Origin of the sequence: Tardiphaga sp. 768_D3_N2_1 (genome assembly GCF_052076105.1) — a bacterium.
GTDB lineage: Bacteria > Pseudomonadota > Alphaproteobacteria > Rhizobiales > Xanthobacteraceae > Tardiphaga.
This window is the reverse complement of sequence record NZ_CP197245.1, coordinates 4,308,170-4,421,408: the sequence shown is the minus strand read 5'-3', so window position 1 is coordinate 4,421,408 and position 113,239 is coordinate 4,308,170. Positions and strand designations below refer to the sequence as shown.

Below are 113,239 nucleotides of genomic sequence, written 5' to 3'. Positions count from 1 at the left end.
CGGCGGCTTCCTGGTCACCCAGCGAATGCTCGCAATGTACAAGAAGAAATCAAAGTGAACGGCGTGCACCTCAAGGTGACGAATGTGATGGGGGCCTGAGATGAACGCCAATCTATCTGCACTTCTTTATCTGGTTGCCGGCGTGCTCTTCATCATGTCGCTGCGCGGCCTGTCGAGCCCGGCTTCGAGCCGCCAGGGCAACTTCTTCGGCATGATCGGTATGGCCATCGCCGTCGGCACGACGCTGGCCGCGCATCCGCCAGCCGATGCGCTGGGCTGGATCCTCGTGATCCTTGGTATTGCCATCGGCGGCGGTATCGGCGCCGTTATCGCCAAGCGCGTGCCGATGACCTCGATGCCCGAACTGGTCGCTGCCTTCCACTCGCTGGTCGGCATGGCCGCGGTGCTGGTCGCCGCCGGTGCGTTCTATGCGCCGGAAGCCTTCGGTATTCTCGATCCCGCGACCAACAAGATCGTCTCGGCGAGCCTCGTCGAAATGTCGCTCGGCGTCGCCATCGGCGCGCTGACTTTCACCGGCTCGGTGATCGCCTTCGCCAAGCTTTCGGGCCGCATGAGCGGTGCGCCAATCATCCTGCCGGCGCGGCATATCATCAATATCGCACTCGGCCTCGCGCTGGTGTTCTTCATCTACGGTCTGGTGCGGTCCGGCTCGGCGGTCGATTTCTGGGTCATTACCGTCATCGCGCTGGTGCTCGGCGCGCTGCTGATCATTCCGATCGGCGGCGCCGACATGCCGGTCGTGATCTCGATGCTGAACTCCTATTCGGGGTGGGCCGCTGCCGGCATCGGCTTCACGCTGGGCAATTCGGCGCTGATCATCACCGGCGCGCTGGTCGGCTCATCGGGCGCGATCCTGTCCTACATCATGTGCCACGCGATGAATCGTTCGTTCATCTCGGTCATTCTCGGCGGCTTCGGCGGCGAGACCGCTGCCGCCGGTGGTGGCTCGGGCGAGCAGAAGCCGGCCAAGCTCGGCTCGGCTGACGATGCGGCCTTCATCATGAAGAACGCGCAGAAGGTCATCATCGTGCCCGGCTATGGCATGGCGGTGGCGCAGGCGCAGCACGCGCTGCGCGAAATGGCCGACACGCTGAAGAAGGAAGGCGTCGAGGTGAAATACGCCATTCACCCGGTGGCAGGCCGTATGCCCGGACACATGAACGTGCTGCTGGCCGAAGCCAATGTGCCTTACGACGAGGTGTTCGAACTCGAGGACATCAATTCGGAATTCGCCCAGGCCGACATCGCCTTCGTGATCGGCGCCAATGACGTCACCAACCCGGCGGCGGAAGAGGACAAGACCTCGCCGATCTACGGCATGCCGGTGCTGCAGGTCTGGAAGGCCGGCACCGTGATGTTCATCAAGCGCTCGCTGGCCTCCGGCTATGCCGGCATCGATAACCCGCTGTTCTATCGCGACAACACCATGATGCTGCTGGGTGACGCGAAGAAGGTGACGGAGAACATCGTCAAGGCGATGTAAGTCGTTCGCACGGACTGGATTAAAACGCCCGGCCAAAAAGCCGGGCGTTTTTTGTTTGGAAAGTCAGCTCGCGGCGGCTTCTTTCGGCAGGCGATACAGCGCGCAGAGCTTGTTGCCGTCCGGGTCGCGGAGATAGGCCAGATAGAGCTTCATGCCGCCTTCGCGGATGCCCGGCGGCTCTTCGCAGGTGGTGGCGCCGTTGGCGATGCCGGTGGCGTGCCAGGCATCCGCCTCTTCCTGCGAATTGGCGATAAAGCCGATAGTGCCGCCATTGGCTGGCGTGGCGGGCTCGCCATTGATCGGCTTCGACACCGAGAACGTACCGGTCTTGGTCCGCCAGAAAATCCTGTGACGATCGACCGCGCCGGGCGCGACACCCAGCGTGCCGAGCAGCTTGTCATAAAACGACTTCGCGGCTTCGAGATCGTTGGTCCCGATCATGACATGTGAAAACATCTCGCTTCCTCTCCCGGTTTCTTGCAAACTCACCTTTAGGTGATACGCAACTATACGCATCATACGCCGTTTGGCGAGACGGCGTGACGCTGCCGCGCAATCGGTCATGTGAATCTGCAATGGTGACGTGTCGCTTGCTGCCGAAGCTGTTTTCAATCGGGACACTTGCTTGATGTCAGCTCATCCCATGCCCAGATCGTCCTGGATTTTCCCCACACTGGCCGTTCTGCTTTTTATCGCGACGTCGATTCCTTCGCTCGGGATCGGCTTCACGGAGACGCCTGCCGGCATCGGGTTCGCGGCTGTTCTGCTGGTCATCCTGTTCGGCACGGTGTTCGCCGCCGTGCATCATGCCGAAGTCATTGCACACAAGATCGGCGAACCGTTCGGTACGCTGTTGCTGACGCTGGCCGTGACCATCATCGAGGTGGCGCTGATTGCCACCATCATGCTTGGCGACAAGTCCGTCCCGACGCTGGCGCGCGACACGGTCTTCGCCGTGGTGATGATCGTTTGCAACGGGTTGATCGGCATCTGCATCCTGGTCGGGGGCTTGCGTTACCGTGAGCAGGATTTCCAGATCACCGGGTCGAATATCTATCTCAGCGTGCTGATTGTGATGGCGACGATCACGCTGATCCTACCGAATTACACCCTGACCACCCCGGGACCTTTCTACTCGAACGCACAGCTCGCTTTTGTCAGCGTTGTCACCATTATGCTCTATGCGGTGTTCCTCTACACACAGACCATCCGGCATCAGGATTACTTCGTCGCTGACGGGAATGACGAAGGCGATGCAGGCGGGCATGTTTCCAACCGTTTTCTGGCCGTCAGCGCCGTTTTACTGTTGGTCTCGTTGCTGGCGGTGGTGTTGCTGGCGAAGAAATTCTCGCTGGTGGTGGATGCCGGCATCGAACGGGTCGGTGCGCCGGAAGCCTTTGCCGGCATTCTCGTGGCGCTGCTGATCCTGCTGCCGGAAAGCGTCGCCGCCATTTCTGCCGCGCGTGGCAACGATCTGCAGAAGAGCATCAATCTGGCACTCGGTTCATCGCTCGCCACCATCGGACTGACGATACCTGCGGTTGCGGTGGCGGCCTATGCGTTAAACAAGGAACTCGTGCTCGGTCTCAGTGCGCAGAAGATGGTGCTGCTGGTGATGACCTTCGTGCTGAGCATGCTGACCTTTGGCACCGGGCGCACAAACATCCTGTTCGGGCTGGTCCATTTGGTGGTGTTTGCGGTATTCATCTTCATGGTGTTTGTGCCGTGACCACTTTGGAGAATGAGACGATGCTCGCTGCCCAGTCCGACGTTCAGCAGGACACGCCCGAAGTTCGCGTGACCGAATGGCGGCTCGCGCCTGGCGCGGCGACTGGTCGCCACACTCACGGGATGGACTATGTGATCGTGCCGATCACCACCAGCGTGATGACCATCGTTGCGCCGGACGGCACCCGTTCGCAGGCGCCGATCACGACCGGCAAATCCTATTTCCGCAAGGCCGGCGTCGAGCATGACGTTCTGAATGAAACCGACAAGGAAATTGTGTTCCTCGAGGTCGAGGTTAAGAAAGCTTAACCTTATCCACCTGGAGCGGCTGCCGGTTCGTTGTGCTTAGCCGGCTCGGGACCACCTGAAACAATTCAATGCGACGGATTGGAACTTTGCCTTCGATCCGTCGCGATTGATCCCTGAATCAGCCTCAAATTCCCAGCATGAAGCAGCTTGGGGAAGAGGCCGGTCTATGCTGCAGAAATATCTCTCGAAGTTCACCATCGATATCTTGCCGTCGATCCTGGCGACGATCGTGGGTGCTTATATCGTCAATCACTACATTATCCCGAAGGCGAACCCGGATCGACCTGCTGCAGCTGTCGCATCGACGCCTGCGGATTCGAAGCCTGACACCAAGGCAGCGACAGCCAAGCCCGCCGAGAATTCTGCCGACCTCGCCAATCTGCCTGAACCGGCCCCGGCCAAGGCCGGCGACAAGCCGGTGGTCGACAAGGCCAGTGTCGAAAAGCCCGAGACCGCCAGTGCTCCTGAGGCGCGCCGCCATCAGCCGGCACCGCGCGAGAAGGCTGCCGCCAAACCCGCGCCGGCTCCGGCCACTCCTGCGCCCGTCCTTGCCACCGTGGGTACTGCGCCGGCGGCAAATGCCAGTGCTGATGAACGTCGTGACGCCAACGATCTCGCCCGTGCCGCTATCGAGCGCTTGAACCGCAGCGAGCCGCGGGCGCAGGAAGTTGCCCGCACGCCTGAGCCCCCGCGCGCTCCGGAAGCACCGCGGGTGCAGGAAGCGGTACGGACGGTGGCGCCTCCACCGGTACAGCAGCCTCCATCGGTGCAGCAATTGCCGCCGCCGATTGTTGTGGCAACGCCGAGCGTCGAGAAGTTCGATTCCACGCCTTCCCAGGCAGAGCGCTCGGAATCGCGGCGCATTCGCCCGCCTGGTGAAATTCCGACACCGCAGCCGGTGGACCTGCAGGCCAATGCCGTTGGCGAACCGCGCTCGGAGCGCACCAACGTGGCCGAAGATGTGCTGTCTGCGGCGAAGTCGGTGTTCAATTCGGTGATCCCGCGCCCGTTCGAGCGGTAAGGGAGATATGGCTTCTCCGCGCGTCGCTCTCACGCATGCAGGGCGACGCCATATTGCTATCACCCTGATCCCTGCCAGCTTTAGCTAGCCTGCGCGTCCACCCGTGCGGGCCAGGCCGCTCCGCGCCGCATCGTCCTTCGGGCGCAGCGCGACAGCGCGGCTGTAGGAGTCCGCAGCCTTGGCCCTGTCACCAAGCTTCTCATAGGTCGCGCCGCGGGTAAGCCAGACCTGCGCATTGCCCGGAGCCACCTGCGAAGCCTCGTCGAGATCCGCTGCGGCTTCCTGGTTTTTGCCGAGGGCGAGATAGCATTGCGCGCGGCCAAGCAGCGGATCGGCCTGCTGCGGCGTCAGGCCGTTGGCTGACGTAAAATCCGCGATGGCGAATTCATATTTCTTCTCGGACTGATAGAGCATCCCGCGTTGGTAGAAGGTCTGCGCACTGTGCGGATCGAGGTCGAGTGCCTGATTGAAGGCCAGCAGCGCGTCGTCGGGCTTGCCGGACTGTGCGAGCGCCTGCGCGCGTGCAGCGTGGATTTGCGCATCCTGCGGATTGGTCTTGCCGGAATTCGCTGGCGACGCGGGCGCCAGGGCCGTCGTCTTCGGTTCGTCCTTGTCAGACCCCGGTGTCAATGACGACAGGTTGAACGAGCATCCGCTGCCGCACAGACCCGCAGCGACAAGGGCAAGCGCGACAAGGCCGCGGGCGCCGAAGCGGGACGAGGACTTGCGGACGGGACATTCCATGCAGGGCAAATCTCACGCAGCGACCAATGACCCATTGGTAGCGCGACATCGGGCAAAATGCACCCGGTCGAGACCAGTGCTCCCAAGGGAATGGTTCGCGCAAAAAGCAACTGCGCAAAAAAATAACGCGGGCCTTGGCCCGCGTTATCGAACTCGAATGATGAAGCGAGCTTAGCGCGGTGCGCGCGGAGCAGCGCCTGCGCCGGGACGGCCGCCACGCTCGGCGCCAGGACCCGCGCCGAACACCGGCTTCGGCTTCATCGGCAGCAGGCCTTCGCGCTGCAGTTTCTTGCGAGCCAGCTTGCGTGCGCGACGCACAGCTTCAGCCTTCTCGCGAGCCTTCTTCTCAGAGGGCTTTTCGTAATGACCGCGGAGCTTCATCTCGCGGAAAATACCCTCGCGCTGCATCTTCTTCTTCAGCGCCTTGAGAGCCTGGTCGACGTTATTATCGCGAACGAGAACCTGCACGCGGCATCCTCTTTTCAATTGGTCGGATTTGAATTTCGGTAAAGTGAAGGGCCGACAAAGGCCATGCCCTTAACCTCAAGGGCGCCGATGTACCAGATGAAATGGCGAATGTCCACCTTCCGGCGCCGTCATTTTAACCTTCCGGGCCGGGAGAATAGCCTGTTTTTCCGAATTTTTTCGAGTGGGGATAGGGCAGGTTCCCTGTCTCGACAGGTATTGGAGCACGGACGCATAATTCCCGTGGCGACTCAGCCGGGACGCCGATTACGACCGGAGAGCATTATGAATGGGAAAAAATACGCGGCCGAGCTGATCGGCACCTTTTGGCTCACATTTGCAGGCTGCGGCAGCGCCGTCATCGCGGCAGCATTTCCGCAGGTCGGTATCGGTCTCGTCGGCGTTTCGCTGGCCTTCGGCCTCAGCGTCGTGACCATGGCCTATGCCATTGGCCACATTTCGGGCTGCCACCTCAATCCTGCGGTCACCGTGGGCCTTGCAGCGGGCGGACGTTTCCCCACCGGCCAGATTCTGCCTTATGTGATTGCGCAGGTCGTCGGTGCGATAGCGGGGGCGGCCGTGTTGTATGTCATCGCTAGCGGCGCTGCCGGTTTCGACCTTGCCAAGGGCTTTGCCTCGAACGGTTACGGCGATCATTCGCCCGGCAAATACAGCATGGTGGCGGGCTTCATCATGGAAGTGGTGATGACCATGATGTTCCTGTTCATCATCATGGGTTCCACGCACGGCAAGGCGCCTGCGGGCTTCGCGCCGCTGGCGATCGGGCTTGCGCTGGTGATGATCCACCTTGTCAGCATTCCAGTCACCAACACGTCGGTGAATCCGGCGCGCAGCACCGGGCCGGCATTGTTTGTCGGTGGCTGGGCACTGCAGCAGTTGTGGCTGTTCTGGGTGGCGCCGCTGGTTGGCGGCGTTCTCGGCGGCGCGATCTATCGCTGGCTGAGTGACGAGCCCGCTGGTGTAGTGGAAGGCAAGGCGGCCAGCTGACGAATGAGGAGGCGAAGCCGGCGTCGTTACGTGGCCGGCTTCACCTCAACCACATGGCCCATCTTGCGGCCGGGCTTCGGCGCGCCCTTGCCATAGAGATGCACGGTGGCGCCGGGGACGGTGAGCCACTTGCCATAGTCGAGAATGTCGTCGCCGATCAGGTTGATCATCGTGACCTGGCCATGGCGGACGGGCTTGGCGAGTGGCCAGCCAGCGATGGCGCGGATGTGCTGTTCGAACTGCGACACCGAGGCGCCATCGAGCGTCCAGTGGCCGGAATTGTGCACGCGCGGCGCAATTTCGTTCACGACAAGCGTCGCGCCGTCAATGGCGTCCTTCTGGCCCGGCACCACAAACAGTTCGACGGCAAAGACTCCGACATAGCCCAGTGCGGTGCCGATCTTCTCGGCGATCTCGCGTGCCTTTGCGGCAAGCGTGTCGGAGATGCGCGCGGGCGCATAGGAGAATTTCAGGATGTGATCGCGATGCTCGTTTTCGGTGACGTCGAAACATTCGACATGGCCGTCGGCGCCGCGTGCGGCGATGACCGAGACCTCGCGTTCGAACGGCACGAAGGCTTCGAGGATCGCGGAGTTGGTGCCTAGATCCTTCCAGACCTGATCGAGGTCGTCACCCTCGCGGATGATTGCCTGACCCTTGCCGTCATAACCGAAGCGACGCGTCTTGATGACGGCTGGCAGACCGATCTTCTTGACCGCTGCATGAAGCTCGCCAGCATTCGCAACGCCTGCGTAACCGGCTGTGCCGATACCCAGTGACGTTACGAAATCCTTCTCGGCCAGACGATCCTGCGTGGTCTGCAGGATTGTCTGCGCGGGCAGAACCGGGCGCCGCGCGTCGAGGATCATCGCGGTGGCGGCCGGCACGTTCTCGAATTCGTAAGTGATGACGTCGCAATCGCTGGCGAACAGTTCGAGCGCCTCGACATCAGCATATTCAGCGCATGTCGCGTTCTGCACGACATCGAAAGCCGGCGAATCCGGATCCGGTGAAAAAACCTGACAGCGGAGGCCGAGGCGTGCTGCGGACATCGCCAACATGCGACCGAGCTGGCCACCACCGAGAATGCCGATCGTATCGCCGGGCTTGAGAACCTTCGTCACCACAGCGCTCACGCCGCACCTTCCGGCTTTTCAGCCACGGCATCGGTCTGCGCCTTGCGCCAGGCAGCGAGCTTTGTCGCCAGTGCCGTGTCGTGCAGCGCCAGCACGCTCGCCGCGAGCAGTGCCGCATTGATCGCGCCGGGCTTGCCGATCGCCAGCGTGCCGACGGGCACGCCGCCCGGCATCTGGACGATCGAATAGAGCGAGTCGACGCCGGACAGCGCCTTGGATTCCACGGGCACGCCGAACACGGGCAGTTCCGTCAGCGCCGCAGCCATGCCGGGCAAATGCGCAGCGCCGCCGGCGCCGGCAATGATGATCTGGAAGCCCGCTGCCTTGGCGCCCTTGGCGAATGCGACCAGCCGGTCCGGCGTACGGTGGGCCGAGACGATGCGTGCCTCATGGGATACGCCGAGCGCAGTCAGCGTTTCGGCGGCGTGGCGCATGGTTTCCCAGTCCGACTGGCTTCCCATAATAATGGCGACGGGCGCGGTCATTCCGTATTTTCTTTCGCGAATCCAGAAAGATAGGCTGGAAATACAATGTCGTCCCCTTGCGTGGCAAGGAGCGTGGCAAACACGATCTCGTCTTGGTGAAGACTGGCAAGCCTTGTAACAAATCCCATGCAAAAGAAAACCCGAAGGCCTGCCGCAAAGTCGGTCAAACGCTCGATGAAGTCTGCCTTGCGCGGTTCCAGGGCGCTTGTGTCGCTGCCGAAAAGCCGGGTGCTGCCTGACGCCGCGATCGACCAGCTCACTTTCGTCTTGCGCGACATCAACGTGTCAGCCGGCGCCTCCGCAGGTGTCGCGCTGCTGGTTCCTGAGGCCGATGGCGAAGCCGTGTTGGTCCGCGCCGACAAGGCGACGCATGTGCGCAAGACCGCGTGACCTGCGGAAGTGTAGCTAGCCGATCGTCACCGTTGACGTCTTTACAACGCGCTGAGGTCGCTTGGCACTTCGCCAAAGGAGCGGATCACCTGAGCGTCGCCGAATTCGCCGATCATCGGATCGCCGGTACGGCTGAAGGCCAGTGCGCCGATCGAGCCTGGCGCACGGGACAAGAGTTCGGCGCGGCGGATGGCGCCAGATGCGCTCTGACATTCCTCGGCAGCACCGGCTGCCAGCGAACCGGAGTCGTCCTGCAGGAAGGGCAGTGCGACATAATAGGTGATGTCAGCCATGGGCGTGCTCGCGAGTCGATTGATCTCGATAAGTTTGTTCCTATTTTGTTCTTCTGTCAAGCTCGGCGCCCTGTGCGCGACCTTCCCGTGGGGTGTCTTTATCCGCCGAAGCCGGCTCGCGCTGCGACAGTGTCAGGCTGCCCCGTAGGCGTCGTCATCGCGATCGGTTCGCGTCGCCCATCCAGACAAAGACGTTAGTGAAAGATCAACCAACAGGCGTGATGCAAAGAAAGCCGATCCGTTGATCGTCATGCATCGGGCTGCAGTCGTGGCCGCTCGTAAGCCCACAGCCACAGCGTGACGTGTTGTCTCAGGCGATAATGTCCGGGGTGATCTGATCTTCGATGAACGAGATGCGGTCTTTCAGCTGAAGCTTCCTCTTCTTCAACCGTTGCAGCCGCAAAAGATCGGGTGCCGGTGAGTGCTGCAAGGCATCGATAGCGGCGTCGAGGTCGCGATGTTCCTGCTGCAATCGGGCGAGTTCTAACGGGAGTTCGCGATCTTCGTCGTCGTTCATGTTTCTAGCTGACTGGATTCGCAAGTTATTTGCGAGGGATTTCTAGAATCACTATCGCCGGTGCGGGCACACCACGCAAGCCGTCCGGTTCCAGCTTTTTGCGGCGCAAATCAGGCCACGATTCGTTTCAGACGATACCTGAAACTCAACATACACTTTTCAATACCCATCGACAGATGTCCACTGTCATGTAGAATTCATCGTCCAACCGAACGTATCCTGAGGTTCAATCCTACCGAGGAGTTTTCGAATGGCACTACAGGCGCATCTCGTCGAACTGGAACGCAAGCACAAGGTTCTCGAAAGCGAATTGCACGAAGCGCTCGTGCACCTGTCTACCGACGATCTCCGCATCGTCGAACTCAAGCGTCGAAAACTGATGGTCAGGGACGAAATCCAGCGTCTCAAAAATGGCGCCAGCGACACGGTGCATTAATCAACGGCTGCACTGATCAGCGAACGATAAATCACAGTATCGACATCGCCGTTTACGTCATTGCTTTTACGTAGGTGCGATGACCTCTTTCCTTGATCCCGCGACAGGTTTGCGACGAAGCTCCAGTTATTCGGTTGGCCTGGATCGCTTCGCCTGCAACCCTTCGCGTTCAATGTCCCGCCATGTCAGCCACATAGTCCGCGATGGCCAGGGACGATGTCAGCCCCGGTGACTCGATGCCGAACAGGTTGATAAGGCCGGGCACGCCATGGGTCTGGGCACCCTGGATCATGAAGTCCTGCACCGCGACTGCGGGCGGCACGATCTTTGGCCGCATTCCGGAATAGCTTGGCATCAATGCGCCGTCCGGCAGATCCGGCCAGTAGCGCCTGATGGCCGGATAAAACTTCTCGCCGCGTGCCGGATCGACCGTGTAGTCGATGTGATCCACCCACTCGACATCAGGGCCGAAGCGCGCCTGGCCGGCCAGATCGAGCGTCAGATGCACGCCGAGGCCGCCCGGTTCCGGCACGGGATAGATCAGCCGGGAGAACGGTGCTTTTGCATTGCAGCTGAAGTAGCAGCCTTTCGCGAGATAAGCGGGCGGAATCAGATCGAGCGGCATGCCATCGAGCATGCGTGCAATCGCGGTCGCAGACAGGCCTGCAGAATTGATCAGCATGTCGCAGGCAAGTGTCATCGGAGCCTCGCCGCCGACATCCAGTTCGAAACCGTCGGCGGTGACCCGGCCACGTTCCAGCGGCGCGAGAAATGCGAAGGCCGCGCCTGCGGCTTCCGCCTCACCGCGCAACGACAACATGTAGCTGTGGCTGTCGACGATTCCGGTGGAGGGGGACAACAGCGCGGCTTCGCAAGCCAGTGCCGGCTCCAGCGCCCGTGCCTCTGTCCCTGACAAATGCGTGAGGTCAGCAACGCCATTGGCTTCGGCATGCGCTTTGATCGACGCCAGTTTGGCGATCTCCTCCGGACGTGTGGCGACGATCAGTTTCCCGGAGTTGCGATGCGGGATGCCGCGATCCCGGCAATAATCATAGAGAGCCTGTTTGCCAGAGACGCAGAGCCGCGCCATCAGGCTGCCGGCCGGATAATAGATGCCGGCATGGATGACCTCGCTGTTGCGCGACGAGGTCACGGTACCAATCGCATCCGCGGCCTCCAGCACGATGACCTCGCGTCCCGCTTCCGCCAGTCGCCGGGCGATCGCAAGACCCACGACGCCGGCGCCCACCACCACGCATTCAACCTTGTCCATGTCGCGTCCGATAGTTTGCTGTGCCGATCATCCGCGGTTCGACCCTGCGCATGTGGCGCATTAGTAAAACATTAAGCATCACAGCTAATTACCACCAAATTTCGCCGCATTCTGCAGGTGCGACGATACGCATTTACCTGATCCACATACCTGTAACCAAACACTCCCGCTGCGAATACGCGGGTGTGTAATGACTGGCAAGATCGGGCGATCAGACAGCAAGGCGGCAATGTCCGTCATCGCGGTCGCGTGCCTTCTCGGCAGCATTACCGGAGCCCGCGCAGAATCCCCGGCGGTTCATTATATCAGTGAACTCGATCCGCAAATGATCTGGCAGATCCTCATCGGCGGATTTGTCGCGCTGGCATTTCTCGCCGCCATCGTGCTGTGGGTCGCCTCGGCGTTGCGCAACGTGCGTCGCGAGCAGCAGCGTCGCAATGCGTTTGTCGGTTCTGCCCTCAATCATCTCGGCCAAGGCATCGTGATGCTCGACGACCAGAAGCGGGTCGTGTTTTGCAACGATCGCTATCTTGAGATCTACGACCTGACGCGCGCCGACATCACCAAGGACATCACCGGTCCAGGACTGCGTGAGTTGCGCCGCCAGCGTGGCAAGCTCGATCTGAACACCCAGAGCTTCTACGAACAGACTGTTTCCGCCGGCGAGTACATTGCCGAAATGCCCGGTGGGCAATCCGTTCACGTCAAGTTCAGCCGGCTTCCCAATGGCGGCGCCATCGGTATCCACGAGGATTGCACCGAGCAGCGCTTCCTGCAGCGCGAGCTCGCGACCACCAAACAGTTCCTTGAATCTGTCTTGGATCACGTCCCGATCTGTGTTGCGGCCAAGACCATTGACGATGGCCGTTATATCTTCGCCAACCGGGCTTTTGAGACCTTCTCCCGGCTCTCGCGTAATCAGATCGTCGGCAAGCGACCGGATCAGATATTCTCTACAAAGTCTGCGAAGGCGATTGCCGAGGCAGACGCCCTGGCCGTGGAAACACGCAGTCAGTGTCGCAGCGAGTTCAATGTGGAGGTCGGTTCGGACGTCCGCACGCTGGATAGCAATCGTGTGATTGCTTTTAATGAACGCAATGAGCCAGCATTCCTGATTGCACTGTTTGAGGATGTGACCGACCGCAAATCGCTGTCCAAGGAACTGGAGAACGCCAAGAAATTCCTTGAGACTGTACTCGACAACATTCCTGTGTCGCTGATGGTGCAGCAGATCAGCACCGGCCGTTATCTGTTCGCCAATCGCGGCGCAGAAGTCATTTTGGGTCGCAAGCGCGAAGACGCTATCGGTCTGACCGTTCCCGAAATGCTTCGCCCGGAAGAAGCAAAGCTGATCGTCAGCCGGGATCAGGCGGCGATCAGGGGGCGAACACCGATTGCGGAAGAGCACCCGATCAGCACGCGCGATGGATTGCGGCTGTTCCTGACCCGGCGGGTCACTGTGCTCGACGACGCAGGCGAGCCGCAATATCTGATCAAGACTCACGAGGACGTCACCGACCGCCGCCAGACCGAGGCCCGGATGGCGCATATGGCCTATCACGACGGCCTGACCGATCTGCCGAACCGGCCGGCGTTCCTGCAGGCCCTGTCGCAGATGATCGATGCCTGTAGCGAGACCTCCGAGGAATTCGCGGTGCTGTCGATCGATCTCGACGGCCTGAAGGAGGTCAATGATGTCTTCGGCCATGCCATCGGTGACAAGCTGCTGATCGAAGTGTCGCGTCGTATCGATGCGGCCGTAGGCGGTGGCGTTGTGGCGCGGCTCGGCGGTGACGAGTTCGGCGTGATCATCGACGGCGCGCAGCCTGCGGCCGGGCTGTTGATCGCAGAGCGGATCTCCGCGGCCCTTGCGGAGGAATTCCCGATCGAGGGCAAGTCGGTGCGTACAGGCGTCACCACGGGCATCTCGCTCTTCCCGCGCGATGGCAGCGACGCCGCAGCCCTGCTGGCGAATTCCGGTGCCGCGCTGTTCCGCGCCAAGTCGCAGTCGCGCGGTTCGATCAGCATCTTCGAGCCCGGGATGGATCAGCAACTGCGCGATCGCCGCGTGCTGCATCAGGATCTCTCGGCTGCGATCCGCAATGGCGAATTGTCGCTGCACTACCAACCCCAGGCACGCGCCGGCCAGACCGTTGTCGATGCCGATATCACAGGCTTCGAGGCGCTGGCGCGGTGGATTCATCCGACGCGCGGTTTTGTGCCGCCCGGAGACTTCATTCCGCTGGCCGAGGAAAGTGGCCTGATCGTCGAGATGGGCGAGTGGATCCTGCGTCAGGCCTGTCTCGAGGCTGCCTCGTGGCCGGTCCCGCTGCAGATCGCGGTCAACCTGTCGCCCGCGCAGTTCATGCACGGCGATCTCGTCGGCCTCGTACATTCGATCCTGCTCGAAACCGGCCTGCAGCCCGGCCGGCTTGAGCTGGAAATCACTGAGGGCGTGCTGATCGAGGATTTCGATCGCGGCGTCGCGTTGCTGCGGCGGTTGAAGGCGCTCGGTGTGCGCATCTCGATGGACGACTTCGGCTCCGGCTATTCCTCGCTGACCTATCTGCAGGCATTCCCGTTCGACAAGATCAAGATCGACCGCGCTTTCGTGATCAATCTGGGGCTCAATCCGCAGTCCGCCGCCATCGTGCGCGCGGTCATCGGGCTTGGCCATGGCCTCGACGTCGCGATCGTTGCGGAAGGCGTCGAGACCCACGAGCAACTCTGCTTCCTCGCCAGCGAAGGCTGCGACGGCGTACAAGGTTACTTCATCGGGCGTCCTGCTCCGATTGCGCAATATGCTACGCTGGTCGGACGGATTGCCGCGACATCCGTCGCTCGCAAGGCTGGTTGAGCGCCAGACCGTTGCGAAGCGCTGATGCTGTTGAGCCCGCGGCGTTCCGCGGCTAGCTTGCGGTTATGACGAATCTCACTGCGACAGTCGCGGATCCAGCGGCCAGCGATGCGCCGGTCATCGCCTATCCCACGCCCTTGCTGCGGATCGATGGCGTCACCAAGGCATTCGGCGCGCATAGCGCAGTGGACAATCTGTCCTTGGATATCAAGGCCGGCGAATTCTTCGCGCTGCTCGGGCCGAGCGGCTGTGGCAAGACCACGTTACTGCGCATGCTGGCCGGTTTCGAAGCGCCGGACACGGGCAAGATCGAGTTGAACGGCGAGGACATCGCCGCGGTATTGCCGCATCAGCGGCCCGTCAACATGATGTTTCAGAACTACGCGCTGTTTCCGCACCTCAACGTGCGTGACAATATCGGTTTCGGTCTCAAGAGCGCTGGCCTGACGCGTCTCGGCATCGATACGCGGGTCGCCGAGATGGTGGCGCTGGTCAAGCTCCAGGGACTGGAGAAACGCCGGCCGGATCAATTGTCGGGCGGCCAGAAACAACGCGTGGCGCTCGCCCGGGCGCTGGCGCGGCATCCGCAATTGTTGCTGCTCGACGAGCCGCTGGCAGCGCTCGACAAGAAGCTGCGCGAGGAAACCCAGGTCGAGTTGATGGCGCTGCAGCGCCAGCTCGGGACGACCTTCGTGATCGTCACCCACGATCAGGAGGAGGCGATGACCATGGCGGACCGAATTGGCGTCATGCATGGTGGCCGCCTGCAACAGGTAGCGACGCCGCGGCAGCTTTATGAGGCGCCAGCATCGCGCTGGATCGCGGAGTTCGTCGGTGACATCAACATCATCGAAGGCGGGATCACGCACCGTGACGGTCATCGCTTGACCATTGCAGGCCGCGATGTAGGAACCTTGTTTGCGGTCGAGCCGCGCCAACCTGTCGGCGATGCGGTCATCTGCGTTGCGATCCGCCCGGAGAAGATCCGGCTCTCGCGTCGCGGGCCGGCGACGGGCCTCGTCAATAGCGGCGTCATGAACAGCCTCGAGGGTGTCATTTCCGACGTCGGCTATCTCGGCGGTCGCTCGCTCTACAAAGTGAAGCTCGACCGTGGTGCCACATTGCGGGTGGCCCTCGCCAACACGGCGCGGCTCGATGTCGATGCTTATTCGATAGGGGAGCACGTCGCGGCATGGTTTGCTCCCGATGATTGTGTGGTGCTGGTTCAATGAGCGGGCGTCGCATCTTCGCGGCGCCGGCGCGGCGCGCTGCGATCCCGCCTTATGTCTGGATGGTGCTGTTCTTTCTGGTGCCGTTCGGCTTCGTGCTGAAGATCAGCCTGTCACAGACGGTGATTGCGCAGCCGCCTTATCTGCCGGTGTTCGGTCTGTCCGAAGGAATCGCCGGGTTAAAGGCGTCATTTGCCGCCCTGTCGCTGGATAATTTCCGGCTGCTTGTGTCGGACAATCTCTATCTCGCATCCTATTTGCGCAGCGTTCTCGTCGCCGTCGTATCGACCCTGATCCTGCTCGCGGTCGGCTATCCCATCGCCTATGGCATGGCGCGTCTGCCGCGGCGCTGGCAGGGCATCGCAATGATGCTGGTGATTGTGCCGTTCTGGACCTCGTTTCTGATCCGCATCTATGCCTGGATCAACATCCTGCAGCATGACGGCTTGCTCAATAAGGTCCTTCTGGCGCTGCATATCGTATCGACGCCGGTCGTGTGGCTCTCCACCGACAGTGCGATGTATCTGGGCATCGTCTATTCCTATCTGCCTTTCATGATCCTGCCGCTCTATGCCACGCTGGCGAAGCAGGACCCGTCGCTGATCGAAGCCGCCGCCGATCTCGGCGTCTCGCGCATCGACGCATTCTGGCTGGTGACAGTTCCCTTGTCCTGGCGCGGCGTCGGCGCCGGTGCGTTGCTGTGCTTCATCCCGATCATGGGTGAATTCGTCATTCCCGATCTGCTCGCCGGGTCGAATGCGTTGATGATCGGCCAGACGCTGTGGCTCGAATTCTTCACCAACAAGGATTGGCCGGTCGCCTCTGCCACGGCCATCGTGTTGCTCGGACTGCTGTTGGTCCCGTTGCTGGTCTATGACCGGCTGCAGCGCCGGCATTTGGAGGCGCGCTGATGGCCGTGCATCCGCTCCGCCTGTCGCGCTTTAACATCACATCCCTGATGCTCGGTCTGGCGTTTCTCTATCTGCCGATCGTCATTCTGGTCATCTATTCGTTCAACGCCTCGCGGCTGGTAACGGTGTGGGGCGGCTGGTCGACGCGCTGGTACACCGAATTGTTCAACGACCGCGCGATGCTGGATGCGGCCTGGATGAGTCTTCGCGTGGGAGTCGTGTCAGCAACGCTGGCGACGCTGCTTGGCACATTGGCAGCTATTGCATTGACGCGTGGCGCAGGATTTCGCGGCCGGACGATGATGTCCGGGATGCTCTATGCACCGCTGGTGATGCCCGAGGTGATCACCGGCCTGTCGCTGCTGCTGTTGTTCGTTGCGCTGGATGCCGGGCGCGGCCTTGTCACGGTGACGATCGCCCACACCACGCTCACTATGTGCTTCGTCACCGTCGTGGTGCAATCTCGCCTCGCCGGGATTGATCGCAGCCTCGAGGAAGCGGCGATGGATCTCGGCCGCGATCCGCTCCGTGCCTTCCTGGCTGTGACCTTGCCGCTGATCTGGCCGGCCATTGCCGCCGGCTGGATGCTGGCCTTCACGCTGTCGCTCGACGATCTCGTGATTGCCAGCTTCACGACAGGCCCGGGCTCGGCGACGCTACCTATCCGGATCTATTCGGAGGTGCGCCTCGGCGTGAAACCGGAGATCAATGCCATCTGCACGCTGATCGTCGGCTTCATCGCCGTGGTCATCGTGATGGCGTCGTTGGCGTCGAAACTGTCAAGCACGCGCGGCGAAAGCGCCGCGCCGCTATAAGGATCGACCCTAGTTCGCTTTTGCCGCGTCGGGTGGGGCTGCTGCCGCAGGCGTATCGGCCTGCTTGTCCGCATTCGCATCCGGCGCTGGCTGCTTCGGTCCGCCCGTAAAGCGCTCGATGACCGAACGTACCGCGTCGCGCGTCTTGCGATCCTTCACGGCATCCAGCAAGGGTGCTGCTCCCGGCGAGCGGCGGATCAGGCTTTCCGGATCGGGAAAAATCAACGGATCGTCCCATGGGCCCTGGATCACGAAGGGCAGTTCGAAGCCACCGGTGCCGCTGGCGGGAGCGGTAAGGCTGGCAACGCCCTTGAAATCATATTCACGCGAGGGCACCGACGCGGTACCGGTCAGCGTCAGTTTCGCAGCGGGACCATCGATACGGATATCCTGTGCGGTGGCGATGCCGTCGTTGAATTTCACGGACATGTTGAGGGTGTTGAACGGCGTCGAACCCGAGCGGAAATTGCCGGCGCCGGACAGCGGACGTCGCTCCAGCCGCTTCAGCAACTGTTCGACGTTGAAGCCACTGATGGCGCCGTCATGACCGGTCAGGGTCGCAGTGCCGTCGAGTGATTGCGCCAGACCGAAGGGCGATGAGCCCGAGGCCTCCAGCATCATGCTGAGATTGCCGCGGCCGGTAAGTTTGTTGACGCCGAACAGATCGCTGGCACAGGCCTGCAAGTCGACATCGCTGAACTGGAACTGGGCCTTCACATCGGCCACGGCGTCGGAATGGGCGATGTTGAACGAACCGCGGACGATGCCGCCATACATCTGCGCTTCACCCACCGACAGCGCCAGCGTGCCGCCGCGCAGATTGGCGCCGAGCGCGGTGCGGCCGAGCACGGAGGAACCCACTGTGACCTTGGCGGCCGACAGGCGCATATCGAGATCGGTGGTGGACAGGGCGTTTAAATCGAACAACTGCCGATTCCAGTCACGCGCGCCGGAGGCCAGAAGTCGCACCGTCGAAACATAGGGCGTGAAATCGAGCGCGCCGGCAGCCAGCGTCGCCTGCAGCGTCTGGCGGCCGGTGTTGCTGTAGGTCATGACGCCCTCGGCACTGTTGCCGTCGAGTTCGACATTGACGTTGGTGAGTGCAATCGATGGGCCCACCAGGCTGGCACGCGCCTTCAGGGCAAAGCGGCCGAAACCGCCGGAGCCGGGCGGTGCCTGGCCGACCCAGCGCAGCGCATTGCGCAAAGAGAGACTGTCAGCGGTCAGCGTGCCTTCCATGACCAGGCTGGCGCGGTTGGCAACAGTACCGTCAAAGGCGAGCTTGATCGGCGCACCCGCGATGCGGGCCTTCAGGCCGGAGCGTTCGCCGGACAGCGCCGCAATGAAGTCGCTGATGCTGAGGCTGCCGTCGATGCGCTCGCCGCGCCAGTCGAATTGGCCGGTTGCCGCGAATGAGCGTGAGATCGATGGCCAGGCCAGCGAGAGGTCGATGTCGCCGAGACGCTCGGTGTTATGCGGATCCTGATAATGCAGGACGCCGTCCTGGATCCGGATTTCGGAGAACGACAGCGGTTGCTCCGCGCCCGGTTTCATGGTGCGGGCGATGGACTCGATGAATGGTGTCCAGTTGCTGTCGCCGGAGGCCTCGCGGATCACCCGGATGCGCGGACGCAGCATCATCATGTCGGCGATCTCAAAGCGCTGCAGCAGCAGCGGCAACAGCCGCAGATTAGCGGTCAGCACATCGACCGTCAAAGCGGGATCGATGGACCCGCCGCCTTTCAGGCCGACATCGTGAAACGAGACATAGCTGCCTGGAAAGACGGATACATCCACGGCGCCATTGACGACGAAGTCCAGCCCGGTCACGGCGCGGATCTGTGCCTCCACGGCATGGCGCAGCGCGTCGCGGTTGAGCAACCACGACATGGCGAACAGCCCGATCAGCGCGACGCCCAGGAGCGCCACAATCGGCATCCCCAGGCGTCTTATTCCTTGGGCACTCGTCAATGAACTATCCGGGTTGGTGGTGGTCACATACAGTGGGCGGCATCCGTGTGCGCCCACGTCCAAGACCCTCAATTTGAAGGGTTTTCTTGACGCTTTCAAGGCCATAGGAGGGGTGACGGCGTCGCAGTCCCCCGCGATTGACCTGCCGCGGAGTTTCCGCCTAATAATCCAAGACATAGCCGCCCGCGCCCGCGGGGTTTTCAGCGCATTCCCTTCATCAGGTCGATTTCCCATGAACAAGGTCTACCCCGACGCCAAATCGGCACTCGACGGCATTCTCAAGGACGGCATGATGATCATGTCCGGCGGCTTTGGCCTCTGCGGCATTGCCGAGGACCTTTCGGACGCCCTGCGCGATTCGGGGGTCAAGGATCTGACCGTGGTGTCCAACAATGCCGGCGTCGACGGCATTGGCCTCAGCCGCCTGCTGGAAACCCGCCAGATCAGGAAGATGATCTCGTCCTATGTCGGCGAGAACAAGCTGTTCGCCCAGCAGTATCTGGCCGGCGAACTGGAACTCGAATTCTCCCCGCAGGGCACCCTGGCCGAGCGTATCCGCGCCGGCGGCGCCGGCATCCCCGGCTTCTACACCAAGACTGGCGTTGGCACGCTGATCTCCGAAGGCAAGCCGACCATGGAATTCAATGGCGAAACCTACATGCTGGAGCGTGGACTGTTCGCTGACATTGCCATCGTGCACGCCTGGAAGGGCGATACCGCCGGCAATCTCGTCTATCGCAAGACCGCCCGGAACTTTAACCCGATGATGGCGACCGCCGCCAAGATCACCATTGCCGAAGTCGAGCATCTGGTGCCGGCCGGCGAGATCGATCCGGATCACATTCATACGCCGGGCATTTTCGTGAAGCGCATTGTCGAGGTTGGTACCGGCAAGAAGCGGATCGAAAAAGTCACCTCGCGTCAGCGTCCCGCGTAACCGCTAAAAGCAAAAACAGGAGAGAACGATGGCCTGGACCCGTGATCAAATGGCAGCGCGCGCGGCTAAAGAACTGCGCGACGGATATTACGTAAACCTCGGCATCGGCATTCCGACGCTGGTGTCGAACTACATTCCCGAAGGTGTCGACGTTCAGCTGCAGAGCGAGAACGGCATGCTCGGCATGGGTCCGTTCCCTTATGAGGGCGAGGAAGATCCGGACCTGATCAATGCCGGCAAGCAGACGGTCACCGAACTGCCGACCACCAGCTATTTCTCGTCGGCCGATTCCTTCGGCATGGTCCGCGGCGGCCATATCGACCTGTCGATCCTCGGCGCCATGCAGGTGGCCCAGAATGGCGACCTCGCCAACTGGATGATCCCCGGCAAGATGGTGAAGGGCATGGGCGGTGCGATGGACCTCGTCGCCGGCGTGAAGCGCGTCGTCGTCGTGATGGAGCATTCGGCCAAGGACGGCGCCAAGTTGCTGAAGACCTGCAACCTGCCGCTGACCGGCGAGCGTGTCGTCGACATGGTCGTCACCGACTTGGCCGTCTTCACCATCGACAAGACCGGCAATAGCGGCATGGCCCTGATCGAACTCGCCGACGGCGTGACGCTCGATGAGGTCAAGGAAAAGACGGAAGCTGAATTCCGGGTCGCGCTGACCAATACCTGAACGATTGCGCGCTCCGAACGTTGACATGGTGCCCGGCCTTGTGCCGGGCATTCGTGTTAGTATCTGCCTTCATCTCTTTAGTGAGTATGATCTTTCGGAAAGCCGGTTTCCACTTCCCCGGATCATGCTCTAGGAAGCCGACATGCGCGCCAGTCTCGAAGACCGTTTCTTCCTGCTTCTGATCGTCGTGGTCACGCTGGCCTTCGGCTGGATCATGAGCTCGTTCTACAGCGCGATCCTGTGGGGCGTCGTCATCGCGATCATGTTCGCGCCGATGCATGGGCGGCTGGAGCGCCGGATGCCGAACCATCCAAACTCGGCGGCCTTGCTCACCGTGGGATTGATCGTGCTGATCGTGATCCTGCCGCTGACATTGGTTGGCGCATCGCTGGCACAGGAAGCGGCCGTCGTGGTCGGCAAGATGAAGTCGGGCCAGTTCAACCTGGCGACCTTCATCCAGCAGATTTTGGACGGGCTGCCGCAATGGGCCAAGGGCCTGCTCGAGCGCTTTGGCGTCGCCAATCTCGGTGGCATGCAGGAGAAACTGACCGAAGGTCTTGTAAAGGGGAGTCAGTATTTCGCGTCACAGGCCCTCAATATCGGTCAGAGCACTTTCGATTTCATCATCAATCTCGGCATCATGCTCTACCTGCTGTTCTTCCTGTTCAAGGATGGCGAGGCGTTGTCGCAGCGTGTGAAGAATGCCATTCCGCTGCGGCCGGAGCTGCGTGACGATCTGATGGAGAAGTTCACGGTGGTGATCCGCGCCACGGTGAAGGGCGGCATTCTGGTGGCGCTGGCACAGGGTGCGCTCGGTGGGCTGATCTTCTGGATCCTTGGCATCAATGCCGCATTGCTGTGGGCCGTGTTGATGGCGTTCCTGTCGCTGTTGCCGGCGGTGGGTGCCGGTCTGGTCTGGATGCCGGTCGCGCTTTATCTGCTGGCAACAGGCTCCGTCGTTCAGGGCGTGATCCTGATCGCCTATGGATTCCTCGTCATCGGTCTGGTCGATAACATCCTGCGTCCGATGCTGGTCGGCAAGGACACCAAGCTGCCCGACTATCTGGTGCTGATCGCGACCCTCGGGGGCATCGATGCGCTGGGCCTCAATGGCTTTGTTGTCGGTCCCGTGATCGCTGCAATGTTCGTCGCGGCCTGGGCGATCTTCGCGGAGTCGCGAAAGAGCGGTCAGGTCTCAGCCGTCTAGCTGGCCCTAGACTGGTCCGCTGGGCACGTCGGCGAAGCGCGTCAGCCACACAACGGGACCGATGCTCGCAGCGACGATCAGCAGTGCGGCGAGAGCGCCCTCTTCGAAACTGCCGCGACTGGCATATTGATAGATCGATGTCGCGAGTGTCTCCACATTCAACGGTCGCAGCAGCAGCGTTGCCGGGAGCTCCTTCAGGCAGTCGACAAAGACCACGATGGCGGCGCCAAGCAATGCCGGGCGCAATAGCGGCAGTTGAATCACGCGCAGTGTGGTGATTGCGGGTGCGCCGGCGGCACGGGCGCTGTCGTCGTAATCGACGGGGATGTGTTCGAATCCGGCTTTGATGAATCCGGTCGGCACCGCCAGGAACCGGATCACATAGGCGGTCACCACGGCGGCGCCGGAGCCGATCATGACAAGCCCGGGCGATGCGAGACCGAGCCATCCGGCGAGCATGCTGAATCCATTGTCGACGAACAGGACCGGCGTCAGCAGACCCAGCGCCAGCACCGTTCCGGGCAGCGCATAGCCGGTCTGGGCGATAGAGAGCGACAGGTTGGTCAGCCGCGAGGCACGCCAGCGCTGAGCGACGATCACGACAAGCCCGAGAAGCAGCGCGGCTCCCGTGGCAATTGCGGCCAATGCAATGGTGTGGCCTGCATCGCGCCACACCGTCGTGTCCATCGATAGCAGACCGCGGCGCAGGCTCTCGCGCAGCAGATAGAGCAAGGGCACAGCGAAGCCGAGCAGGGCAGGGAGGAGACAGGCGGTGAAAGCAAGCCATCCGCGTACGCCCGTCAAAGGCGTGCGCGGTGCCAGTCTTGGGTTCTCCGAAGAGAATTCCACGCTGCCTGCGCGGCGGCCGAAGCGCTCGATGGCGATCAGCACCCCGACGATGGCGAGCATGAACAATGATAGCTGCGCAGCACCTGCAAGGCTGCCGCGATTGAGCCAGGTCGTGAAAACCGAGACGGTGAGCGTGCGAATGCCCAGATATTCGCTGGCGCCGATATCGTTCAGCGTTTCCAGCGATACCAGCGCGAGGCCCACAGCGAGGGCGGGGCGCGCCATCGGTAGCGAGACACGGCGGAACGTCGTCCAGCGATCCGCACCGAGTATCTTCGCGGCTTCAGCAAAATCGGCGCTGCGATGCTGGAACATCGCACGGGCAGAGAGATAGACGTAAGGATACAACACGATGCCGATCACGAAGATGGCGCCGTGCAACGACCGCAGGCTCGGCAGCCATCCGATCGCACCGGGCAACGACAGTGTCGTTGCCAATGCGCGATGGACGAGGCCCAGGGGCTCGAACAGGTCCACATAGACGTAAGCGGCGAGATAGGTCGGAATCGCGAGCGGCAGCGGCAAGAGCCAGAGCATCAGCGCGCGGCCGGGGAAATCATGCGCCGAGACGAGCCATGCGGTGCCGGCACCGACCATGAGCGTGACGATACCGACGCCGATCAGGAGGGCTGCGGTGTCGCGCAACGCTTGCGGCAACACATAGGCGATCAGATGCTGCCAAAGCTCAGGCTCCGGCTGCAGCGCGAGTAGCGCAATGCTGATGACAGGCGCAGCCACAAGCAGCGCGGTGGCAATTGCGACGAGAATCGCGAGCGCTTCAGTGCGGGAAGGCCTCACGGGCGTGCATGCTCGCGTGGGTACGCTCCGCATGTCATTCCCGCGAAGGCGGGGATCCATACCCCCAGGAGAAGTAAGTCAGAAATTGCCGTAGCCACAGCGTCCTACCGAAAGTTCGGTGCGTATGGGTCTCTGCCCCGTGTGCGTTGCAGGCACACGGGGCGGGGACAACATACTGATAGGCTGTGTATCATCGCAGCCTACGGAGCAATAGCCGGGCTCAATTATCAAACCCGACCTTGTCCACCAGCGTCGACGCGGCCTTGCGGTTGGCGGCAATCTTGGAGATGGGCATCGGATCGGCATTGAGCTTGCCGTAGCCGGCGATCGTCGGGTTCACGGCGATGCCGGCGCGCACGGGATATTCATAATTGGCGTCGGCATAGACCTGCTGGGCATGCTCGCCGGCGAGCCATTCGATCAGCTTCATGGCATTGGCCTTGTTCGGCGCATGTTTGGCCAGCAGCACGCCGGACAGGTTCACATGGGTGCCGCCGCCTTCGAAGGTCGGCAGGATCACCCTGGTGGCCTCGGCCCATGGCTTCTTGTCGGGATCGGCATTCATCATCAGCGCCCAGTAATAGGTGTTGCCGATGCCGAGATCGCATTTGCCGGCCGCGACGTCGCGGGCGGTTTCGCGGTCGCCGCCGGATGGCTTCTGCGCCAGATTGGCCTTCACGCCGCGCAGCCATTCTTCGGCCTTGGCCTCGCCGTGCTTGGCGACATAGGCGGCGAACAGGCCGTTATTGTAGATGTGCTGGCCGGAGCGGATGCAGATCTTGCCCTTCCACTTCGGATCGGCCAGTTCCTCATAGGTGATGGCGTCCTGCTTGACGCGATCCTTCGACGCATAGATCACGCGGGCGCGCATCGAGATGCCGGCCCAGTGGCCGTCGGGATCGCGATATTGCGCCGGCACGATCTTCTCGATCACCTCGGATTTCATCGGCTGTGTCACGCCTGCCTGCACGGCTTCATCGATACGGCCGATATCCACCGTGAGCAGGACGTCCGCCGGGCTGTTGGCGCCTTCGGCTTTCATGCGCTGCTCGAGGCCTGAGCTCGCCGAGATTACATTGACCTTCACGCCGGTGTCCTTGGTGAAAGCCTCGAAGATCGGCTGCACGAGCTTGGTCTCGCGATAGGTATAGACATTGACCTCTTCGGCAGCCTGCAGCGCAGAAACACCAAGGGCGGCGAAGACGAGGGCGGTGGCAAGGGCGTGATTCTTGATCATGAAATGGCTCCGGCAAGGGGGCGATGGCAATGGCAGATGAGTAGCGTAGCGGGCGCTCGAATGTCAGTGACGGAACGTCGCGTGGACGAAGGTTAGATTGATTCCAATCCGAACAAGCGGGCCGCAGATAAGCAACGGCTTACCTGCGGCCCCAAATGCCTAGTCTCAGAAGTTGGCAGTTGCCGACAGTCTGAATACGCGCGGCGAGCCAGGCGTGATGTTGTTGTTGCCGTCAGCCGTGGCGAAATAGCCGCGATCGAACAGGTTCTCGATGTTTAGCTGTGCGCGCCAATGCTCGTTGAAGCGGTAGTAGACCGCCATGTCGACGCGGGTCCATTCCGGCAGAAGCACGGTGTTGTCGGATGACGCATAGAAATTGGTGTAGTGGATCACACCGACGGCTGCGGCCCATTGCGGGGTGAACTGGTACTTGTTCCACAGCGAGAAGGTATTGAGTGGCACGAGGCCAACGCGGTTGCCCGGCAGCACTGTCGTCGAGTTCGCACCTGTGATCTGGGCATCGGTATAGGCATAGCCACCCGTCACCTGCCACGCATCGGTGATGTAACCGGCCAAGGACGCTTCGAAACCGCGCGTCTTGGTCGCGCCGCTGGTGATGAAGAAGCCTGCATTGTTGGGGTCGGCCAGACGCTGGTTGGTCCGGTTCAGGTCGTAGACCGCAGTGGCGAATTGCAGGCGCGGATGAATATCCCACTTCAATCCGACTTCGTTGTTCACGAATTTCTCAGGCTCCGCGATCACGAGGCCCGGTGAAAGCGTGCTGAACTGGTCACCCGAGCTCGGCAAGTAAGAGACTGCATAGCTGTAATAGACCGAGACGTTGTCGACCGGCTTCACGATCACACCGGCACGGGGTGACACGAGGTCGTCGGTGCGGGTCTGGATTGCGCCAGTGCGGCGATCGCGTGATGACAGATCGAAGTGATCAAAGCGCAGGCCGCCGATCAGCTGAAGATATCGCGTGATCTCGACCTGATCCTGAACATAGAGGGCGCCGAGATTCAGATTGTAGGTGTTGTTGGCGTCTGTCGCGGTGTTCCGGAAGGCGACCGGAGCAGAACTTGTCGGGCTCCGGGGATCCACAGGTAGGCTGGTCTGCGTCGTGTCGCCGTTGAAATAGCCGCTCTTCCGGAAAGCAAGGCCGCTCTGATTGCCGACTTCGCCGCCGAACATGACGGTGTGGCGGACCGGGCCGGTATTCACGCGGTAGGTGAAGTCCGTCTGGTTAAACAGATTCTGGCGATCGGTCTCGTTATTATAGGCGCTGAGATTGACGGAGGTGCCCGCGAGATTCACCGCGCCGCCCGGATAGACGTTTTGATAGAATTTCCGGTAGTCCGCGAATTGCGACGCGTTCTTCACGGTCAGCCCGTTCTCGAAATCATGCTCGATCACGGCATTGGCGATGTTGACGTCGGCAACTGCGTAATTCGCATTTGGATTGCCAAAAAAGGTCGAGGAGGCGGTGTTGTAGGCGAATTGCGGTAGCGCTCCGCCCGGACGGAGCTGCGAGGGAATGCCGCGATCGACCGTGCGGTTGTCGTGCAGATATTCGTAGCTCAGCTTGACCTTTGTAGTGTCGTTCGGTGCAAAGGTTACTGTCGGATTGAAGCCGTAACGTTCGAGATTGACGAAGTCGCGATAGCTATCGGTGTTCTCGTAGAAGGCGTTGAAGCGAACTGCGAGGTCCTGGGTCACGGCCTGGCCGATGTCGACCGAGGTGCGGCCGCCTGGATACGAGCTGCCTCCGACCGTCACTTCGCGGATCGTGGTGCCGTCGGCTTCCTTGAGGACGCGGTTGACGACACCGCCACCACCGCCGCGGCCGAAGATCATCGCATTCGGTCCCTTCAGGACCTCAAGGCGTTGAAGGTTATAGAAGTCGCGGAAATACTGAACGTCGTCGCGGAGGCCGTTGGTGTAGAAATCGGCATTGCTGCGCTGACCGCGGATCACCAGGTCGTCGCGATGTGACTCGCCCTGATGATAGATGACGCCGGGGACATAACGGACGGCCTCGCCGATCGATGTGAAAGCCTGATCCTTGATGAAATCCTTGGTCAGCACCGATACCGACTGCGGCACATTGATGAGCGGTGTGTTGGTCTTGGTACCGCTCGAGATGCTTTGCGTGATGTAGCCGACCTGACCGGTGCGGGCGTCCTGATTGTTAACGACCGGCGGCTGGCGAACCGGCTGCGGCGTAACGGGGCGCGTCCGGGCGACGCGGCCGGATGCGGCGCGCTGCGGCTTGGCACGGCGGACGCGGGGTGCGCTGGGAGCGTCGACCTGCACCGGTGGCAATGTCGATGCGCCGGAATTTGCATTCTGCGCAATCGCCGGCTCTGCGATGCAAAATCCCGTCGCGATCATGGCTGCCGCGCTCGTCGAAATCAGAAAAGCCTTGCGCGCCGCCGTGCCGCGCCCCCCGATAGAAGTCCTGGAAGTCATTACTGCCCCTGAAATATTCTCCGCTCATGCAAATGCCGGCGGTCCTTGTGCTTCCCCGGAAACACTTGGACACATCTGCAATTCGGAGTATTAGGCGCGAATTAGATGGCGTTTAGAATAAATCGAACTTCGAGGGATATGCCCAGGGTGTGTGATCTGCGCACCAATGGGCGTCGATATAATTTGTAATCGTTCTAAACGAGGTGCGGCGGCTGGCCTGCGCCAGATCATTAGCCTCCGGGCAAGCGCTGCAGTCGCCGACACCTGGGATAGGGGAATATCGAGATGCCTCTGATGTTGTCTGACCTGTCGAGGATTGGCTTTCCGAATTTCCCGCAGGCACGAGATTGAATGATGCGCGTACTACTGATCGAAGACGATGCCATGTTCGGCAAGGCGCTGGTGCGCGGCCTGAGCGAGAATGGCATGAGTGTCGACTGGGCGCGCAATGGCCGTGATGGCTTCGCCGCGATGGACCGGTCGGAATATGCGGTCGCACTGATCGATATCGGTCTTCCCAAGATGTCGGGCCTCGACGTACTCAAGGCGAAGCGGAAAGCAGGCATGACGACGCCGGCCCTGATCATCACCGCGCGGGATGGCGTGTCCGACATGGTGGCGGGCCTCGATCTCGGCGCGGACGATTACATCGTCAAACCGTTTGAACTGCCGGTCCTGCTCGCGCGAATCCGCGCAGTCACGCGCCGCTCCAATGGTCGCGTGGTGTCGCTGATGACGTCCGCAGAGATCATGCTGGATCCATCGACGCAGGTGGCGACGTTCCGCGATATCAAGCATCTGCTGTCGGTGCGCGAATTTGCGGTGCTCCAGGCTTTGATGGAACGCCCCGGGCAGATCCTGTCGCGTAGCCAGATCGAGAGCCGGATCTACGGCTGGGGCGAGGAGGTCCAGAGCAACGCGGTCGATGTGCTGATTCACGGGCTGCGCAAGAAATTCGACAAGGACATCGTTCGCAATGTCCGCGGTGCGGGCTGGATGGTGACAAAGGAGGGCGCATGACGTCGCTGCGAAGGACCGTGATGGCCTATGTCACCGGTCTGCTCATGGTCGTCGGCGTCGCCGCATCGGTCACGTCCTATTATTTCGTCAAATACGAGGTGAACAGTTTTCAGGACAACGCTCTGCACGAGGTTGCGCTGACGGCGGGCATGGTGTTCCGGCATGATATCGAGCCGCGGATCGATGCCGAGCTGGAAGACCAGCTGGTGATCCAGATCTGGGATCAATCGAGGCAGCCCATCCATCGTTCAGGCCCTTCGGTCGATATCCCGTTTCAGTCGGAACTTGGCTATGCCGACGTGACCGCGGGTGGAGAGCGTTGGCGTGTGTTCACGTCGCGCGATGCGACGCATGCGATCCAGGTGGCGCAGCGCTGGAGTGCGCGCGAGGAAGTTGCCGCCTATGCGGCCGCGGGCGCGGCGGTGCCGCTGATCGTTGCTATCCCGATTGCGTGGTTGATGATCTGGTGGGCCGTGAAGCGTGTGTTGTCCGGGCTTGGAACACTGTCGGCCGATATCGGCCAGCGCAGCACCGACGCGAAGGGCGCGCTCAGCCTGACCGGTGTTCCGGTCGAAGTCGCTCCGCTCGTGACAGCCATGAATTCCCTGATCGCGCGACATCAGACCGCGCTGGAGACCCAGCGTCGCTTCGTGTCTGACGCGGCACATGAATTGCGAACTCCGCTCGCGGCTCTGCAGATCCAGATCGATAATCTGCGATCGCGCGAACTCAATCCGCCTGAACGTGAGATCGCGCAGGATCTGCTCGACGGGATTCGAAGGGCCACCTATTCGGTGAACCAGCTGATGACAATGGTGCGCGCCGATGCTGGCATCGAAAGCGAAGCCGAGGTCGTCGATGCCGAGGCCTTCGTGCGGCTTGTGGTGTCCGGCTTCGTCTCCATCGCCGAGGCCAAGGGCGTCTCACTCGCGATTGTACCGGGGGCGCGTGATGAATTGAATGTCCGTGCCGCCGATCTCCGGCTGATCGTCTCGAATCTGCTCGACAATGCGGTGCGTTACACGCGCGCCGGCGGCGCGGTCAGCATCAAGGCCGCACGCCGGGGTACGGATTTCGTTATCGAGGTGATCGACAGCGGATGCGGGATACCGGAATCCGCCGTGCCGTATCTCTACGATCGCTTCTTCCGTGCGGCGCCGATGGATATCGATGGCACCGGGCTCGGATTGGCGATTGCCCGGACGGCGGCGGATCGTAACGGCTTCAGCCTCGATATCGCAAACCGCGGCGATGCCCAGGGCGTCAGGGCTGCGGTCTCGATTCCACTCGGAGACGTGTCGCACGACGTCAGGCAATTCGAAGCGGCGTAACCGCGCTATGCGTCGTCACCTGGAATAGCGTTGGCGAGCGTACGCAATGTCTCGGGGTCGCGCAGCACGATGCGCTGCCGGCTGCTTTCGATCAGCCCGCGCTGTTCCCAGGTGCTGAGCGTGCGGCTCACGGTGAACACCGTGGCGCCGGTCATCTCGGCGATATCCTGACGGCTCAACTGGAAATCGATCTCGACGCCTTGCGCGGTCTTGCGGCCTGATTGGTTCACCAGCCGCAGCAGGGCGTGGGCGACGCGCTGCTCGACCTGCTGGGTCGACATCTCGACCACGCGCGTATGCGCCTCCTGCAACCGGCTACCGACGGTCTTGAGTGTGTTGGCGGCGAGGAGGGGGTAGTCGGCGACCAGGCGGGTCCAGACCGTGGTGGGCCATACCAGAACCACGCTGTCATCCACCGCCGTCGCGGTTGCCGGATAGGTCGCGAGTCCGATCGCCTGGCCGATCCCGAATATCTCGCCGGTCGCGACATAGCGCACGATCACCTGCTCGCCGGCGGGCGTCATCTTGGTCGCGCGAATATGCCCATGGAGCAGCAGATAGAACGAGTGGACGTCCTCGCCTTGCTCGAAAACCACCTTGTTCTTCGGGACGCGGATCGAATGCGCCTCGCGCAGGATCGCCTCACAGGCTGCGGTGTCGAGGCCTTCGAACAGTGGCAGATGCGCGACCATGGAGCTGTCGACTGCCGACATGCGTTCTCCGTCAGATTTCCATTCCGGGCACTTCTAGACCGTGATTGCGGGCGTCGATCAAGCGGAAGTTTGCGCTGGCGCAATGTGGAGGCCGGGCGGCAGGCCTAATTTGGCGCATCCGGCGCGAAATGCCCGCCGCATTACGGCATGGGCATGGTGGGACCGGTGGTGTCGGTACGCCAACCAATGCAGCCGAAGCCAGGGCGGTGACCCATCCCGGCAAGGCCAAGACAGTGTTCGCGGCGCTGTTCGAGAAAGTGGCTGCGAAGTAACGCGCTCCAAACGGGAGAGTGACGATGACGCCTCTTCGTGTTCGTTCCATCGCCGACTGGCCATTGTTCTCGGCCGGCTTCCGTCCCTTTTTCCTGCTCGGGGCGTGTTATGCCGGTTTGGGAATTCTGATCTGGATGCCGGCCTTTCATGGCCGGCTGGCACTGGCCACCGGTCTTGCGCCGCGCGACTGGCACATTCACGAGATGCTGTTCGGTTTCATGTCGGCCGTCGTCACCGGATTTCTGTTCACGGCCATTCCAAACTGGACCGGTCGACTGCCGATCCGCGGTCTGCCGTTGCTCGGGCTGGTCGTCCTCTGGATCGCAGGACGGATTTGCCTGACATTTTCGGCCTATACGGGCTGGCTCGCGGCGATGCTGATCGATGTGAGTTTCCTGACGCTGGTTGCCGCCGCTGCGACCCGCGAGATCGCGGCGGGCCGTAACTGGCGCAATCTGCCCGTGGTGGGCATCGTCGCACTCCTGCTGGTCGGCAACATCGCTTTTCATGTTGAAGCTCATCTTGCTGGGGCCGCGGACGTCAGCATCCGGATCGGCGTCGCGGTCGTGGTCTTGCTGATCTCGCTGATCGGCGGGCGGATCATTCCGAGCTTCACCCGCAACTGGCTGGTGCGCGAGAATCCCGGTCGGCTGCCGGTGCCATTCGCGCGTTTCGATATGGTTGTCATTGCCATCAGCGCCGCCGCGTTGGTTCTGTGGATCGCGCGGCCCCTTGGCGAACTAACGGGAGTGGCACTCGCGCTGGTCGGCTTGCTGCACATCACGCGTCTTGCGCGTTGGGCCGGCGATCGTACGTCGGGCGAGGGCCTGCTGCTGATCCTGCATATCGGTTACGCTTTCGTGCCGCTGGGTTTCCTGCTGAATGCCGCAGCGGCAGCAGGATGGGTCGCGCCCAGCGCCGGCCTGCATGCATGGATGGCAGGTGCGGCCGGCGTGATGACGCTGGCTGTCATGAGCCGGGCAACGCTGGGCCATACCGGCCAGGCACTGCATGCCTCACGCACCACGCTGATGATCTATGCTGCCGTCATCGTGGCGGCACTGGCGCGGATCGGCGCCGTGATCGCGCCGGCTTACAGTCCGTCGCTGCTCCATGTTGCAGCATTGACGTGGGTCGCGGCCTTTATCGGCTTCGCCGTCTCATTCGGTCCACTGCTGATCGGCTATCGCAAGCCGCGCCGTTCCGACGCGGCGATGGCGCTCAGTCGCTAGATCGGAGAAGGCCGCTCAGGCCTTCACCGCCGCATTCGAAAATGCCACCTCGATCAGCGTGCCGGAGCTCGGCGCGGTCTTGATCTGGAAGCGCGCATTGTTGGCTTCGACCAGCGCCTTGGTCAGCGACAGGCTGACACCCGAGCTCTCCGAAGAGTCAGCCGGCGTCGAACTGCGGAACGGCTCCATCGCGGCGGCGAGTTCGTTGTCGTTGAGGCCGTGGCCGGTATCGCGGACGCGCAGCACGATCTCGCCGAAGTCCGACAATGCGGTGGAGACGATCACCTGACCGCCGGCATTGGCGAGATGGATCGAATTGCCGATCAGGTTCAGCGTGATCTGCCGCAGCGCGCGGGCGTCGGCAACGACGGTCGGCAGCAGATGCGCCAGCGAAGTGCGGATGATGATGCGGCCACGATTGGCCTGCGGCTGCATCACCGCAACGCATTGCTCCACCATCTCGTTGAGGTTCTGCGTGGTAAAAGCGAGGTCGATCTTGCCGGTCTCGATGCGTGACAGATCGAGCAGATCATTGACGATCGCGATGACACGCTCGCCCGAGGCGCGAATGTCTTTCATGTATTCGACATAGCGCTCGTTGCCGAGCGGGCCGAAGCGCTGGTCGACCATCACTTCTGCGAAGCCGATGATGGCATTTAGCGGTGTGCGGACCTCATGGCTGATCCGCGCCAGCACATCGGCCTTGGCCGTTGCCGCACGATCGGCCTGGCGGCGTGCATTCAGCAGTTCGGTTTCGGTCTTCTTTGTCTGCGTCAGGTCGCGGAACACGGCAAAGAAGTTCGGTCCATCCGCGCGCGTGCGGCCGATGGTCATCGACAGCGGCACGAGGCCGCCTGCGCGCACCTGGCCCAGGGCCTCACGGCCATGATCCATCAGGCTGGCCACGCCGGCTTCCTTCACGCTTGCGAGATAGTCCTGCACCACGCGGCGGCTTTCTGCTGCGAACAGGTCGGTCACATTCCGCTGCGTCAGTAGTTCGCCGCTATAGCCGAACAGCGCCTCGGCGCTGCGATTGCAGGAATTGATGTTGCCTTCGGCGTCGAACATGATGACGCCTTCGGCCGTGGTATCGAGGATCGCGGCAAGATCTTCAGCATCGATATGGCCGGCGGGCAGTGGCGCGTCCGCAGCGGGCGCAGCGATTGCGACGGGGGCGGCGACTGGCTCTGTCTTGGGCGGAGAGAAAATCAGCGCATGCGCCGGCTCGTTATCCCATGAAATCGTGTACAGGCGCGCTTCGGCGGGCACTGTGGTGCCGGACTGATCACCGCTGGAAATCGTGACGGCGGTGCCGTCATCGGAGGTGCTGGCCGCAGAAGAGACATCGGCTCCGACATAGAGCGCATCGAGGCCACCCGCTTCTTCCAGTGCGTTCAGGCTCGGATAGTTCATCCGGGCGAGGAAGGCGGGATTGGCGAATAGCAGGCGATCGAGCCGATAGATCAGGACGCCGACCGGCATCAGGTCGAGCAGCGTCTTGTCGCGCATCATTTCGCCGCGCGGTGCAGCCGGTGGCGTCGTCAGCCACGCGGCCTGGGAGGCTGCGCCGGTGGGCTGAGACGAAGCCTGCGGAGCGGTCCGCGCGTCATCACTCTCGTTGTTGTCTGCGTCTTCCGCACTCTCTGGTTCAGGCGGGTTCGTGCTCGCGATCAGCCCCGTCTCCGACTCGAGCCGAGCCGACAACTGCCGTGCAAGCTCGTTGAAGGCGCTGTTCTCGACAGGCGTCAGTGCCGGCGATCTGGGATCGCCTGGTCGAAATGGCACGACGTTCTCGGGTGGTTGCACGGTGCTGTCCGGTGTGGTTGGCGGTGGTGTCTGTTCTGGTATCGGGTCGGTGGTGAGAGTAATCGGTTCATTGACACTGTCGCCGACAGGGCCGGCCTGCGCGACGTCGGCGGATAATGGTCTGGGCGGTGGGGCGCTGACGTGATCATGCCGGCGTTGCTCGGCGAGCCGCGTCATCCCATCGAGGTCGCGGCAAACGCCGAAACCGCGATAGCCAGTGAAATTGCGCTCGCGATCGAACAGCGGCAGGCCAGAAAGTTCGACAGGCAGGCGGCCACCGCCATCCACCGGCCAGAGCAGCGTGATGCCACTCCATGTCTGCTGCGTGGCCATCGCCTTGACGACGTGGCTGTCGGGATCGAGGTTGAATTCAGCCGTGAGGTCGTCCCACTTGCGACCAAAGCTTGCCGTTGTGCGCGGGCCGATCAGGTGGACGAACTCGTCAGAGTTCAGTGTGAAACGCTTCTCCGCATCGATCTGCCATACGAAACGGAGCGGTGTCGTGCGCGGTTCGATCTCGGGCAGGGCGACGGGTGCAGTTTCGCCAGCAACGGCTTCAACGGCAGGCGAGGGCGCGTGAGTCTCAGCCGGCGCGTCGGCATGTGCGATGGTTTCGGCGATGACGTCTTCGAGATGCGCGTCGCGATCGGTCTCGGTTTTTTCCGGCTCGATCGGAGCGTCGATGTCGATGGCGTCTTCACTCGGGTCTTTCGCCCCAGGGGCCTGATCGAATGCGACAAACAGCTCGCTCGGCTCCGCAAGGGCGCTTTGCGGTTCAACGCCGGCTTCGGGTTTTGAGGGAGCCTCGAGTTCTTCTTCGCGCGGTGCCGGATGCACAGCGCCCGGCGCGATCAGCGCCACCAGTCCGACATCGGCGCCGCTGCCCACGCGTTGCAGCACCATGCGGCCAAAGCCGATCGGCGTTTCGATACGGCCGTCCTTCAGCGCGCCGTCGCGCGCATGATCGAGGCCGGCATCGGAGAGATTGCGAAAACCAAGCAGCGCCCGGGCCATTTCGTTGGCGCCGACGAACAGGCCGTCGCGCGCAAAGGCGGCGATCGGGGTGTCGATCCCCTCGACGAGATTTTGCAGCCGTTCGATCAGCGGCATGCCGCGGCCACCGAGCGGCTCCGCTGCGACAACGAGAATACCGCTGCCGCCATCGGGAAATTCAAGCTGCGAGCAGGCGCAGGTCATCAGGCTGCCCAGCGCCGCGCCAAAGCCGCGCAGGCGCTCCAGCCGCATGGCTCCACTGGCCGGCAGCCGTGTGCCGAGCTGGGCTATCTGGCGGCGATGGGTATCGGCGGGCCCGAAAGTCCTGGCAAACAGGTCTGAGGCATTACGGGCGCCGAACAGCCTGGCGCCGACCGGATTGGCCCACAGGACACGGGTGCCGTCGCGCGACCACAGCCAGACCGGCTGGTTGCTGGTGGCGTGTACGGCCAGCCGTGCATCGCCGACGCCTCGCAACTGAAAATCCGCATTGTTCATCGGCACTTCATGACTGACTCGTTGGGCGTCCGTCCGGTATCCGCGTCACAGATTGCGGGCCAAACGATGACATCGTTAATACTTCGTTAGTATCGCCCGCACCGGCGCGCAGGTCCACGTCCCCGGCCCATTCCTGCAGGCCAAAGCAGCAATAACGTTAATCCGCTCCGAGGGTTCGCTATTCTGCTGAACCTAAAGGCGCCCCGCGCGTTGGCGGTTGCAAAACAAAAACAAAGGTCCACGATGGGATTGGACGAGGACGGGACGCCGCGTCACATCGGCGATGCCAAGCTCGGCTAGATTGCAGTGGGCGACACGGGAGACGGGCCGTGGGCGGCTTCGTCAATGCAAAATGGAGCGGGACATGACCGATCAATTCGAGATTCCGAAAGAAATGCGCGCAATGGCCGAAGCCAGCTTTGACCAGGCCAAGCAGGCATTCGAGAAGTTTCTGGCCAGCGCCCAGAGCACGGCTTCGTCGATCGAAAATCGCGGTGAGACCGTGCGCGCCGGTGCCAAAGATGTCAGCACCAAGGCGATCGCCTATGCCGAGAAGAACGTCGCCGCCTCGCTGGATTATGCCCAGCAGTTGCTGCACGCTAAGGATCTCGGCGACGTCATGCGGCTCCACAGCGAATACGTGCAGTCACAGATGAAGTCGCTGGCAGAGCAGGCGAGCGAAATGGGCCAGATCATGAGCCGCGCTGCCATGGATGCCGCCAAGCCCAAGAGCTGAGCCGAAGAGCTGACCGAATTCCAGGTCTCTTCCGGCCTGCAATCGGTGATTGAGCGGCCACAATTTCCATGACGTGGGCGCGCATTTGATCCGGGTCTCATGCGGTTTTGCGGCGCAATATTCTGTTGCGTCGCACAATTCCGACATGATATTGCGGTAACCACGATGACGCATCGCTGATGGCGATGCCGCTCTGTTTCCCGCCAGCTGATGAAAGGCACCGGTGCCTTCCGCAGCCTCCGCGGGTTTATTGGTTTTACCCCCACCACGAAGGATGCACGCTATGGCCGAATCGACCGATCCGTTCTCATCTTCCGTTATCCCGTTCCAGGTGCCGGAGCAGGTCCGCGCTTTCGCCGAAAAGGGCGTCTCGCAGGCGCGCGAAGGCTATGCCAAGCTCAAGGACGCTGCCGAGACCCATAACAGCACGGTTGAAGCCGTGTTCGGCACGGCCACCAAAGGCGCTGCCGAATATTCGGCCAAGCTGCTCGACATCGCCAAGACCAACACCAATGCGGGCTTTGACTTCGCCCAGTCGCTGATCGGCGTGAAGTCGCCGTCGCAGGTGATGGAGCTGTGGACCGCTTTTGCGCGCAGCCAGGTTGAGACCTATACCGGTCAGACCAAGCAGCTCGCCGAACTCGGCCAGAAGATCGCCTCCGAGACCGCCGAACCGATCAAGACCGGCGCTTCGAAGCTGTTCCAGCCGGCTGCCTGAGCGGCTGGCATCTGAAAGCGAGCGAAAGCCCGGGCTCGTGGCCCGGGCTTTTGTTTTTGCCTCATAATCCGTGTTTTCAGCACCTCCGCGGCCTTGCCAAAGAGATGCGTTGCACCTAGTTTCCCGCCGGTTCGCGACCCTGTTTTCGGGGCCGATCAAGGATGCAGTTGTAGCTCAGTTGGTTAGAGCGCCTGTCTGTGGAACAGGAGGTCGGTGGTTCGAGCCCACCCAACTGTACCATGCAAATCAATCACTTAGCTGAAACGAAGCGCCGCCTGGGTCGCCGGGCAATGTCTGGCCGCTCGGGTCAGGCCGAGGATGCCTGACCACCGGTCAGATCATTCAGCGTCATCACGTTCCGAAATGTTGAATTCTGCCTGCCCGCCAATGGTGTTTGCGGACTTTTGCCCTGCCGGAAGACCCCGGAACTCTGATGCGTCTGTTCCGTTGGTTGGTTACGACAGGAGGCAATCATGATCGATGCTGATATCAGCAATGCCGGTATTGCGATGATGTGCGATATCGCGCGCGCCTCCGGGCTCGATCTCAACGCCGAAAAACGCGCAGTGCTCGACGGGCTGATTGCTCAAGGGCTTGTCGAGGTGGTCGATCAGGCCAAGCCGGCAGCGGGACCGAAATTCAGGATCACGCTGAAAGGGCAGCAGCTGCTCGACGAGCGCGGCGTTGGCGTCAACGAGGCCTGATGCGGTTTTCTGCGTTGATCGCTTTCGCTGTTACTTGCCTTTGCAAAGGACGTCGCTGACCCCGCCAAGAACAGCCTTGGTCCAGATTGCATAGCCGGCATCATTCAGGTGAACGCTATCGGTTGTGTATTTCGCTGGCATGGGCGGGATGGTGACAAGGCTCGCGCCAGCATCGCCGGCGATGCTTGGCAGCAAGGCGTTGTAACTGTCGATCGCCCGGTCGTTGATGCGCGCGCTATCGGATTTGCCGGCTTCAACGGGCGTCACGGTCGCGATGGCCAGTCGTGGAGCGGTGGATTTCAGCGTCGCGAGCAAAGCGAGATAGTTGGTCCTGAATGTATCTGCATTCACACGGGCGCCGGCATCGTTGAGTCCGAGGGAGACGACGACCATGGCGGCCTGCTTCCCGCCGAGTGCTTTTGTCAGCATGGCATCGAGACCGCTCGATGTTGTCGATCCGTCGATCCCGGCATTGACGATGGGCCGACCGCAGACTGCGCGCGGGAAGATGGCGCGTTGGACGATGCTGTCACCGAGGATGACGACGGGATCATCGACCTGTTTCAATGCTGCCTTGATCAGCAACGGCCGCGGCGGGGCAGCGTCGTTGCCCTTTGGCCATGCCGCCCAGGCGCATAATCCCACGAAGCCGACAATACCAATACGGGTCCAGTTCATGATCGTGAACCGTCCGCGCAGGTTCGAAATGTCGCTTTTGTCTCGCTGTTCATCCTGGACCGTCTCTCGCACGAGGTCACGACGGGGCAACGGCGCCGCGATGTCCGGGAGAAACTACAGGGGCGGCGCGAAGGCAAGCCCGATCCCTGTCACGTCCGTCTTGCCAAGCGGGCAATCGTCTCCGACACTCCGATGATAACGTGCAACCAGGGGGAGACTATGCCGGTACGTCCAGGGATTCTGAGCGGGTCGCTTGCCATGTCACTCATGATCGGCGCGTCGTTCTCGGCGACGCCGTCACAAGCCTATACCGAAGATCAGCAACAGCTTTGCACCGGCGATGCCTTCCGGCTCTGCAGCGAAGTCATTCCCGATGTGGATCGCGTGACGGCCTGCATGATTCAGAAGCGGGCGCAATTGAGCCCGGGCTGCGCGCAATTCTTCCGGGCAACGCCGGTCAGCGCGCGCAAGCCCGCGGTCAAGCCGCGACGGGCGAAAAAACCGACGCGGAGCTGATCAGGCTTCGCTTTCACGTGAACGAAAGTTTAGTCAGCGCGCAGAACGGCGTGATCTCGCCGAGTTGCTGCACCGTGACGTCATAGATCGTGGCAAAAAAGTGAACGCGCGACAAACTGACACGTTGGTATCACACCACGAAGCAACATCTCCGGATGATGAGGAGCATCATTTTGAGCAGTGAAACCACGATCGACTACAAGGCCGAACTCAATCGGCACCTTGAATGGTTCGAAACCAAACTTCCGCCCGGACCCGCCAGATTTGTAGGCTGGTTGCGCAAGCCCTCATCGAGGCTCGTTCGTTTTCCGCTTGGCGTTCTGCTCATTATCGGCGGAATTTTCAGCATTCTTCCCGTGCTCGGCCTCTGGATGTTGCCGCTCGGACTCATCCTCATCGCGCAGGATATTCCGCCGCTGGAAAAACCGGTGGCGCAGTTCCTCGGCTGGCTTGAGCGAAAGTGGATCGAACGTCAGCGTGCGAAGGGCATTGCTATCAAAAGTACGGACTCAACGCGTTCCAACGGCGCTGATAGCAAGATTTGAGCGTCTGATTTGATACCAGACTGCGACAAAGTGGCGACAAGCGTACTACACCTGACTCATTTCGGGCCTGTTGCGCCGCAATGTGTGACTCAAAAACCAACATTCCAAACAAATCAGGCACATATCCTTGAATTGCTTGTAAATATGACTTTAACGAATCAGCAGACTGATTCATTTTCGCCTCCTGGGGTCAATCTGGAGGCCAACATATGAACGTCATAGTTTTCGCATCGCGTAAAGGCGGTTCAGGGAAGAGTACCCTGGCTGCACATCTTGCTGCTCAAGTTCATAAAGCAACGAAGCCTTGCCTGTTGATCGATGCCGATCCTCAGGGTTCGTTGACGCTCTGGCACAAGCTGCGGGGAACAAATGAACCGCCGCTGAAGATCGCAAATCGCAGCGTGACCGAAATGGTTGCCGCCGCGAAGCGTGACGGTTTTGAATGGGTGTTCATCGATACGCCGCCGAACACATCGGCTGTGGTCGACGATGCCATCAAGAACGCAACCATGGTGATCATTCCTGCGCGTCCCGGCGTGTTCGACGTCGACGCGGTGCAGGCGACGATCCAGAGCTGCCGCTCGGCCCGCAAGCCCTATGCGGTTGTCATCAACGGTGCGCCGGCGCGCCGTGACGATTCCGAAAGCCGTATCGTGACGATCGCCCGCGAAGCGCTCGCCAAGTTCAAGGCTCCGGTGTGGTCGGGGCAGATCACCAACCGCGCAGATCTCCTGCTCGCACTCGGCCAGGGCGAAGGCGCCCGCGAATATCAGGCAGAAGGTCGCGCGGCCAGCGAGATCGGGAAGCTGTGGGCGGCGATCGAACGGTCGATCAAGGCTATTCGCGGCAACGGATCGGCAACCGGCGCGATGCACAAGCAGGCGGCCTGATAGCCGTTCTGCTCTTTTGACCCCAGAAAAAGCGCGCGAGCCTTTCGCGCGTTTTTTGTCGTTGGTGTGATCGCGGCGGTGGGGTGTTAACGCCTATGCTGAAATGGCGATATCGCCGGCAGGCGAGGTCACCCCTTGGGTGACTTCACGGAAGTTGCCTATGTCAGCCGGCCGGCCGAGCAGATAGCCCTGCGCCTCGTCGCATTTTTCGTCGCGCAGGAATGCGAACTCCGCTTCGGTTTCCACGCCTTCGGCGAGCACCGGCAGTCCAAGCCCGCGGCCGAGGCCGACGACGGCGCGCACGATTGCCGCCGCCTGACTGTTGGTGTTCACCGACCTGATGAATGATCCGTCGATCTTGATCTTGTCGAAGGGGAATGCGCGCAGGTTCGACAGCGACGAGTAGCCGGTGCCGAAGTCATCCATGGCGATGTGAACGCCGAGTGCCTTGATCTGGCGCAGCGTCAACAATGCGCGATCGAAGTCGCGGATCAGCGCAGTCTCGGTGATCTCCAGTTCGAGCCGATGCGGGGGCAGGCCGGTTTCCAGTAAGATCTCATGGACGGTTGTGACAAAGCTGTCGTGGTGGATCTGAACCGCCGAGACATTGACCGCGATGGTCAACGGATGTTTCCAGGTCGCCGCTTCACGGCAGGCGGCGCGCAGCACCCATTCGCCGATGCTGAGAATGGCGCCGGTCTCTTCGGCAATCGGAATGAAGATGTCGGGGCGAACATTGCCGCGGACGGGATGGTTCCAGCGGAGGAGTGCCTCGAAGCCGATCACGCGGCCCGACTCCATGGTCCCCTGAGGCTGATAGACCACCTTCAGCTGATTGGCATCGATGGCGTTGCGCAGATCGTGTTCGAGCAGCCGGCGGTCGCGTACGGATTCCCCCATTGCAGGTTCGAAGAAGCGCCAGGTCGCGCGGCCTTCGGATTTGGCGCGGTAGAGCGCGGTGTCGGCGCAGGCGAGCAACGTGTCGCGATCACTGGAGTCGTCTGGGCAGAGTGCGATGCCGATACTGGCGGTGACGCTGCCGAGTTCGAAGGTGGCATCCTTGCTCCGGAATGCTTCCACGATCCTGTCGGCAAATTGACTCGCAGCTGCGGGCGAGGTCAGGTTCGGCAGGAGAATGGCGAACTCGTCGCCGCCGAGACGTGCCATCATCTCGCCTTCGCCAAGCAGGGCGGTGATGCGCGCCGTTACGCTCTTGAGGACCTTGTCGCCGGCGGCGTGGCCGAACAGGTCATTGACCTGCTTGAACTGATCGAGATCCAAAGCGAGTACCGCAAGCGAGCGGTCCTTGGAGAGTGTCGCAATCTCTTGATCGATTCGATCGTGGAACGTGCCGCGATTGGGCAGTCCGGTCAGGGAGTCGTAATGGGCGAGATAGCGGATGTGCTGTTCGGCCTGCTTGCGTTCGCGAAGGTCGCGTACTGCGACGACCTGATGTGGCCTTCCGGCAAAGTCGATTCCACGCAAGATCAATTCAACCGGGATCGTCTTGCCGTTGCGTTGCCGCAGGTTCGCTTCCACCGATTTGTCAGGCTGGCTCATGATCTGAGTGCGCGCAGCTTCATCGGGGAAACAGTCTTGCAGGCGGTCGCCAATCAGCAATTCAGCGGACGATCCCGCCAGCGTGGCGAACGACGTGTTGACCGTGACGATCGTATCGCCGTCGCAGACCAGCAGGCCTTCCACTGCGGCGTTGGCGAGACCCAGCATGCGGTCGGCTTCGAGATCGGAGCGGCGGCGATCGCGGATATCCAGCACGATTCCGGCCAGCGCAAGACCGATGATCGCGAAGCTGATCAATGAGACGCCAAGTGCGAGCCACCCGGCGGGAACGGTCAGCGGCGAGACGGCGATGGCCGGATCCGGGATGATGGTGACGGCGCTCATCGCGGTGAAATGGTGGCTGCAGATCGCGAGCGTCAGCAGCAGCGCGCCGCTGATCTTCCAGCGCAGGGTGCTGCCATGCAGCCCGACCGGAAGCGCGATCGCACCGAGCACGGCTCCCAATACGATCGAGACGATGACGAGCGTCGTATCCCAGTTGATGCGCGCCTGAAGTTCGAAGGCGGCCATGCCCGTGTAATGCATCGCCGCGATGCCGCCCGCGACGACGGCGCCGCCGATCCAGAGGGCGGCACGAAAATTCGGAATCAACGATACGGCAAGGCCGGCGCCGGTCAGCAGCAGCGCGGCGACCAGCGAGACGACCGTGAGTACGATATTGTAGCCGCTGGGCATCCCCGGCGAGAATGCCAGCATGGCCACGAAATGCGTGGCCCAGATGCCGAAGCCCGTGGAGATCGCGGATATCGCGAGCCAGACGAGGCGCATCTGGCCTGTGGTGTTGCGGGCATGACGAAGCAGATTGATCGCAGCGAGGGACGCGATTGCGCAGATGATGGCCGCTAGTCCGACGAGCCTGAAATCATGGGCATTGGCGATGCAGTTATAGATCGTAAGCATGTACAGGTACCGCGAGCGGGATTACCGCAATTGCGCGGGACGTTAGATATAAGTACGTAAAGACACGTAAATACCTGCGATCGGGGCTATCGGTTCGCCCCTTGTGCTATCGCTGCGCATGCTTAGCCAGTCGTAAATTACGCGAATATCCGCGAGCTCTTGGTGACCTAAGCGTGTGGTCGAATTCGATCGGCACCTTCACCGCGCAAAAATCGTAACGACTGATCAACCGTCTTCCGACTTCGCAAAAAGGGCGGCGCGTCTGCGATCATCGATCGACGCGGCTGACCACGTCCATCAGCTCGGCGATCTTGCGCCGCTGGTCCGCCTTGTCGCCTGACGAGATCGCGTGCTCCACGCAATGCGCGACATGATCTCGCAGGATCTCCTCTTCGACCCGCCGCAAGGCTGCGCGGGCCGCAGCGATCTGCGTCACCACATCGATGCAATAGCGGTCGGCCTCGACCATGCCGGCAAGGCCGCGAACCTGGCCCTCGATCCGTTTGAGGCGTTTTAAACAGGACGTCTTGATTTCACTGCGCATGAGGTTCATATACCCCCATAGGGTATACATTTCAAGAGCCGAGGGCGCGATGGCAGAGACAACTCACACACATGCGGGGCACGATGCCCATGCCGGTCACACGCATGGTGCATGCTGTTCGCATGGTCACCATCACGCCGAGGCTGCGCCGGCCAAAGTGCTCGATCCGGTCTGCGGCATGACCGTCGATCCCGCGACCGCCAAGAACCGCCTGATCTATCAGGGCCATGAATACTTCTTCTGTGGTGCCCGGTGCCGCGAGCGTTTCAACGCCGATCCCGAGAGCTTTCTGAAGCCGAAGGAGCCTGCACCGCCAGCGCCGGCCGGCACGATCTATACCTGCCCGATGCACCCGGAGATCCGTCAGGAAGGACCCGGCAGCTGTCCGATCTGCGGCATGGCGCTGGAGCCGGAGCAGGTCTCGCTCGACGACAAGCCCGATCCTGAATTGATCGACATGACCCGGCGCTTCTGGATCGCGCTGGCGCTGACATTGCCGGTGTTCGTGCTGGAGATGGGCGCGCATCTCGGCCTGATGCAACTGGTATCGCAGACCACATCGAACTGGATCTCGCTCGTGCTGGCGACACCCGTGGTGTTGTGGGCCGGCGCGCCATTCTTCGAGCGCGGCTGGCGCTCGGTGATCACGCGCAATCTCAACATGTTCACGCTCATTGCCATGGGCGTCGGTGTGGCGTGGGTCTATAGCGTCGTTGCCACCTTCGCGCCCGGTTTGTTTCCCGACGCGTTCCGTGATCATCACGGGGCTGTGGCGGTCTATTTCGAAGCTGCTGCGGTGATCACCGTGCTTGTTTTGCTCGGACAGGTGCTCGAGCTGCGCGCGCGCAATCAGACGTCAGGCGCGATCCGCGCGCTGCTCGGTCTTGCGCCGAAGACCGCGCGACGCATTGGCGAGAACGGTGATGAGGACGTCGCCCTCGATGCCATTGCCATCGGCGATTTGTTGCGCGTGAGGCCGGGCGAGAAAATTCCGGTCGACGGCGTCGTCACCGAAGGGCGTTCGTCGGTGGATGAATCCATGGTCACCGGCGAGTCCATGCCGGTGAGCAAGGCCGAAGGCGCGCGCGTCATCGGCGGCACCGTCAACCAGAGCGGCGGTCTCGTGCTGCGGGCGGACAAGATCGGCCGCGATACGATGTTGTCGCGGATCGTCGACATGGTCGCCAAGGCGCAGCGCTCGCGCGCTCCGATCCAGCGTCTCGCGGATCGTGTCGCCGGCTGGTTCGTACCGGCCGTGCTGGCTGCTGCAGTGATTGCATTCATCGCCTGGGCGACGTTCGGGCCGGAGCCGCGGCTCTCGTTTGCGCTTGTTGCTGCGGTCACCGTGCTGATCATCGCGTGCCCTTGTGCGCTCGGTCTCGCAACGCCCATGTCGATCATGGTCGGCGTCGGCCGCGGCGCCCATGCCGGCATTCTGGTGCGTGATGCGCAGGCGCTGGAGCGGCTGGAAGGCATCGACACCATTGTGATCGACAAGACCGGTACGCTGACCGAAGGCAAGCCGAAACTGGTGAGCATCTCGCCAGCGGAAGGTTTCAATGAAAGCGACCTTCTGCAACTTGCTGCAAGTATCGAACGTTCCAGCGAGCATCCGCTGGCGCAGGCCATCGTCAATGAAGCAAAGCAACGCAATGTGGTGCTGAGCGATGTCAGTGACTTCGCCTCGCCGTCCGGAAAGGGCGCATCGGGTGTCGTCAATGGCAAGCGCGTTGCGCTCGGCAATGCGATGCTGATGGACGAGTTGAAAGTGGATACGACGCGCTCCGACGGCGTCGCCGAGCTGGCGCGGCAGAACGGTGCGACTGCCATCTTCGTTGCCATCGATGGCGCGGTTGCCGGCGTGATGGCGATTGCCGATCCCGTGAAGCCATCGGCGCAGGACGCGTTGAAGAAGCTGCGTGCCGATGGCCTGCGCATCGTCATGCTCACCGGCGACAATGCGACGACGGCCAAAGCCGTCGCTAAGACGCTCGGTATCGACGAGGTCGAAGCAGGCGTATTGCCAGAGCGCAAGAGTGACGTGGTCACTCGCTTGCGCGGCGAAGGCCGGCTGGTCGCCATGGTTGGCGATGGCGTCAACGATGCGCCTGCGCTGGCCGCGGCGGATGTCGGCATCGCCATGGGCACGGGGACCGATGTCGCGATCGAGAGTGCCGGCGTGACGTTGCTGACCGGCGACCTGATGGGCCTCGTGCGTGCGCGCAAACTATCAAAGGCTGTGATGAGCAATATCCGGCAGAACCTGATATTTGCGTTCATCTACAATGCAGCGGGCGTGCCGGTTGCAGCCGGTGTGCTGTATCCGATTTTCGGCATTCTGCTGTCGCCGATGATCGGCGCTGCCGCGATGGCGCTGTCCTCGGTCAGTGTGATCGGGAATGCGCTGCGCCTGGCGAAAGTGAAGCTGGACTAACAATTCGCGGATGCAAAAAAAAAGCCGGACTCAAACGAGCCCGGCTCTGAGGTATTGGCCTTGAGAGGCCGACACAATCACCTTCCAAGAGGGATTACTGAGACTTCGCGCCACTGGAGGAGGGGGACAAATGCGCAGCGCAAAATCTCAGCGTCTGAGAAGTATGATCCCTGCAGGTGGCATGCAGCAACGCATCACTTGGCATGTCTGACATGCTGGAAGCGTGGGCATATCAGCCCTGAAATATTGCGGGTTAGGACGGCCAGCGCTGCGCCTTGCTGACAATGAAGTCGCGGAACACCTGTACACGGGCCACCGTCTTCAACTCTTCGGGATATACAAAATAAGTATCGAGTTGAATCGAGTCCGACTCGCTGAAGAGCTGAACCAAGCGATCGTTTTCTTCGACCAGATAGTCCGGCAATGCTGCAATGCCCAAACCCTGCTGGCAGGCGCGCATCAGGCCCAGGATGTTGTTGACCTTGAAATAGGGGTCGCGCGGCCCGGAGCCGTTGCGCCCGGCATCGATCAGCCAGCTACGGTTCTGCAGGTGCGGCGACACCTGCGCGTCGCTCAGCATGATAATGCGGTGCCCGTCGAGTTCGTCGAGGGTGCGCGGCGTGCCGAAATGCTTGATGTATTCAGGCGAGCAATAAGCGTGGAAACCCATGGCGAAGAGCTTGCGCTGGATCAGGTCCGGCTGGGTCGGCTTGCGGGTACGGATGGCCACATCGGCCTCGCGCATCGACAGGTCGAGTTCCTCATCGGTCACGATCAGCGAAATGCGGATTTCCGGATAGAGCGCGGTGAACTCGCCAAGGCGCGGGATCAGCCAGTTGATGCCGACGCCCGGGGTCGTGGTGACCTTGAGGTCGCCGCTCGGCCGCTCGCGGCTGTCGGTCAGCTTCGCGCGGGCCGCCTGGAGCTGCATGAACACGTCATGGGCGGTGCGGAATAGCAGGTCGCCCTGTTCGGTGAGGATCAGGCCGCGGGCGTGGCGGTGGAACAGCGAGACAGCCAGTTCCTGCTCGAGCGCGCTCACCTGTCGGGAGACTGCCGATTGCGACAGGCCCAGTTGCTCGCCTGCATGCGTGAAGCTCCCTGCTTCCGCCGCCGCGTGAAACACCTTCAGCTTGTCCCAGTCCATATCCGTAAATCCGTCGCGGGTTCGTTTCATCATTATTCGGCCGCTGCGCGGTCATGAGCATGCGCGGCGATATAGCGTTCGGCTTCGAGGGCGGCCATGCAGCCCATGCCGGCGGCGGTGACCGCCTGCCGATAGGTTTCGTCCGCCACGTCGCCGGCGGCGAAGACGCCGGGTACAGAAGTTGCAGTGGAATTCGGAGCCACTTCGACATAGCCCGAGGGCTTCAGCTTGATCTGGCCCTTGATGAGTTCGGTCGCGGGCGCGTGGCCAATGGCAATGAAGACGCCGTCGGCTGGCACCTCGGTGATGGTGCCGGTCTTGACGTTCTTCAGGCGCACATGGGTGACCTTGGCCGGGCCTTCGGTGCCGCAGATCTCGTCGAGCGCCGAGTCCCAGACCACCTTGATCTTCGGGTGCTTGAACAAGCGCTCCTGCAGGATGCGTTCGGCACGAAAATGGTCGCGGCGATGCACGATGGTGACCTGCGAGGCGAAATTGGTCAGGAACAGCGCTTCCTCGACGGCCGTGTTGCCGCCGCCGACCACGATCACTTCCTTGTTGCGATAGAAGAATCCGTCGCAGGTGGCGCAGGCGGATACGCCGCCGCCCTGGAATTTCTCTTCCGACGGGATGCCGAGCCAGCGCGCCTGTGCGCCGGTGGCCAGGATCACGGTGTCGGCGAGATAGACATCGCCGCTGTCGCAGGTCAGGCGAAACGGACGCTGGCTCAGATCCATGTCACTGACCAGATCGGTGACGATCTTGGTGCCGACGTGATGAGCCTGCTTCTCCATCTGCTCCATCAGCCAGGGACCCTGGATGACATCGGCGAAGCCCGGATAGTTTTCGACATCCGTGGTGATGGTGAGCTGGCCGCCGGGCTGAATCCCCTGGATCAGGACGGGTTCAAGCATCGCGCGTGCGGCGTAGATAGCGGCGGTATAGCCAGCCGGGCCTGAGCCGATGATGACGACTTTGGCATGGATGGGGGCGGCCATGGTCGAGTCCCTTTCTGAAGGGAAATTGGTCAGTGCTGAGGCGAAATGTGCCGCCGAACACGTCGCTGCGGCGTCGAAAGTGTCGTCTGTTAGTCTAGAATATCTGGCGAGCCATGCAAGAATTGCAATTCGTCCCGGCAATTTTTCCCCCGGAGACACTTAATTTCTGCGATGCACGCGCAATAAAATTGCGCCGGTTGCGGCTCCTGCGCTAAGAGAGTTCAAACGGTCTCTTTGAATACCAGCCAGGATGCGCGCCGCGTGCCGAAAAGCCTAGACGACATCGACCTCAAAATTCTCAGCGAAATCCAGGCCGATGGCCGAATCACCAATGTGGAACTCGCCAAGCGCGTGGGCATCTCGCCGCCGCCCTGCCTGCGCCGGGTCCGGACCCTGGAAGAGGCTGGCTATATCCAGGGCTACCGCGGGTTGCTGGATCCCCGATTGCTCGGTTTCGACGTGACCGTCTTCGCCTCGGTTCACCTGTCGAGCCAGGCCGATGCCGATCTCAAGGCGTTCGAGGATTTCGTCCGCAAGGAGCCGCTGGTGCGGGAATGCTGGATGCTGTCGGGCGAGATCGACTTCATCCTGAAATGCGTCGCGCCGGATATGGCGACCTTCCAGGATTTCGTCGGCCATCTCACGGCCGCGCCGCATGTCCGCAACGTCCGCACGTCGCTGGTGCTGCAGAATTCGAAATACGCAGCTGCCGTGCCGCTCGAACTCAAGGCCGCGGATTAGCAGCGAGTCCTAAAAGCAAAGGGCGCCCACCTTGCGGTGAGCGCCCTTTTTTATTGCCGTGATGTCGACGTTAGCTCTTCTTGCGCAGGATCGCGTCGAGGCTGATCGGGCCCCCGCCCGACGTCGCGAGATAGAGGCAGGAGAAGCAGAACAGGATGGCAGCGGTGCCGCCGTTCAGCAGCGGCAGGAAAACCGGATCCGCGCCCTTGAACATGTGGCCGAGGAAGTAAGCGAAAGCCATTTCACCGGCGAGGATGAACGCAACCGGGCGGGTGAACAGGCCGAGCAGCAGCAGCGCACCGCCGACGAGCTCAAGCCATGCCGCGACCTGAATCAGCGGCGGGATATTCGCGAAATAGGGCAGAACCGGAAATTTGAAGATCTTGGCGATGCCATACTGCAGCAGCAGCAGGCCGGTGATGAAGCGGAAAAGGCTTAGTACAGCAGGCTGAAATTTAGCGAAGGCTTGGTCCATGTCATTAGTCCCCCTGTGATGACATCCGCTCATAGCATTCCTGCCATGCGCAGTGGCGGTCACTCTCGTGTGAGAAATCCGTGATCGCAAGACTTATTCCAGTCCTGTGTGGTCGCCGCTACACATCGCAGTCGCACTACTTTTGGTAGTGCGACGCAATGCAGACCCGCAGACCCTCACCAGTTACTGGTTCGTCATGCGCACCTTGATCGGCTGCGGCATGTCCTTCTCCGGCGGCGGCAGTGTAAGGCCCGGCGCGAAATTCTTGCGTGCCGCGGCGTCGAAGGCTGCATTGCCGGATGCCGCCACCAGTTGCGTCTTGGTGATGTGGCCTTGGGCATCGACCCACAATTCGGCGCTGAAATTGAGTTTGCTGCCGAAGGTCTCGCGCCTGGTGTTGAGATAGGCGTCGATCCGCGCTTGCGTTTCGTTGGCATAGGCCATCCAGCGGTTGCGACCGGCTTGCGCCGCCGGCGTGTCGGACTTGCCTTCGAGCAGCAGCGGCGGCGGCTGATTGGCGCTGCCCGGCTTCGCCGGCTCGAGCTGCGCCGATGCGGCGGCGACGGATGCGATGAGGATCATGGTTGCCCACGCTGCCGTGGACGACCTGCGGGCAAATCGTTTGTCGATCATGATGCTCAATCTCCTGAATTGGGGTTCTGTCGCTTGGTGCGGAAGCTGACCGGCATCGGCAAATCTTTGTGCGGAGGCGGCAAGACAAGCTCGGATGCGAAGCTCTTCTTGATGAGCGCATCGGCTGCTTCGGGCTTGTCCGTTGAATCTTCTGCCAGAGCAACGTTGGCCACCATCACAACAAAGGCGGTCGCCGCGATCCAGGTCGCCAATGATCGGTTGTTGCGCGGTCGACCGGTCACGATGTCAGCTCTAACACTGCAGTGTATTCAGGTACCTTAGCGGGAAGGAGGACTCGCGCAAGATATGCGCCGCGCGATCCGCGCCTTTGCCGGCAAAATAAAAAAGCCGCGCTGTGGGGCGCGGCTTTCAATAGTTTTGCGGGTTAGCGCGTGGGCGCTTTTAGCGCCACTCGACCTTGGTGATTTCATAGGCCTTGGCGCCGCCGGGAGCCATGACTTCCACCGATGCGCCTTTGCTCTTGCCGATCAGCGCACGCGCCAGCGGCGAGGTAATCGAGATGCGACCTTTCTTGGCGTCAGCCTCGGGCTCGCCGACGATCTGCCAGACCGCCTTCTTCTCGGTGTCTTCATCGATCAGCGTCACGGTCGCGCCGAACTTGATGGTGTCGCCGGACAGTTTCGAGATATCGATGATGTCGGCGCGGGCGAGCTTGTCTTCAATCTCGCTGATGCGGCCTTCGTTATGCGACTGCTCTTCCTTGGCGGCGTGATACTCGGCGTTTTCCGACAGGTCGCCATGGGAGCGCGCTTCCGCGATCTGCTCGATGATCCGCGGACGGTGCACCGACTGGCGTTCCTTCAGCTCGACCTCCAGCGCAGCGTAGCCACCTGCTGTCATCGGGACCTTCTCAACCATTCTCTTCGTCCTCTAACGTCATACGGCACGCGGCGGCGCGCGCATGAAACCATTCGTTCTGCAAGATGTCGGCTTGACTGCGCTTGCAGCCAGTTCAGACGCCGGCTTCGAGTGCCGAAACAAAACAAAGACGCGACCGGTGAGTTCCGGTCGTGCCTTGCTTATGACCTGATCTCGTCGGACCTGCAGTCCGCCCGAATTCAGGCTTCGGAAAAGTAACTCTGCAATGTGCGGACCTCAAGGTCCCCGCCCAGATAGGCCCGGACGCCCTGCGCGGCCGCCACGGCACCCGAAAGAGTGGTGTAATACGGTACTTTATGCAAGAGGGCAGCCCGCCGCAGCGAGCGGCTGTCGGCCAGGGCCTGCGGCCCGTCGGTGGTGTTCAGAACCAGCTGAATCTCGCCATTTGTGATGGCATCCACGATGTGCGGCCGGCCTTCCAGCACCTTGTTGATCTTTTCGGCGGGGACGCCGTTGTCGACCAGGAAGCGCTGGGTTCCCGATGTCGCGAGCACCTTGAAGCCGTTCGACGACAGCAGTTTCACGGCATCGAGAATGCGCGTCTTGTCGCTTTCGCGCACGGACACGAACACGGTGCCATTGCGCGGCACGCGGGTGCCGCCGCCGAGTTGACTTTTCGCAAAGGCGATTTCGAACGAGCGGTCGATACCCATCACTTCGCCGGTGGAGCGCATCTCCGGGCCGAGCACCGTATCGACGCCGGGGAAGCGCGCGAACGGGAAGACCGATTCCTTGACGCCGACATGATCGAGCTTGCGCTTCTTGAGCTTGAAGTCGGCGAGCTTCTCGCCGGCCATGATGCGTGCTGCGATCTTGGCCACCGGCATGCCCATCACCTTGGCGACGAAAGGCACGGTGCGCGAGGCGCGTGGATTGACTTCGAGCACGTAGATATCGCGATCCTTGACCGCGAACTGCACGTTCATCAGTCCGACCACGTCGAGGCCGAGCGCCATTTCGCGGGTCTGGCGCTCCAGCTCGGCGATCATGTCGTCGTCGAGCGAATGCGGCGGCAGCGAGCAGGCCGAGTCGCCGGAGTGAATGCCGGCCTCTTCGATATGCTCCATGATGCCGACGATGAACGTGTCCGTGCCATCGCACAGGCAGTCGACGTCGACTTCGATGGCATCCGACAGATAGCGATCGAACAGCAGCGGATTGGTGCCGAGCACCGTATTGATCTGGCCGGTCTTGTCGTTCGGATAGCGCGCCTTGACGTCGCCGGGCACCAGCTCCGGCAGCGTGCCGAGCAGGTAATCGCCGAGCTGGCTTTCCTCGCGGATGATCTGCATCGCTCGGCCACCGAGCACGTAGGACGGACGCACCACCAGCGGCAGGCCGAGATCGGCTGCGACGAGGCGGGCCTGTTCGACCGAATAGGCGATGCCGTTCTTCGGCTGCTTGAGCTTGAGCTTGTCGAGGATGCGCTTGAAGCGATCGCGATCTTCCGCGAGATCGATGGCATCCGGCGAGGTGCCGAGGATCGGCACTTCCGCGGCTTCCAGCGCGCGCGCCAGCTTCAGCGGGGTCTGGCCGCCGAACTGCACGATCACGCCATGCAGCGTGCCGTTCTGCTTCTCGGTATCGATGATCTCGAGCACGTCTTCGGCCGTCAGCGGTTCGAAATACAGGCGATCCGCAGTGTCGTAGTCGGTCGACACGGTTTCCGGATTGCAGTTGACCATGATGGTCTCATAGCCCGCGTCAGCAAGCGCGAAGCAGGCGTGACAGCAGCAATAGTCGAACTCGATGCCCTGGCCGATGCGGTTCGGGCCGCCGCCAAGAATGATGACCTTGTTCTTGTCCGATGGCTGGCTCTCGTCGGCGAAGCTGCCTGCAAAGGACGACTCATAGGTCGAATACATATAGGCGGTCGGCGAGGCGAATTCGGCGGCGCAGGTGTCGATGCGCTTGAACACCGGACGCACATCGAGCGAGCGGCGCAGTGCCTTGACGTCGGCCTCGGTCTTGCCGGCGAGCACCGCGAGGCGCGCGTCGGAGAAGCCCATGGCCTTCAGCGTTCGCATGCCGAAAGCATTGGCGGGCAGGCCATTGGCCTTCACCTTGGCTTCCATTTCAACGATGCCGCGCATCTCGGCGAGGAACCACGGATCGATCTTGCAGGAGTTGAAGATCTCCTCGTCGGTCCAGCCCAGACGCATCGCCTGCGCAACCTGCAGCAGGCGGTCCGGCGTCGGCGTGCCCAGAGCGGCGCGGATGGCGTTCTTGTCGTCGCCGCGGCCGAGATCCTCGATCTCGATTTCGTCGAGGCCGGTGAGACCGGTCTCGAGACCACGCAGCGCCTTCTGCAGCGATTCCTGGAAGGTGCGGCCGATGGCCATCACTTCGCCGACCGACTTCATCGAGGTGGTCAGCGTGCGCGATGCGCCCGGGAATTTCTCGAAAGCGAAGCGCGGGATCTTGGTGACGACATAGTCGATAGTCGGCTCGAACGACGCAGGCGTGGCGCCGCCGGTGATGTCGTTGGCGATTTCATCCAGCGTGTAACCGACGGCAAGCTTCGCTGCGACCTTGGCGATCGGGAAGCCGGTGGCCTTCGACGCCAGCGCCGAGGAGCGCGACACGCGCGGATTCATTTCGATCACGACCATGCGGCCGTCGGCCGGATTGACGCCGAACTGCACGTTGGAGCCGCCGGTCTCGACGCCGATCTCGCGCAGCACCGCCAGCGAGGCGTCGCGCATGATCTGGTATTCCTTGTCGGTCAGCGTCAGCGCCGGCGCGACGGTGATCGAGTCGCCAGTGTGCACGCCCATCGGATCGAGGTTCTCGATCGAGCAGATGATGATGCAGTTGTCCTTCTTGTCGCGGACGACTTCCATCTCGTACTCTTTCCAGCCGAGCACTGACTCTTCGATCAGCACTTCGTTGGTCGGAGACGCGTCGAGGCCGCGCTCGATGATGTCGAGGAATTCTTCGCGGTTATAGGCAATGCCGCCGCCGGTGCCGCCCATGGTGAAGGACGGGCGGATGATTGCGGGCAAACCAATTTCGGACAGCGCCATCAGCGCCTGGCCGAGGGCATGTTCCTGATAGCGCTTGCGGCGGTCGCCTTCCTGCAGCACCCACTGCCGCTCGTGCTCGGCGAGCGCGTCGCCCGTCAGCTTGGCTTTTTCGGCGTTATGCTGGTCGCGATACTGTTTCTTGAGCGCGGATGCGTTGGCGAGCCGTGACTTCGGTGTTTCCAGGCCGATTTTCGTCATCGCCTCGCGAAACAGCTGGCGGTCTTCGGCCTTGTCGATCGCTTCGGCGGTGGCGCCGATCATCTCGACGTTGAACTTCTCCAGCGTGCCCTGCTGGCGCAGCGACAGCGCGCAGTTCAGCGCGGTCTGGCCGCCCATGGTCGGCAGCAGTGCGAAGCCGCCCGGAATGACGTTGCGCTCTTTTTCGATGATCTTGGCGACGATCTCGGGGGTGATCGGCTCGATATAGGTGGCGTCCGCGAGCTCCGGGTCCGTCATGATGGTGGCCGGATTGGAATTGACCAGAACGATCCGGTAGCCCTCTTCCTTGAGCGTCTTGACGGCCTGGGTGCCCGAATAATCGAACTCGCAGGCCTGGCCGATCACGATAGGACCGGCGCCGATGATCAGGATGGTGGATATATCGGTGCGTTTTGGCATTGAAACTCGCGGTGGTGACAAATCGGCACAAAAAAAGGGCGCGCATACGCGCGTCCCTCGGGCCCGGGCGCCAGACCAGTAGCTGATCCTTGCGCGCGGCTGTCTTTAGACCACTATAACGGGGCGGGGAAGGCTTTTGAAGGTGCCATCAACCGGCAATTTGGGCCGGTTTCGAGCGCTTCAGAAGGTGTCCGGCGAGGACGAGCACAAGGGCTGCCGCCTCGGCGCTGCCGCCGATCCAGCCGAGATGGTTGGAGTTCAATGTCGACAGCACCACGCCGCCCAAGGCGCTGCCAGCGGCAAAGCCGATATACATGGCGGAGGCGTTCAGCGAGAGCGCGATGACCGAGGCTTCCGGCGTGACGCGCACGAGATGGGCGACCTGTCCGGGGTAGAACATCCAGCCGGCAATACCCTGGGTAAAAACGAAGACCAGAAACAGCACGCCCGCAGTGGCAGGCGGTGCGTATGTCAGGGCGACCGATTGCAGCGTCAGTGACAGCATCATGCCGATCAGGCCGAGCGTCGAGGTCCGGAGCGGCCCGATACGGTCGGACATCGCACCGCCCAGGGTGTTTCCGATGGCCGCGGCGACGCCAAAGACCAGCAAAGCCAGGCTGATTCCGTTGGCGTCAAAGCCAAGTCGGTGCAGCGGCACCGCCAGATAGGTGAAGGAGGTAAAGCCCCCGAGGCCCCAAATGCATGTCACGGCAAGAGTTTTCAGCACTTCGGGATGGCGCGCGACGGCAAGCCTCTGACCGAGCGTGGCAGCAGTGCGTGGCAAGCCGCGGGGCAATCCCAGCAGCAGTCCGGCCAATGCGACGGCGCCAAGCGCTGCGACCATGACGAATGTCGCCCGCCAGCCAAAATGACTGCCCACCCATGTTCCGAGCGGCACGCCCAGAACCGTTGCCACCGTCAGGCCGGAGATCACCAGCGACGCTGCGCGGCCACGGCGTTCCGGTGCAGCGATCGCGATGGCGACGGCCATGGCTGTCGGCATGCACAGTCCGGCGCCCACGGCCATCAGCATGCGCGACAGCAGGAGAATGCCGAATGTGGTCGCAACGGCCGCCAGAAGGTTTCCGGCGATGAAGCAGACCAGCGCCAGCGAGACGACGGTGCGGCGGTCAAAATTGCTGAACAGCACAGCCAGGATCGGCGAGCCGATGGCATAGGTGATCGCGTAAGCGGTGACCAATTGTCCCGTGGCCGCCAATGTGACATTCAGGTCCGCTGCCATGATTGGAAGAAGGCCCGCAATCACAAAGGCTTCTGTCCCAATCGCAAATGCCGCCACGGCCAGCCAGAAAATGCTCATCGCGAAATCCTTAGTTCAATTCCCATTGAACTATTGATGCGGCGGTGCAAAATGTCAAATGGTTCAAGAAATATTGAACATTGCGACGGCCGGTCGGAATCAGTATTGAGGAGTCATGAGCCGCATTCTCCCGCATCCGACGCGCGAACAGATCGAATTGCCTGGCGTGATGGATTGCCTGAGCGATCCGATCCGGCTGGCGATCGTCTACAATCTGGCCAAGCGCGAGAAAGAGGCCGGTGAATTGCGCTGTGGCGATTTTTACGGCCTCAGCGGCAAATCCAATCTCGCCTATCATTTTGCGAAACTGCGCGAGGCGGGCCTGATGGAAACGCGCGCGGTGGGAACGACGAGGTTGATGAAACTGCGCCGCGAAGATCTCGATAACCGGTTTCCGGGTTTGCTGGATGCGGTGCTCGCATCGGCCGAGCGCGACGCCGAGCGCCTGCAGCTTCCGGTGCTGGAATTCACCGAAGCCTGACGGTGCCAAAGCACTGGCGGCCGACGCACTGGTAAATGTCTGAAAGGTTGGAGGCCCAGCCTGGACTTGAACCAGGATAAAGAGCGATGCATCGCCCCCGCGTAGACATTTCCGCCACCGGGCCGCGCACAGTGTTACCGATCACGGCGGGGTGAGCTACCTTAAGTTTTGTAAACCGTCTGTTAACCTTAATCGTCCGTTTGCCCGAGCTAATCAGAATGCGTGATGGGCGACGAAGGTCATGCGCGACGAATTATGGCCGATATTGACCGGTGCCCGCGACGCGCGGAAACCGGCCGCGGTCAGCTTGGCCAGCATCTCCGCCTCGCTGTAGCGCTGCAGGCCGACCTTGGTGCGCAGCTGGCGATAGTCGGAGAGGGCCGTGCGAACAAGCCCAACGAATGCATCCCACAGAAAGCCGTGCTCCCGGGCGAGCTTCAGCAGCGCCATGACATCGGTCGCCATGCCGACATCGGGTTGCAGGATGTCGCCGAGCACCAGCTTCCCATTGGGCGTGAGCAGCCGCTTGACCACCGCGAAGGCATCGTCGAGTTCGGGCGGCGTCATGTACTGAGCCACCGAATTCATGACAGCCAGGTCAACCGACTGCGCCGTCATGTTGCGCAACTCTTCCAGCGACCGGACCCGGATCTTGGTGTTGGGCGCGAAGCGGGCGACCAGCCGGCCGCGGACGCCGGGCGCGGGCTCCGCCAGGATCAGCTTGCTACAGGCATTGGCCACCTTGGCGGCCGAGAGTGCTTCGCCGCAGGCATAGTCGAGCACGACGGCATTTGGGGAAGCGATGTAGCCGATGATATCGCGGGCGATGACCTCGAAATGCACGTCACGATGCAGCTTGCTCGCATAAATCGTATGCGTGGAATCGTAATAATCGATCCAATCTTCCATCGTCTGCCCGGCCCGATCTTTGTTCCCCACCAGGGAACCGCTATATTTGTGATGCGTTGAGACGGTCTAGAGCGTTTTCAGGCGTGGGGGAAACCGCCTTTTCTTCAAGAACCGCAGTTTTCGGAAATTTGCAGTGCTTTCCGTCAAGACCACTCCGATTTTTCCTGAAATCTTCCGCCTGACGACAATCCTCCAGCCATCCAATCATCCGACACAGGAAGGTAAGTCACGTGAGCACCAAGACATCGAAAATCGCCGCCGAAATGAATACCCCGACTGACCTCTCAGCCGATGCCGTGGAGAAGGTGGCCAAGGCGCTGAACGGGTTGCTAGCCGACGCTTTCGCGCTTTATCTCAAGACCAAGAATTTTCATTGGCATCTCAGCGGGCGCCATTTCCGCGACTATCACCTGATGCTCGATGAGCAGTCCGACCAGATCTTTGCGACGACGGACCCGCTGGCGGAACGCGTGCGCAAGATCGGCGGACGTACGCTGCGCTCGATCGGCGAAGTCGCCAAGCTGCAGACCATCAAGGACAATGACGAGGCCTATGTGCCTCCGGTGGAAATGCTGCGTGAGCTGATGAACGACAACAAGAAGATGGCAGCGGCGCTGCGCAAGGCCCACGAGGTTTGCGACGATGCCAACGACGTCGCCAGCGCCAGCCTTCTGGAAAACTACATCGACGACACCGAGCGTCGCACCTGGTTCCTGTTCGAGGCATCGCGTCAGGAAGGCGGCAACGAGGCGTAAGCGTCGTTCACGATTGAATATGTCAAAGCGCCCGCTTCACAGCGGGCGTTTTCATGTTGAGCTGCTGTCGTAGAACAAAAGCGCTCAAGGCTGTCTCTTCAGAAGGCTGGCCTCTACCAGACAAGACAAAGGCCTCGCGACGCATGCAAGGCCTTGGAAGCTTGTCGATAATTTTGGTAGCGGGAGAGGGACTCGAACCCCCGACCCCAGGATTATGATTCCCGTGCTCTAACCAGCTGAGCTACCCCGCCACAGGGCCGCGGCGGCCGAGATGCCGTGCCGCGAACGGGCCGCTTATAAGGAGGCGCGGGACTCCCTGTCAAGCAAACGAGGCACCGGAAATCCGCTTTTCCGCCATTCGGTTAGCGGATTTTCCGGCGGGCGCGGATTGCCGCGCTCCGCCAAGGGGTTGGGCCCGCATGGGCCGCTTCTAGTTGCCGTCGAACGCCTTTTTCAGCGCGGCCATGTCCAGCTTGATCATGCCCATCATGGCGGTCATGGCTCGCTTGGACCCTTCGAGATTGTCGCTGGCGACCATCTCGGTGAAGCCCTTGGGCACGATCTGCCACGGCACGCCCCAGCGATCGTTCAGCCATCCGCATTGCTGCGGCTTGCCGCCATTGGCGAGCAGGGCGTCCCACAGGCGATCGGTCTCGGCCTGGTCGTCGCAATGGACAGTGAAGGACACCGCATGGCCGAATGTGGCAGGGCTGCCGCCGTTCAATCCGATGAAGCTCTGGCCCGCCAGCGTGAAACTGACGACCAGCACGTCGCCGGCCTTGCATGAGGGATTGTCGATCGGGCTGCGCTGCACCCGATCGATGGACGAATTGGGCAGCAGCCAGCAGTAGAACTTCGCTGCTTCCTCGGCTTCGTTCACATACCAGATGCAGGGTGAGATCTTTGACATCGCTGCTGTCCCTCTTTCGATCAGGCCTGAGCCATCGCGGTCTGCGCCGCTGCCATGTCCATCCACATCACTTCCCAGATGTGCCCGTCGGGGTCCTCATAGCTGCGGCCATACATGAAGCCGAAGTCCTGCACCGGCGTCGGATCGAGGCCGCCACCTGCAGCTTTCGCCTTGCTCACCAGACCGTCGACTTCGGCGCGGCTGTCGGCGGAGACGCAGATCAGCACTTCGCTGGAGGTCTTCGCATCGACGATCTTCTTCGAGGTGAACTGCCGATACTTGTCATGGGTCAGCAGCATCACGTGGATGGTGTCGGAGAGCACCATACAGGCGGCGGTGTCGTCGGAGAATTGCGGGTTTTTGGTCGCGCCGACCGCCTCGTAGAAGGCGACCGCGCGGGGCAGGTCGCTGACCGGCAGGTTGACGAAGATCATTTTGCTCATTGGATGAACTCCTGTGGGTATGCTCTGGCTGTCTCTTCGGTGATGGTCCCGCAAAGGACGCACGAGCCCGCCGCGATCCGACATGCCGGGTGAAATCTTTTTCAGTTATTTTCACAGGCGGAATTTCTTGTCCGCTGCGATCAATATGTCAGCCGGGCGATCTCCGCGTGCAGACGGAATGTCGCATGGCTCATCCAGATTGCGAATTGCGGCGGCGATGAAATCATCGTTGATTGCCAAAGACGCACAACGCGTTCGCAGTCGGGTTCGAAACATGTCCTTTTCCTGGGTTTGTTCCGGGCTAGACTGAACGACAATAAAAATACAGCCGGTCCGGGCATCACCCCCGGAATCGCAGAGGGAGAAACACATGTTGCAACGCAATCGCTTTGTCTTGTCCGCTGTTGTCGCGCTCGCCGCGGCCGCCGCCATGTTCGGCGGCGCAGCCCGGGCGCAGGACTATCCGACCAAACCGATCACGCTGATCGTCCCATGGCCCGCCGGTGGCTCCACCGATATCTCGATGCGCGCGATTGCGGATGCCGCTTCGAAACATCTCGGTCAGCCGATCGCCATCGACAACAAGGGTGGCGGTGGCGGCACTGTCGGCCCGGCGACCATGGCGGCCGCGGCGAAGCCCGATGGCTACACCATCTCGCAGATTCCGATCACCGTGTTCCGCCTGCCGCTGATGCAGGACGTGTCGTGGAATCCGGACAAGGATTTCTCCTACATCATCCATCTCACCGGCTACACCTTCGGCATCACCACCAATGCGGAGTCGCAGTTCAAGACCTGGAAGGATGTGGTCGATTTCGCCAAGGCCAATCCCGGCAAGGTAACTTATGCGACGCCGGGCACCGGCACGTCGCTGCATGTGGGCATGGAGCAGATCGCGGCGCTGGCTGGCATCAAGCTCACGCAGGTGCCGTTCAAGGGAGGCGCTGAAACCAATGCCGCGGTGCTCGGCAATCACACCATGCTGCAGGCGGATTCCACCGGCTGGCGGCCGCTGGTCGATGCCGGCAAGCTCCGCCTGTTGATGGTGTGGACCGACAAGCGCTCGCCGAATTTCCCGGACGCGCCGACGCTGAAGGAAAGCGGCTATCCGATGGTCTATGACTCGCCATTCGGCATTGCCGGGCCGAAGGGCATGGATCCGAAGATCGTTGCCAAGCTGCACGATGCCTTCAAGAAGGCCATCGAGGATCCTGCCGTTATCGCCACGCTGGCGAAATACGACATGGTGCCGAACTACAAGAACACCGAGGACTATAAGAAGTTCGTGGTTGAGGTCACCAATTCCGAGCGCAAGGTGATCGAGACGATCGGGCTGGGCAAGAAGTAGCCTGAAACGCAGGTGTCGTCCCCGCGAAGGCGGGGACCCATAACCACCAACGTTTGTAGTTGAAGTAAGTCCTCTCCTGACTGCCGCAACATGTCGACGGTGTGTATGGGTCCCCGCCTACGCGGGGACGACACCGGAGCTAATCGGGGCGCTGCAGATACGAGGCATCTACCAAAGGCTCCCTCATGACCTCCTCCATCCGCCCGCCATTCCGGCTCAACAATTCCGAACTCTGGACCGGCGTGATCGGCATTGCGCTTGGCGTATTCGTCATTCGCTCGGGCCTCAAGCTCAAGCTCGGTACCATCAACGATCCCGGCTCCGGCTTCATGCTGTTCTATATCGGCCTGCTGATGTGCGCTTTCGCTGTCACCATTGTCCTCGCTTCGGTGACGGAAGGCGGGCCGACCTTTGGATCGCGATGGGAAGGTGCAAGCTGGGGCAAGCCGGTCGCGATCATCGTCATCCTCTCTGCCTATGCTTTTGCGCTCGAACCGCTGGGTTTCCTGATCTCCACCATCCCGCTGATGTTGCTGCTGTTGCGCGTGATCGATCCGGTGCGCTGGACGCTCGCAATTCCGCTCGCGGTGCTGGCGCCCCTCGGTGTGTGGTGGGTGCTGAAACACGGCCTGCTGATCCAGTTGCCTTCGGGCATGTTTGAAATCGGCTGACGGGAAACACGGATCATGGATGTTCTCGTCAATGTCATGCACGGCTTCGGCGTCGCGCTGCAGCCCGTCAATATTCTCTACTGCTTCATCGGCGTCTTCATCGGCACGCTGGTCGGCGTGCTGCCCGGCATCGGGCCGATCTCGGCGATGTCGCTGCTGCTGCCGGTGACGCTGTCCGGCACGCCGGAGTCCGGCATCATCATGATGGCCGGCATCTATTACGGCTCGATGTATGGCGGCTCGACCACCTCAATTCTGGTGAACATTCCCGGCGAGGCCGCGTCCGTGGTCACCTGCCTCGACGGGCATCAGATGGCGAAGAAGGGACGCGCCGGCCCGGCGCTCGGCATTTCCGCGCTCGGCTCCTTCATCGCCGGCACGTTCGCGCTGGTGGCCCTGATGCTGGTGGCGCCGTCGCTGGCTTCGGTCGCTATTGCCTTCGGTCCGGCCGAATATGCCAGCCTGATGGTGCTTGGCCTCGTGGTGCTCACCTTCCTCACCCAGGGCTCGATGGCCAAGGCGCTGCTGATGGCCTGTATCGGCATCGTGCTCGGCCTCGTCGGCCTCGACAGCATCACCGCGCAGCCGCGGCTGACTTTCGGCCGGATCGAATTGATCGACGGCATCGGTCTCGTGCCGGTGGTGATGGGTCTGTTCGGCCTCGGAGAAGTGCTGCTCAATACCGAGCAGGTCATCAAGCGCGACATCATCAATGCCAAGATCACGCAGCTTCTGCCCAACAAGGAAGACTGGAAGGCCAGCGCCGCGCCGATCGGACGCGGCACGATCCTGGGCTTCTTCCTCGGCATCCTCCCCGGCGGCGGCGCCGTGGTCGCATCCTTCGCGTCCTATGCATTGGAGAAGCGGCTGTCGAAACATCCCGAACGTTTCGGTCATGGCGCGATCGAAGGCGTTGCCGGACCGGAGGCCGCGAACAACGCAGCGGCGGGCGGTGCGTTCATTCCGTTGATGACCCTCGGCATTCCGCCGAATGTGGTGATGGCCTTGCTGCTCGGCGCCTTCGTTATTCATGGCCTGCAGCCCGGCCCGCTTCTGATCACCCAGAATCCCGGCCTGTTCTGGGGCATCGTTGCCAGCATGTATATCGGCAACCTCATGTTGCTGGTGCTGAACCTGCCGCTGATCGGCATGTGGGTAAAGCTGCTGAAGCTGCCTTACAATGTGCTGTTCCCGCTGATCATCCTGTTCACGATCATCGGCGTCTATTGCAGCAGCAACAATGTATTCGACGTGCATGTGATGATCGCCTTCGGCGTGATCGGCTATTTCATGCGCAAGTTCGGCTATGAGCCCGCGCCTTTGGTGCTGGCTTTTGTGCTGGGTCCGCTGCTGGAGAACAATCTGCGGAAGTCGCTGATCCTGTCGCAGGGTAATCTCATGACCTTCATCGAGCGGCCGATCTCGGCGGCGTGCCTCGCGCTCGCGGTGATCCTGCTGATCGCGCCGTTGCTGCCGGCACTGCGTAAGAAGCGCGAGATGGTCGCGCTCGACGAGGGCGCGTAGCGGAGACGGTTCGTCATGGATACCGAGCTGGCCAGGACATTTCTTGCGGTCGTGAGCGCGGGGAATTTCGTCACTGCAGCGGAGAAGCTGCATGTCACCCAGTCCACGGTCAGCGCGCGGATCCAGACACTGGAGCAGTTGCTGCGCGTGACACTGTTCGTCCGTAACAAGGCGGGGGCTGCACTGACCCCAGCCGGCCGGCAATTCCAGAAACACGCGTCCACGCTGGTGCGAACGGTGGAGCATGCGCGGCAGGATGTCGGCATTGCGAAAGGCTTCAGCGGCACGCTGACCGTCGGCGGTCGCATCGGACTGTGGGAGGAGCATCTGCTGCACTGGCTGCCGCTGATGCGCGCGAAACATCCGGATATCGCGATCCGCGCCGAGAGCGCTCTCGAACCCGAATTGATGCAGGGCCTCGTCGAAGGCCGGATCGATATCGGCGTGATGTATACGCCGCAGAGCCGGCCCGGTCTCAAGGTCGAGCAGTTGTTCGATGAACAGCTCATTCTGGTCTCGACCAGCAAGCGCAGTGCGCCGGAGCCGCAGCCGGGTTACGTCTATATCGACTGGGGCCCGGAATTCTATGCGCGCCACACGGCGCTGTTTCCGGATTTCGCAGGGCCATCGCTCACCGCCAATATCGGCTGGCTCGGGCTGCAGCATGTGCTGGAGAATGGCGGCTCCGGCTATTTCCCGCGCCGCATCGTTGCTCCCCAGCTGAAGGCCGGGCGGTTGCATGTCGTCGCCGATGCGCCGGAATTTTCCATGCCGGCCTATGTCGTCTATCCCGGCGAGCGCGACGATGCGGTTATTGCCGAAGCCGTTGCGCTCATGCATCGCCTGGCGCATGACGCGGCCAACAAAAAGCCCGCGCCTGCAAGGCAGGCGAGGGCGCGGAAACGTCCGGCAAGGCGGACGTGATATGGGGCTCAGGCGCGGCTAGGCGCCAGACGGATGCCCCGATGTCGCAACGATAGCTGCGATCTGGTTGGCACTGTGCGGGGAACGCCTGGTGGCTGTCAGGCGTGCGATAACCGCCGCAGCAAAGGCGAACAGCGCGAGAGCGACCGATATGTCGGGGCGGATGATCGTTTTCATGGTCGGCTCCTGCAGGCAGAGGCGGCGAACCTCGCGACCTCGGGTTCTACGAAGCCTAGGACCGGCGCAAATTTTGACAAACGAATATTATTCGCGCTTGTAATCGACATTGTCGATTTGAAATCGACCCGAGCCAAGTGACGTCGCGATCGTCGAAGCGCGTCGTCCTGTACTTCGCGGAATGCAAAGATTCCGAGCAGACACCCGCGACCATTGCAACAAGGATGTGACAATGGCTGTGCGGTCATCGGCGCGGCGCATGAGTCAATTTGTGTGTGGGAAACAGAAGGTCGCGATGTGCTCTAAAACAGAGCGAGCGATTGACGTGATCGCGAGCGGGCTCGTTGCATTGAAACAAGGCAGCTGCGTCGAACGCATGCGATGGGCTGCAATTGATTCAATGCGAGGACGAACAACGCGCGCTCGACAAATATCAGCCGCAGATTCGTCCGATTAAAGATTCAGGCTCCCGCGAAATAAATTGGGGGCTGCATCATGGCGTTTGTCGGGCCGGAATTTCCCATCAACAATACGACCGACTTTGGTCAGGCCTATTCGGCACAGACCACGCTGCCTGATGGCCGCGTGATGGTGGTCTGGAGTTCGGAACTGAGAGACCAGGATGGGTTCACCAGCGGCTTCGAATTGCGTGGCCGCGTGTTCGACGCGGACGGAGCAGCGACGGCATCCGATTTCGTCATCGCAACGACATCGCCGCGGGACATCATCCTGCCAACCATCGTCACGCTTGCGGATGGTTCGGCTCTGGTGTCCTGGGGAGCGTTCGCATCCGACACGACTTCCGACATCCATGCACGCATCGTCACTGCCGATGGCGTGAGCGGCCCCGACCTCATCGTTAACACCACGCCGACGGCGCTGGGGCAGCCTGGCCCGAATGCGACGGTGCTGGCCGATGGGCACATCCTGCTGACCTGGACCTCGAACGAGGATTCCTCGGGCGGCACGAATCCGTATCCGCTCGAGATCCGCGGGCGTATCCTTGATGCGCATGGAGCGCCCGAAGGCGCCGATTTCATCGTCAATGGCGATCTCGCCGGCAGCCAGCTCGGCGCGAAGGCGATCGCGCTGTCGGATGGACGCGCGCTGACATTCTGGACCGACATCTCTCCCGATGCTGGCGCCCATGTCGAGGGCCGCTTCATCAACAGCGACGGAACCTCGACATTGCCGGACTTCCCGGTGCTGCCTGCATCCAGCATGGACCAGAATGGCGTGTCCGCTGCCGAACTCGCGGATGGGCGTATTCTGCTGACATGGACGCAGCAGCAGGTCGGGACATTTTCAAACGATGTGCATGGCCGGATTCTGAATGCTGACGGCTCCGTCAGTGTATCGGACGTCATCATCAACGCGTCGAACGCCGCTTATGCCAACTCTCCTGTAGTGACCGCCTTGCCCGACGGCCGCGCGCTGGTGATTTGGGAGGGCAGTGATTTCAGTGCCGGGACCAATGGGATTCTCGGTCATATCGTGAATGCCGACGGTTCGGTGAGCGGACCGGATTTCGTGGTCAATTCTGCAGTCGACAATATCGATTCGCTGCCGAGCCTGATCACACTGGACAATGGAGAACTGCTCGCAACATGGACAGCCTATGTGCCGTCCCTCGGGTCCGACGATATCCACGGTCGCATCATGTCGTTCAACACGATCACCAATGGCACACCGGCCGCCGACACGATCCCTGGCACTGCGGATAGTGATATCATTCACGGCGGCGATGGTCGTGACACCATACATGGCGCGGCGGGAAATGACGTTCTGTATGGCGACGCTGGCAACGACTTTCTCTATGGCGATGCGGGCAATGATTTTCTGTTCGGCGGCGATGGCGACGACCGCATGTGGGGCGGTGACGGCAATGACATCTTCGTCGGCGGCAAGGGTGCCGATGCTTTCGCCGGCGCATCCGGTATCGATACGGTGCGCTACGAGACATCGCCGTCTGGAGTTCACGTCGATCTGACGTTAGGTACGGGCAATGGAGGCGATGCCGCCGGTGACAGTTTCAGCTCGATCGAGACCGTCATTGGTAGTCGCTTCGACGACACTTTGATTGGCGATGGCGCCGCCAACACCTTGTCAGGCGGCAGCGGCAAGGACGTCCTGGACGGCCGCGACGGCAATGATGTGCTGGATGGCGGCGAAGGCAACGATGCCCTGACTGGCGGCGCGGGCAATGACACTCTGCACGGCGGTGCCGGCAACGATCAGCTTTGGGGCAATGCGGGTGACGACATCCTCGCCGGCGGCGCAGGTGCCGATGTGCTTGCAGGCGGTGCAGGGGCCGACCGCTTTGTATTCACGGCGGTTGCTGACAGCACGCCCGGCGTGATGGATCGGATCACGGATTTCGGGACCGGGGACCGGATCGATCTGTCGGCCATCGATGCCGATAGCAGTGCTGCAGGTCATCAGGCTTTCGCTTTTATCAGCACCGCCGCCTTCGGCCACATCGCAGGACAACTGCGCTATGCCGATCACCTGTTGCAGGGCGACATCAACGGCGACGGCAGCGCCGACTTTCAGGTTCAGATCAACGCCGCGAGTCTGAAAGCGAGCGACTTCATCCTGTGACTCGTCGGGGCATCGGGATGTCGCTGCCTATCGCGGCATGAGCCGCGTCTGCTTTGGTTCCTGCATCGCGATGCGACGCGCTATCTTACGCGGCTGTCGGCGTCCGCGTTGTTGTGCCCGGCATCAATTGGAACGGCTGCTCGATCACGATGCTCGGGCAGCCCAGTGACGCCGCGACCTGGCTGGTCGAGGCGACTACCGCATGGTCGATCTGCGAGCCGGGGATCTGGGCCACGATCAGTTGCGCGATACAGAGCTGGTTGCAGCCGCGCAGGTCGAGATCGACCCGGTAGGCAAACAGGGCATGGACGATGTCGCGTCGGTCGCGGATCACGATCAGCCCGTTATCGCCGCTGTCGGCATCGGTCCGCCGGCGCACGAAATCCAGCCATGCATCCAGCGTAACGCTGGCATCGTGCAAATAGACGAGCGGATAGGCGGCTCGGGCATCTGCCCAAGTCATTGGTTGCGCCCGATATTCCTCATTCATGGCCGGATTCCCGCATGGCCCGCAAAATTGGCGGGGATGGGCCGTTCCGGCATTGATATGGGTCAAAGCGTCCAGGATTGATCCATGTCAAATGGTGTACACTGATTTTCAAGACCTGCCTCATATGACCAAACCAGAGATGGACAGTGCCATGACCTTCGCAGAGCCAGCGGCCGAGACCTGTGCCGGAGAGCGCGACTGCAAGCACGGCCGCGGCACCAACGGCTGCGACGATTGCAAGGTGCGCTTGTTCAGCGTCTGCGGCGCACTGGAGCCGGAGGAACTCGACGAGCTCGATCATCTCAGCCAGGTCAAGAACTTCGCCGCCAAGACCATGCTGTTCGATCAGGGTGCGCTGGCTGGCAGCGTGTTCAATCTCACCGAAGGTATCGTGCGGCTCTACAAGTCGCTCCCCGATGGCCGCCGCCAGATCGTCGGCTTCGCGCTGCCGGGGGACTTCTTGGGACTCGCGCTGATGGATCGCTACGGCGTTGCCGCCGAGGCCGTGACACCGGTGCGTGTCTGTCGTTTCACCCGTGCGGCCTTCCTCAACTATGTCGACGGCAAGCCGCATCTGCTGCGTCGCCTGCATGAATTCGCCGGCCATGAACTCAGCCTTGCACAGGACCAGATGCTGCTGCTCGGCCGCCGCAACGCCGACGAGAAGGTCGCCGCCTTCCTGCTGAACCTGCAGGCGCGCTATGGCCGCATCGGCGCGAAGTCGGTCAACGTCCCGCTGCCTATGAGCCGGCAGGACATTGCCGACTATCTCGGCCTGACCATCGAAACCGTCAGCCGTACGCTGACCAAGCTCGCCAAGGAAAAGACCGTCGTCGTGGTGCCCGATGGCGTGCGGCTGCTGTCCACCGACCGGCTGGATCAGCTCGCCGCGGCGTAACTTCGTTTTCTTACCTCGCCCCGCTTGCGGGGAGAGGTCGCCTTTCACATGCGAAGCATGTGGAGGGCGGGTGAGGGGGAGTCTCAACTGAAACTCCCCCTCACCCGTCTCGATGACCTTCGGTCATCGATCCACCCTCTCCCCGCCTAGCGAAGCTTCGCTTCGCGCGGCGGGGCGAGGGCTGCGCCGCATCTCCTACCGCAATTTTGACCCACCTCAAGGCGCAGTCATCGCGCCGCGCTCACACTCTTCTCCATCATCCGGGGAGAAGAGAATGCCTTTCGACAGTATGCTGGTTGCCGCGGCCGTGGTCGCAATGTTCGTCTGCTTCGCCCTGCCGCTGGCCTGGGTCTCGCGTCAGACTTACGGGAAATCCTGAGCCCTCGGCGGGCCGCATGTCATCTCGCAAATAGCTGATTTGTCCTCCAAAACATGCCAAGACTCATGCGATGAGTTCTGACTCCCGGTCGCGGTTGCGCGGTATCGGGGGTATTGGCGTGCGAAGGAGAACAAATGGCTGCTCATGTGAGTCCGCTGGCCGGCAAAACCATCGATCCATCCCTGCTGGTCAACGTGCCTCGGCTGGTGACGGCGTATTTCGCCGGCAAGCCGGATCCGTCCATCCCCGCCCAGCGTGTGGCTTTCGGCACGTCCGGCCATCGCGGCTCCGCACTCCATAATTCCTTCAACGAAAACCACATCCTCGCCGTCAGCCAGGCGATCTGCGATTACCGCAAGGGTGCCGGCATCGACGGCCCGCTCTTCATCGGTATCGATACTCATGCGCTGGCCGAACCGGCGCTGGTTTCGGCGCTGGAAGTCTTCGCCGCCAATGGCGTTCATGTGCGGATCGACAAGGACGGCGGTTATACGCCGACGCCGGTGATCTCCCACGCCATCCTCACTTACAACAAGGGCCGCACCTCGGGCCTCGCGGATGGCGTCGTAGTCACGCCGTCACATAATCCGCCGGAAGACGGCGGCTTCAAATATAATCCGCCCAATGGTGGCCCGGCCGATACCGACATCACCGGGATCATGGAGAAGGCCGCCAACGGCTTCCTCGAAAACGACATGGCTGGCGTCCGGCGCATCCCGATCGCGCGCGCCCGCAAATCCGAATTCGTCAAACCATATGACTACATCACGCCCTATGTGACCGACCTCGCTGATGTCGTCGACATGGAGGCGATCCGCGCGAGCGGCGTCAAGATCGGCATCGATCCGCTCGGCGGCGCCGGCGTCCATTACTGGCAGCCGATCATCGAGCGCTACAAGCTCGATGGGACCATCGTGAACACAACGATCGATCCGACCTTCCGCTTCATGACGCTGGACTGGGACGGCAAGATCCGCATGGACTGTTCATCGCCCTATGCGATGGCCAAGCTTATCGGCATGCGCGAGAAATTCGACGTCGCTTTCGCCAACGATACCGATGCCGACCGCCACGGCATCGTCACATCAACCGGCGGCCTGATGAATCCGAACCACTATCTGGCCGCGTCCATCGACTATCTGTTCGCGCACCGTCCGGACTGGCGCAAGGATGCGGCGGTGGGCAAGACCATCGTCTCCAGCGCCATCATCGACCGCGTGGTGAACAAGCTTGGCCGCAAACTCGTGGAGACACCGGTCGGCTTCAAATGGTTCGTGAACGGTCTTGTCGATGGTTCATTCGGCTTCGGCGGTGAGGAGAGCGCCGGCGCGTCGTTTCTGCGCAAGGACGGCACGGTGTGGACCACCGACAAGGACGGACTTATTCTGGGCCTGCTCGCCGCCGAGATCACCGCGGTGACGAAAGAAAATCCGAGCCAGCGCTTCGAGAAACTCACGCAGGAATTCGGTGTGCCCTATTACGAGCGCATCGACGCCGCGGCCACGCCCGAGCAGAAGAACGTACTGAAGAAAGTCACGCCGGAGCAGATCGGCATGCTTGAGCTCGCCGGCGATGCGGTGACCAAGACCGAAAGCAAGGCGGCCGGCAACGATCAGTCCTTCGGCGGCATCAAGGTCTCGACCGCCAATGGCTGGTTCGCCGCGCGACCGTCAGGCACCGAGGACGTCTACAAGATCTACGCGGAGAGTTTCCGCAGCGAGGATCATCTCAAGCAGATCCAGCGCGACGCGCAGGCGGCGATCTCGAAGGTGTTTGGAACCAAGTAACTCTCAGCATGTCGTCCCCGCGCAGGCGGGGACCCATAGCCACCGCAAGTGCAGTTGAAAGCAGAGTTACGACGACGGCGTTCTAACTCATTCTTCGGCGCGTATGGGTCCCCGCCTGCGCGGGGACGACAATACGCCTCTAATGCCCGCTCGTCCGCCACCGCAAGAGCCGCGCCTCGACCATCGACATCGCCAGCGCGGTCACATAGCCGATCACGCCGAGCAGGATCACGCCGGCGAACAGATCCGGCGAACGAAACGCGCGCGCCGACAGCAACACCCAGTGGCCTAATCCATCGAGGCCGGCGAGGATTTCGCAGACCACCGCCAGGATCAGCGACACGGTCAGGCTGAGCCGCATGCCGGAGATGATGTCGGGGCTGGCAGATGGTAGAGCGATCTTGAAGATCACCGCGAGGCGCGACATGTGCAGCGAGCGTGCGACCTCATAGAGACGCGGCTCTACTGCGCCGAAGCCGTGTATGGTCGCAAGCAGCATCGGCCAGATCGCGCCGAAGGCGATGACGAACAGCGCCATGCCCTGGGTCAGCCCGAACAAAGCGATGGCGACGGGAATGATCGCCGATACGGGCAGGGGTCGCAGGAATTCCAGCGACGGCGCCACATAGCTGCGCATTGCTTTGGATGAGCCGATCATGGCGCCGAGTGCGATGCCGACGACAGATGCGACCAGCCAGCCATAGAACATGTGTTCGAGGGTGCCGATTGTCTTGTCCAGCAACGTGCCATTGCTGAAGCCGCGCATCAGCGCCGCCCATGCGCGATCGGGGCCAGGCAGAAACACCGGCGAGACCAGTTTCAGATTGGCGATCAACTGCCATAGCGCGATCAGGCCTGCAGCCACGGCGAAACTGGCCAGGCGCCAGAGGGTGAGTGCCCAGTTCATCGGACCTCCCCCGCTAGCGCTGCGGGGCCAAACAGATGCTGCTGCGCGGCCAGCAATCCGGCATTGAGCGCGTAGCCGATCAGGCCGATCCACAAGAGGTAAGCGAGCATCAGATCGGGACGTAATGCCTGCTGCGCAATCATGATTCCGGCGCCGAGCCCGATGGGATTGATCGCGATTTCCACCGTGACCGCGACGATCAGCGCGATGCCCGCCGCTAGGCGAAAGGCGAGAAAGATGCACGGCAGCGCGGCGGGAATGATGATCTTGCTGATACGGTCGCCCGGCGACAGCCGCAGCGCGCGCGACACTTCGATCAGCCGTGGCTCGATGCTGCGCACCGCAGCGCGGCTGAGGATCAGGATCGGCCACACGCAGGCAAAGGCGACGATCACAATTTCCATGCGATAGCCGAAGCCGAGCGCGATCAGGGCGATCGGGAGCAGCGCGATGGACGGGATCGGGCGCAGCGACTCGATGGTCACTTCCATCAATCGGTCCAGCGGCTGGAAGATGCCGAGCGTGATTCCGAGGAACAATCCGATGGCGCCGCCGACCACGAGGCCGGCAAAGGCCGAAGCCAATGTGTCGCGTGTGGCTGAGAGGATCGAGCCATCGCCAAACGCATTGAACAGCGCCAGCACCACGGTGCTCGGCGGCGCCAGCGCGTCGCTGTGGATGTCGACGGAGCGCGCCCAGATTTCCAGCACGATGAGCAGGCTGATCGGAAGGACCGCCGCTTTCAGGCGCTCGGATCTCATGCTTCCGATGCCTTGATGAAATCGAACAATTCGCGGCGCAGGCGCAGGAATTCCGGGTTCTCGCGCGTGGTCAGTTGATCGCGGGGGCGCGGCAGGTCGATGGGCAGATCAATGCCGATGCGGCCGGGATGTGGCAGCAGGCCGACCACGCGGTCGCCTAGATAAATTGCTTCTTCGAGATCATGGGTGACGAAGATCACCGTCGCCTTGCTGGCATCGAGCAGTGACAGGACCTCGTCCTGCAGACCCTGCCGCGTCATGGCATCAAGCGCGCCGAACGGTTCGTCCATCAACAGTGCTTTCGGCTCCTGCGCCAGGCATCGCGCGATCTGCAGGCGCTGCTGCATGCCGCCGGACATCTCGGCGGGATATTTCGCAGCGTGATGGGGCAGGCCGACTTTCTTGAGCAACTCGTCGATGCGCGCCGGGCGCTGTGCCTTGGGCATGCCGATGGTTTCCAGCGCGAGGGCGACATTGCCCGCGGCGGTGCGCCACGGCAGCAGCGCCTTGCCGTAATCCTGGAACACGATGGCAACGTCGCGCCGCGGCGCGCGCATCGGCTCGCCGTCGAAGCTGACTTGTCCCGATGTCGGCTGGTACAGGCCGGCGGCGAGGCGGAGTGCCGTGGTCTTGCCGCAGCCGGAGGCGCCGATGATGCAGAGGAACTCGCCGGGCTTCACGTCGAGGCTGACATTTTCGATAATCGTCTTGCCGCCGAGATCCAGCGTCACGCGCGAAAACGCGATCTGCGACTTCTCAAGCCGGGCCGATGGAATGTCCTTGCGGAGAGCAACGGATGTCATCGCGCTCAATCTCCCTGTCCGGGCGGATAGACGTAAGCGAGCGTCGAATGCAGATGCGATGTCAGCATGGCTTGCGCAGCGCCGGTTTCGCGCGCCAGCACGCGATCCGCGAGAAGCTGATGGGCCGCAACGAAGCGGCCGCCGCTGTCGAAGCCGCGCATCATTACCCGGCGGTAGCGATAGGCCTGATCGTAGAGTTCCGAATGCGCCGAGAGCAGGCGCTTCGATCCGCAGGCCGCGAGCAGGGCCGTGTGAAATCCCTTGTGGAGCTTGTCGAAATCCGGCGCCCCTTCGCGGAATTCGTCGCCGGTGCGTTCGATATGCCGGCGCATCTGGTGCAGCGAACTGATGATGCCGGCCTCCCAGGCATCGTCGCCATGTTCGATGGCCAGCCGCAGCGCCTCCATCTCCACCACGCTGCGCATCCGTGTGATGTCGGCCAGATCCTCGCGGCTGATGTCGGCGACGCGAAAACCGCGCTGGCCGATGCCGATGATCAGGCCGCGTGAGATCAGGCGTGACAATCCCTCGCGCATCGGCGTGGCGCCGATCTCGTAACGCTGCACGAGATCGACGATACCAAGCCGCGTTCCTGGCGCGAGATTGCCGGCAATGATGTCGTGCTGCAGCAGCGTCGCGGCACGTTCGCTCAGCGTATCCGAGCCGGAGACATCGATTGGACTGCTAAGGGGCTGGCCCGTCATTCCGTTCGACCTATTTCAGGATCAGCTTGGTGAGATCGAGCTTCGTCTCCAGCATTTTCTGCGAAGACATCACGTCGATCCACCATGCCAGTTGCTCGGGCTTCAGCACCGGCTCCGACTTGTTCGGCGGCGAGGCCTTCACCAGCTCGATGGTCTGTTTGGTGAATTTGGCGATTGCGGCTGAGGTCTTGTCCTTGTCGCTGTTCACGATCGCCGCACCTTCGGCGACGGCCGCGCGGAACTTCCTGATGGTGTCGGGATTCTTCTCGGCCCACTCGCGCGAGGCTGCATAGAAAATGATCGGCTCCGTGCGTTCGAGCTCGGTCGCATAGCGTGCGCCGATGCTGCCGCTGCCAGCCGCCAGCATGCGCGATACGGTGGGCTCGGCGGTCAGCACGGCATCGACACCGCCGGACTTGATGATGTCCGGCATGGTCGGGAAGGTGACCTCGACGAAATTGACTTTCTTCGGATCGACGCCCTTGTCGACCAGCCATTTGACGAACAGCACGTGGAGGAACGCACCGAGACCCGGCGCGCCGACCTTCTTGCCGATGAAGTCCTTCGGCTCCTTGATGGTGATGCCGTTACGCACGAAGGCGGTGATATTGGCGTTGGATGTCGGGCTCATCACCGTTGCGCCGGCGACCGCGACGAGATCGAGGCCGCCGTCGGCAGCTTGCAGGAAGACGGTGGAGGTCGGGCCGCCGATCTGGATCGAGCCGGACAGGATGGCCGCCGGGATATTGGAATTGATGCCGATGGGGATCATCTCGGCATCGAGACCGTGTTTCTTGAAGATGCCTTCATCGACCGCGACCATCGCGGAGGCGCAGTCAGTTGTTGCAGTGCAACCGATCTGGAGTTTGGTCTGGGCATGTGCGGTGCCCGTCACAGCGAGCGTGGCCAACAGGGCCGTCACCGTCCACCTGGTCATGGTCGTCTCCTCACCCGCGTTTTTTCGATCGCGAAGCAATCTTTGCGATCGCCTCTTGTTTATCGATATTTTTTTTGATCATATATTTTATCGAAGAACAAAAGCAAGTGGGAGACTCCAGTGAAGCTCGCGACATTTCGTGCCGGTGGCCGGGACAAGGTCGGCATCGTGCATGCCAGTGATACCAGGCTGTTCGATCTCGCCGGCGCCGCGGCCCGCGACGGCAGCAATCCGGCCTTCAACTCGATGCTGGCGCTGATCGATGCAGGTGAAGGCGCGCTCGATGCCGCGCGAAAGATTTTCGACAAACATGGCAGCGACGCATCGCTGTCGGTGAATGTCGCGGGCGCAGATGTCCTGGCGCCCGTGCCGGAGCCGCGTCAGTGCCGCGACGGCATGTCGTTTCCGCTGCATATCCTCCAGGCGCCGCGTGGCCAGCTCAAGCTCGCGGCGCGGGCCAAGAACGACATGGCCGAACTGGCGCGGCTGGATGCCGAGCCGCTCGGCGAACTGCCCGAAGTCTATCGCCGCCAGCCGATCTACTACATCACCAACCGGTTCAGCGTGCGCGGCACCAACACCACGGTGAAATGGCCGCGCTACAGCAAGGTGATGGATTACGAACTCGAATTTGGCATCATCACCAAGAACAAGGGCGCGAATATTTCCGCAGCCAAGGCGAAGGACCACATCTTCGGCTACACCATCTTCAACGATTTCTCCGCGCGCGACGCCCAGCGGCTCGAGATGGAAGGCCGGCTTGGTCCCGCCAAGGGCAAGAGCTTCGACGGCGGCAATGTGATGGGTCCGTGGATCGTCACGCCCGACGAGATCGGCGATCCCTACAGACTGAAGATGGAATGCCGCGTCAACGGCAAGGTGCGCTCGTCCTCGACCAGCGAGGGCATGCTGTTCTCCTTCGAGGAGATCATCGCCCATGTGACGCAGGACGAGACGCTGATGCCCGGCGAATTCATCGGCTCCGGCACCGTCGGCAATGGCTGCGGTCTCGAACTCGGCTGGTATCTCGAACATAATGATGAGATCGAGCTCGAGGTCGAGAAGATCGGCGTGTTGAAGAACAAGGTGGTGCGGCAGGACGTGTGAGGATGCCTCGTTTCGAAGCGCCAACCTCTCACCACGTCATGGCCGGGCTTGTCCCGGCCATCCACGTCTTGAAGATGAAGTGCAGAAGACGTGGATACCCGGCATTCGCCGGGCATGACGGCGCAAAACAATAACATCCAAGAAACAACATAAGGAAACCCGATGTCCCGTCGCCTCATCGATATCTCCGTTCCCCTGCAGAACGACGTCCCCGCGGATCCGCCGGGCAATCATCCCACCATCAACTATGTCGATCACCAGCAGGGCCTGCCGCGGATGCTGCAGTTCTTCGACGGGCTGAAAAAGGAAGACCTGCCGGACGGCGAGGGCTGGGCGGTGGAGCTGGTGCAGCTCTCGACCCATAACGGCACGCACCTCGATGCGCCCTATCACTTCCATCCCACCATGAATCGCGGCGAGCGCTCATGGACCATCGACGAAGTGCCGCTGGAATGGTGTTTCCAGCCGGGCGTGAAGCTCGACTTCCGGCATTTGCCCGACGGTTATGTTGCGACAGCCAAGGATGTTGAAGACGAACTCAAGCGTATCGGCCATACGCTGAGCCCGCTGGAGATCGTCGTCGTCAACACCTCCGCCGGCGTCAAATACGGTCAGCAGGACTACGTCACCTCCGGCTGCGGCATGGGCTATGAGGCCACCATGTATCTCCTGGAACGCGGCGTGCGCCTCACTGGCATCGACGGCTGGAGCTGGGACGCGCCGTTCGTCTACACCGCGAAGAAATATGCCGAAACGAAGGATGCCAGCCTGATCTGGGAAGGCCACAAGGCCGGCCGCCATATCGGCTATTGCCATATCGAGAAGCTGCACAATCTCGAGCAATTGCCGTCCACCGGCTTCATGGTGTCGTGCTTCCCGGTGAAGATCGAGAAGGCATCGGCAGGGTGGACAAGGGCGGTGGCGATTATCGATTGAACCAAGTCGTCATTCCGGGGCGCTCGCTCTTCGCGAGCGAACGCCGCCCCACGCTGTCATTCCGGGGCGTGGGCGCCTCTTGGCGCACGCGAACCCGGAATCCCGAAATGTTCAGCGTTGAACACATCGAGATTCCGGGTCTGCACTCCAGCCTGCTTCGCAGTCTTACGTGCATCCCGGAATGACGAGCCGCGCCGCCCTACACCGCCGCCGCTTCCTCGTGTCCGAAATAAGCCCGCTCCAGCCGCTGCGGCAGGTTCGCTTCGGTTGTCGCCGCTTCCAGCACGATACGCCCCTGCGACAGGGCATAGACGCGGTTGGCAGCAGCCAGTGCTTTCTCCACCAGTTGCTCCACCAGCAGCACGGCAGTGCCTTGCCTCTGCAACTGCGCGATCACCGTCAGCACGCGGTCGACCAGTACGGGCGACAGACCCGCAGACGGCTCGTCCAGCATCAAGAGGCGTGGGCGCCGCACGAGGCCCTGTGCCACCACCAGCATCTGCTGCTGTCCGCCTGACAATGACGCTCCGCGCTCATGGCGTTTCTCGGCGATCTCCGGAAAGAACGACAGCGCCTCATCAACGCGCGCGTTGCGCTCGCCGCGCGGCAGGTCGTAGGCGGCGAGCAGCAGGTTTTCCGTTACGGTCTGCTGCGTGAACACGCGGTGGCCTTCGATTACATGCACAAGGCCGGCGCGGGCCGCTTCGCGCGGCGTGCCGTTGCTGATATCGCGGGTGTCGAAGCGCACGCTGGCGGCATTGACCGGCAGCAGGCCGGAGATCGCGCGCAATAACGTCGACTTGCCGGCGCCATTGGGGCCGAGCAATGTCACCACTTCGCCGGCAGCGATATGCAGGTCGATGCCATGCAGCACGCGGATCTTGCCGTAGCCGGATTCCAGCGCGGTGACTTTCAGCAGCGGTTCAGCCTCCGAGGTAAGCACTGACGACCTCCTTGTGAACGCGGACTTCGGCCGGCGTGCCGGCGGCGAGGATCTTGCCGAGATTGAGCACCGTGACCTGATCGCAGATGTCGAAGATCAGGTCGGCGTGATGTTCGACCAGCAGCACGCCGGTGCCGCGGCGGCTGATCGCCTTGATCAGCGCGCCGAGCCTTGTGATCTCGTCGCTGGAGAGGCCTGCGGCAGGTTCGTCCAGCAGCAGGAAGTCCGGCTGCAGCATCAAGGCGCGGGCGATCTCGATAAAGCGCAACTCGCTGTGCTGCAGGCGGTCGGCGCGAACATCCGCCAGCGCCTCCAGCCCGACAACGCCGAGCATCGCCCGCGCCTGTGCCGTGAGCTTGCGCTCGTCGCGATGATGCCGTGGCAGCGACAGCAGCGCCTCGGCGAATGTCGCCTCGCCCTCGATGGTGCCGCCGACCATAACATTCTCAAGCACCGAAGCCTCGCCGATCACGCGCGGCGTCTGGAAGGTGCGGGCGATACCCTTGCCGGCGCGCAGTTCCGGTATGCCCGGCGGCAGCGCGTCGTCGCCGAGGGTGATCGTCCCGCCCTTGGCGGCGTAGTAGCCGGAGATCACGTTGAGCGTCGTGGTCTTGCCGGAGCCGTTGGGCCCGATCAGGCCATGGATCTGGCCGGGCTTCACATCGAGATCGAGCCCGTCGATGGCGCGGACATTGCCAAAGGTGAGCACGACCTCACGCAGGGCCAGCGTCTTGGTCGTGGCCGTCTTGCGCAGCACCTCGGAGAGTCCGGCGATACGCGGCACGATGGCGCGGTTGCTGGCGAGCGGACGTCTGCTCTTGAAGTCTAGCAGCGCCGCAATGCCGCCGGGCATCACCAGCACGATGAGCAGCAGCAGCACCGCATAGAGGAAGGTCGACCATGCGGCGAGCGGTGCGGCGATTTCCGGCAGGATGGTGAGGATGATCGTGCCGAGCATCGGGCCGAGAATGGAGCCGCGACCGCCGATCAGGATGGCGATGAAGAACAAAACCGAGAGATCGAAAGTGAAAGCGTCCGGCGTGATATAGGTCTGCAGGCTGGCGAACAGCCCGCCGGCAAAGGCCGCCATGGCGCCGGCGAGCAGGAAGATCGATACCAGCAGTTTCGGTTTGGAAATGCCGGTGGCTTCCGCCGCCACATCGGCATCGCGGATCGCGATCAGGGCGCGGCCGAACCGGCTATAGGCGATATTGGCGCTGAGCCAGGTCGCCACTGCCGCAAAGCCGATGCACAGATAATAGAAACCCCATGGCGTGTTGAACGGTGCCGAGAATTCCGGGCCGACGATGCCGATGCCGCCGCCGGTGACGCTCTGCCAGGCCAGCGCGATCTGCGTCACGATGGTGGCGAAGCCGAGCGTGGTCATGGCGAAATAGAAGGTGCGCAGCCGCATCGCCGGTAGGCCGACGATCACGCCGAACACAGCGCCGACGCAGCTTGCGATGATCAGCGCGCCATAGATCGGCACCGGCGGCAGCACATTGCCGGCGGCAAGCACGCTGGTCGTGTAGGCACCTAACGTCAGCAGCGCCACATAGCCGATGGCGAGATGGCCGGCGAAGCCGACGACGAGATTGAGGCCTGCCACCAGCACCCAGTAGATTGCCGCACGGGTGCCGATCAGCGCCCAGTAGTCGTTGCTGACGAAGGGCAGGATCATCGCCAGCGCGAAGACGCCGAGGAACGGCAGCAGTGCCGGCAGCACGGAATGTTTTGTCGTCGTCTCGCGCGATGTCGACATATCGGTGATCGCCGTCATCACACCCTCCGCGCCGTTGCGGAGCCGAACAGGCCCGAGGGCGCTGCCAGCAAGACGATGATGAAGATCGCGAACACCGCGACCGACGAGAAGATGCCGCCGACCAGGAAATTCGCCGCCTGCTGGAACAGGCCGAGTGCGAGGCCGCCGATCAGCGCGCCACGATTGTTGCCGAGGCCGCCGAGCGCCACCGGCACGAAGCCGTAGAAATTCAGCAGCGCGCCATTGGCGAAGAAGGCCAGCATCAATTCACCGCCGGCGAAGCCCGCCACGCCGCCGATCACGCCGGCCAGCGCATAGCTCGCGACACGCAGGTTGCGTTCAGGCAGGCCAAGCGCACGCGCCGCGAAATTGTCTTCGGCGATCGCCATGAAGGCATGGCCGACGAGTGTGCGGCGATAGAGATATTCGAGTCCGAGAATGGTGAGGCCGCAGGCCACGACAGGGAGCCAGAATTTCTCGTCCCACACGCCGGTGCCGAGACCGACGATGCGCGGGAAGGGCTGCGGCTCGGTGCCCCACTTGATCGCGGTGACCTGCTGGATCATCAGTGCGAGTGCGAGCGTCGACAGCACATAGAGATGCTGCTCGAGGCTTTTGAGCACCGGACGCACCGCGACGAATTCGGTGATGACGCCGATGATCGCGCAGGCGACCAGGGTGAGGGCGAAGCCGACCAAGGTCGGCATCCCCATTTTCAGCATGAACAGCGAGCCGAACACCCCGCCGAGCATGGCGAGCTGCCCGGCGGTGAAGCTCATCACCCGCGAGGTCGAGAACATCGTATTGTAGGTGATGCCGACGAGCGCATAGATCGCGCCCGCCGCGAGGCCTGAAGCTATGATCGAGCCGAGCATGTTGGTCGTCCTCGCGCCGGCCTATGAGTAGCCGGGGGCGAGGGCGAAGGTGCCGTTCTTGGCGGACCGCGCTTCCGACATGACGATCTCGTCGGTCGGATAGCCGTTATGCTGGGTGGGTGAGAACGAGTAGTTGCCGAAATAGCCGGGATATTTCGACAGCGAGTTCCAGTATTTGACGATGCCCTCGCTGTCGGTCGATCCGCTGGCCTCGACAGCCTTGGCAATTAGTTCGACGGCGTCGATACCGCCAGCAATCCACCACAGCAGCGTGTCGTTGAGCGGCACCTTGGCCTTGTTCAGGCGCTCGACGAGATTCTGGCTCTTGGCAGGCAGCTTGCCGGCTGAATCGTAGCTGCAGCTCTTGTAGCCGATGGCGTAGACCTTCTCCCAGTTGGCCGGCTTCTCGATCAGGCTGGCGAGTTCGCCGGATGCCAGCGACGGATGGCCGACAAAGGCAACATCCCAACCCATCGACGCCCGGGTGTTGAACATGCGCGCTTCCATGCCGGTGGAGACGCTCCACACCACGATGACCTGCGCCGCGGCACTCTTGGCGCGCAGCATGTCCGGCGTCATGTCGGGCTGCGTCGCGTCGATATTGGCCTGATAGACGACATCCGCGCCGTCTTTCTTGAAGGCCTCGACCGAGGCCTTCACCGCAGTGACGCCGTAGCCGGTGGTGTCGCCGATCACAGCGATCTTGCTGACTTTCAAGACCTTGAGACAGTAGTTACGCACGGCGTCGTCCCACTGGCCGTTGGACGGCGCGATACGGAACGCGGCGGGGAATTTCGCGGGGTCGATCAGCGTATCGACGACGCAAGGGTGCAGGTCGGGCATCTTGGCGCGTGCCATCAGCGGCGTTGTGGCGAGTGCTTCGCCGGAGTTCACCGGCCCCCAGATCGCATGGACCTTGGCCTGGCTGATCAGCTCCTGCGTGGCGTTAACCGCCTTGGTGGGATCGCCCTGCGTGTCACGGGTGATGATCTCGATCTTGCGGCCCTTGACGCCGCCGGCGGCATTGATGGCTTCCGTGGCAAATGTGACGCCGCGGTTGAAGCCGACGGTCGGCGCCGAACTCGGTCCGGTCATGGCCGCGAGCCAGCCGATCTTGATCGGTTCGGACGATTGCGCAATGGCGGGACGTGCGAGTGGAAAGGTGGCTGCGCCGAGTGCGCCGGCGCCGCCCAATAGAATACCACGACGAGAAATGCTCATCTTGACTTCCTCCCTGTGTTTTCCCTTTGCGGTGCCTGTCATTGATGCAGGCATCCGTTTCGTCCGCCCGGTCACTGCCGGATGATGTGTGTGATGTCGTTGGTCGGTCAGATACTCCGGATCGTCATGACATGCGCCGACGTCGCGCGGTGGCAGCATGCGACGCGCAGATCCATCTCCATCGCCTCAGGCTGACCTGTCGCGGTGGCTTTGGCAATCGGCTTGTGATCTTTGACGATGGCAGGGACGTTGCCAAGGGCTTGGCCGTTGCACGTCACACGGTGCTGCTCTGCAGTCCCGCTCGTCTGCTGCAACGCAATGATGCGCGAATGTCGTCAGGTCGCGCTGAAGCCGCCATCTGCCGATAACACATGACCGACGATATAGCCGGCATCGTCGGAGGCGAGCCACACCACGGCTTCTGCGACTTCATGCGGCTGTCCCATGCGGCGGATCGGCAGGCCGGCTGCGACGGCCGACATGTCGGCGATCCCCGAGGCCAGCATCATGTCGGTGACGACGCGGCCCGGCGCCACCGCATTGATGCGGATGCCGCGCGGCCCGCATTCCATCGCCGCCGAACGCATCAACGAGATCACCGCCGCTTTCGATGCGGAATAGAGCGCGAGGCCGGGATTGGGATTGCGGATGCCGCTCACCGACGCATTGATGACGATGCGGCCGCCGCCATTCAGCTCCATCGCCTGGATCTGATGCTTCAGGCCAAGAAACACCGAGCGGACATTGGCATCGAACACGGTGTCATAGACCGCGCTGGTCTGCTGCTCGACCGGCGCGCGCCGTTCCTGATAACCGGCATTGTTGAAGGCCACATCGAGCCGCCCGAAACGGGACATCACGGCCTGCACCAGACTGGCGACCTCGGCCTCCTCGGTTACATCGGTGCGGACGAACAGCGTCTTGGCGCCGAACCGGCCGCAGTCTTCGGCGGCGGCCTGTCCCTCGGCCTCGCGGCGGCCTGCGATCACCACCGCAGCTGCGCCTTCCTGCGCCATCAGCAGCGCTGCCGCCCGGCCGATGCCAGTGCCGCCGCCGGTCACGAGGCAGATGCGTCCGGCCATGCGGTCGCGGGGGCGGAACTGGGCAGCGCTGGTTGTCATGGTCATTCCTTGCACGGACCGTGCTAACACGGTCATTATTCGTCGCCAGCAATATAGTTGTATCATGCAACTATCGTCAAGGAGCCTGCGATTGTCCGATATTGACGCTGATTTGATCGATCACATCCGCGCCGCGTCGCGTCTGATGGTGCGCGAACTCGGCTTCATGCAGGCAACGGTTGCAGCGACCGACTATCCGCCATCGGCGGTGCATACGCTGCTGGAGATCGGCGCGCGCGAGGCGATGACCGCGGTCGAATTATCGGCGTTTCTCGGGCTGGAGAAATCCAGCGTCAGCAGGATGATCCGCAAGCTGATCGATGCCGGCGAGCTGAAGGAAGCCGCCAGTGCCGGCGATGGCCGCGTCAAGCGGCTGTTACTCACCGCCAAGGGGCGGCGCACCCGCGAGGCGATCGAGGCCTATGGGCAGCGGCAGGTCACCAATGCCTTGCAGCAACTGGCCCCGGCCCAGCGTCAGAAGGTGGCTGAAGGTCTGGCGCTCTATGCCGAGGCACTGGAAGCGCATCGACTGGCAGAGGTGGAGACGCGGGACCGGACATTGGCCCGGCGGTCTTGAACCGCTACAGTCGATTCCGGTGCATCTGGTTGGACTGACCGGTTCGTGCCGTGCCAAAGCAAAAAGAAACAGGGATGGAATTATGCCGGGCCACAAGAAGACCCCCGATCAACTCCGCAGCGCACGCTGGTTCGCGCCGGACGACCTGCGTGCCTTCGGCCATCGCTCGCGCGCCATGCAGCAGGGCTATGCGCCGGTCGAGTGGCAGGGGCGCCCCGTCATCGCGATTCTCAACACCTGGTCGGAAGCGCAGCCGTGCCACATGCATTTCAAGACCCGCGTCGATGACGTGAAGCGTGGAATCCTGATGGCTGGCGGTTTCCCGATGGAACTGCCGGCGCTGTCGCTGTCGGAGAGCTTCCTGAAGCCGACCACGATGCTCTATCGCAACATGCTCGCCATGGACGCCGAGGAATTGCTGCGCGGCCATCCCGTCGATGGCGTGGTGCTGATGGGCGGCTGCGACAAGACCACGCCGGGGCTTCTGCTCGGCGCCACCAGTGCCGGCTATCCCGCGATCTATCTGCCGGCTGGCCCGATGTTGCGCGGCAACTGGAAGGGCAAGACGCTCGGCTCCGGCTCCGACGCTTGGAAATACTGGGACGAGCGCCGCGCCGGCAAGATCTCCGACAAGGAATGGGTCGAGGTCGAGGGCGGCATTGCGCGCAGCTACGGCACCTGCATGACCATGGGCACCGCATCGACCATGACGGCGATCGCGGAATCGATCGGCATGACGCTGCCCGGCGCGTCGTCGATCCCCGCGGCCGATGCCGGCCACATCCGCATGGCCAGTGAATGCGGCCGTCGCATCGTCGAGATGGTGTGGGAAGATCTCACGCCGCAGAAGATCCAGACGCGCAAGTCGTTCGAGAACGCCATCACGGTGGCGATGGCCATGGGCTGCTCCACCAATGCGATCATCCATCTGATCGCGCAGGCGCGCCGCGCCGGTCAGGACATCGGTCTCGACGATTTCGAGATCGCCAGCCGCAAGGTGCCTGTCATCGCCAATGTGCGGCCGTCGGGCGACACCTATCTGATGGAAGACTTCTTCTATGCCGGCGGCCTGCCGGCGCTGATGAGCCGCATCAAGGAACACCTGCATCTCGACGTCATGACCGTCACCGGCAAGACGCTCGGCGAGAATATCGCCGGTGCCGAAGTCTATAACGACGACGTCATCCGCACGGTGAAGGACCCGATCTATGCGGAGGGCGCGCTGGCCGTGCTCAAGGGCAACCTCGCGCCCGATGGCTGCGTCATCAAGCCCAGTGCCTGCGAGCCGCGCTTCCTCAAGCATACCGGCCCGGCACTGGTGTTCGACGACTATCCCAGCATGAAAAAGGCCATCGATGACGAGAGCCTCGATGTCACGGCCGATCACGTGCTGATCCTGCGCAATGCGGGTCCGCAGGGCGGGCCGGGCATGCCGGAATGGGGCATGCTGCCGATTCCGAAGAAACTGGTGAAGCAGGGCGTGCGCGACATGGTTCGCCTGTCGGATGCACGCATGAGCGGCACCAGCTATGGCGCCTGCATCCTGCATGTGGCGCCGGAGGCCTATATCGGCGGTCCGCTGGCGCTGGTGCAGAACGGCGACATGATCACCCTCGATGTCGATGCGCGGACGATCAATCTCGACATCTCCGATGCCGAAATGGAAAAGCGCCGCGCGGCGTGGAAAGCGCCCGAGCGCAATTACGAGCGCGGCTATGGCTGGATGTTCACCAAACATATCCAGCAGGCCAATGAAGGCTGCGACTTCGACTTCCTGCGCACCGACTTCGGTGCGCCGGTCAAAGAACCCGTGATTTATTGAGTGAGTGATCCCATGACCAAACTCAGCGACGCGACCCGCGCCAAACTCAAGACCATCTCCACCGCCACCGTGGCTACCGCGCTCTACAAGCGCGGCTTCCGCACCCAGTGCATCCAGGATGTGCATCCGCTCGGGCCGGATCAGCCGACGCTGGTGGGCGAGGCCTTCACGCTGCGCTACATGCCGGCGCGCGAAGATCTCAACAAGCTCGACGTATTCCGCGATCGCTCGCATCCCCAGCGCAAGGCAGTGGAGGATTGCCCGCCCGGTGCCGTGCTGGTGATGGATAGCCGCAAGGATGCGCGTGCGGCCTCCGCGGGCGCCATCCTCGTGACGCGGCTGATGCAGCGCGGTGTCGCCGGCGTCGTCACCGATGGCGGCTTCCGCGATTCCCAGGAGATCGCGAAGCTCGGCTTCCCCGCCTACCACCATCGGCCGAGTGCGCCGACCAACCTCACACTGCATCAGGCCATCGAGATCAACGGGCCGATCGGCTGCGGCGATGCGCCGGTATTTCCCGGCGATGTGATCCTCGGCGATAGCGACGGCGTCATCGTGATCCCTGCGCATCTCGCCGACGAGATCGCCAACGAAGCCTTCGAGATGACCGCCTTCGAGGATTTCGTCACCGAGCAGGTGCAGAAGGGCCGGGGCATCTTCGGTCTCTATCCGGCGACCGATGAGCAGACGCTGGTGGATTTCGCAGCGTGGCGGAAGGAGAAGGGGCGGTAGGGCGAGGACCTCGACCGTCATTTCCTGGCGCATCAATGGGCGCATCTGAGGGTGAGGGCGCGATGACCTCTCCGTTGTCATCCCCGCGTAGGCGGGGATCCATACACACCCGGGAGATAGCGGAAGCGTTGTAGTCGCGACGCCGCTGTCTCAACTTCCCGCGCGGAGGTTATGGGTCCCCGCCTGCGCGGGGACGACAGTTGAGAATGCCTCAAACATTTTTTCCTATTCTCCATTGACAGTATCCCATAAGGTTTATATTCCCCATCGTCCTGCCCCACCGAGAGGGGCGATCGCGATCGTCACGTTCGCGGGGCAGGGTGCGGTGGACGCCGGAGATGCGGCGTTACGCGGTTCATGAGTGACGTCTGTCTTCGGGCAGGACGGATCTGCGCCAGCACTGCCACTGGCAAGGAGACGACCGACCTTGAGATGGAAAGATCCCTGGACAGTGTGACGGACGACCAAATCGAAATGCGTCCGGCCTAAGTGCTTGAGGCTACCCTGTCCCTCCGCCCTGGGACACTAATTTTGGTGATGGGGCCGTTCGCCAAGGCAGATGTGCAAGCAAGTCGAAAAAACACCGCAGGCGGAACGTCGGGCACTTGCTCGTGTTTCCGAAAGTCCTGATGCACTCCAAATTGCGGAAGACCGCATTCGCATCAGGCCCAAGGGTGCAACGGGCACCTGGCGTTCCGCACGCCCTCTCGTAAGGGGACGGGAATGCGAAACACGACGGCGCCCCCGCGCCGCAAACAACAGGGGTGATGACGCATGTCTGACGAGCAGTGGCTGTTTGAAATTCACATCCGCGGATCTGTGCGGAGTGTCATCCGCGATAATCCCGCACCCGCTGCACCATCCGCTCCACATGGGTGATCGGCGTTTCCGGCTGGATGCCGTGGCCGAGATTGAAGATGAAGCGTCCGCTGGCATAATTCGCCAGCACGTCATCGACGGCGCGATCGAGCGCGGCGCCGCCGGCGATCAGCACCAGCGGATCGAGATTGCCCTGGACGGCGACGTGGCTCTGCACGCGCTCGCGCACGAAGGACGGCTCGGCGGCCCAGTCGATGCTCACGGCATCGACACCCGTTGCGCCGACATAGCTCGGCAACAGCGCGCCGGCGCCGCGCGGGAAGCCGATGATCTTCGCATCCGGCACCTTGGCGCGCACGCCGGCGATGATGCGCCTGGTCGGCTCCACCGACCAGCGCTGGAATTCCGCCGCAGGCAGGATGCCGGCCCAGGTGTCGAAGATCTGCAGCACATCGGCTCCGGCCTCAAGCTGATGGAGCAGATAGGTGATCGAATTTTCGACGATGGTGTCGATGATTTTTGCGAAGGCTTCCGGGTGCCGATACGCCATCATCCGCGCCGGCGCCTGATCCGGCGTGCCCTTGCCGGCGACCATGTAAGTGGCAACGGTCCATGGCGCGCCGCAGAAGCCGATCAGCGTGATGTTTGGAGCGAGCTCGGCGCGCACGCGGCGCAGCGCTTCGAACACCGGTTCGAGCTTGGTGAAATCCGCTTCGGGCGCGAGCGTCGCGACATCAGCAGGCGTATCCAGCGGATCGAGCCGCGGGCCTTCGCCGGCCTCGAAGCGCACCGAACGGCCGAGCGCATAGGGGATCACCAGAATGTCCGAGAAGATGATCGCGGCATCGAAGCCGAAGCGCCGGATCGGCTGCAGCGTCACTTCGGTGGCGAAATCCGGATTGAAACACAGATCGAGGAAACCGCCGGCCTGCGCGCGGACCTCGCGATATTCAGGCAGATAACGTCCGGCCTGTCGCATCATCCAGAGCGGCGGCACCGCCTGGCGCTGGCCGGCAAGGACATCGAGAAACGGTTTACGGGGCAGAGACTGGGTCAAAGGCTCGGGTTCCGGAATATGGCGCCAGAAGGCGCGATTTTGCCGTTTCTGATACACTGCCGCTTCGCTCTTGGCGAGGCGCGCAGGGCTTCGAAAACCGGCCTGCGGCGCGTTCGTTTTTGATACATCTCAAGGCGTTGGCAGGCTACAAGACCCTGTATGACTGACATGAACATCATGACCTCACAGCCCACGACATCAGCAGACCAGCAACGCGCGCGAGCAAAGGTCTGGTTCGAATCCCTCCGTGACCGGATCTGCGCCGAGGTCGAGGCGCTGGAGCGCGAAGCGCCGCAAGCGCTGTTTCCGGGCACGCCGGCCACCTTCACCTACAAGCCGTGGACCCGCGCGACAGGCACTGGCGGCGGTGTCGGCGGCTTCCTCTCGGGCGGCCGTCTGTTCGAGAAGATCGGTATCCACACCTCAAGCGCAAACGGCAAACTTTCTCCGGAGATGGCGCGGCAAATGCCCGGCGGCGGATCGCAGCTCGATTACGTCTCCAGCAGCGTCAGCCTGATCATGCATCCGCGCAGTCCGCGCGTGCCGACTGTGCATATGAACACGCGGTTCCTGTCGACGGCCGTCGGCTGGTTCGGCGGCGGCGCAGATCTCACGCCGATGCTGCCCGAGCAGCGCAAGGCCGACGCGCCGGATACGATCACGTTTCACGACGCGATGCGCGGCGCCTGCGATGCGCATGACTCGGCTTACTACAAGAAGTTCAAGGCCTGGGCCGATGATTACTTCTTCCTGCCGCATCGCGGCGTGGCGCGCGGCGTCGGCGGCATCTTTTACGATCAGCTCAACACCGGCGATTTCGAGAAGGATTTTGCCTTCACACGCGATGTCGGCTCGGCCTTCCTCGATGTCTATCCGCGCATCGTGCGCGCGCGGATGCAGGAAGCCTGGACCGAGGAAGAGCGTGCGCAGCAGCTCGAGACGCGCGGGCTCTATGTCGAGTTCAATCTGCTTTACGACAAGGGCACGATGTTCGGCCTGCAGACCGGCGGCAACGTCGAGAACATCTTAAGCTCGATGCCGCCGCTGGTCAGCTGGAAGTAAGGTCGATCAGGCTGCGCTCGGCGCCTGTTCGAGCGCGGCCTGCACGGCCCATGACAGGTCGGTGTTGAGCTGGAATGCCACCGAACCTTCATCGATGATCGCTTGCGGATTCTTGGCGAGCTTGCCGGCTTCATCGAGCGCGTTGCGATAATCCGACTTCAACGCGGCCAAATCGGCATAGGCCGGGAAATCGTAGAACGACAATTCCTCCGGCGCGAGGCCGGGCTTCTTGGCGAGCAGGCGCTTGAGAATCTGGCCGCCGGAGAGATCGCCGAGATAGCGCGTATAGGCATGGGCAATCAGCAATTCACCGTCGCCCTTCGCGGCATCCGCGATGCGCTTGGCATAGGCTTCGCCGGCAGGCAGCATCGGCACAGCCGAGAAGTCGCCATCGCACAGCACATTGAGATCGGCTTCCATCGCGGATGCGCGATCGAGCCGATATTGGGCGAGTGCGGCGAGCACAGGCGTGTCGCGATGACTCTCGAGCCCGGCTTCCAGCGCCTGATAGGCCGCCAGCAGATTTCGTTGCAGTAGGACATAGCCCTTGCGGCTGACGTCACCGCGCAACATGTCGTTGATGATGCCGGAGCGCTCGGCTTCGGTGTGAAGCACCTTGGTGCCGAGATAAAGGGCGGTCACGACGCTGACGGGCGCAGTGCTATCTGCCGAGACAGCAGGCATTGAATTCTCCGATAATTGGTAATGGGGGTGTGTTGGCGCTCGGGCTGACGACATCATATCACCCTCGCCGAACGCCACAAGGTGAGGCCAGGTGTGTCGCTATAGCAGCGCGCGGCCACGGGACTTGCGGCGCGCCGGCGCAGATTTACCGGCTTCCGTCGCAGGCAGGAACTGTGCGCCCTGTGCGGCGAGGAATGCGCGCATCGCCTGCGCCGGCGGGAGCAGCACCTTGTCCTTGCGGTTGAGCACGAACCATTGCCGGATGATCGGCAGGCCGGTCACATCCAGCATCACCAGTCGCCGCTGCTCCAGTTCGGTGGCCACCGTATGCGCGGAGATGAAAGCGATGCCGAGCCCGGCCATCACGGCCTGTTTGATGGTCTCGTTGCTGTCCATCTCCATGCCGATCGTGGCGCGCAGATCGGCGTTCTCGAACAATTGCTCCATCAATCCGCGCGTGCCCGAGCCGGGCTCTCGCGTCAGGAAAGTCTCGCCTGCGAGATCGCTCATGGTGAGGCGCGCCTTGCCCGCGAGGCGATGGTCGCTCGGCGCGATGATCACATGCGGATGATCACCGATCAGGTTCACATCCATGTCGATCCCGGCCGGCGGCCGGCCCATGATCGCGATATCGAGATCGTAACTGCGCAGACCTGCGATGGTCTCCTCGCGATTACCGACCGTCAGCAATATCTCGATCTTGGGATGGAGCTTCGCGAAGGCCGAGATGGCGAAGGGCACGAAGTATTTCGCGGTACTGACGGCGCCGATGGAGATGCGCCCGCCGGTCTTGCCGGCCATCATGTCCAGCGATGTCGCGCAGGCCGCCATCGCGGCTTCGATCCGTTCCGACAGCGCCAGCACCTCGCGGCCGGCATCGGTCAGGACCATCCCATCGCCGGTGCGCTGGATGAGCGGCAGGCCGGCGAGCCCTTGCAGGTTGCGCAGTTGCAGGGTGACAGCCGGCTGTGTCAGGCGCAGCTTGGTTGCAGCTGCCGTAATGCTGCCGCTGGCGGCAACTGCGGTCAGCGCGCGCAGCTGGCGGATCGAGATGTCGCGGAAACGCTTCGTCATATAAGAAAAACTTTCCCCGTCTGACCTTTCCAAAAATTCCTTTATTTGGCCCTGGAGGTCAATATCTGTGGGCAAACTGGGCCATATCTGCCATTCCCGGGCACTCTGGACGCGGCCATGTGCCAGAAGGAGCCCAGTATTTTGCGGAGATTGCGATGACCGACCACATGCCCCTGTCCCGACACACGGCTGACTATGCCGGACAGGACCCGCTGCGGCTGGCCGTGGCTGCTGCGGTCGATGCCTTTGCCAAGGCCTCCATCGACATCTCCGACCTGATCGGCCGCGGTGCGCTGGCCGGAATTACCGGTGAAGCGCAGGGCGCGCAGAATGCCGATGGCGACGTGCAGAAGGATCTCGATGTCCGCGCCGACGAGATCGTTCGCGCCGCGCTGAAGCCGGTGTCCTGGTCCGCGCTGGCCTCCGAGGAAGCCGAGACGGCGGATATCAGTGATCGCGGCGGGTTGCTCGACATTGCCTATGACCCGCTCGATGGCTCGTCGAACATCGAAACCAACATGACTGTCGGTACGATCTTCTCGATCATGCCATCGGTGAAGGGCGCTGTGCCGTTCACACAAAAAGGCAGTGCACAGATTGCTGCCGGCTTCGTGGTCTACGGTCCGCAGACATCGCTGGTGCTCACGCTCGGCGACGGTGTCGATATCTTCACGCTCGACCGCGCCACGCGAAGCTACAAGCGCATTCGGGCGCGCGTGCAGATCCCCGCCGAGTGTTCGGAATATGCAATCAATGCGTCCAACCATCGTCACTGGGAAGCGCCGGTGCGTGACTTTGTCGAAGAGTGTCTCGCAGGCGCCGAAGGCCCGCGCGGCAAGAATTTCAACATGCGCTGGATCGCAGCCCTGGTCGCTGAGGCCTATCGCATCCTGATCCGCGGCGGTGTGTTTCTCTATCCGTCGGATGCGCGCAAGGGCTATGCCGATGGCCGGCTGCGTCTCGTCTATGAAGCGCATCCCATGGCCTTCATCGTCGAGCAGGCCGGCGGCGGCGCGACCACGGGCCGTGCCCGTATTCTCGATATTGCGCCAACTGCCATCCATCAGCGTGTGCCGCTGATCATGGGCTCGATCAGCAAGGTGAGACGTATCGAAGCCATGCATCTCGATGCCGGCGTGGGGCAGGCGCAAGCTGCAGCCGAATAGAAAATTCGCCTACTACACATCCTGTTTTGACTGATTCAAAACATGACAGGCTTGAGGGCTTCTAAGCGCGGCCTGTCCGAAACGGGTTGAGCATGACGTGACCGCGGCCTAGACAATCGGAGGGGTCGCAAAGGATACGCGCATGCTTCCGCAGCAGATCAAGGTCTCCGATATCACCGACGAGAATTCGGCACAGACCTATCTCAACCATGCCATCATGACGACGTTCTGCCGCGTGCTCGACAGTTCGCGTCTGGCGCCCGATGTGGTGATGCGTCTTCTGGCTGCCGCAATTGGCTCGACCTATCGCGAAGTCGCCGCCGCCCATCGGGATGGCCAGTGCCCCTGCGGATGGCGCCCGGTTCCGGATGCCGATATCGAAGCCCTGCGGTCGACGCTCGAAGACGCCGCTGCGCCCAAGATGGCCGACGATCTGCACAGTATGGTGATTGCGGGCCGGGCGTAACCGCCGGCCAATCTGCCCTGAAATCAGGCTCAATTTGCGCGGAATGGGCCACTGCGGATCACTGCAGATGGCAATTCTGCGTCTGTTCCGCTCTCCCGATCATGTGATTGGGCCAGCGCGATCGACATATGGCAATTCCTTTAGACCTAAACTACTTTGGCCCGATCCTTGAATGTCGAGGAGATCGCGATCGGTGCAAAGTGACCTCATGACATCCTTTTCCGCTGTAGTTCTCGACCACCCCCCGGCCAACTCGACCGTCTGGCGCGAAGTCGCACGGGCGATCGCCGATATCGGCGCCAAGCGCTGCTTCGGTCTGGTCGGTGGCGCAAATTTCAAGGTCACGCTCGGCCTCACCGAATTCGGCGTCGAATTCGTTGCCGCACGTCACGAGGGCGGTGCCGTGAGCATGGCTGATGTGGCGGCGCGTCTGACGCGCGACCTGACCATCGTCAGCGTGACAGCCGGACCGGGTCTGACCAATGCGATCACCGGCATCGGCGAAGCCGCCAAGAGCGATACGCCACTGCTCGTTCTCGCAGGCGACGTGGTGCTCGGTGACAAGCAGTCGGCATTTGCCTTCAATCAGTCCGAACTCGTTCACGCCGTCGGCGGCGAGTGGCGGCAGATCGCCGATGCACAGACTGCTTACGCCGACACCTGGAAGGCTGCTTCAGTAGCGTTGCGCGAGCGCAAGCCGGTCGTGCTCAGCCTGCCGATCAATGTGCAGGAAATGCAGGTCGCGGCGACGATGGGCAAGAAGCATCTGCCTATCATGCCGCGGGTCACGATCAACCCGGCGAAGCTGGACGAACTCGTTGCGACGATCCGGACATCGAAACGTCCGCTAATCCTGGCGGGTCATGGCGCGGTGGTGGCCGATGCGAAGCCATTGCTTGTTCAATTGGCCGACAAACTCGGTGCGCTGCTGGCGACGTCGTTGCAGGCGCATGGGATGTTTTCGGGCCATCCATGGAATCTCGGCGTGGCCGGGGGTTTTTCATCGAAGGCAACAGCCGAGCTGATCGCGCAGAGTGACATGATCCTTGCTTTCGGCATGTCGCTGAACATGTGGACCACGAAGAAAGGCAAGTTGATCTCGGACTATGCTCAGCTTGTGCAGATCGATGTCGAGAAGGGACGCATCGGCGTGCACCGTCCGGTCGATCTTGAACTTGAAGGCGACGCTTCCGCTGTGGCTACTGCCGTGTTGCAGGCGTTTGATAAGACGCCGCCTAGCGAGGCCGGATGGCGCACGCCAGAGGTTGCCGCGGTGATGACTGCCAGGGGCAACCATAATCTGGCCTATGACGATACAAGCACTGCCGAACACATCGACCCGCGCACGCTGAGCAAGGCGATGGACGATATCCTGCCGAAGGATCGCACCGTCGTTGTCGATGGCGGGCATTTCGTCGGCTGGGTCACGCGCTATATTTCCGCGCCCGATCACAGAGGCTGGTGTATCCCCATCGCCTTCCAATCCATCGGCCTCGGTCTCGCCGGGGCGATCGGTGCGGCGGTCACGCAGCCTGAGCGGCTGACCGTGCTCGCGGTCGGTGATGGCGGCTTCCTGATGTCGATTGCGGAGCTGGAAACCGCGGTGCGACTGAAGAAGCGCATCTGCATCTTCATCTATAACGACAGCGCTTACAGCGCCGAGGTGCATCATTTCGGCCCGGAAGGCTACAATGCCGGCATGGCGCAATTTCCGGTGACCGACTTCGCCGCCATCGCGCGCGGCTATGGCGCCGATGGCGTCGTGGTGCGAACGCTCGCCGATCTCGATGCCGTGAAGACCTGGGTCGCCGATGGCGCGCAGGGCGTGTTCATCGTCGATGGCCGGATCAATCCGAAACTGATCGCTGATTGGTACAGCGAGATGTTCAGCGGCGCGAACCTCTAACGAGTTTCCTGCGCAGACCTCTCCCCACGTCGTGGCCGGGCTTGTCCCGGCCACCCACGCCTTGTTATGCGTGAACGAAAACGTGGATGCCCGGGACAAGCCCGGGCATGATGGAGCGTATGGGGTGATGAAAAGTTAAACCGCTACGGTCCTTGGCTGTCTCGCCACCTCAACATTCCCCAGCCAATCCTTCGCAATGGTCAGATCAGCCTGTGACAACTGATGCCCGACCGGTAGCGTGCGATGCTGCACATCCGCACCAGCCTTGGTCAGCATCACCGCGAGCCGCTGCGAATTGCTCGGCGGGATGATCGGATCGGATTGACCCGACACGATCAGCACCAGCTTGCCAGCGAGATCTGCCACCGGTGGTTCACGTAGAGGGACCATCGCCCGCAACAGTATGCCGCCAGCCAGCACCTCGGGCCGCAACAGCATCATCGCGGCAGCAATGTTGGCGCCGTTGGAATAGCCGAGCGCAATCGGTGCGGCGATGCCGTAGCGCTTGCGTGCTTCGGTGACGAAGTCCGCGAGCTCGTTGGCGCGACGCCGCACGTCGTCCTCGTCGAACACGCCTTCGGCGAGCCGGCGAAAGAAACGCGGCATGCCGTGCTCCAGCACCTGGCCGCGTGGCGACAGCAGCGTTGCACCCGGCGCAATCGCCTCGCCGAGCGGCAGCAGATCGCTCTCGTCGCCGCCGGTGCCGTGCAGCAGCAGGAGGGGTGTTGCCTCGCGCCGGTTGCCCGGCGCGAAGCGATGGATGTGGGACAGGTCGTTACTCATGACGTCACCTTTTCGGTATCGAGCGACGGCAACACGCGCTCGATCTCGCCGCGATGCTTCTCCAGGAACGCGGGCAGTTTCAGATGCTCGCCGAGGGATTCGACGGGCTCATCCACGGCAAAGCCGGGGATGTCGGTGGCGATCTCGAACAGCACGCCGCCGGGTTCGCGGAAGTAGACCGAGCGGAAGTAGTTGCGGTCCTTCTGGTCCGTCGGCTGCTGGCCATGGTTCTTCACCAGCTTGTTGGCCATGACCTGCTGATCGGCGTCGTCGACAGCGCGGAAGGCGACGTGATGCACCGAGCCGCGGCCCTGACGTCCCGGCAGGAAGCCACCGGCTTCGTAGATGTCGACAATGCCGCCCTCGACGCTGTCAGCCTGCAGCCGGATGATCGACCCTTCGCGGGCGGTCTCCTTGAAGCCGAACACGTCGGTGAGGATCGCGCTGGTCTTCTCGGCCTTCTCTAGCAGCAGCGTCACGCCATGAAAGCCGCGGATCGCATGCTCCGCCGGCACATCGCCATTGCTCCAGCCGGGCTCGTCTTCCGCGCCGGCAACGCCGACCAGAGCGAGGCTCATGCCGTCCGGATCGGTGAAGGGCAGCACCGCTTCGCCGAAGCGCTTTTCGAGCGCCTCATGCGCGATACCCTTCTCGATGAAGCGATGCGTCCAATAGCCAAGGGAGCGGGCAGGGACCCGGAACGAGGTCTGCTGGGTCTGGCCCACACCGCCGCGGCCGGGAGCCGCATGTTCCCACGGGAAGAAGGTCAGGATCGTGCCCGGCTTGCCTGTCTCGTCGCCGTAATAGAAGTGATAGGTGCCCGGATCGTCGAAATTGACAGTCTTCTTGACGAAGCGCATGCCCAGCGCACGGGTGTAAAAGTCAAAATTCCGCAAGGCGTTACCGGCGATGGCGGTCACATGGTGGATGCCTGACATGGTCTGTCTCCTGGTTGGGAAGGCGTTTCGTCTTCCGTTGCCGGGATAATTGGTCGATCCCCGATTAAAGACAATCTGGCCATTTGTGACATGACTGTCTATGGTTTGGATACAATCGGGAATGCTTCATGGACAAGCTCAGCAGCCTGCGTGCCTTCGTCAAAGTCGTCGAACTCGGCAGTTTCTCCGAGGCCGGGCGGCAGCTGCGGCTGTCGCGTTCGGCGATCTCCAAATATGTCGGCGAGCTCGAACAGGACCTCGGCGTCCAGCTTCTCAACCGCACCACGCGCCATGCCAGCGCGACCGAGAGCGGTCAGGCCTATTTCGAACGGGCGCTCAGTATTCTGGCCGATCTCGATGCCGCCGATCAGGCGGTGGCGCAAGCGCAGTCGACGCCGCGCGGATTGCTGCGCGTCAATGCGCCGATGTCATTCGGCACGCTGCAACTCGGGCCTGCCATTGCCGATTTCATGGCGCAGTGCCCGGAGCTGCAAATTCAGCTCGTATTGTCCGACGATCAGGTCGACCCGATGCAGGGGGGCTTCGACGTCACACTGCGCATCGCGGATCTGGAGTCTTCAAGTCTCATCGCGCGAAAAATCGTCGCCATCGATCGCGTCGTCTGCGGATCGCCTGATTACTTCACGCAGCATGGCACGCCGAAATTGCCTGAGGACCTGCGCAGCCACGCGTTGCTGACCTACGGCTTCCTGCTCACTGGCAATCAGTGGAAGTTGACGGGCAAGGACGGCGAGGATCACTGGATCCAGCCGAGCTGGACCCTCTGCGTCAACAATGCCGAAGTGCTGCGCGATGCCGCGATCAAGAGCAGGGGCGTCGCGCTGCTGCCGACCTTTATCGCTGGCGATGCATTGCGCACAGGCGCGCTCCGCAGTGTGCTCACCACCTACAAGGCGCCGCCACTGACGCTCTATGCGATCTATCCGCCCACGCGGCACCTAGCTGTGAAGGTGCGACTGTTCATCGATTTCCTGGTGGCGCGGTTTGCCGGCGTGCCGGAGTGGGACAAGCAGCTCTAGCGCCAGATCGCGCGCATGCGCGAATTGATGTCCATGCGCACACCCTGCGCCGCTGCACGTGTCGGATCGGTCGCCGCTACCTGTGGCCAGGTCGTGCGTTCGAACAGGTGGAGCAGTGCTTCGGGAATGAAGCGCGTGCGCGACGCATAGACATGGCGGTCACCTTGCGCATGCTGGCCGTGGGTGAAGAAGCGCTGCGGCACCATCAGATGCAGATCGTCCTTGGCCCGCGTCATCGCGACATAGAGCAACCGGCGCTCTTCCTCGATCTCCGCGGATGTCCCGGCGCCCAGATCCGAAGGCATGCAGCCATCGACGACATTGAGCACATAGACCGATTTCCATTCCTGCCCCTTGGCGGAGTGAATGGTCGAGAGGATCAGGTAGTCCTCGTCGAGCAGCGGCACGCCCGACTGATCGCTGGTGGCGTCCGGCGGATCCAGCGTGAGTTCGGTGAGAAAGCGTTCCCGCGACGAATAACCCGATGCGATCGCTTCGAGCTGAATCAGATCGGCGCGGCGCGTCAGGGAATCTTCGTGAATGCGATCGAGATGAGGCTCATACCAGCGCCGCGCCAGTTCCAGCTCGACTGGCCAGCCGGCGCGGCCTGACTTGATCTCGCTAATAACCTCGACAAAGCTGCGCCAGTCGGTCGCCGCGCGCGGCGGAGCCGGCGCATGAGCAAGCGCGTCGATCGGATCCGGCGCTGCGATCATGTGATCCAGCGCGCGCTGTGCGGAAGCCGGCCCCACACCGGGCAGCAATTGCATCAGCCGGAAACCGGCGACGCGGTCGCGCGGGTTCTCGACGAAGCGCAGCAGCGCCAGCATGTCCTTCACATGCGCAGCATCGAGAAACTTCAGCCCGCCGAATTTCACGAACGGGATGTTCCGCCGCGTCAGCTCCACTTCGAGCGAGCCGCTATGCGACGAGGTGCGGAACAGCACGGCCTGCTCTTTCAGCTTCGTGCCGCCTTCGCGATTGTCGAGCACACGAGCTACGATGGCACGAGCCTGATCGGTCTCGTCCCTGACGGTCACGAGTTGCGGCCTGGCGGAGGAGGCGCGGTCGGTCCAGAGATTCTTGGTAAAGCGCTCGCGGGCGAGATCGATCACACCATTGGCCGCCGCCAGGATCGGCTGCGTTGAGCGATAGTTGCGGTCGAGCGTGATGATCTCTGCTGATGGGCTGAACTGCCTGGGGAAGTCGAGAATGTTGCGCACGGTGGCGGCGCGGAACGAATAGATCGACTGCGCATCGTCGCCGACGACGGTGAGCCCGTGACCCTTCGGCTTCAGCGCCAGCAGGATTGCCGACTGCAGGCGATTTGTGTCCTGATATTCGTCGACCAGCACGTGATCGAAACGGCGGCCGATATCGTCGGCCAGCAGTGGCTCGCTCGCCATCTGCGCCCAGTACAAGAGCAGGTCGTCGTAGTCGAGCACGTTCTGCTTCTGCTTGGCCTCCACATAGCCGGCGAACAATTCGCGCAGCTCGGCCGACCATGCCGCGCACCACGGATAAGATGTGCCGAGCACCTGATCGAGTTCGGTCTCGGAATTCACGCAGCGCGAATAGATCGCCAGGCAAGTGCCCTTGGTTGGAAACCGGGTCTCGGTCTTGGAGAAGCCGAGTTCGTGCCGGACCAGATTCATCAGGTCAGCGGAATCCTCGCGGTCGTGAATGGTGAAAGCGGGATCGAGGCCAATCTGTTCGGCATAGTCACGCAGCAGCCGCGCGCCAATGCCGTGAAAAGTACCGGCCCAGGCCAGCGCGTCGGTCATGACGCCGGCATTGTCGCCCATCACCTTGCGCGCGATACGCTCGACGCGGCGGCTCATCTCGCTAGCGGCGCGCCGCGAGAAAGTCATCAGCAGAATGCGGCGCGGATCGGCGCCGTTGACGATCAGATGCGCGACGCGGTGTGCGAGGGTGTTGGTCTTGCCGGAACCGGCGCCGGCGATGACCAGCAATGGCGGTGCAGAAGAAGCGCTGTTGTTCCCGTGCGGGAACACGCCATGCTCGACAGCACGGCGCTGTTCTGGATTAAGGGTGTCGAGATAGGAGGCTTGGGCGAGCACGGGATGTATCCGAGGTGACGAATCACGCTCGCTGATTCCCGCTTTGTTCGCAATGGAAGAGCGGCCCCAACCTTTCGGTTGTCATCCCCGCGAAAGCGGGGATCCATACACACCGAGTTTCGGTGATGCGCCGGCTGAGAGGTCTGCTTCCCTTACGACGTTGGAGGTAATGGGTCCCCGCCTACGCGGGGACGACACTTGAGTATGTTGCAAGCGCCTACGCCGCCCGCACTTCGCGGAGGAACGCATCCACCTGCGTGCGCAGGTCTTCGCCGTTGCGTGACAGGTCGCCAGCCGATTCCACCACGCGCGATGCGGCGAGGCCGGTCTCGCGGGCGGCGTCGTTGACGCCGGCGATGTTCTGCGAGACCTCGCCGGTACCGCGGGCGGCTTCGGCGACGTTGCGGGCGATTTCGAGCGTGGCTGCGCCCTGTTCCTCGACGGCGGCGGCAATGGTGCTTGCGATCTCGCTGACGCGGCCGATGGTCGACGTAATGCTCTGGATCGAATCCACCGAGAGCTTTGTGGCGCTCTGGATTGCCCCGACCTGTGCGGAGATTTCATCCGTCGCCTTCGACGTCTGTGTGGCCAGCGCCTTCACTTCGGAAGCGACGACCGCGAAGCCGCGGCCGGCTTCGCCCGCGCGGGCCGCTTCGATGGTGGCATTGAGCGCCAGCAGATTGGTCTGCGCAGCGATCTCGCTGATCAGCTTGACCACGTCGCCAATCTTCTGCGCGGCCTCTGCAAGGCTCTGCACTTCGCCATTGGTGACATTGGCCTGCGACACCGCGTCGCCGGCGACGCGCGCCGATTCGTTGACCTGCTGTGCGATCTCGCTGATCGAGGCATTGAGTTCTTCGATGGCCGCGGCGACTGCCTGTGCGCTCTGCGTGGCCTCCTCGGAAGCTGCCGCGACGGCTGCGGTCTGCCGGGTCGATTCCTCGGCGGTAGCCGCCATCGATTGGGCGGTGTTGCGGAGTTGGCCGGCAGCCGAACCAACGGCGTTGACTACGGTACCCACGCCGCTTTCGAAGCGCGAAGCGAGCGCACTCATGGTGTCGCGGCGATCGTTCTGGGCGCGCTCGCGCTGTTCTTCCTGCGCCGCGCGCAACTGTTCGGTCTCAATGAGGCCGGTCTTGAAGATCTCGACGGCACCGGCCATCGAGCCGATCTCATCCTTGCGGCCGGCGCCCGGCACGGCAATCGTGTGGTTGCCGCCGGCGATCGTGCGCATGGCAGTTTCGAGTGCGCGGATCGGCTTCGCCATCGAACGACCCATCCAGGTTGCGATGGCGCCGGCGAGCAGCAGCACGCAGGCAGAAATGATGGCCAGCCAATTCAGCGAGGATCGCATCAGGCTGTGATATCCGCTGGTATCACGGGTGATCTCGAAGACGGCAATATTGTCGCCCGAAAAGCTCTTGATGGCGCCGAAGGTAGTGGCGACAGGTTTGTTGTCGAGTTCGCCATATTGGGTCACGACTTCACCGGCGAGCGCGCGACGCAGCGTATCGACACCCGGAGCAGCCGACCTCAGGGTGGACGCCAGCGTCTTGCTGGCCTGGCCGTCGATCTGGTGGATGCCGACATCGACACCAAAGCGCGACTTCATGCTTTCGACGAAAGTCTTGCCGAACGGAGCGCCGACATCGATGGTGCCTAGAATGGTCTCAGCATCCATCGCCGGAGCCACGCCGAAGACATTGAGCGCGTCTCGGCCGGGCTCGATGCCGCCGACCGGCTTCTTGCTGGTCATCGCCTGCACCACCATCTTGCGGCGCTCGGAGACGTTATCTCCGAAGGTGCCAGGATTATGGATGCGGGCGAAGCTGATGGCGGGTGGTGTTTGAATCGTGATCAGTTCGAGGCCGCGTGGCTTGATACGCTGATGGGCCTCTTTCAGATTCGCGAGCGCGCTGGCACGATCGTTCGCCTTGATGGCGTCCTTGATCGGCTGTGACGACGCGATCGACTCGGCAACCGCGAGCAGCGTGCGGGTCTCCGCGTTCAGCGCGGCCGTGAGATTGGCATAGTCGTCATGCGCCTCACGATTGAGGGCAGTATCGATGATCGCCTGCTGCTGCCACATGCTGAATGCTGCAAGTGCGCCGCACGATCCGGCTGCGACGAGCGTGATGGCGACAATCATACGTGCTGAAATGGAATTGAGTACTTGCATCGATAGGCTCCTTGGGCCGCGGCAGGCAATCTTGCTGCGGCACTAAAATTACGCGTAAAAATAGGGAAGCCGAGTGAAGGAGCCCTTAACTACCTCTGATGTGCAGGTATCATGGTATTGTGATCCCATTATGCCGCAGCAGATTTGGTTTTGGGTGATGGTCCCGATCGGTCGTGATCGAATGTGCGACGATACTAGTGGAGTCGGAACGAGCCATTCCCCGGCGCAAGGCACTGGTCCACATGTGCGAGAAGAACCGCTGATTTGAGCGGCTTCTGGAGGCGGCAGACCGCGCCGAGTTTGGTGGACATCGCGAGAAAATCGGGCGCAGGCACGCCCGCCGGTGAAGCCGCGCGACCTGACATGCCGATGATCGGGATCTCCGGACGATACTGATGTGCCAGCTTTATTGTCTCAAGCGCGTCCATCATGAAGATATCAATGATGAGCAGATCAAAATCCGCGTTGCGGAAGATGTGGCGCGCACGCGGGCCGTCGCTCGCACAGGTGACGCTGTGGCCCTCGCGCTCGAGCATCAATTTGGTGAAGATCTGAACAACCTTGTCATCGTCGACAATCAGGATGCTTGCCATCTGCCGGTCCCCCCGGATGCTGCCGCGCGAGCGCGGAGCATGGTTATCTGGTTACGCACGCACCGTTACACGCCACGTTGTAAATGCGGCTTCTCGTTCAACACCGCGTCGAGCAGCGAACTGTGGACCTGAATATGTCCGTCATAGCTGACGAAGCCGAGCTTGCGAAACTTGTTCATGAAGAAGCTGACGCGCGACCGCGTTGTGCCGATCATCTCCGCCAGCGTTTCCTGACTGATGTCGATATCGATGGGGTGGCTGGCGCCTTCCTCACCATAGTGAGCGAGGATCAGCAACAGGCGCGCCAGGCGCTTCTCGCTTGAATTGAACAACTGATCGATCAGATCTTCTTCGATCCGATTGTTGCGCGACAGAAGATAGGCGACGAAGAACTCTGCAAAGGCTGGCTCATCGCGCAGATGGGCGGTCATCACCGATCTGCTGATGGTGACGATTGTGCAGTCTTCCATCGCGGTCGTTGTGACGGTGCGCAGCGGATGACCATTCAGGCAACCTTCGCCGAGGAACTGCCCGGGTTCGAGCAGGCCAACAACGGCTTCCTTGCCTTGTTCGGACAGGACCGTCAGTTTGATACGTCCGTTCAGGATGTAGCCAACAGAATCTGCCACCTCACCCTGACAGAAGATGTTCTGGTTCTTCTTGTAGTCGGTCGTAACCTTTCCGATGCCGGGAGAGGTCAGAAAATACGGCGCATCGAACTCGGCTACAGCAGGAACCTTCAAGGCAGCTAGCCGTGTCATCACGAATCTCCGGACACCGATCTCTTCCGGTTAGAGCAAGTCTATTCAGGGTTGTATTGTTCCCGTCCGGTCCAGTTAAATTGCCGACATAAGAGAACACACATGCACAGACATAGACCGGGGATTGATGGGGTCATCAATCCCGATATGCACATAGATACCACCAGGCGCATGAGGCGACGTAGTTACGTCATCGGATTCACTGCCTTGAAACAACTTCCATCCATGTTGCTGCGCAACTCAACGCGCAGATCGTCTGTCATGACCACAACACACGCTGCTCTTCAATTGCGAGGGTTAACGAAACGTTTCGATCGGCCTGCTGTCGATGGACTCGATCTCACGGTGCGTGCCGGCGAGTTCTATGCGCTGCTGGGCGCCAACGGAGCCGGCAAGACGACGACGTTGCGCATGGTCGCGGGATTGCTGCGTCCCGATGCAGGATCGGTATCGGTGCTTGGCATCGATGCGCTGGCCGATCCGGTGGCAGCAAAGCAGATCATGGCCTGGGTATCCGACGAGCCGATGATCTATGACAAGCTGACGCCGCTCGAATATCTCGAATTCGTGGCCGGTCTATGGGGCTGCGATGCTCAGGCAGCGGAACGCCGGTCGCATGATCTGCTGACGTCGCTCAGCCTCGGGCCGCATCTGCACGAGCGATGCGAAGGCTTCTCCAAGGGAATGCGTCAGAAAGTGGCGCTGGCTGGTGCGCTGGTGCATGAGCCCCGGCTGATCATTCTCGACGAACCTTTGACCGGGCTCGATGCCGTGTCGGCGCGTCACGTCAAGGGCCTGCTGCAGGATCGCGTGCGCTCCGGCTGCACCGTGATCATGACCACGCATATTCTTGAAGTCGCCGAGCGGATGGCCGACCGGATCGGCGTGATCGCCGCGGGCAGGCTGATAGCCGAAGGGACGCTTGCCGAATTGCGTCAGCAGAACGGGCAAGGCGACACCAGCCTCGAAGACATGTTCGTGGCGCTGGTGGACAGCGCACCGGTTGCCGCATGACGCCATCCGCCAGCGTGATGTGGTTTGCCGGCCATGAAGTCCGGCTGGCATGGCGCGAAATGCTGGGCATGCTCACGGCGGGCCGCCGCCGGCGTTCGCGCAGCGTTTTACTTCTGCTGATTGTCTTCTTGATCTTTCTGCATCTGCCGGCCTATGCGGTGGTCGGCCGTTTCGCGGATGTACAGACGCCACTCGATCGATCGACGGCCATTGTCATCACTGCAAGTATCTTTCTCGCCTGGGCACTCGTTTTGTCGCAGGCGATCGAGTCCGTCACCCGCGTATTCTACGCCCGCGCTGACCTCGATCTCATCATGTCGTCACCCGCGCCGCTCACCAACCTGTTCTCCGTTCGCATCGCAGCCATCGCGTTGACGGTGACCGTGATGGCGATGTTGCTGGCGACGCCTTTCGTCAACGTACTGGTGATCGGCGGCGGCGCGCGCTGGTTCTCCGCCTATGCCGTCGTCATCACAATGGGCCTTTCCGCATCGGCATGCGCCATCGCCATCACGATCGGACTGTTTCAGCTCTGCGGTCCTGCGAAGACACGGCTGGTCGCGCAGATTATTTCAGCTGTGACCGGCGCGGGTTTCGTCATCGCGTTACAGGTGGCGGCGATCCTGTCTTACGGCACGTTGTCGCGTTTTGCTGTGTTGACCTCCGATGCCGCAGCAGTCTTTGCGCCGGCGGCGGACAGCATCGTGTGGTGGCCCGCGCGTGCGATGCTTGGTGATGTGCAGGCGCTGGTGCCGCTGCTTGCGGGCGGGTTGATCCTACTCGGACTGACGATGGCGATTTTCTCGCCACGATTCAGCAATTACGTGGCCAGTGCCGCACCTTCGACGCAAGCTCGTCGCAAGAAGATCGCAAGACCTTTCCGGACGGGATCCCGGCGTAGGGCCTTGCGGCGCAAGGAGTTTATCCTGTTGTGGCGCGATCCATGGCTGGTCTCGCAAACCCTGATGCAATTGCTGTATCTGCTGCCGCCGGCCTTGATGCTGTGGCGCAGCTTCGGCGAGGGAGCCGGCGCCTTTATCGTGCTGGCGCCCGTGATCGTGATGGCCGCGGGACAGCTTGCCGGCGGCCTGGCGTGGCTGACAATTTCCGGCGAAGACGCTGCGGATCTGGTCACGACCGCACCGCTTCCGACAAACACGATCATCACGGCCAAGGTCGAAGTCGTGCTGGTGATCATCGCCGTCGTGTTCATGCCAATGGTCGCAGGCCTGGCGCTCGTTTCGCTGCCGCTGGCTGCGGTGACGGGATTAGCGGCTGCCGTGGCGGCCGCCTCGGCGACGGCCATCCAGCTCTGGTTCAGAGTGCAGGCACGGCGCAGCCAGTTCAGGCGACGTCAGACGTCATCTCGTATCGCAACCTTTGCTGAAGCCTTCTCGTCGATCGGCTGGGCCGCGACTGCGGCACTGGCGCTGGTGCTGCCGATTGCCTCCGTGATCGCTGGCGCCATCACCGCGGGGTTGATGGCGCTGACGTGGAAGATCAGTCCAGTCAGGACCTGAAACGACAAAGCCACCCGCGGACACGGAGGGCTTTGTAGTTAACAACTGCATCGAAACAACAATTAGGCCACCATCGACATCAGCGCGAGAGTAGGGGTGGCTTCGCTAAAAACCTCGTCCGTGACCACCGTAAACCGCGCTAGCGTCACCGGGCCGAAATTGGTGGAGATCGCTACGTCAGCTGCGTCGCGACCGCGAGCCATCACGATACGGCCGATACGCGCGTGATTGTGGCGTGCATCGAACGTGTACCACTTGTCTCCGAGGTAGACTTCGAACCAGGCGCTGAAATCCATCGGCGCGGGATCCTTGGGCACGCCGATATCGCCGAGATAACCGGTGCAATACCGCGCTGGAATGTTCATGCAGCGGCACAGCGTGACGGCCAGATGCGCGAAGTCGCGGCACACGCCGATACGCTCTTCATGACCTTCAAAGGCCGTACGATCGTTACGAGCATGGTGATAGCCGAACTCGATGCGCTGATGCGTGTAATCGACAATGGCCTGGACGCGCGCTGCGCCATCCTCGATATGGCCAAACAGCGACCATGCCAGATCGGATAGTTTCTGCGTATCGCAGTAGCGGCTGCCGAGCAGGAAGACCATGACGTCGTCAGGCAGTTCCCCGATCGTCTGCAGCGGTCCGGACGGCGGAGCCGCATCCGGCAGCCCGCTATCGGAGATAAGAAAGTCGTTCTTGATCTCGATCAATCCGGGCGGCGCGACGATGCGCGTGCAGGTATTGCCGAACATGTCGAGATAGTCATGCGCCTGCACGTCGTGAGAGAACTGGATGCGATGCGCGCTCTGCAAATCTTTCGCCCGCGAAGGATGAATGCTGAGCATCAGGATCATGGGCGTTTCCTGTGTGCACTGGAAAGCGATGTCGTAGCCCGCGCGAATCTGCACTTTTGGGTCTCCACTAGTTCGGCAAATCAGAAATGAGGCGCTGCCAGACAAGTGTAGTCACCAAACATCGTTCCGAGGTTCAGTGACAGGAATGTGCAGAAAATGTGGGCAGCGAGGCCGCGCTGACCCCGATGCGCCAAAAGCTATTTCTTCAATGATAATAAAAGAAGTGACCGGCCTGTGACCTGGTAAATGTGGCCGAACGGGAAGTCCTCTTCATTGGCATCGGGAAGGTCGGCGTCGGGAATATTGGTATCCACCAGCAGTTCCCATCCGGTTCCGCCCGTGGCTTCTGGCATGGTGAAGTCTACCAATCCGTCGAAGCTGTTGAGGATGATCAGCATGGTCTCATCGTCGGCCGGCTTGTGGATGCCGGTCTTCTGCGCGCGTCCGTCCAGCAACATGCCAAAGCATTTCATGTTGCCGTCTTTCCAATGCGCATCCTGCATCGGGCCGCCATTGGCGTTGATCCATGTCACGTCGCGAACGTCGAGATCAGGGTCGTGCTCACCAGTGAGGAAGCGGCTGCGACGCAGGACCGAGCAGTCGCCGAGCACCTTGATGAGCCGTTTGGTGAAAGCGAGAAGATCCTTGCCCTCAGGTGTCAGGCTCCAGTTGAACCAGGATACCTCGCTGTCCTGGCAATAGGCGTTGTTGTTGCCGTTCTGGGTGCGGCCGAATTCGTCGCCGCCGAGCAGCATCGGTGTGCCCTGGGAGAACAGTAGCGTCGCCAGCATATTGCGCTTCTGGCGCTCGCGTAGCGCGATGATGGCCTTGTCGTCAGTCGGCCCTTCGACGCCGCAATTCCATGAGGCGTTGTTGGAGGAGCCGTCCTTGTTGTTCTCGCCATTGGCCTCGTTGTGTTTCTCATTGTAGCTCGCCCAATCGTTCAGCGTGAAGCCGTCATGAGCGGTGACAAAATTGATGCTGGCCCAGGCGCGGCGGCCCTGATGGTTGAACATGTCACCGGAGGCAACGAGACGCGGGGCCAGTGCCGAGACCGGTGCTTTGCCGCGCCAGAAATTACGCGTGGTATCGCGGAACTTGTCGTTCCATTCCGCCCAACCAGGCGGGAAGCCGCCGACCTGATAACCGCCGGGGCCGATGTCCCATGGTTCGGCGATCAGCTTGACCGTCGTCAGCAAAGGATCCTGATCGACGGCTTTCAGGAAGCCGCTCTGTTCGGTGAAGCCGTAGACTTCGCGCGCGAGAATGGTGCCAAGATCGAAGCGGAAGCCGTCGATATGCATCTCCCGCACCCAGTAGCGCAGGCTGTCCGCCACCATCTGGATGACGCGGGCATTGGACAGGTTCACCGTGTTTCCGGTGCCGGTGTCATTGATGTAATAGCGCGGCTTGTCCGGCATCAGCCGGTAATAGCTGGCATTGTCGATACCCTTGAAGGACAGGGTCGGGCCAAGCTCATTGCCTTCGGCGGTGTGATTATAGACAACATCGAGGATCACCTCGAGGCCGCCGGCATGCAGCGCTGACACCATCTCCTTGAACTCACGCAGCGAGTTCGGCACGTCCGAGGCGTAACGGGGATCGGGCGCAAAGAAGCCGATGGAATTGTAACCCCAGTAATTCACCAGCTTCTTGTTGAGCAGATAGTCGTCGTTGATGAAGGTATGGATCGGCAGAAGCTCGACAGAGGTGATGCCGAGTCCGCAGAGATAATCAACAACCGGCTTGCTGCCGAATCCTGCATAGGTCCCGCGGAGCTTTTCGGGCACGTCGGGATGAAGCCTGGTGAAGCCCTTGACGTGGGTCTCATAGATGATGGTCTGGTCCCATGGCACGGGCTGCCGGCCGGCTTCACCGGCCCAGTCGAAATCGCGATCGACGATCACGCATTTCGGCATGAAGGGCGCCGAGTCGCGTTCGTCGAAAGTGGTGTCGTCGCCAGTTTCCATCTTGTAGCCGAACACAGCCGGATTCCATTCGAGCTGACCGGCATGAGCACGGGCATAGGGATCGAGCAGCAGCTTGTTCGGATTGAAGCGGTGGCCCTTGTCGGGCTCATACGGGCCGTGGACGCGGTAACCGTAGAACGTGCCGGGGCCAACATCCGGGATGTAGCCGTGAAAGACTTCGTCAGTATATTCCGGTAGCTCGATTCGCGTTTCCGTGCCGCCCTCGAACAGGCAGATCTCGACCTTGGTGGCGTTGGCGGAGAAGAGTGCGAAGTTGGTGCCCTTTCCGTCCCAATGCGCGCCAAAGGGATAGGGAAGACCTTCTTCGATCACTCTGTTTGTCACGATTGCCCCACTGTCTGGTATGAATGCGCGGGATAACTGCGCCGCCGCATTTCCGTTGCAATGCAATCAGGTGCTTTTGGAATATATCTTGGCCTGCGAGGGTCGCTAGCCCGGAGTTTTGCTTATGACCGACGTCTCCCATCACAAACGCATCGCATTGCTAGGCGCGCCGGTCGAAGTCGGGGCCTCGCAGCGCGGGACTTTGATGGGGCCGGCGGCGATGCGGACGGCAGGCTTGGGGCCGCTGCTGGAAGAGCTTGGCTTCGAGGTGGAAGACCACGGTGACCTCATGCCACCGTCTGTGCCTCTGTCGATTGATACACCGCCGGAGAATGCCAAGCATTACCGCGTGATCCAGAGCTGGATCCAGGCGCTGAGTGCGCGCGCCTACACGCTTGCCAAATCGGGCGCGCTGCCGATCTTCGTGGGCGGTGATCACAGCCTGTCCATGGGATCGGTCAATGGCGTGGCGCGGCACTGGCACGAGCAGGGGCGGGAATTGTTTGTGCTGTGGCTCGATGCCCATGCGGATTACAACACTCCGCACACGACCATTACCGGCAACATGCACGGCATGTCCGCGGCCTTTCTGTGCGGCGAGGCCGGTCTCGACGGCCTGCTCGGTGCGGAGCCTCGGGCCTCGATCAAGCCTGACAATCTCGATCTGTTCGGCATCCGCTCCATCGACAAGCTCGAGAAAGAGCTGGTGCATGCACGCAAGGTCGCCATCGCAGACATGCGGCAGATCGACGAGTTCGGTGTCGGCGTTCTGATTCGCCGCGTCATCGAGCGGGTCAAGGCCCGCAACGGCGTGCTGCATGTGTCCTTCGATGTGGACTTCCTTGATCCCGCGGCAGCGCCCGGCGTTGGCACCATGGTGCCCGGTGGCGCGACCTATCGCGAAGCACACCTCATCATGGAGCTGCTGCACGATTCCGGGCTGATGTGTTCGCTGGATGTCGTCGAGCTCAATCCGTTTCTGGACGAGCGCGGGCGAACGGCACGGGTGATGGTCGAGCTGGTCGGCAGCCTGTTCGGCCAGCAGATCACGGATCGGCCGATGCCCAGCAACGCAATTATACCGCCCGGCTAGTTCACGGTCGGCAAAACCTCGATTGGTTCCGGGCTCCGTTTTGTCATGTTCTCGGAACTAACCCTCAAGCGCGGGATTGCTACCTCATCGTTTACATACTGAGGAGCACGTCATGATTAAGCATCTTGCCATCATCGCCGTTGCTGCGGCGGGCATCGGCAGCGCAATTCCAGCCAAGGCTCAGGACGTCGGCGTCGCCGTCGGTCCGGGCGGCGTGACGGTCGGCGCCGTCGGCCGAGACCGTTATCGGGATGACTATGATCGCGGCTACTACCGCGATCGCCGCGACCGCAACGAGACCGTGATTATCAAGCGCAGCCGCGATCGTGACCGTGGCTACTACGATGGCGGTGTCGAACGTCGTACTGTCATCGAACGCTACTAACATTGCGTCGACCGAAAGGCGGCCCTTCCTCGGAAGGGCCGCTTTTTAGTGCGTGATGGAAACCTCAGAACATTAGGTGACAGGACCATGGCAACTGCAGCGACAGTCTGGTGGCAGGCCGGCACCATTTATCAGATCTATCCGCGGTCGTTTCAGGACTCCAATGGAGATGGCATCGGCGATCTCGCGGGCATTGTCGGCCGGCTTCCTTATCTGCGGCGGCTCGGCATCGACGCGATCTGGCTGTCGCCGATCTTCCCGTCCCCGATGGCAGACTTCGGCTATGACATATCAGACTATATCGGCGTCGATCCGATCTTCGGCACACCGGCAGATTTCGACGCGCTGGTGGCCGCGGCTCACGGTCATGGTTTGAAGATCATTCTCGATCTGGTGCCGAACCACACCTCGGATCAGCATCCGTGGTTTGTCGAGAGTCGATCGTCGCGCGATAATCCCAAACGCGATTGGTATATCTGGCACGATCCGAAGCCGGACGGCAGCGCGCCGACCAACTGGATGTCGGAGTTTGGCGGCAGCTCCTGGCAATATGACGAGGCCACAGGGCAATATTACTATCATGCCTTTCTCGACAAGCAGCCCGACCTGAACTGGCGCAATCCCGCTGTTCGCGACGCCATCTATGAGGTGATGCGGTTCTGGATGCGACGGGGTGTCGATGGCTTTCGCGTCGACGTGATCTGGCATCTGATCAAGGACGATCAGTTTCGCGATAATCCAATCAATCCCAATTACGTTGCGGGCAGGCCGCCCCATGAGACGTTGATCCAGCTCTACTCCACCGATCGCCCGGAGACGCAGGATGTCGTCGCCGAGATGCGCCAGGTTGTGGACGAATTTGATGATCGCGTGTTGATCGGCGAGGTCTATCTCCCGGTCGACCGGCTGGTCGCCTATTACGGCAATGACCTGTCGGGCGCGCATCTGCCGTTCAATTTTGCACTGCTCTCCGCGCCATGGAATGCCTTTGCCATCGGCGAATTGATCGCGCGCTACGAAGCCGCACTGCCGCTCGGCGCGTGGCCGAACTGGGTGCTCGGCAATCACGACCGGCCGCGCGTCGCCAGCCGGGTTGGCACAGCCCAGGCGCGCGTCGCTGCGATGTTATTGCTGACGCTGCGCGGTACGCCGACGCTGTATTATGGCGACGAGATCGGCATGAAGCAGGTGCCCATTGCACCGGATCAGGTTCAGGATCCATTCGAAAAGAACGTGCCCGGGATCGGTGTTGGCCGCGACGGCTGCCGCACGCCGATGCAATGGGGGGCGACCGAGCATGCGGGTTTCACGACGGGCGAGCCCTGGCTGCCGCTGGACACGGACTATCACCATCAGAATGCGGCTGCGCTCGCGGCCGATCCGCATTCGATCCTCAGCCTTTATGTAAGGCTGATCGATCTGCGCAAGCGCATGCCTGAACTGGTGTTCGGCAGCTATGAGCCTGTGGACGCTGCGGGCGATGTGCTGGCTTATCGGCGCTCCTATGACGGACAGATGGTTTTGGTCGCCCTCAACCTCAGCGGTGAGCCTGCGTCATTGCATGTGGGGGGCGGAGAGATATTGCTGGCGACAGGACTGGAGCGCCATGGCGAGAATGTTTCGGGCGCGCTGGAACTATCAGGCAACGAAGGCGTGATCGTTAGGCTGCGGTGAGTAGCTACTTCAATATCACCACCATCACGGCCGGGCAGCGCGAGCCCGGGCATGACAAGAGTATTAGTGAATGGCGTCCCACATGCGAAGGCGCCGCCGATTGCTCGGCGGCGCCTTGATGCTTGCGAGGCTGCGTGGAGCCGGGCGCTCAGTTCAGACCGATCGTGGTCAGGTCCTGGAACCAGTGCTGGGCCTGCACGAACTTCTTCACCTTCGGCGACAGCGCATGCGGGTTGGTGTCGTGGACGACCCAGACCAGCACCGCATCGTCGACGATCTGCGCATGGGCTTCGGCGAGCAATTCGTCCTGCTTCTTCGGATCGAAGGTGTTCTTGGCTTCGTCGATCAGCGCATCGACCTTGGGATTCTTGTAGCCGCCCCAGTTCACGCCGACCGGCGCGATCTGGCCGGAATGGAAGAAGCGCACAATGGCGTAGAGCGGATCCGAGGTGACGTAAGCGATGTTGTTGGACGTAATGCCCTTCATGCTCTCGTCGGCTGCACCCTTGCGCCACGCGGTGTAGAGAACCTCGAGCTCGACGACCTTGAACTCGACCTCCACGCCGATTTCCTTGAAGCTCTGCTGCAGGAATTCATTGATCGGCAGCGACAGCATCTGGCCGGTGCCGCCATTGGCGATGATGAAGGTCGCCTTCAGCGGTTTCTCTGGGCCGTAGCCGGCTTCCTTCACCAGCTTCTTGGCTTCGGCGAGATCGTATTTGATCTTGAAGTTCGGCTTGCCGAACCACGGGCTCGACGGGTCGACCTGACCGATGGCGGGCTTGGCAAGGCCGTTCATCAGCGCAACCACCGCATCGCGATCGATGGCGAGATTGAGCGCCTTGCGCAGGCGCACGTCGGTCCAGGGCGAGCCCGGCAGCACGCTGAGATGATAATTCCAGACATGCGGCGTGACGTTGTCGACGATCTTCATGCCGGCGCCCTTGAGCTGCGGCACAGCGTCTGGAGCAGGGGTTTCGATCAGATCGACCTGACCGGCGAGCAGCGCATTGGTGCGGGTGAGCGCTTCCGGCATCGGGACGAGCACAAGCTTGTCGGCTTTCGGAATGCGCTTCTTGTCCCAGTAGTCGGGATTCTTGCTGAGTTCGGCGAGTTCACGCGGAACGAGCTTGGTCAGTTTGAATGGGCCGGTGCCCGAGGGCTGCGATGCGAACTTGTCCCAGTCCTTGCCGACCTTTTCATATTGCGCCGGGCTGGAGACCAGGAACCAGAGCATCTGATAGGGGAAGAAGGAGTCAACGCTCTTGGTGGTGATTTCGACGGTGCCGTCATCGATCTTGGCGTAGCTCGCGACCGAGGGCAGGCGGGTCTTCACCTGCGCGCTCTGGCGCTTGTCGAATTGCGGCGCCTTCTCGTTCAACACCTTGTCGAGATTCCAGATCACCGCATCGGCGTTGAAGTCGCTGCCGTCGTGAAACTTCACACCTTTGCGCAAAGTGAAGCGCCACTTGGTCTTGTCGGTGTCGTCGACTTTCCACTCGGTGGCGAGGCCGGGGATGAGTTTGCCCGGACGATCGGCGACATCCATCTCCCACGCGACGAGCGGATCGTAGATCGTATAGCCGGTGAACTGGTAGCCGCCGGCGCCGCGATCGGGCTGACCCGTGGTCAGCGGCACGTCCGCCATCGAGATGCCATAGCGCACCACCGTTTCGGCTTGCGCCGGCGCGGCTGCGCCTATGACGGCGGCGATGGCCGCAACAAATAACGAGCTTCGAACGCGCATAAACCGGACTCCGTATGGTGGAATATTGTCTGCCAGATACCTGCAATCCTGATGCCAGATTGGGCAGGCGGAACGATCGGTGTGTGCCGGTGTGCTGCAGTGCCGCAGTTTGAGTCATTGCGGTGCAAGGTTGCAGGCCTTGGCACAAGCGTTGCATAAGAATTAGCCAGTTTAGAACAAACCAACACTGGCGGAAGCCAACGTGTCATCCAAAGCCAAGAGGGACTGATTACGATGCGTATCGAAAAGCCGACAAAGAGCCGTCTCGCGGCAGCAATTACGATGCTGACGCTCGCTACGGCCCTGACCCTGCCGCAGGTGGCGCGCGCCGAAACGGTGCTGCGCATCGGCATGACCGCTGCCGATATTCCGCGCACGCTCGGCCAGCCCGATCAGGGTTTCGAAGGCAATCGTTTCACCGGCAATACAATGTATGACGGCCTGACCGGCTGGGATCTCTCGTCTGCCACCAAGGCGAGTGTTGTCATTCCAGCGCTCTCCACCGAATGGAAGGTGGACGATGCCGACAAGAAGAAATGGACCTTCAAGCTGCGTCCCGGCGTCACTTTCCATGACGGTTCGGCCTTCAATGCGGATGCGGTGGTCTGGAATGTGGACAAGGTGCTCAAACAAGATGCAGTCCAGTTCGATGCCAGCCAGGTCGGTGTGACTGCATCGCGTATGCCGACTTTGGTGTCCGCGAAGAAGATCGACGACATGACCGTCGAACTGACCACGAAAGAGCCGGACTCCTTCCTGCCGATCAATCTCACCAATCTCTTTATGGCGAGCCCGACGAAGTGGCAGGCGCTGTTCGACAAGGCCGAAGGCGCCGATGCCAAGGCCAAGTCGCAGGCCGCATGGGCGGCCTTCGCCCGCGAAGCGTCGGGCACCGGCCCGTGGAAGATGTCGAAGTTCACACCGCGCGAGCGTCTCGAACTGGTGAAAAATGACGCCTACTGGAACAAGGACCGCGTTCCGAAGACCGACAAGATGGTGTTGCTGCCGATGCCGGAAGCCAACGCCCGTACTGCGGCGCTGCTGTCCGGTCAGGTCGACTGGGTCGAGGCGCCGGCTCCCGACGCGGTCAAGGAAATCACCGCGCGCGGCTTCAAGATCGAGAAGAACGAGCAGCCGCATGTCTGGCCGTGGCAGTTCTCCCGTGCCGAAGGCTCGCCGTGGAACGACATCCGCGTCCGCAAGGCGGCCAACCTCTGCATCGATCGCGAAGGCCTGAAGGACGGTTTGCTCGCCGGCCTGATGGTACCGGCGACCGGT

At 61.8% G+C, this 113,239-nt stretch carries 104 protein-coding genes and 2 tRNA genes (2 of these 106 cut by a window edge); 52 read left to right on the top strand and 54 right to left on the bottom strand.

Going from position 1 to position 113,239, the window contains the following annotated elements:
- Both AB8A27_RS20725 and AB8A27_RS20720 read left to right on the top strand, forming a co-directional pair.
- Positions 1–58: the final stretch of a proton-translocating transhydrogenase family protein gene (locus tag AB8A27_RS20725; protein WP_092145745.1), read on the top strand. It extends 257 nt beyond the left edge of the window; the window shows 58 of its 315 coding nt (coding positions 258–315); its start codon lies beyond the left edge, outside the window; it ends in the stop codon at positions 56–58.
- Between the two features lie 42 nt (positions 59–100).
- Entirely contained in the window at positions 101–1,504 is a 1,404-nt protein-coding gene (locus AB8A27_RS20720) for an NAD(P)(+) transhydrogenase (Re/Si-specific) subunit beta (RefSeq protein WP_441243536.1), read from the top strand.
- 63 nt (positions 1,505–1,567) lie between these two features.
- Here the strand turns inward: AB8A27_RS20720 and AB8A27_RS20715 are convergent, their stop codons facing one another.
- Positions 1,568–1,960 carry a VOC family protein gene (locus tag AB8A27_RS20715; RefSeq protein ID WP_441243535.1) on the bottom strand — a complete coding sequence of 131 codons (393 nt, stop codon included), beginning with the start codon at positions 1,958–1,960 and terminating at the stop codon, positions 1,568–1,570.
- Between the two features lie 172 nt (positions 1,961–2,132).
- Here AB8A27_RS20715 and AB8A27_RS20710 point away from each other — a divergent pair, with 172 nt between their 5' ends.
- The 3 genes from AB8A27_RS20710 (at position 2,133) to AB8A27_RS20700 (ending at position 4,562) form a co-directional block, all read left to right on the top strand.
- On the top strand, positions 2,133–3,233 hold the full coding sequence (locus AB8A27_RS20710) for a calcium:proton antiporter (RefSeq protein ID WP_441243534.1): 1,101 nt from the start codon (positions 2,133–2,135) through the stop codon (positions 3,231–3,233).
- A 20-nt stretch (positions 3,234–3,253) separates the two neighbouring features.
- The gene (locus AB8A27_RS20705; RefSeq protein ID WP_092146189.1) at positions 3,254–3,541 is read left to right on the top strand and encodes a cupin domain-containing protein; all 288 of its coding nucleotides are present in this window, start codon (positions 3,254–3,256) and stop codon (positions 3,539–3,541) included.
- Positions 3,542–3,707: 166 nt separating this feature from the next.
- Positions 3,708–4,562 carry a hypothetical protein gene (locus tag AB8A27_RS20700; RefSeq protein WP_441243533.1) on the top strand — a complete coding sequence of 285 codons (855 nt, stop codon included), beginning with the start codon at positions 3,708–3,710 and terminating at the stop codon, positions 4,560–4,562.
- 84 nt (positions 4,563–4,646) lie between these two features.
- Here the strand turns inward: AB8A27_RS20700 and AB8A27_RS20695 are convergent, their stop codons facing one another.
- Together AB8A27_RS20695 and rpsU are read right to left on the bottom strand one after the other, a co-directional pair.
- Entirely contained in the window at positions 4,647–5,306 is a 660-nt protein-coding gene (locus AB8A27_RS20695) for a tetratricopeptide repeat protein (RefSeq protein WP_441243532.1), read from the bottom strand.
- Positions 5,307–5,477: 171 nt separating this feature from the next.
- The gene (gene rpsU, locus AB8A27_RS20690; RefSeq protein WP_149532746.1) at positions 5,478–5,774 is read right to left on the bottom strand and encodes a 30S ribosomal protein S21; all 297 of its coding nucleotides are present in this window, start codon (positions 5,772–5,774) and stop codon (positions 5,478–5,480) included.
- A gap of 282 nt (positions 5,775–6,056) precedes the next feature.
- Between rpsU and aqpZ the strand changes: the two genes are divergently transcribed.
- Positions 6,057–6,779 carry an aquaporin Z gene (gene aqpZ / locus AB8A27_RS20685; protein ID WP_441243531.1) on the top strand — a complete coding sequence of 241 codons (723 nt, stop codon included), beginning with the start codon at positions 6,057–6,059 and terminating at the stop codon, positions 6,777–6,779.
- 26 nt (positions 6,780–6,805) lie between these two features.
- Here aqpZ and AB8A27_RS20680 read toward each other — a convergent pair whose 3' ends face one another.
- The 5 genes from AB8A27_RS20680 to AB8A27_RS20660 all read right to left on the bottom strand — a co-directional run bounded on the left by AB8A27_RS20680 (position 6,806) and on the right by AB8A27_RS20660 (position 9,600).
- Positions 6,806–7,903 carry a 5-(carboxyamino)imidazole ribonucleotide synthase gene (locus AB8A27_RS20680; protein WP_441243530.1) on the bottom strand — a complete coding sequence of 366 codons (1,098 nt, stop codon included), beginning with the start codon at positions 7,901–7,903 and terminating at the stop codon, positions 6,806–6,808.
- Between the two features lie 8 nt (positions 7,904–7,911).
- Positions 7,912–8,400: a 5-(carboxyamino)imidazole ribonucleotide mutase gene (purE, locus tag AB8A27_RS20675; protein ID WP_068728790.1), complete on the bottom strand. Its 489-nt coding sequence runs from the start codon at positions 8,398–8,400 to the stop codon at positions 7,912–7,914.
- Positions 8,397–8,678, bottom strand: a complete 282-nt coding sequence (locus AB8A27_RS20670; protein WP_441243529.1) for a hypothetical protein — start codon at positions 8,676–8,678, stop codon at positions 8,397–8,399. Before AB8A27_RS20670 ends, purE begins: the two co-directional genes overlap by 4 nt.
- A 153-nt stretch (positions 8,679–8,831) precedes the next feature.
- Positions 8,832–9,083 carry a hypothetical protein gene (locus AB8A27_RS20665; protein ID WP_441243528.1) on the bottom strand — a complete coding sequence of 84 codons (252 nt, stop codon included), beginning with the start codon at positions 9,081–9,083 and terminating at the stop codon, positions 8,832–8,834.
- 310 nt (positions 9,084–9,393) lie between these two features.
- On the bottom strand, positions 9,394–9,600 hold the full coding sequence (locus AB8A27_RS20660; RefSeq protein ID WP_068728782.1) for a YdcH family protein: 207 nt from the start codon (positions 9,598–9,600) through the stop codon (positions 9,394–9,396).
- A gap of 250 nt (positions 9,601–9,850) precedes the next feature.
- Between AB8A27_RS20660 and AB8A27_RS20655 the strand changes: the two genes are divergently transcribed.
- Entirely contained in the window at positions 9,851–10,036 is a 186-nt protein-coding gene (locus tag AB8A27_RS20655; protein WP_092145731.1) for a YdcH family protein, read from the top strand.
- A 169-nt stretch (positions 10,037–10,205) separates the two neighbouring features.
- Here the strand turns inward: AB8A27_RS20655 and AB8A27_RS20650 are convergent, their stop codons facing one another.
- Positions 10,206–11,309 carry an NAD(P)/FAD-dependent oxidoreductase gene (locus AB8A27_RS20650; protein ID WP_441243527.1) on the bottom strand — a complete coding sequence of 368 codons (1,104 nt, stop codon included), beginning with the start codon at positions 11,307–11,309 and terminating at the stop codon, positions 10,206–10,208.
- Between the two features lie 190 nt (positions 11,310–11,499).
- Here AB8A27_RS20650 and AB8A27_RS20645 point away from each other — a divergent pair, with 190 nt between their 5' ends.
- The 4 genes from AB8A27_RS20645 (at position 11,500) to AB8A27_RS20630 (ending at position 17,121) form a co-directional block, all read left to right on the top strand.
- Positions 11,500–14,166, top strand: a complete 2,667-nt coding sequence (locus AB8A27_RS20645) for a sensor domain-containing protein (RefSeq protein WP_441243526.1) — start codon at positions 11,500–11,502, stop codon at positions 14,164–14,166.
- A 65-nt stretch (positions 14,167–14,231) separates the two neighbouring features.
- Entirely contained in the window at positions 14,232–15,398 is a 1,167-nt protein-coding gene (locus AB8A27_RS20640; protein ID WP_441243525.1) for an ABC transporter ATP-binding protein, read from the top strand.
- The gene (locus AB8A27_RS20635) at positions 15,395–16,306 is read left to right on the top strand and encodes an ABC transporter permease (RefSeq protein ID WP_441243524.1); all 912 of its coding nucleotides are present in this window, start codon (positions 15,395–15,397) and stop codon (positions 16,304–16,306) included. The genes AB8A27_RS20640 and AB8A27_RS20635 overlap by 4 nt, the downstream gene beginning before the upstream one ends.
- Positions 16,306–17,121 (top strand): ABC transporter permease, encoded by an 816-nt coding sequence (locus AB8A27_RS20630; protein ID WP_441243523.1) that lies wholly within the window; start codon positions 16,306–16,308, stop codon positions 17,119–17,121. The genes AB8A27_RS20635 and AB8A27_RS20630 overlap by 1 nt, the downstream gene beginning before the upstream one ends.
- A 9-nt stretch (positions 17,122–17,130) precedes the next feature.
- On the opposite strand, the gene AB8A27_RS20625 is transcribed toward AB8A27_RS20630, so the two are convergent.
- Positions 17,131–19,059 carry an AsmA family protein gene (locus tag AB8A27_RS20625; RefSeq protein WP_441243522.1) on the bottom strand — a complete coding sequence of 643 codons (1,929 nt, stop codon included), beginning with the start codon at positions 19,057–19,059 and terminating at the stop codon, positions 17,131–17,133.
- A 265-nt stretch (positions 19,060–19,324) separates the two neighbouring features.
- Between AB8A27_RS20625 and AB8A27_RS20620 the strand changes: the two genes are divergently transcribed.
- The 3 genes from AB8A27_RS20620 to AB8A27_RS20610 all read left to right on the top strand — a co-directional run bounded on the left by AB8A27_RS20620 (position 19,325) and on the right by AB8A27_RS20610 (position 21,915).
- Positions 19,325–20,029 carry a CoA transferase subunit A gene (locus AB8A27_RS20620; protein WP_092145720.1) on the top strand — a complete coding sequence of 235 codons (705 nt, stop codon included), beginning with the start codon at positions 19,325–19,327 and terminating at the stop codon, positions 20,027–20,029.
- A gap of 28 nt (positions 20,030–20,057) precedes the next feature.
- A complete protein-coding gene (locus AB8A27_RS20615) occupies positions 20,058–20,708 on the top strand; it encodes a 3-oxoacid CoA-transferase subunit B (protein WP_441243521.1) in 651 nt (216 codons plus the stop codon).
- A 142-nt stretch (positions 20,709–20,850) separates the two neighbouring features.
- Positions 20,851–21,915: an AI-2E family transporter gene (locus AB8A27_RS20610; RefSeq protein WP_092145716.1), complete on the top strand. Its 1,065-nt coding sequence runs from the start codon at positions 20,851–20,853 to the stop codon at positions 21,913–21,915.
- 6 nt (positions 21,916–21,921) lie between these two features.
- Here AB8A27_RS20610 and AB8A27_RS20605 read toward each other — a convergent pair whose 3' ends face one another.
- From AB8A27_RS20605 to AB8A27_RS20595, 3 genes are all read right to left on the bottom strand, one after another.
- Positions 21,922–23,595, bottom strand: coding sequence for an ABC transporter permease (locus AB8A27_RS20605; RefSeq protein ID WP_441243520.1), 1,674 nt, complete (start codon positions 23,593–23,595; stop codon positions 21,922–21,924).
- Between the two features lie 187 nt (positions 23,596–23,782).
- Positions 23,783–24,799 (bottom strand): Fe(3+) ABC transporter substrate-binding protein, encoded by a 1,017-nt coding sequence (locus AB8A27_RS20600; RefSeq protein WP_441243519.1) that lies wholly within the window; start codon positions 24,797–24,799, stop codon positions 23,783–23,785.
- Positions 24,800–24,964: 165 nt separating this feature from the next.
- Positions 24,965–27,271, bottom strand: a complete 2,307-nt coding sequence (locus AB8A27_RS20595) for a TonB-dependent receptor (protein ID WP_441243518.1) — start codon at positions 27,269–27,271, stop codon at positions 24,965–24,967.
- Between the two features lie 354 nt (positions 27,272–27,625).
- On the opposite strand from AB8A27_RS20595, the gene AB8A27_RS20590 reads away from it, so the two are divergent.
- Both AB8A27_RS20590 and AB8A27_RS20585 read left to right on the top strand, forming a co-directional pair.
- Positions 27,626–28,291 (top strand): response regulator transcription factor, encoded by a 666-nt coding sequence (locus tag AB8A27_RS20590; RefSeq protein WP_441244970.1) that lies wholly within the window; start codon positions 27,626–27,628, stop codon positions 28,289–28,291.
- Positions 28,288–29,622 carry an ATP-binding protein gene (locus AB8A27_RS20585; protein ID WP_441243517.1) on the top strand — a complete coding sequence of 445 codons (1,335 nt, stop codon included), beginning with the start codon at positions 28,288–28,290 and terminating at the stop codon, positions 29,620–29,622. The genes AB8A27_RS20590 and AB8A27_RS20585 overlap by 4 nt, the downstream gene beginning before the upstream one ends.
- A gap of 5 nt (positions 29,623–29,627) precedes the next feature.
- Here the strand turns inward: AB8A27_RS20585 and AB8A27_RS20580 are convergent, their stop codons facing one another.
- Positions 29,628–30,335: a Crp/Fnr family transcriptional regulator gene (locus AB8A27_RS20580; protein ID WP_441243516.1), complete on the bottom strand. Its 708-nt coding sequence runs from the start codon at positions 30,333–30,335 to the stop codon at positions 29,628–29,630.
- Between the two features lie 128 nt (positions 30,336–30,463).
- On the opposite strand from AB8A27_RS20580, the gene AB8A27_RS20575 reads away from it, so the two are divergent.
- Both AB8A27_RS20575 and AB8A27_RS20570 read left to right on the top strand, forming a co-directional pair.
- On the top strand, positions 30,464–30,607 hold the full coding sequence (locus tag AB8A27_RS20575) for a hypothetical protein (RefSeq protein WP_441243515.1): 144 nt from the start codon (positions 30,464–30,466) through the stop codon (positions 30,605–30,607).
- Between the two features lie 24 nt (positions 30,608–30,631).
- On the top strand, positions 30,632–31,840 hold the full coding sequence (locus AB8A27_RS20570) for an NnrS family protein (protein WP_441243514.1): 1,209 nt from the start codon (positions 30,632–30,634) through the stop codon (positions 31,838–31,840).
- Positions 31,841–31,855: 15 nt separating this feature from the next.
- Here the strand turns inward: AB8A27_RS20570 and AB8A27_RS20565 are convergent, their stop codons facing one another.
- Positions 31,856–35,137: a PAS domain-containing protein gene (locus AB8A27_RS20565; RefSeq protein WP_441243513.1), complete on the bottom strand. Its 3,282-nt coding sequence runs from the start codon at positions 35,135–35,137 to the stop codon at positions 31,856–31,858.
- A 364-nt stretch (positions 35,138–35,501) separates the two neighbouring features.
- On the opposite strand from AB8A27_RS20565, the gene AB8A27_RS20560 reads away from it, so the two are divergent.
- The 4 genes from AB8A27_RS20560 (at position 35,502) to AB8A27_RS20545 (ending at position 37,295) form a co-directional block, all read left to right on the top strand.
- Entirely contained in the window at positions 35,502–35,873 is a 372-nt protein-coding gene (locus AB8A27_RS20560) for a phasin (RefSeq protein ID WP_115033036.1), read from the top strand.
- 283 nt (positions 35,874–36,156) lie between these two features.
- Positions 36,157–36,591: a phasin gene (locus AB8A27_RS20555; protein WP_441243512.1), complete on the top strand. Its 435-nt coding sequence runs from the start codon at positions 36,157–36,159 to the stop codon at positions 36,589–36,591.
- A gap of 163 nt (positions 36,592–36,754) precedes the next feature.
- Positions 36,755–36,831 (top strand) — tRNA-His (locus AB8A27_RS20550).
- 233 nt (positions 36,832–37,064) lie between these two features.
- Entirely contained in the window at positions 37,065–37,295 is a 231-nt protein-coding gene (locus tag AB8A27_RS20545) for a hypothetical protein (protein ID WP_092145696.1), read from the top strand.
- A gap of 30 nt (positions 37,296–37,325) precedes the next feature.
- Here the strand turns inward: AB8A27_RS20545 and AB8A27_RS20540 are convergent, their stop codons facing one another.
- A complete protein-coding gene (locus tag AB8A27_RS20540; RefSeq protein ID WP_441243511.1) occupies positions 37,326–37,973 on the bottom strand; it encodes an SGNH/GDSL hydrolase family protein in 648 nt (215 codons plus the stop codon).
- A 258-nt stretch (positions 37,974–38,231) separates the two neighbouring features.
- Here AB8A27_RS20540 and AB8A27_RS20535 point away from each other — a divergent pair, with 258 nt between their 5' ends.
- The 3 genes from AB8A27_RS20535 (at position 38,232) to AB8A27_RS20525 (ending at position 39,924) form a co-directional block, all read left to right on the top strand.
- Positions 38,232–38,489 (top strand): hypothetical protein, encoded by a 258-nt coding sequence (locus AB8A27_RS20535; RefSeq protein WP_441243510.1) that lies wholly within the window; start codon positions 38,232–38,234, stop codon positions 38,487–38,489.
- Between the two features lie 173 nt (positions 38,490–38,662).
- On the top strand, positions 38,663–39,034 hold the full coding sequence (locus AB8A27_RS20530; protein WP_286144320.1) for a hypothetical protein: 372 nt from the start codon (positions 38,663–38,665) through the stop codon (positions 39,032–39,034).
- A gap of 209 nt (positions 39,035–39,243) precedes the next feature.
- Complete coding sequence (locus AB8A27_RS20525) at positions 39,244–39,924, top strand: ParA family protein (RefSeq protein ID WP_092145694.1); 681 nt, start codon at positions 39,244–39,246, stop codon at positions 39,922–39,924.
- A gap of 93 nt (positions 39,925–40,017) precedes the next feature.
- Here AB8A27_RS20525 and AB8A27_RS20520 read toward each other — a convergent pair whose 3' ends face one another.
- Positions 40,018–42,405 carry a bifunctional diguanylate cyclase/phosphodiesterase gene (locus tag AB8A27_RS20520; RefSeq protein ID WP_441243509.1) on the bottom strand — a complete coding sequence of 796 codons (2,388 nt, stop codon included), beginning with the start codon at positions 42,403–42,405 and terminating at the stop codon, positions 40,018–40,020.
- A gap of 268 nt (positions 42,406–42,673) precedes the next feature.
- Positions 42,674–42,949: a metal-sensitive transcriptional regulator gene (locus tag AB8A27_RS20515; RefSeq protein WP_089266249.1), complete on the bottom strand. Its 276-nt coding sequence runs from the start codon at positions 42,947–42,949 to the stop codon at positions 42,674–42,676.
- A 49-nt stretch (positions 42,950–42,998) separates the two neighbouring features.
- On the opposite strand from AB8A27_RS20515, the gene AB8A27_RS20510 reads away from it, so the two are divergent.
- Positions 42,999–45,383, top strand: a complete 2,385-nt coding sequence (locus tag AB8A27_RS20510; RefSeq protein ID WP_441243508.1) for a heavy metal translocating P-type ATPase — start codon at positions 42,999–43,001, stop codon at positions 45,381–45,383.
- A gap of 253 nt (positions 45,384–45,636) precedes the next feature.
- Here the strand turns inward: AB8A27_RS20510 and AB8A27_RS20505 are convergent, their stop codons facing one another.
- Together AB8A27_RS20505 and trxB are read right to left on the bottom strand one after the other, a co-directional pair.
- The gene (locus AB8A27_RS20505; RefSeq protein ID WP_175500421.1) at positions 45,637–46,560 is read right to left on the bottom strand and encodes a LysR family transcriptional regulator; all 924 of its coding nucleotides are present in this window, start codon (positions 46,558–46,560) and stop codon (positions 45,637–45,639) included.
- 2 nt (positions 46,561–46,562) lie between these two features.
- The gene (gene trxB, locus AB8A27_RS20500; RefSeq protein ID WP_441243507.1) at positions 46,563–47,528 is read right to left on the bottom strand and encodes a thioredoxin-disulfide reductase; all 966 of its coding nucleotides are present in this window, start codon (positions 47,526–47,528) and stop codon (positions 46,563–46,565) included.
- Between the two features lie 261 nt (positions 47,529–47,789).
- Between trxB and AB8A27_RS20495 the strand changes: the two genes are divergently transcribed.
- Positions 47,790–48,269, top strand: a complete 480-nt coding sequence (locus AB8A27_RS20495; RefSeq protein WP_092146177.1) for an Lrp/AsnC family transcriptional regulator — start codon at positions 47,790–47,792, stop codon at positions 48,267–48,269.
- Between the two features lie 70 nt (positions 48,270–48,339).
- Here AB8A27_RS20495 and AB8A27_RS20490 read toward each other — a convergent pair whose 3' ends face one another.
- From AB8A27_RS20490 to AB8A27_RS20465, 6 genes are all read right to left on the bottom strand, one after another.
- On the bottom strand, positions 48,340–48,744 hold the full coding sequence (locus AB8A27_RS20490) for a DoxX family protein (RefSeq protein ID WP_441243506.1): 405 nt from the start codon (positions 48,742–48,744) through the stop codon (positions 48,340–48,342).
- Positions 48,745–48,927: 183 nt separating this feature from the next.
- Positions 48,928–49,377: an energy transducer TonB family protein gene (locus AB8A27_RS20485; RefSeq protein ID WP_441243505.1), complete on the bottom strand. Its 450-nt coding sequence runs from the start codon at positions 49,375–49,377 to the stop codon at positions 48,928–48,930.
- Between the two features lie 5 nt (positions 49,378–49,382).
- On the bottom strand, positions 49,383–49,589 hold the full coding sequence (locus AB8A27_RS20480; protein ID WP_441243504.1) for a hypothetical protein: 207 nt from the start codon (positions 49,587–49,589) through the stop codon (positions 49,383–49,385).
- 190 nt (positions 49,590–49,779) lie between these two features.
- Positions 49,780–50,256: a transcription elongation factor GreA gene (gene greA / locus AB8A27_RS20475; protein WP_092145680.1), complete on the bottom strand. Its 477-nt coding sequence runs from the start codon at positions 50,254–50,256 to the stop codon at positions 49,780–49,782.
- 200 nt (positions 50,257–50,456) lie between these two features.
- Complete coding sequence (gene carB / locus AB8A27_RS20470) at positions 50,457–53,921, bottom strand: carbamoyl-phosphate synthase large subunit (RefSeq protein ID WP_441243503.1); 3,465 nt, start codon at positions 53,919–53,921, stop codon at positions 50,457–50,459.
- Positions 53,922–54,069: 148 nt separating this feature from the next.
- Positions 54,070–55,242 (bottom strand): MFS transporter, encoded by a 1,173-nt coding sequence (locus AB8A27_RS20465; protein WP_441243502.1) that lies wholly within the window; start codon positions 55,240–55,242, stop codon positions 54,070–54,072.
- Positions 55,243–55,357: 115 nt separating this feature from the next.
- Between AB8A27_RS20465 and AB8A27_RS20460 the strand changes: the two genes are divergently transcribed.
- On the top strand, positions 55,358–55,723 hold the full coding sequence (locus tag AB8A27_RS20460) for an ArsR/SmtB family transcription factor (RefSeq protein WP_441243501.1): 366 nt from the start codon (positions 55,358–55,360) through the stop codon (positions 55,721–55,723).
- Between the two features lie 213 nt (positions 55,724–55,936).
- Here AB8A27_RS20460 and AB8A27_RS20455 read toward each other — a convergent pair whose 3' ends face one another.
- Complete coding sequence (locus tag AB8A27_RS20455) at positions 55,937–56,632, bottom strand: class I SAM-dependent methyltransferase (RefSeq protein ID WP_441243500.1); 696 nt, start codon at positions 56,630–56,632, stop codon at positions 55,937–55,939.
- A gap of 263 nt (positions 56,633–56,895) precedes the next feature.
- Between AB8A27_RS20455 and AB8A27_RS20450 the strand changes: the two genes are divergently transcribed.
- Complete coding sequence (locus tag AB8A27_RS20450; RefSeq protein ID WP_092146175.1) at positions 56,896–57,387, top strand: Dps family protein; 492 nt, start codon at positions 56,896–56,898, stop codon at positions 57,385–57,387.
- A gap of 174 nt (positions 57,388–57,561) precedes the next feature.
- Here AB8A27_RS20450 and AB8A27_RS20445 read toward each other — a convergent pair.
- The 3 genes from AB8A27_RS20445 to AB8A27_RS20435 all read right to left on the bottom strand — a co-directional run bounded on the left by AB8A27_RS20445 (position 57,562) and on the right by AB8A27_RS20435 (position 58,740).
- Positions 57,562–57,638 (bottom strand) — tRNA-Met (locus AB8A27_RS20445).
- A gap of 179 nt (positions 57,639–57,817) precedes the next feature.
- Positions 57,818–58,297, bottom strand: coding sequence for a VOC family protein (locus AB8A27_RS20440; protein ID WP_441243499.1), 480 nt, complete (start codon positions 58,295–58,297; stop codon positions 57,818–57,820).
- 20 nt (positions 58,298–58,317) lie between these two features.
- Positions 58,318–58,740 (bottom strand): VOC family protein, encoded by a 423-nt coding sequence (locus AB8A27_RS20435; RefSeq protein ID WP_441243498.1) that lies wholly within the window; start codon positions 58,738–58,740, stop codon positions 58,318–58,320.
- A 430-nt stretch (positions 58,741–59,170) separates the two neighbouring features.
- Here AB8A27_RS20435 and AB8A27_RS20430 point away from each other — a divergent pair, with 430 nt between their 5' ends.
- The 4 genes from AB8A27_RS20430 (at position 59,171) to AB8A27_RS20415 (ending at position 63,207) form a co-directional block, all read left to right on the top strand.
- Positions 59,171–60,088 (top strand): tripartite tricarboxylate transporter substrate binding protein, encoded by a 918-nt coding sequence (locus AB8A27_RS20430; protein WP_441244969.1) that lies wholly within the window; start codon positions 59,171–59,173, stop codon positions 60,086–60,088.
- A gap of 185 nt (positions 60,089–60,273) precedes the next feature.
- A complete protein-coding gene (locus tag AB8A27_RS20425) occupies positions 60,274–60,759 on the top strand; it encodes a tripartite tricarboxylate transporter TctB family protein (RefSeq protein ID WP_441243497.1) in 486 nt (161 codons plus the stop codon).
- A 15-nt stretch (positions 60,760–60,774) separates the two neighbouring features.
- On the top strand, positions 60,775–62,283 hold the full coding sequence (locus tag AB8A27_RS20420; RefSeq protein ID WP_441243496.1) for a tripartite tricarboxylate transporter permease: 1,509 nt from the start codon (positions 60,775–60,777) through the stop codon (positions 62,281–62,283).
- Between the two features lie 15 nt (positions 62,284–62,298).
- On the top strand, positions 62,299–63,207 hold the full coding sequence (locus AB8A27_RS20415) for a LysR family transcriptional regulator (protein ID WP_441243495.1): 909 nt from the start codon (positions 62,299–62,301) through the stop codon (positions 63,205–63,207).
- Between the two features lie 18 nt (positions 63,208–63,225).
- Here AB8A27_RS20415 and AB8A27_RS20410 read toward each other — a convergent pair whose 3' ends face one another.
- The gene (locus AB8A27_RS20410) at positions 63,226–63,384 is read right to left on the bottom strand and encodes a hypothetical protein (RefSeq protein WP_441243494.1); all 159 of its coding nucleotides are present in this window, start codon (positions 63,382–63,384) and stop codon (positions 63,226–63,228) included.
- A gap of 495 nt (positions 63,385–63,879) precedes the next feature.
- Here AB8A27_RS20410 and AB8A27_RS20405 point away from each other — a divergent pair, with 495 nt between their 5' ends.
- Entirely contained in the window at positions 63,880–65,985 is a 2,106-nt protein-coding gene (locus AB8A27_RS20405) for a calcium-binding protein (protein ID WP_441243493.1), read from the top strand.
- Between the two features lie 85 nt (positions 65,986–66,070).
- Here AB8A27_RS20405 and AB8A27_RS20400 read toward each other — a convergent pair whose 3' ends face one another.
- The gene (locus tag AB8A27_RS20400) at positions 66,071–66,448 is read right to left on the bottom strand and encodes a hypothetical protein (protein WP_441243492.1); all 378 of its coding nucleotides are present in this window, start codon (positions 66,446–66,448) and stop codon (positions 66,071–66,073) included.
- Positions 66,449–66,599: 151 nt separating this feature from the next.
- On the opposite strand from AB8A27_RS20400, the gene AB8A27_RS20395 reads away from it, so the two are divergent.
- Complete coding sequence (locus AB8A27_RS20395) at positions 66,600–67,373, top strand: Crp/Fnr family transcriptional regulator (protein ID WP_441243491.1); 774 nt, start codon at positions 66,600–66,602, stop codon at positions 67,371–67,373.
- Between the two features lie 513 nt (positions 67,374–67,886).
- Positions 67,887–69,539 carry a phosphoglucomutase (alpha-D-glucose-1,6-bisphosphate-dependent) gene (gene pgm / locus AB8A27_RS20390; RefSeq protein ID WP_441243490.1) on the top strand — a complete coding sequence of 551 codons (1,653 nt, stop codon included), beginning with the start codon at positions 67,887–67,889 and terminating at the stop codon, positions 69,537–69,539.
- Positions 69,540–69,678: 139 nt separating this feature from the next.
- On the opposite strand, the gene AB8A27_RS20385 is transcribed toward pgm, so the two are convergent.
- The 5 genes from AB8A27_RS20385 to AB8A27_RS20365 are packed head-to-tail and all read right to left on the bottom strand — an operon-like array spanning position 69,679 to position 73,651.
- Positions 69,679–70,446 carry an ABC transporter permease gene (locus AB8A27_RS20385; protein WP_441243489.1) on the bottom strand — a complete coding sequence of 256 codons (768 nt, stop codon included), beginning with the start codon at positions 70,444–70,446 and terminating at the stop codon, positions 69,679–69,681.
- A complete protein-coding gene (locus AB8A27_RS20380; RefSeq protein ID WP_441243488.1) occupies positions 70,443–71,207 on the bottom strand; it encodes an ABC transporter permease in 765 nt (254 codons plus the stop codon). Before AB8A27_RS20380 ends, AB8A27_RS20385 begins: the two co-directional genes overlap by 4 nt.
- The gene (locus tag AB8A27_RS20375) at positions 71,204–72,010 is read right to left on the bottom strand and encodes an ABC transporter ATP-binding protein (RefSeq protein WP_441243487.1); all 807 of its coding nucleotides are present in this window, start codon (positions 72,008–72,010) and stop codon (positions 71,204–71,206) included. Before AB8A27_RS20375 ends, AB8A27_RS20380 begins: the two co-directional genes overlap by 4 nt.
- Positions 72,011–72,015: 5 nt before the next feature.
- A complete protein-coding gene (locus AB8A27_RS20370; protein ID WP_441243486.1) occupies positions 72,016–72,714 on the bottom strand; it encodes a GntR family transcriptional regulator in 699 nt (232 codons plus the stop codon).
- Positions 72,715–72,724: 10 nt separating this feature from the next.
- Positions 72,725–73,651, bottom strand: a complete 927-nt coding sequence (locus tag AB8A27_RS20365) for an ABC transporter substrate-binding protein (protein WP_441243485.1) — start codon at positions 73,649–73,651, stop codon at positions 72,725–72,727.
- 120 nt (positions 73,652–73,771) lie between these two features.
- Between AB8A27_RS20365 and AB8A27_RS20360 the strand changes: the two genes are divergently transcribed.
- Together AB8A27_RS20360 and AB8A27_RS20355 are read left to right on the top strand one after the other, a co-directional pair.
- Complete coding sequence (locus tag AB8A27_RS20360; protein WP_441243484.1) at positions 73,772–74,758, top strand: fumarylacetoacetate hydrolase family protein; 987 nt, start codon at positions 73,772–73,774, stop codon at positions 74,756–74,758.
- A 162-nt stretch (positions 74,759–74,920) separates the two neighbouring features.
- On the top strand, positions 74,921–75,694 hold the full coding sequence (locus tag AB8A27_RS20355; protein WP_441243483.1) for a cyclase family protein: 774 nt from the start codon (positions 74,921–74,923) through the stop codon (positions 75,692–75,694).
- 199 nt (positions 75,695–75,893) lie between these two features.
- Here the strand turns inward: AB8A27_RS20355 and AB8A27_RS20350 are convergent, their stop codons facing one another.
- The 5 genes from AB8A27_RS20350 to AB8A27_RS20330 form a co-directional block, all read right to left on the bottom strand.
- On the bottom strand, positions 75,894–76,637 hold the full coding sequence (locus tag AB8A27_RS20350; protein WP_441243482.1) for an ABC transporter ATP-binding protein: 744 nt from the start codon (positions 76,635–76,637) through the stop codon (positions 75,894–75,896).
- Positions 76,618–78,417, bottom strand: coding sequence for a branched-chain amino acid ABC transporter ATP-binding protein/permease (locus tag AB8A27_RS20345; protein WP_441243481.1), 1,800 nt, complete (start codon positions 78,415–78,417; stop codon positions 76,618–76,620). The genes AB8A27_RS20350 and AB8A27_RS20345 overlap by 20 nt, the downstream gene beginning before the upstream one ends.
- Entirely contained in the window at positions 78,417–79,274 is an 858-nt protein-coding gene (locus tag AB8A27_RS20340; RefSeq protein ID WP_092145625.1) for a branched-chain amino acid ABC transporter permease, read from the bottom strand. Before AB8A27_RS20340 ends, AB8A27_RS20345 begins: the two co-directional genes overlap by 1 nt.
- Positions 79,275–79,295: 21 nt before the next feature.
- The gene (locus tag AB8A27_RS20335) at positions 79,296–80,495 is read right to left on the bottom strand and encodes an ABC transporter substrate-binding protein (protein WP_441243480.1); all 1,200 of its coding nucleotides are present in this window, start codon (positions 80,493–80,495) and stop codon (positions 79,296–79,298) included.
- 335 nt (positions 80,496–80,830) lie between these two features.
- Entirely contained in the window at positions 80,831–81,616 is a 786-nt protein-coding gene (locus AB8A27_RS20330) for an SDR family NAD(P)-dependent oxidoreductase (protein ID WP_441243479.1), read from the bottom strand.
- A gap of 91 nt (positions 81,617–81,707) precedes the next feature.
- On the opposite strand from AB8A27_RS20330, the gene AB8A27_RS20325 reads away from it, so the two are divergent.
- From AB8A27_RS20325 to AB8A27_RS20315, 3 genes are all read left to right on the top strand, one after another.
- Complete coding sequence (locus tag AB8A27_RS20325; protein WP_441243478.1) at positions 81,708–82,193, top strand: MarR family winged helix-turn-helix transcriptional regulator; 486 nt, start codon at positions 81,708–81,710, stop codon at positions 82,191–82,193.
- Between the two features lie 82 nt (positions 82,194–82,275).
- Positions 82,276–84,015: an L-arabinonate dehydratase gene (araD, locus tag AB8A27_RS20320; protein ID WP_441243477.1), complete on the top strand. Its 1,740-nt coding sequence runs from the start codon at positions 82,276–82,278 to the stop codon at positions 84,013–84,015.
- A 12-nt stretch (positions 84,016–84,027) separates the two neighbouring features.
- Positions 84,028–84,747, top strand: a complete 720-nt coding sequence (locus AB8A27_RS20315; RefSeq protein ID WP_441243476.1) for a ribonuclease activity regulator RraA — start codon at positions 84,028–84,030, stop codon at positions 84,745–84,747.
- 829 nt (positions 84,748–85,576) lie between these two features.
- Here AB8A27_RS20315 and hemE read toward each other — a convergent pair.
- Complete coding sequence (gene hemE / locus AB8A27_RS20310; protein ID WP_441243475.1) at positions 85,577–86,623, bottom strand: uroporphyrinogen decarboxylase; 1,047 nt, start codon at positions 86,621–86,623, stop codon at positions 85,577–85,579.
- Between the two features lie 168 nt (positions 86,624–86,791).
- Between hemE and hemF the strand changes: the two genes are divergently transcribed.
- Entirely contained in the window at positions 86,792–87,685 is an 894-nt protein-coding gene (hemF, locus tag AB8A27_RS20305) for an oxygen-dependent coproporphyrinogen oxidase (protein WP_441244968.1), read from the top strand.
- Between the two features lie 6 nt (positions 87,686–87,691).
- Here hemF and AB8A27_RS20300 read toward each other — a convergent pair whose 3' ends face one another.
- Positions 87,692–88,369, bottom strand: a complete 678-nt coding sequence (locus AB8A27_RS20300) for a heme oxygenase (biliverdin-producing) (protein ID WP_441243474.1) — start codon at positions 88,367–88,369, stop codon at positions 87,692–87,694.
- Positions 88,370–88,468: 99 nt separating this feature from the next.
- Positions 88,469–89,443, bottom strand: a complete 975-nt coding sequence (locus AB8A27_RS20295; RefSeq protein WP_441243473.1) for a LysR family transcriptional regulator — start codon at positions 89,441–89,443, stop codon at positions 88,469–88,471.
- Between the two features lie 155 nt (positions 89,444–89,598).
- Between AB8A27_RS20295 and AB8A27_RS20290 the strand changes: the two genes are divergently transcribed.
- The 3 genes from AB8A27_RS20290 to AB8A27_RS20280 all read left to right on the top strand — a co-directional run bounded on the left by AB8A27_RS20290 (position 89,599) and on the right by AB8A27_RS20280 (position 92,981).
- The gene (locus AB8A27_RS20290) at positions 89,599–90,609 is read left to right on the top strand and encodes a class 1 fructose-bisphosphatase (protein ID WP_441243472.1); all 1,011 of its coding nucleotides are present in this window, start codon (positions 89,599–89,601) and stop codon (positions 90,607–90,609) included.
- A 142-nt stretch (positions 90,610–90,751) separates the two neighbouring features.
- Positions 90,752–91,075: a hypothetical protein gene (locus tag AB8A27_RS20285; RefSeq protein ID WP_441243471.1), complete on the top strand. Its 324-nt coding sequence runs from the start codon at positions 90,752–90,754 to the stop codon at positions 91,073–91,075.
- A gap of 208 nt (positions 91,076–91,283) precedes the next feature.
- Positions 91,284–92,981, top strand: coding sequence for a thiamine pyrophosphate-binding protein (locus AB8A27_RS20280; protein ID WP_441243470.1), 1,698 nt, complete (start codon positions 91,284–91,286; stop codon positions 92,979–92,981).
- 135 nt (positions 92,982–93,116) lie between these two features.
- On the opposite strand, the gene AB8A27_RS20275 is transcribed toward AB8A27_RS20280, so the two are convergent.
- Together AB8A27_RS20275 and AB8A27_RS20270 are read right to left on the bottom strand one after the other, a co-directional pair.
- Positions 93,117–93,764, bottom strand: coding sequence for an alpha/beta hydrolase (locus AB8A27_RS20275; RefSeq protein WP_441243469.1), 648 nt, complete (start codon positions 93,762–93,764; stop codon positions 93,117–93,119).
- Entirely contained in the window at positions 93,761–94,702 is a 942-nt protein-coding gene (locus AB8A27_RS20270) for a ring-cleaving dioxygenase (RefSeq protein ID WP_441243468.1), read from the bottom strand. The genes AB8A27_RS20275 and AB8A27_RS20270 overlap by 4 nt, the downstream gene beginning before the upstream one ends.
- Positions 94,703–94,830: 128 nt before the next feature.
- Between AB8A27_RS20270 and AB8A27_RS20265 the strand changes: the two genes are divergently transcribed.
- Positions 94,831–95,742 (top strand): LysR substrate-binding domain-containing protein, encoded by a 912-nt coding sequence (locus tag AB8A27_RS20265; RefSeq protein WP_441243467.1) that lies wholly within the window; start codon positions 94,831–94,833, stop codon positions 95,740–95,742.
- On the opposite strand, the gene AB8A27_RS20260 is transcribed toward AB8A27_RS20265, so the two are convergent.
- The 4 genes from AB8A27_RS20260 to AB8A27_RS20245 all read right to left on the bottom strand — a co-directional run bounded on the left by AB8A27_RS20260 (position 95,739) and on the right by AB8A27_RS20245 (position 101,356).
- Complete coding sequence (locus AB8A27_RS20260; RefSeq protein ID WP_441243466.1) at positions 95,739–97,823, bottom strand: ATP-dependent helicase; 2,085 nt, start codon at positions 97,821–97,823, stop codon at positions 95,739–95,741. The genes AB8A27_RS20265 and AB8A27_RS20260 overlap by 4 nt on opposite strands.
- Before the next feature lie 217 nt (positions 97,824–98,040).
- Positions 98,041–100,002, bottom strand: a complete 1,962-nt coding sequence (locus tag AB8A27_RS20255) for a methyl-accepting chemotaxis protein (protein ID WP_441243465.1) — start codon at positions 100,000–100,002, stop codon at positions 98,041–98,043.
- A gap of 194 nt (positions 100,003–100,196) precedes the next feature.
- Positions 100,197–100,595 carry a response regulator gene (locus tag AB8A27_RS20250; RefSeq protein WP_441243464.1) on the bottom strand — a complete coding sequence of 133 codons (399 nt, stop codon included), beginning with the start codon at positions 100,593–100,595 and terminating at the stop codon, positions 100,197–100,199.
- A gap of 65 nt (positions 100,596–100,660) precedes the next feature.
- Positions 100,661–101,356 (bottom strand): Crp/Fnr family transcriptional regulator, encoded by a 696-nt coding sequence (locus AB8A27_RS20245; RefSeq protein WP_441243463.1) that lies wholly within the window; start codon positions 101,354–101,356, stop codon positions 100,661–100,663.
- A gap of 261 nt (positions 101,357–101,617) precedes the next feature.
- On the opposite strand from AB8A27_RS20245, the gene AB8A27_RS20240 reads away from it, so the two are divergent.
- Together AB8A27_RS20240 and AB8A27_RS20235 are read left to right on the top strand one after the other, a co-directional pair.
- Positions 101,618–102,370 carry an ABC transporter ATP-binding protein gene (locus AB8A27_RS20240; protein ID WP_441243462.1) on the top strand — a complete coding sequence of 251 codons (753 nt, stop codon included), beginning with the start codon at positions 101,618–101,620 and terminating at the stop codon, positions 102,368–102,370.
- Positions 102,367–103,890: a permease gene (locus AB8A27_RS20235; protein ID WP_441243461.1), complete on the top strand. Its 1,524-nt coding sequence runs from the start codon at positions 102,367–102,369 to the stop codon at positions 103,888–103,890. Before AB8A27_RS20240 ends, AB8A27_RS20235 begins: the two co-directional genes overlap by 4 nt.
- A gap of 62 nt (positions 103,891–103,952) precedes the next feature.
- On the opposite strand, the gene AB8A27_RS20230 is transcribed toward AB8A27_RS20235, so the two are convergent.
- The gene (locus tag AB8A27_RS20230; RefSeq protein ID WP_441243460.1) at positions 103,953–104,801 is read right to left on the bottom strand and encodes a transglutaminase-like domain-containing protein; all 849 of its coding nucleotides are present in this window, start codon (positions 104,799–104,801) and stop codon (positions 103,953–103,955) included.
- A 143-nt stretch (positions 104,802–104,944) separates the two neighbouring features.
- Positions 104,945–107,062: a glycogen debranching protein GlgX gene (gene glgX, locus AB8A27_RS20225; RefSeq protein WP_441243459.1), complete on the bottom strand. Its 2,118-nt coding sequence runs from the start codon at positions 107,060–107,062 to the stop codon at positions 104,945–104,947.
- Between the two features lie 124 nt (positions 107,063–107,186).
- Here glgX and rocF point away from each other — a divergent pair, with 124 nt between their 5' ends.
- The 3 genes from rocF (at position 107,187) to AB8A27_RS20210 (ending at position 110,214) form a co-directional block, all read left to right on the top strand.
- Positions 107,187–108,155 (top strand): arginase, encoded by a 969-nt coding sequence (gene rocF / locus AB8A27_RS20220; protein WP_441243458.1) that lies wholly within the window; start codon positions 107,187–107,189, stop codon positions 108,153–108,155.
- Between the two features lie 112 nt (positions 108,156–108,267).
- Positions 108,268–108,540, top strand: a complete 273-nt coding sequence (locus tag AB8A27_RS20215) for a hypothetical protein (protein WP_092145582.1) — start codon at positions 108,268–108,270, stop codon at positions 108,538–108,540.
- Positions 108,541–108,627: 87 nt separating this feature from the next.
- Positions 108,628–110,214, top strand: a complete 1,587-nt coding sequence (locus tag AB8A27_RS20210) for an alpha-amylase family glycosyl hydrolase (protein WP_441243457.1) — start codon at positions 108,628–108,630, stop codon at positions 110,212–110,214.
- Positions 110,215–110,362: 148 nt separating this feature from the next.
- Here AB8A27_RS20210 and AB8A27_RS20205 read toward each other — a convergent pair whose 3' ends face one another.
- On the bottom strand, positions 110,363–111,961 hold the full coding sequence (locus tag AB8A27_RS20205) for an ABC transporter substrate-binding protein (protein WP_441243456.1): 1,599 nt from the start codon (positions 111,959–111,961) through the stop codon (positions 110,363–110,365).
- Between the two features lie 282 nt (positions 111,962–112,243).
- Here AB8A27_RS20205 and AB8A27_RS20200 point away from each other — a divergent pair, with 282 nt between their 5' ends.
- A protein-coding gene (locus tag AB8A27_RS20200) for an ABC transporter substrate-binding protein (protein WP_441244967.1) crosses the window boundary here: on the top strand, positions 112,244–113,239 show its 5' portion. The gene runs 624 nt beyond the window's last position; 996 of the gene's 1,620 nt are visible here — the first part of the coding sequence; the start codon lies at positions 112,244–112,246; its stop codon lies beyond the right edge, outside the window.

Bases quoted from the DNA above. Each gene is read 5' to 3' on its own strand.
- AB8A27_RS20355 (WP_441243483.1), top strand. From the start codon at position 74,921: ATGTCCCGTCGCCTCATCGATATCTCCGTTCCCCTGCAGAACGACGTC.
- AB8A27_RS20665 (WP_441243528.1), bottom strand. From the start codon at position 9,083: ATGGCTGACATCACCTATTATGTCGCACTGCCCTTCCTGCAGGACGAC.
- AB8A27_RS20330 (WP_441243479.1), bottom strand. From the start codon at position 81,616: ATGACAACCAGCGCTGCCCAGTTCCGCCCCCGCGACCGCATGGCCGGA.
- AB8A27_RS20315 (WP_441243476.1), top strand. From the start codon at position 84,028: ATGACCAAACTCAGCGACGCGACCCGCGCCAAACTCAAGACCATCTCC.
- AB8A27_RS20515 (WP_089266249.1), bottom strand. From the start codon at position 42,949: ATGCGCAGTGAAATCAAGACGTCCTGTTTAAAACGCCTCAAACGGATC.
- AB8A27_RS20645 (WP_441243526.1), top strand. From the start codon at position 11,500: ATGACTGGCAAGATCGGGCGATCAGACAGCAAGGCGGCAATGTCCGTC.
- AB8A27_RS20720 (WP_441243536.1), top strand. From the start codon at position 101: ATGAACGCCAATCTATCTGCACTTCTTTATCTGGTTGCCGGCGTGCTC.
- AB8A27_RS20590 (WP_441244970.1), top strand. From the start codon at position 27,626: ATGCGCGTACTACTGATCGAAGACGATGCCATGTTCGGCAAGGCGCTG.
- AB8A27_RS20605 (WP_441243520.1), bottom strand. From the start codon at position 23,595: ATGCGGAGCGTACCCACGCGAGCATGCACGCCCGTGAGGCCTTCCCGC.
- AB8A27_RS20520 (WP_441243509.1), bottom strand. From the start codon at position 42,405: ATGCTTACGATCTATAACTGCATCGCCAATGCCCATGATTTCAGGCTC.
- AB8A27_RS20235 (WP_441243461.1), top strand. From the start codon at position 102,367: ATGACGCCATCCGCCAGCGTGATGTGGTTTGCCGGCCATGAAGTCCGG.
- AB8A27_RS20560 (WP_115033036.1), top strand. From the start codon at position 35,502: ATGACCGATCAATTCGAGATTCCGAAAGAAATGCGCGCAATGGCCGAA.
- AB8A27_RS20615 (WP_441243521.1), top strand. From the start codon at position 20,058: ATGGCCTGGACCCGTGATCAAATGGCAGCGCGCGCGGCTAAAGAACTG.
- AB8A27_RS20610 (WP_092145716.1), top strand. From the start codon at position 20,851: ATGCGCGCCAGTCTCGAAGACCGTTTCTTCCTGCTTCTGATCGTCGTG.
- AB8A27_RS20380 (WP_441243488.1), bottom strand. From the start codon at position 71,207: ATGAGATCCGAGCGCCTGAAAGCGGCGGTCCTTCCGATCAGCCTGCTC.
- AB8A27_RS20535 (WP_441243510.1), top strand. From the start codon at position 38,232: ATGTCACTCATGATCGGCGCGTCGTTCTCGGCGACGCCGTCACAAGCC.
- AB8A27_RS20370 (WP_441243486.1), bottom strand. From the start codon at position 72,714: ATGACGGGCCAGCCCCTTAGCAGTCCAATCGATGTCTCCGGCTCGGAT.
- AB8A27_RS20290 (WP_441243472.1), top strand. From the start codon at position 89,599: ATGACCGACCACATGCCCCTGTCCCGACACACGGCTGACTATGCCGGA.
- AB8A27_RS20635 (WP_441243524.1), top strand. From the start codon at position 15,395: ATGAGCGGGCGTCGCATCTTCGCGGCGCCGGCGCGGCGCGCTGCGATC.
- AB8A27_RS20715 (WP_441243535.1), bottom strand. From the start codon at position 1,960: ATGTTTTCACATGTCATGATCGGGACCAACGATCTCGAAGCCGCGAAG.
- AB8A27_RS20395 (WP_441243491.1), top strand. From the start codon at position 66,600: ATGACCAAACCAGAGATGGACAGTGCCATGACCTTCGCAGAGCCAGCG.
- AB8A27_RS20465 (WP_441243502.1), bottom strand. From the start codon at position 55,242: ATGAGCATTTTCTGGCTGGCCGTGGCGGCATTTGCGATTGGGACAGAA.
- AB8A27_RS20545 (WP_092145696.1), top strand. From the start codon at position 37,065: ATGATCGATGCTGATATCAGCAATGCCGGTATTGCGATGATGTGCGAT.
- AB8A27_RS20595 (WP_441243518.1), bottom strand. From the start codon at position 27,271: ATGACTTCCAGGACTTCTATCGGGGGGCGCGGCACGGCGGCGCGCAAG.
- AB8A27_RS20285 (WP_441243471.1), top strand. From the start codon at position 90,752: ATGCTTCCGCAGCAGATCAAGGTCTCCGATATCACCGACGAGAATTCG.
- AB8A27_RS20565 (WP_441243513.1), bottom strand. From the start codon at position 35,137: ATGAACAATGCGGATTTTCAGTTGCGAGGCGTCGGCGATGCACGGCTG.
- AB8A27_RS20575 (WP_441243515.1), top strand. From the start codon at position 30,464: ATGCCCGCCGCATTACGGCATGGGCATGGTGGGACCGGTGGTGTCGGT.
- AB8A27_RS20490 (WP_441243506.1), bottom strand. From the start codon at position 48,744: ATGGACCAAGCCTTCGCTAAATTTCAGCCTGCTGTACTAAGCCTTTTC.
- AB8A27_RS20705 (WP_092146189.1), top strand. From the start codon at position 3,254: ATGCTCGCTGCCCAGTCCGACGTTCAGCAGGACACGCCCGAAGTTCGC.
- AB8A27_RS20435 (WP_441243498.1), bottom strand. From the start codon at position 58,740: ATGAGCAAAATGATCTTCGTCAACCTGCCGGTCAGCGACCTGCCCCGC.
- AB8A27_RS20630 (WP_441243523.1), top strand. From the start codon at position 16,306: ATGGCCGTGCATCCGCTCCGCCTGTCGCGCTTTAACATCACATCCCTG.
- trxB (WP_441243507.1), bottom strand. From the start codon at position 47,528: ATGGCCGCCCCCATCCATGCCAAAGTCGTCATCATCGGCTCAGGCCCG.
- AB8A27_RS20280 (WP_441243470.1), top strand. From the start codon at position 91,284: ATGACATCCTTTTCCGCTGTAGTTCTCGACCACCCCCCGGCCAACTCG.
- AB8A27_RS20255 (WP_441243465.1), bottom strand. From the start codon at position 100,002: ATGCAAGTACTCAATTCCATTTCAGCACGTATGATTGTCGCCATCACG.
- AB8A27_RS20510 (WP_441243508.1), top strand. From the start codon at position 42,999: ATGGCAGAGACAACTCACACACATGCGGGGCACGATGCCCATGCCGGT.
- AB8A27_RS20340 (WP_092145625.1), bottom strand. From the start codon at position 79,274: ATGCTCGGCTCGATCATAGCTTCAGGCCTCGCGGCGGGCGCGATCTAT.
- AB8A27_RS20485 (WP_441243505.1), bottom strand. From the start codon at position 49,377: ATGATCGACAAACGATTTGCCCGCAGGTCGTCCACGGCAGCGTGGGCA.
- AB8A27_RS20210 (WP_441243457.1), top strand. From the start codon at position 108,628: ATGGCAACTGCAGCGACAGTCTGGTGGCAGGCCGGCACCATTTATCAG.
- AB8A27_RS20640 (WP_441243525.1), top strand. From the start codon at position 14,232: ATGACGAATCTCACTGCGACAGTCGCGGATCCAGCGGCCAGCGATGCG.
- AB8A27_RS20570 (WP_441243514.1), top strand. From the start codon at position 30,632: ATGACGCCTCTTCGTGTTCGTTCCATCGCCGACTGGCCATTGTTCTCG.
- AB8A27_RS20405 (WP_441243493.1), top strand. From the start codon at position 63,880: ATGGCGTTTGTCGGGCCGGAATTTCCCATCAACAATACGACCGACTTT.
- AB8A27_RS20625 (WP_441243522.1), bottom strand. From the start codon at position 19,059: ATGCCGATTGTGGCGCTCCTGGGCGTCGCGCTGATCGGGCTGTTCGCC.
- AB8A27_RS20700 (WP_441243533.1), top strand. From the start codon at position 3,708: ATGCTGCAGAAATATCTCTCGAAGTTCACCATCGATATCTTGCCGTCG.
- araD (WP_441243477.1), top strand. From the start codon at position 82,276: ATGCCGGGCCACAAGAAGACCCCCGATCAACTCCGCAGCGCACGCTGG.
- AB8A27_RS20365 (WP_441243485.1), bottom strand. From the start codon at position 73,651: ATGACCAGGTGGACGGTGACGGCCCTGTTGGCCACGCTCGCTGTGACG.
- carB (WP_441243503.1), bottom strand. From the start codon at position 53,921: ATGCCAAAACGCACCGATATATCCACCATCCTGATCATCGGCGCCGGT.
- AB8A27_RS20505 (WP_175500421.1), bottom strand. From the start codon at position 46,560: ATGAAACGAACCCGCGACGGATTTACGGATATGGACTGGGACAAGCTG.
- AB8A27_RS20710 (WP_441243534.1), top strand. From the start codon at position 2,133: ATGTCAGCTCATCCCATGCCCAGATCGTCCTGGATTTTCCCCACACTG.
- AB8A27_RS20430 (WP_441244969.1), top strand. From the start codon at position 59,171: ATGTTCGGCGGCGCAGCCCGGGCGCAGGACTATCCGACCAAACCGATC.
- hemF (WP_441244968.1), top strand. From the start codon at position 86,792: ATGAACATCATGACCTCACAGCCCACGACATCAGCAGACCAGCAACGC.
- AB8A27_RS20650 (WP_441243527.1), bottom strand. From the start codon at position 11,309: ATGGACAAGGTTGAATGCGTGGTGGTGGGCGCCGGCGTCGTGGGTCTT.
- AB8A27_RS20440 (WP_441243499.1), bottom strand. From the start codon at position 58,297: ATGTCAAAGATCTCACCCTGCATCTGGTATGTGAACGAAGCCGAGGAA.
- AB8A27_RS20455 (WP_441243500.1), bottom strand. From the start codon at position 56,632: ATGGAAGATTGGATCGATTATTACGATTCCACGCATACGATTTATGCG.
- AB8A27_RS20580 (WP_441243516.1), bottom strand. From the start codon at position 30,335: ATGTCGGCAGTCGACAGCTCCATGGTCGCGCATCTGCCACTGTTCGAA.
- AB8A27_RS20695 (WP_441243532.1), bottom strand. From the start codon at position 5,306: ATGGAATGTCCCGTCCGCAAGTCCTCGTCCCGCTTCGGCGCCCGCGGC.
- AB8A27_RS20670 (WP_441243529.1), bottom strand. From the start codon at position 8,678: ATGTCGCGCAAGACGAAAGTGAGCTGGTCGATCGCGGCGTCAGGCAGC.
- AB8A27_RS20450 (WP_092146175.1), top strand. From the start codon at position 56,896: ATGAATACCCCGACTGACCTCTCAGCCGATGCCGTGGAGAAGGTGGCC.
- AB8A27_RS20660 (WP_068728782.1), bottom strand. From the start codon at position 9,600: ATGAACGACGACGAAGATCGCGAACTCCCGTTAGAACTCGCCCGATTG.
- AB8A27_RS20335 (WP_441243480.1), bottom strand. From the start codon at position 80,495: ATGAGCATTTCTCGTCGTGGTATTCTATTGGGCGGCGCCGGCGCACTC.
- AB8A27_RS20265 (WP_441243467.1), top strand. From the start codon at position 94,831: ATGGACAAGCTCAGCAGCCTGCGTGCCTTCGTCAAAGTCGTCGAACTC.
- AB8A27_RS20410 (WP_441243494.1), bottom strand. From the start codon at position 63,384: ATGAAAACGATCATCCGCCCCGACATATCGGTCGCTCTCGCGCTGTTC.
- AB8A27_RS20420 (WP_441243496.1), top strand. From the start codon at position 60,775: ATGGATGTTCTCGTCAATGTCATGCACGGCTTCGGCGTCGCGCTGCAG.
- AB8A27_RS20295 (WP_441243473.1), bottom strand. From the start codon at position 89,443: ATGACGAAGCGTTTCCGCGACATCTCGATCCGCCAGCTGCGCGCGCTG.
- AB8A27_RS20400 (WP_441243492.1), bottom strand. From the start codon at position 66,448: ATGACTTGGGCAGATGCCCGAGCCGCCTATCCGCTCGTCTATTTGCAC.
- AB8A27_RS20245 (WP_441243463.1), bottom strand. From the start codon at position 101,356: ATGACACGGCTAGCTGCCTTGAAGGTTCCTGCTGTAGCCGAGTTCGAT.
- AB8A27_RS20540 (WP_441243511.1), bottom strand. From the start codon at position 37,973: ATGAACTGGACCCGTATTGGTATTGTCGGCTTCGTGGGATTATGCGCC.
- AB8A27_RS20375 (WP_441243487.1), bottom strand. From the start codon at position 72,010: ATGACATCCGTTGCTCTCCGCAAGGACATTCCATCGGCCCGGCTTGAG.
- greA (WP_092145680.1), bottom strand. From the start codon at position 50,256: ATGGTTGAGAAGGTCCCGATGACAGCAGGTGGCTACGCTGCGCTGGAG.
- AB8A27_RS20385 (WP_441243489.1), bottom strand. From the start codon at position 70,446: ATGAACTGGGCACTCACCCTCTGGCGCCTGGCCAGTTTCGCCGTGGCT.
- AB8A27_RS20425 (WP_441243497.1), top strand. From the start codon at position 60,274: ATGACCTCCTCCATCCGCCCGCCATTCCGGCTCAACAATTCCGAACTC.
- AB8A27_RS20215 (WP_092145582.1), top strand. From the start codon at position 108,268: ATGATTAAGCATCTTGCCATCATCGCCGTTGCTGCGGCGGGCATCGGC.
- AB8A27_RS20655 (WP_092145731.1), top strand. From the start codon at position 9,851: ATGGCACTACAGGCGCATCTCGTCGAACTGGAACGCAAGCACAAGGTT.
- AB8A27_RS20300 (WP_441243474.1), bottom strand. From the start codon at position 88,369: ATGCCTGCTGTCTCGGCAGATAGCACTGCGCCCGTCAGCGTCGTGACC.
- AB8A27_RS20415 (WP_441243495.1), top strand. From the start codon at position 62,299: ATGGATACCGAGCTGGCCAGGACATTTCTTGCGGTCGTGAGCGCGGGG.
- AB8A27_RS20600 (WP_441243519.1), bottom strand. From the start codon at position 24,799: ATGATCAAGAATCACGCCCTTGCCACCGCCCTCGTCTTCGCCGCCCTT.
- AB8A27_RS20460 (WP_441243501.1), top strand. From the start codon at position 55,358: ATGAGCCGCATTCTCCCGCATCCGACGCGCGAACAGATCGAATTGCCT.
- AB8A27_RS20555 (WP_441243512.1), top strand. From the start codon at position 36,157: ATGGCCGAATCGACCGATCCGTTCTCATCTTCCGTTATCCCGTTCCAG.
- AB8A27_RS20205 (WP_441243456.1), bottom strand. From the start codon at position 111,961: ATGCGCGTTCGAAGCTCGTTATTTGTTGCGGCCATCGCCGCCGTCATA.
- AB8A27_RS20240 (WP_441243462.1), top strand. From the start codon at position 101,618: ATGACCACAACACACGCTGCTCTTCAATTGCGAGGGTTAACGAAACGT.
- rocF (WP_441243458.1), top strand. From the start codon at position 107,187: ATGACCGACGTCTCCCATCACAAACGCATCGCATTGCTAGGCGCGCCG.
- AB8A27_RS20275 (WP_441243469.1), bottom strand. From the start codon at position 93,764: ATGAGTAACGACCTGTCCCACATCCATCGCTTCGCGCCGGGCAACCGG.
- aqpZ (WP_441243531.1), top strand. From the start codon at position 6,057: ATGAATGGGAAAAAATACGCGGCCGAGCTGATCGGCACCTTTTGGCTC.
- pgm (WP_441243490.1), top strand. From the start codon at position 67,887: ATGGCTGCTCATGTGAGTCCGCTGGCCGGCAAAACCATCGATCCATCC.
- AB8A27_RS20345 (WP_441243481.1), bottom strand. From the start codon at position 78,417: ATGACGGCGATCACCGATATGTCGACATCGCGCGAGACGACGACAAAA.
- AB8A27_RS20585 (WP_441243517.1), top strand. From the start codon at position 28,288: ATGACGTCGCTGCGAAGGACCGTGATGGCCTATGTCACCGGTCTGCTC.
- AB8A27_RS20525 (WP_092145694.1), top strand. From the start codon at position 39,244: ATGAACGTCATAGTTTTCGCATCGCGTAAAGGCGGTTCAGGGAAGAGT.
- purE (WP_068728790.1), bottom strand. From the start codon at position 8,400: ATGACCGCGCCCGTCGCCATTATTATGGGAAGCCAGTCGGACTGGGAA.
- AB8A27_RS20270 (WP_441243468.1), bottom strand. From the start codon at position 94,702: ATGTCAGGCATCCACCATGTGACCGCCATCGCCGGTAACGCCTTGCGG.
- AB8A27_RS20620 (WP_092145720.1), top strand. From the start codon at position 19,325: ATGAACAAGGTCTACCCCGACGCCAAATCGGCACTCGACGGCATTCTC.
- AB8A27_RS20250 (WP_441243464.1), bottom strand. From the start codon at position 100,595: ATGGCAAGCATCCTGATTGTCGACGATGACAAGGTTGTTCAGATCTTC.